The 113296-nt window shown below is 55.7% G+C and carries 119 protein-coding genes, 1 tRNA gene and 2 pseudogenes (1 of these 122 cut by a window edge); 76 read left to right on the forward strand and 46 right to left on the reverse strand.

Annotated features, from left to right (window positions below):
• From ACR0BT_RS16665 to rpmD, 29 genes and pseudogenes are all read left to right on the forward strand, one after another.
• Window positions 1–182 (forward strand): EF-Tu C-terminal domain-related protein (locus ACR0BT_RS16665; RefSeq protein ID WP_480459566.1); only part of this gene is annotated, 182 nt, incomplete at its 5' end.
• Window positions 183–421: 239 nt separating this feature from the next.
• The gene (locus ACR0BT_RS16670; RefSeq protein WP_480763623.1) at window positions 422–2134 is read left to right on the forward strand and encodes an amidohydrolase; all 1713 of its coding nucleotides are present in this window, start codon (window positions 422–424) and stop codon (window positions 2132–2134) included.
• 27 nt (window positions 2135–2161) lie between these two features.
• Window positions 2162–2314, forward strand: a pseudogene (locus ACR0BT_RS16675) (EF-Tu C-terminal domain-related protein); the annotation flags it as partial.
• Window positions 2315–2471: 157 nt separating this feature from the next.
• Complete coding sequence (locus tag ACR0BT_RS16680) at window positions 2472–3128, forward strand: hypothetical protein (RefSeq protein WP_480763624.1); 657 nt, start codon at window positions 2472–2474, stop codon at window positions 3126–3128.
• A gap of 256 nt (window positions 3129–3384) precedes the next feature.
• On the forward strand, window positions 3385–3699 hold the full coding sequence (gene rpsJ, locus ACR0BT_RS16685) for a 30S ribosomal protein S10 (RefSeq protein ID WP_008756422.1): 315 nt from the start codon (window positions 3385–3387) through the stop codon (window positions 3697–3699).
• Window positions 3700–3717: 18 nt separating this feature from the next.
• A complete protein-coding gene (rplC, locus tag ACR0BT_RS16690) occupies window positions 3718–4443 on the forward strand; it encodes a 50S ribosomal protein L3 (RefSeq protein ID WP_039538255.1) in 726 nt (241 codons plus the stop codon).
• Window positions 4440–5057, forward strand: a complete 618-nt coding sequence (gene rplD / locus ACR0BT_RS16695) for a 50S ribosomal protein L4 (protein ID WP_170508772.1) — start codon at window positions 4440–4442, stop codon at window positions 5055–5057. The genes rplC and rplD overlap by 4 nt, the downstream gene beginning before the upstream one ends.
• Window positions 5054–5350 (forward strand): 50S ribosomal protein L23, encoded by a 297-nt coding sequence (locus ACR0BT_RS16700; RefSeq protein ID WP_008757532.1) that lies wholly within the window; start codon window positions 5054–5056, stop codon window positions 5348–5350. Before rplD ends, ACR0BT_RS16700 begins: the two co-directional genes overlap by 4 nt.
• Complete coding sequence (locus ACR0BT_RS16705) at window positions 5347–5979, forward strand: hypothetical protein (protein WP_170424535.1); 633 nt, start codon at window positions 5347–5349, stop codon at window positions 5977–5979. Before ACR0BT_RS16700 ends, ACR0BT_RS16705 begins: the two co-directional genes overlap by 4 nt.
• Before the next feature lie 251 nt (window positions 5980–6230).
• Entirely contained in the window at window positions 6231–7265 is a 1035-nt protein-coding gene (locus tag ACR0BT_RS16710) for a fatty acid desaturase (RefSeq protein ID WP_480593240.1), read from the forward strand.
• Between the two features lie 307 nt (window positions 7266–7572).
• The gene (gene rplB, locus ACR0BT_RS16715) at window positions 7573–8415 is read left to right on the forward strand and encodes a 50S ribosomal protein L2 (protein ID WP_008757664.1); all 843 of its coding nucleotides are present in this window, start codon (window positions 7573–7575) and stop codon (window positions 8413–8415) included.
• Between the two features lie 3 nt (window positions 8416–8418).
• On the forward strand, window positions 8419–8697 hold the full coding sequence (gene rpsS, locus ACR0BT_RS16720) for a 30S ribosomal protein S19 (RefSeq protein WP_010437056.1): 279 nt from the start codon (window positions 8419–8421) through the stop codon (window positions 8695–8697).
• A gap of 3 nt (window positions 8698–8700) precedes the next feature.
• Window positions 8701–9081, forward strand: a complete 381-nt coding sequence (gene rplV, locus ACR0BT_RS16725; protein WP_039538267.1) for a 50S ribosomal protein L22 — start codon at window positions 8701–8703, stop codon at window positions 9079–9081.
• Window positions 9081–9791, forward strand: a complete 711-nt coding sequence (gene rpsC, locus ACR0BT_RS16730) for a 30S ribosomal protein S3 (protein ID WP_008758042.1) — start codon at window positions 9081–9083, stop codon at window positions 9789–9791. Before rplV ends, rpsC begins: the two co-directional genes overlap by 1 nt.
• A gap of 12 nt (window positions 9792–9803) precedes the next feature.
• Window positions 9804–10217, forward strand: a complete 414-nt coding sequence (gene rplP / locus ACR0BT_RS16735) for a 50S ribosomal protein L16 (protein ID WP_039538270.1) — start codon at window positions 9804–9806, stop codon at window positions 10215–10217.
• 160 nt (window positions 10218–10377) lie between these two features.
• Window positions 10378–10926: an amino acid synthesis family protein gene (locus ACR0BT_RS16740; protein ID WP_480763625.1), complete on the forward strand. Its 549-nt coding sequence runs from the start codon at window positions 10378–10380 to the stop codon at window positions 10924–10926.
• A 40-nt stretch (window positions 10927–10966) separates the two neighbouring features.
• The gene (locus ACR0BT_RS16745) at window positions 10967–11587 is read left to right on the forward strand and encodes a 2OG-Fe(II) oxygenase family protein (RefSeq protein WP_170392899.1); all 621 of its coding nucleotides are present in this window, start codon (window positions 10967–10969) and stop codon (window positions 11585–11587) included.
• A gap of 54 nt (window positions 11588–11641) precedes the next feature.
• On the forward strand, window positions 11642–12424 hold the full coding sequence (locus tag ACR0BT_RS16750) for an SDR family NAD(P)-dependent oxidoreductase (RefSeq protein WP_170649099.1): 783 nt from the start codon (window positions 11642–11644) through the stop codon (window positions 12422–12424).
• A 271-nt stretch (window positions 12425–12695) separates the two neighbouring features.
• On the forward strand, window positions 12696–12902 hold the full coding sequence (rpmC, locus tag ACR0BT_RS16755) for a 50S ribosomal protein L29 (RefSeq protein ID WP_010437082.1): 207 nt from the start codon (window positions 12696–12698) through the stop codon (window positions 12900–12902).
• Window positions 12903–12906: 4 nt separating this feature from the next.
• Window positions 12907–13137 carry a 30S ribosomal protein S17 gene (gene rpsQ, locus ACR0BT_RS16760; RefSeq protein WP_068340771.1) on the forward strand — a complete coding sequence of 77 codons (231 nt, stop codon included), beginning with the start codon at window positions 12907–12909 and terminating at the stop codon, window positions 13135–13137.
• A gap of 76 nt (window positions 13138–13213) precedes the next feature.
• Window positions 13214–13582, forward strand: a complete 369-nt coding sequence (rplN, locus tag ACR0BT_RS16765; protein WP_008757934.1) for a 50S ribosomal protein L14 — start codon at window positions 13214–13216, stop codon at window positions 13580–13582.
• Window positions 13583–13584: 2 nt separating this feature from the next.
• On the forward strand, window positions 13585–13896 hold the full coding sequence (gene rplX / locus ACR0BT_RS16770) for a 50S ribosomal protein L24 (RefSeq protein WP_010437096.1): 312 nt from the start codon (window positions 13585–13587) through the stop codon (window positions 13894–13896).
• On the forward strand, window positions 13889–14449 hold the full coding sequence (gene rplE / locus ACR0BT_RS16775; protein WP_170392897.1) for a 50S ribosomal protein L5: 561 nt from the start codon (window positions 13889–13891) through the stop codon (window positions 14447–14449). The genes rplX and rplE overlap by 8 nt, the downstream gene beginning before the upstream one ends.
• A gap of 19 nt (window positions 14450–14468) precedes the next feature.
• The gene (gene rpsN / locus ACR0BT_RS16780; RefSeq protein WP_010437098.1) at window positions 14469–14774 is read left to right on the forward strand and encodes a 30S ribosomal protein S14; all 306 of its coding nucleotides are present in this window, start codon (window positions 14469–14471) and stop codon (window positions 14772–14774) included.
• Window positions 14775–14787: 13 nt separating this feature from the next.
• A complete protein-coding gene (gene rpsH / locus ACR0BT_RS16785; RefSeq protein WP_010437099.1) occupies window positions 14788–15180 on the forward strand; it encodes a 30S ribosomal protein S8 in 393 nt (130 codons plus the stop codon).
• A gap of 11 nt (window positions 15181–15191) precedes the next feature.
• Window positions 15192–15725, forward strand: coding sequence for a 50S ribosomal protein L6 (gene rplF / locus ACR0BT_RS16790; RefSeq protein WP_170392896.1), 534 nt, complete (start codon window positions 15192–15194; stop codon window positions 15723–15725).
• 11 nt (window positions 15726–15736) lie between these two features.
• On the forward strand, window positions 15737–16096 hold the full coding sequence (gene rplR, locus ACR0BT_RS16795; protein ID WP_170392895.1) for a 50S ribosomal protein L18: 360 nt from the start codon (window positions 15737–15739) through the stop codon (window positions 16094–16096).
• Between the two features lie 116 nt (window positions 16097–16212).
• Window positions 16213–16782, forward strand: a complete 570-nt coding sequence (gene rpsE / locus ACR0BT_RS16800) for a 30S ribosomal protein S5 (RefSeq protein ID WP_155148691.1) — start codon at window positions 16213–16215, stop codon at window positions 16780–16782.
• A 12-nt stretch (window positions 16783–16794) separates the two neighbouring features.
• Window positions 16795–16983, forward strand: a complete 189-nt coding sequence (gene rpmD / locus ACR0BT_RS16805) for a 50S ribosomal protein L30 (protein ID WP_170402795.1) — start codon at window positions 16795–16797, stop codon at window positions 16981–16983.
• 57 nt (window positions 16984–17040) lie between these two features.
• On the opposite strand, the gene ACR0BT_RS16810 is transcribed toward rpmD, so the two are convergent.
• Complete coding sequence (locus ACR0BT_RS16810) at window positions 17041–17310, reverse strand: Rieske 2Fe-2S domain-containing protein (protein ID WP_480763627.1); 270 nt, start codon at window positions 17308–17310, stop codon at window positions 17041–17043.
• A gap of 645 nt (window positions 17311–17955) precedes the next feature.
• On the opposite strand from ACR0BT_RS16810, the gene ACR0BT_RS16815 reads away from it, so the two are divergent.
• The 9 genes from ACR0BT_RS16815 (at window position 17956) to rplQ (ending at window position 23956) form a co-directional block, all read left to right on the forward strand.
• Window positions 17956–18171, forward strand: coding sequence for a DUF1127 domain-containing protein (locus tag ACR0BT_RS16815; protein WP_480763628.1), 216 nt, complete (start codon window positions 17956–17958; stop codon window positions 18169–18171).
• 201 nt (window positions 18172–18372) lie between these two features.
• Window positions 18373–18846 carry a 50S ribosomal protein L15 gene (gene rplO / locus ACR0BT_RS16820; RefSeq protein WP_480763629.1) on the forward strand — a complete coding sequence of 158 codons (474 nt, stop codon included), beginning with the start codon at window positions 18373–18375 and terminating at the stop codon, window positions 18844–18846.
• A gap of 109 nt (window positions 18847–18955) precedes the next feature.
• Window positions 18956–20320, forward strand: coding sequence for a preprotein translocase subunit SecY (gene secY / locus ACR0BT_RS16825; RefSeq protein WP_480763630.1), 1365 nt, complete (start codon window positions 18956–18958; stop codon window positions 20318–20320).
• The gene (locus ACR0BT_RS16830) at window positions 20317–20961 is read left to right on the forward strand and encodes an adenylate kinase (protein WP_170424551.1); all 645 of its coding nucleotides are present in this window, start codon (window positions 20317–20319) and stop codon (window positions 20959–20961) included. Before secY ends, ACR0BT_RS16830 begins: the two co-directional genes overlap by 4 nt.
• Window positions 20961–21299: a hypothetical protein gene (locus tag ACR0BT_RS16835; RefSeq protein WP_223117090.1), complete on the forward strand. Its 339-nt coding sequence runs from the start codon at window positions 20961–20963 to the stop codon at window positions 21297–21299. Before ACR0BT_RS16830 ends, ACR0BT_RS16835 begins: the two co-directional genes overlap by 1 nt.
• Window positions 21300–21510: 211 nt before the next feature.
• Complete coding sequence (rpsM, locus tag ACR0BT_RS16840) at window positions 21511–21879, forward strand: 30S ribosomal protein S13 (protein ID WP_008757392.1); 369 nt, start codon at window positions 21511–21513, stop codon at window positions 21877–21879.
• A gap of 15 nt (window positions 21880–21894) precedes the next feature.
• Window positions 21895–22284, forward strand: coding sequence for a 30S ribosomal protein S11 (gene rpsK / locus ACR0BT_RS16845; protein ID WP_008757289.1), 390 nt, complete (start codon window positions 21895–21897; stop codon window positions 22282–22284).
• Window positions 22285–22398: 114 nt separating this feature from the next.
• Window positions 22399–23415, forward strand: coding sequence for a DNA-directed RNA polymerase subunit alpha (locus ACR0BT_RS16850; protein ID WP_010437127.1), 1017 nt, complete (start codon window positions 22399–22401; stop codon window positions 23413–23415).
• A 118-nt stretch (window positions 23416–23533) separates the two neighbouring features.
• Window positions 23534–23956, forward strand: a complete 423-nt coding sequence (gene rplQ, locus ACR0BT_RS16855; protein ID WP_170392888.1) for a 50S ribosomal protein L17 — start codon at window positions 23534–23536, stop codon at window positions 23954–23956.
• Between the two features lie 87 nt (window positions 23957–24043).
• Here the strand turns inward: rplQ and budA are convergent, their stop codons facing one another.
• Window positions 24044–24832 carry an acetolactate decarboxylase gene (gene budA / locus ACR0BT_RS16860; protein ID WP_480763631.1) on the reverse strand — a complete coding sequence of 263 codons (789 nt, stop codon included), beginning with the start codon at window positions 24830–24832 and terminating at the stop codon, window positions 24044–24046.
• Between the two features lie 229 nt (window positions 24833–25061).
• On the opposite strand from budA, the gene ACR0BT_RS16865 reads away from it, so the two are divergent.
• From ACR0BT_RS16865 to ACR0BT_RS16905, 9 genes are all read left to right on the forward strand, one after another.
• The gene (locus ACR0BT_RS16865; protein WP_480763756.1) at window positions 25062–26447 is read left to right on the forward strand and encodes a trypsin-like peptidase domain-containing protein; all 1386 of its coding nucleotides are present in this window, start codon (window positions 25062–25064) and stop codon (window positions 26445–26447) included.
• Between the two features lie 3 nt (window positions 26448–26450).
• Window positions 26451–27764 carry a replication-associated recombination protein A gene (locus ACR0BT_RS16870; protein WP_170392886.1) on the forward strand — a complete coding sequence of 438 codons (1314 nt, stop codon included), beginning with the start codon at window positions 26451–26453 and terminating at the stop codon, window positions 27762–27764.
• Between the two features lie 104 nt (window positions 27765–27868).
• Window positions 27869–28912, forward strand: coding sequence for an RluA family pseudouridine synthase (locus ACR0BT_RS16875; RefSeq protein ID WP_480763632.1), 1044 nt, complete (start codon window positions 27869–27871; stop codon window positions 28910–28912).
• Window positions 28909–29580, forward strand: a complete 672-nt coding sequence (locus ACR0BT_RS16880) for an HAD-IA family hydrolase (RefSeq protein ID WP_480763633.1) — start codon at window positions 28909–28911, stop codon at window positions 29578–29580. The genes ACR0BT_RS16875 and ACR0BT_RS16880 overlap by 4 nt, the downstream gene beginning before the upstream one ends.
• A gap of 4 nt (window positions 29581–29584) precedes the next feature.
• Window positions 29585–30292 carry an ATP12 family protein gene (locus tag ACR0BT_RS16885; RefSeq protein ID WP_170567416.1) on the forward strand — a complete coding sequence of 236 codons (708 nt, stop codon included), beginning with the start codon at window positions 29585–29587 and terminating at the stop codon, window positions 30290–30292.
• 206 nt (window positions 30293–30498) lie between these two features.
• Window positions 30499–31518, forward strand: coding sequence for an amino acid ABC transporter substrate-binding protein (locus tag ACR0BT_RS16890; protein WP_170392882.1), 1020 nt, complete (start codon window positions 30499–30501; stop codon window positions 31516–31518).
• A gap of 124 nt (window positions 31519–31642) precedes the next feature.
• Entirely contained in the window at window positions 31643–32911 is a 1269-nt protein-coding gene (locus ACR0BT_RS16895; protein ID WP_170392881.1) for an ABC transporter permease subunit, read from the forward strand.
• Window position 32912: 1 nt separating this feature from the next.
• A complete protein-coding gene (locus tag ACR0BT_RS16900) occupies window positions 32913–34268 on the forward strand; it encodes an amino acid ABC transporter permease (RefSeq protein WP_480763634.1) in 1356 nt (451 codons plus the stop codon).
• 12 nt (window positions 34269–34280) lie between these two features.
• Complete coding sequence (locus ACR0BT_RS16905; protein ID WP_304621965.1) at window positions 34281–35072, forward strand: amino acid ABC transporter ATP-binding protein; 792 nt, start codon at window positions 34281–34283, stop codon at window positions 35070–35072.
• A 47-nt stretch (window positions 35073–35119) separates the two neighbouring features.
• On the opposite strand, the gene ACR0BT_RS16910 is transcribed toward ACR0BT_RS16905, so the two are convergent.
• The 12 genes from ACR0BT_RS16910 to rpmH all read right to left on the reverse strand — a co-directional run bounded on the left by ACR0BT_RS16910 (window position 35120) and on the right by rpmH (window position 44812).
• Window positions 35120–35617 (reverse strand): SixA phosphatase family protein, encoded by a 498-nt coding sequence (locus tag ACR0BT_RS16910; RefSeq protein WP_480763635.1) that lies wholly within the window; start codon window positions 35615–35617, stop codon window positions 35120–35122.
• Window positions 35614–36270: a ferredoxin gene (locus ACR0BT_RS16915; protein ID WP_480763636.1), complete on the reverse strand. Its 657-nt coding sequence runs from the start codon at window positions 36268–36270 to the stop codon at window positions 35614–35616. Before ACR0BT_RS16915 ends, ACR0BT_RS16910 begins: the two co-directional genes overlap by 4 nt.
• Window positions 36267–37058 carry a sterol desaturase family protein gene (locus ACR0BT_RS16920; RefSeq protein WP_480763637.1) on the reverse strand — a complete coding sequence of 264 codons (792 nt, stop codon included), beginning with the start codon at window positions 37056–37058 and terminating at the stop codon, window positions 36267–36269. The genes ACR0BT_RS16915 and ACR0BT_RS16920 overlap by 4 nt, the downstream gene beginning before the upstream one ends.
• 57 nt (window positions 37059–37115) lie before the next feature.
• Complete coding sequence (gene argB / locus ACR0BT_RS16925) at window positions 37116–37979, reverse strand: acetylglutamate kinase (protein ID WP_170508738.1); 864 nt, start codon at window positions 37977–37979, stop codon at window positions 37116–37118.
• Window positions 37980–38126: 147 nt separating this feature from the next.
• Window positions 38127–38780: a ribosome biogenesis GTP-binding protein YihA/YsxC gene (yihA, locus tag ACR0BT_RS16930; RefSeq protein WP_480763638.1), complete on the reverse strand. Its 654-nt coding sequence runs from the start codon at window positions 38778–38780 to the stop codon at window positions 38127–38129.
• On the reverse strand, window positions 38777–39514 hold the full coding sequence (locus tag ACR0BT_RS16935; protein ID WP_480763639.1) for an MOSC domain-containing protein: 738 nt from the start codon (window positions 39512–39514) through the stop codon (window positions 38777–38779). The genes yihA and ACR0BT_RS16935 overlap by 4 nt, the downstream gene beginning before the upstream one ends.
• Window positions 39511–41334 (reverse strand): membrane protein insertase YidC, encoded by a 1824-nt coding sequence (yidC, locus tag ACR0BT_RS16940; RefSeq protein WP_480763640.1) that lies wholly within the window; start codon window positions 41332–41334, stop codon window positions 39511–39513. Before yidC ends, ACR0BT_RS16935 begins: the two co-directional genes overlap by 4 nt.
• 126 nt (window positions 41335–41460) lie before the next feature.
• On the reverse strand, window positions 41461–43002 hold the full coding sequence (locus tag ACR0BT_RS16945) for a putative bifunctional diguanylate cyclase/phosphodiesterase (protein ID WP_480763641.1): 1542 nt from the start codon (window positions 43000–43002) through the stop codon (window positions 41461–41463).
• A 70-nt stretch (window positions 43003–43072) separates the two neighbouring features.
• Complete coding sequence (gene ttcA, locus ACR0BT_RS16950; RefSeq protein ID WP_480763642.1) at window positions 43073–43957, reverse strand: tRNA 2-thiocytidine(32) synthetase TtcA; 885 nt, start codon at window positions 43955–43957, stop codon at window positions 43073–43075.
• Between the two features lie 38 nt (window positions 43958–43995).
• Window positions 43996–44229, reverse strand: a complete 234-nt coding sequence (gene yidD / locus ACR0BT_RS16955; protein ID WP_170675489.1) for a membrane protein insertion efficiency factor YidD — start codon at window positions 44227–44229, stop codon at window positions 43996–43998.
• Window positions 44226–44651 (reverse strand): ribonuclease P protein component, encoded by a 426-nt coding sequence (rnpA, locus tag ACR0BT_RS16960; protein WP_480567772.1) that lies wholly within the window; start codon window positions 44649–44651, stop codon window positions 44226–44228. Before rnpA ends, yidD begins: the two co-directional genes overlap by 4 nt.
• Before the next feature lie 26 nt (window positions 44652–44677).
• Window positions 44678–44812 (reverse strand): 50S ribosomal protein L34, encoded by a 135-nt coding sequence (rpmH, locus tag ACR0BT_RS16965; RefSeq protein WP_005980833.1) that lies wholly within the window; start codon window positions 44810–44812, stop codon window positions 44678–44680.
• 268 nt (window positions 44813–45080) lie between these two features.
• Here rpmH and ACR0BT_RS16970 point away from each other — a divergent pair, with 268 nt between their 5' ends.
• From ACR0BT_RS16970 to ACR0BT_RS16995, 6 genes are all read left to right on the forward strand, one after another.
• Window positions 45081–45839, forward strand: a complete 759-nt coding sequence (locus tag ACR0BT_RS16970; protein ID WP_480503723.1) for a TVP38/TMEM64 family protein — start codon at window positions 45081–45083, stop codon at window positions 45837–45839.
• A gap of 3 nt (window positions 45840–45842) precedes the next feature.
• The gene (locus ACR0BT_RS16975) at window positions 45843–47261 is read left to right on the forward strand and encodes a dihydrolipoyl dehydrogenase family protein (protein WP_223117080.1); all 1419 of its coding nucleotides are present in this window, start codon (window positions 45843–45845) and stop codon (window positions 47259–47261) included.
• 18 nt (window positions 47262–47279) lie between these two features.
• Window positions 47280–48662 carry a sensor histidine kinase gene (locus ACR0BT_RS16980; RefSeq protein WP_480562667.1) on the forward strand — a complete coding sequence of 461 codons (1383 nt, stop codon included), beginning with the start codon at window positions 47280–47282 and terminating at the stop codon, window positions 48660–48662.
• Window positions 48663–48726: 64 nt separating this feature from the next.
• Window positions 48727–48803, forward strand: a tRNA-Arg gene (locus tag ACR0BT_RS16985).
• 192 nt (window positions 48804–48995) lie between these two features.
• Window positions 48996–49571: a hypothetical protein gene (locus ACR0BT_RS16990; RefSeq protein ID WP_480763644.1), complete on the forward strand. Its 576-nt coding sequence runs from the start codon at window positions 48996–48998 to the stop codon at window positions 49569–49571.
• An 88-nt stretch (window positions 49572–49659) separates the two neighbouring features.
• Window positions 49660–50010: a hypothetical protein gene (locus ACR0BT_RS16995; protein WP_170465216.1), complete on the forward strand. Its 351-nt coding sequence runs from the start codon at window positions 49660–49662 to the stop codon at window positions 50008–50010.
• Window positions 50011–50296: 286 nt separating this feature from the next.
• Here the strand turns inward: ACR0BT_RS16995 and ACR0BT_RS17000 are convergent, their stop codons facing one another.
• Both ACR0BT_RS17000 and ACR0BT_RS17005 read right to left on the reverse strand, forming a co-directional pair.
• Window positions 50297–53440 carry an efflux RND transporter permease subunit gene (locus ACR0BT_RS17000; RefSeq protein ID WP_480763645.1) on the reverse strand — a complete coding sequence of 1048 codons (3144 nt, stop codon included), beginning with the start codon at window positions 53438–53440 and terminating at the stop codon, window positions 50297–50299.
• Window positions 53441–53452: 12 nt separating this feature from the next.
• Window positions 53453–54529 (reverse strand): efflux RND transporter periplasmic adaptor subunit, encoded by a 1077-nt coding sequence (locus ACR0BT_RS17005; RefSeq protein WP_480763646.1) that lies wholly within the window; start codon window positions 54527–54529, stop codon window positions 53453–53455.
• A 171-nt stretch (window positions 54530–54700) separates the two neighbouring features.
• Between ACR0BT_RS17005 and ACR0BT_RS17010 the strand changes: the two genes are divergently transcribed.
• Window positions 54701–55342, forward strand: coding sequence for a TetR/AcrR family transcriptional regulator (locus ACR0BT_RS17010; protein ID WP_170597208.1), 642 nt, complete (start codon window positions 54701–54703; stop codon window positions 55340–55342).
• Between the two features lie 261 nt (window positions 55343–55603).
• Here ACR0BT_RS17010 and ACR0BT_RS17015 read toward each other — a convergent pair whose 3' ends face one another.
• Complete coding sequence (locus ACR0BT_RS17015; RefSeq protein ID WP_170512635.1) at window positions 55604–56077, reverse strand: cupin domain-containing protein; 474 nt, start codon at window positions 56075–56077, stop codon at window positions 55604–55606.
• Between the two features lie 86 nt (window positions 56078–56163).
• On the opposite strand from ACR0BT_RS17015, the gene ACR0BT_RS17020 reads away from it, so the two are divergent.
• A complete protein-coding gene (locus ACR0BT_RS17020; protein WP_480763647.1) occupies window positions 56164–56745 on the forward strand; it encodes a TetR/AcrR family transcriptional regulator in 582 nt (193 codons plus the stop codon).
• A gap of 195 nt (window positions 56746–56940) precedes the next feature.
• Here ACR0BT_RS17020 and ACR0BT_RS17025 read toward each other — a convergent pair whose 3' ends face one another.
• Complete coding sequence (locus tag ACR0BT_RS17025) at window positions 56941–57522, reverse strand: TetR/AcrR family transcriptional regulator (RefSeq protein WP_480763648.1); 582 nt, start codon at window positions 57520–57522, stop codon at window positions 56941–56943.
• Window positions 57523–57646: 124 nt separating this feature from the next.
• On the opposite strand from ACR0BT_RS17025, the gene ACR0BT_RS17030 reads away from it, so the two are divergent.
• The 8 genes from ACR0BT_RS17030 to ACR0BT_RS17065 all read left to right on the forward strand — a co-directional run bounded on the left by ACR0BT_RS17030 (window position 57647) and on the right by ACR0BT_RS17065 (window position 69980).
• Window positions 57647–58237, forward strand: coding sequence for a YceI family protein (locus tag ACR0BT_RS17030; protein ID WP_480763649.1), 591 nt, complete (start codon window positions 57647–57649; stop codon window positions 58235–58237).
• Between the two features lie 65 nt (window positions 58238–58302).
• Window positions 58303–58842 (forward strand): luciferase domain-containing protein, encoded by a 540-nt coding sequence (locus ACR0BT_RS17035; RefSeq protein ID WP_480753975.1) that lies wholly within the window; start codon window positions 58303–58305, stop codon window positions 58840–58842.
• Window positions 58843–59321: 479 nt separating this feature from the next.
• Window positions 59322–60686 carry an alpha/beta fold hydrolase gene (locus ACR0BT_RS17040; protein ID WP_480763650.1) on the forward strand — a complete coding sequence of 455 codons (1365 nt, stop codon included), beginning with the start codon at window positions 59322–59324 and terminating at the stop codon, window positions 60684–60686.
• A gap of 535 nt (window positions 60687–61221) precedes the next feature.
• Window positions 61222–62658 (forward strand): HlyD family secretion protein, encoded by a 1437-nt coding sequence (locus ACR0BT_RS17045; RefSeq protein ID WP_480763651.1) that lies wholly within the window; start codon window positions 61222–61224, stop codon window positions 62656–62658.
• The gene (locus tag ACR0BT_RS17050) at window positions 62651–64228 is read left to right on the forward strand and encodes a glycosyltransferase (protein WP_480763652.1); all 1578 of its coding nucleotides are present in this window, start codon (window positions 62651–62653) and stop codon (window positions 64226–64228) included. Before ACR0BT_RS17045 ends, ACR0BT_RS17050 begins: the two co-directional genes overlap by 8 nt.
• 99 nt (window positions 64229–64327) lie before the next feature.
• Complete coding sequence (locus ACR0BT_RS17055; protein WP_480763653.1) at window positions 64328–65746, forward strand: mannose-1-phosphate guanylyltransferase/mannose-6-phosphate isomerase; 1419 nt, start codon at window positions 64328–64330, stop codon at window positions 65744–65746.
• A gap of 182 nt (window positions 65747–65928) precedes the next feature.
• Entirely contained in the window at window positions 65929–67323 is a 1395-nt protein-coding gene (locus tag ACR0BT_RS17060; protein ID WP_480578422.1) for a nucleotide sugar dehydrogenase, read from the forward strand.
• A gap of 77 nt (window positions 67324–67400) precedes the next feature.
• Window positions 67401–69980, forward strand: coding sequence for a calcium-binding protein (locus ACR0BT_RS17065; RefSeq protein WP_480763654.1), 2580 nt, complete (start codon window positions 67401–67403; stop codon window positions 69978–69980).
• A gap of 22 nt (window positions 69981–70002) precedes the next feature.
• On the opposite strand, the gene ACR0BT_RS17070 is transcribed toward ACR0BT_RS17065, so the two are convergent.
• Window positions 70003–70617: a response regulator transcription factor gene (locus ACR0BT_RS17070; protein WP_170424629.1), complete on the reverse strand. Its 615-nt coding sequence runs from the start codon at window positions 70615–70617 to the stop codon at window positions 70003–70005.
• Window positions 70618–70963: 346 nt separating this feature from the next.
• Between ACR0BT_RS17070 and ACR0BT_RS17075 the strand changes: the two genes are divergently transcribed.
• A complete protein-coding gene (locus ACR0BT_RS17075) occupies window positions 70964–71455 on the forward strand; it encodes a molybdopterin-binding protein (RefSeq protein WP_170392851.1) in 492 nt (163 codons plus the stop codon).
• Window positions 71419–73962, forward strand: coding sequence for a hybrid sensor histidine kinase/response regulator (locus ACR0BT_RS17080; RefSeq protein ID WP_480763655.1), 2544 nt, complete (start codon window positions 71419–71421; stop codon window positions 73960–73962). The genes ACR0BT_RS17075 and ACR0BT_RS17080 overlap by 37 nt, the downstream gene beginning before the upstream one ends.
• An 842-nt stretch (window positions 73963–74804) precedes the next feature.
• Here the strand turns inward: ACR0BT_RS17080 and ACR0BT_RS17085 are convergent.
• The 11 genes and pseudogenes from ACR0BT_RS17085 to ACR0BT_RS17135 all read right to left on the reverse strand — a co-directional run.
• Window positions 74805–74978: pseudogene (locus ACR0BT_RS17085) on the reverse strand (IS3 family transposase); the annotation flags it as partial.
• A 439-nt stretch (window positions 74979–75417) separates the two neighbouring features.
• Window positions 75418–75798: a transposase gene (locus ACR0BT_RS17090; RefSeq protein ID WP_480615753.1), complete on the reverse strand. Its 381-nt coding sequence runs from the start codon at window positions 75796–75798 to the stop codon at window positions 75418–75420.
• A 148-nt stretch (window positions 75799–75946) separates the two neighbouring features.
• The gene (locus ACR0BT_RS17095) at window positions 75947–77044 is read right to left on the reverse strand and encodes a M56 family metallopeptidase (RefSeq protein ID WP_170392849.1); all 1098 of its coding nucleotides are present in this window, start codon (window positions 77042–77044) and stop codon (window positions 75947–75949) included.
• Window positions 77031–77426 carry a BlaI/MecI/CopY family transcriptional regulator gene (locus ACR0BT_RS17100; protein WP_170392848.1) on the reverse strand — a complete coding sequence of 132 codons (396 nt, stop codon included), beginning with the start codon at window positions 77424–77426 and terminating at the stop codon, window positions 77031–77033. The genes ACR0BT_RS17095 and ACR0BT_RS17100 overlap by 14 nt, the downstream gene beginning before the upstream one ends.
• Before the next feature lie 66 nt (window positions 77427–77492).
• Entirely contained in the window at window positions 77493–77894 is a 402-nt protein-coding gene (locus ACR0BT_RS17105; protein ID WP_480562599.1) for a DUF2160 domain-containing protein, read from the reverse strand.
• An 8-nt stretch (window positions 77895–77902) separates the two neighbouring features.
• The gene (locus ACR0BT_RS17110) at window positions 77903–78700 is read right to left on the reverse strand and encodes a carbohydrate ABC transporter permease (RefSeq protein ID WP_058280831.1); all 798 of its coding nucleotides are present in this window, start codon (window positions 78698–78700) and stop codon (window positions 77903–77905) included.
• Window positions 78697–79560 (reverse strand): carbohydrate ABC transporter permease, encoded by an 864-nt coding sequence (locus ACR0BT_RS17115; RefSeq protein WP_170392846.1) that lies wholly within the window; start codon window positions 79558–79560, stop codon window positions 78697–78699. The genes ACR0BT_RS17110 and ACR0BT_RS17115 overlap by 4 nt, the downstream gene beginning before the upstream one ends.
• Window positions 79557–80633: an ABC transporter ATP-binding protein gene (locus ACR0BT_RS17120; RefSeq protein ID WP_480763656.1), complete on the reverse strand. Its 1077-nt coding sequence runs from the start codon at window positions 80631–80633 to the stop codon at window positions 79557–79559. Before ACR0BT_RS17120 ends, ACR0BT_RS17115 begins: the two co-directional genes overlap by 4 nt.
• Window position 80634: 1 nt before the next feature.
• Window positions 80635–81684 carry an ABC transporter ATP-binding protein gene (locus tag ACR0BT_RS17125; protein ID WP_170424636.1) on the reverse strand — a complete coding sequence of 350 codons (1050 nt, stop codon included), beginning with the start codon at window positions 81682–81684 and terminating at the stop codon, window positions 80635–80637.
• An 81-nt stretch (window positions 81685–81765) separates the two neighbouring features.
• Window positions 81766–83505, reverse strand: coding sequence for an ABC transporter substrate-binding protein (locus ACR0BT_RS17130; protein ID WP_170424638.1), 1740 nt, complete (start codon window positions 83503–83505; stop codon window positions 81766–81768).
• Between the two features lie 482 nt (window positions 83506–83987).
• Window positions 83988–84923, reverse strand: coding sequence for a LysR family transcriptional regulator (locus ACR0BT_RS17135; RefSeq protein ID WP_480763657.1), 936 nt, complete (start codon window positions 84921–84923; stop codon window positions 83988–83990).
• A 187-nt stretch (window positions 84924–85110) separates the two neighbouring features.
• On the opposite strand from ACR0BT_RS17135, the gene ACR0BT_RS17140 reads away from it, so the two are divergent.
• Both ACR0BT_RS17140 and ACR0BT_RS17145 read left to right on the forward strand, forming a co-directional pair.
• Window positions 85111–86100 (forward strand): alpha/beta hydrolase, encoded by a 990-nt coding sequence (locus ACR0BT_RS17140; protein ID WP_480763658.1) that lies wholly within the window; start codon window positions 85111–85113, stop codon window positions 86098–86100.
• 98 nt (window positions 86101–86198) lie between these two features.
• Window positions 86199–87077, forward strand: coding sequence for a hypothetical protein (locus tag ACR0BT_RS17145; protein ID WP_480763659.1), 879 nt, complete (start codon window positions 86199–86201; stop codon window positions 87075–87077).
• Window positions 87078–87336: 259 nt separating this feature from the next.
• Here ACR0BT_RS17145 and ACR0BT_RS17150 read toward each other — a convergent pair whose 3' ends face one another.
• Window positions 87337–87930, reverse strand: a complete 594-nt coding sequence (locus ACR0BT_RS17150) for a TetR family transcriptional regulator C-terminal domain-containing protein (protein ID WP_170392839.1) — start codon at window positions 87928–87930, stop codon at window positions 87337–87339.
• Between the two features lie 118 nt (window positions 87931–88048).
• Between ACR0BT_RS17150 and ACR0BT_RS17155 the strand changes: the two genes are divergently transcribed.
• The 7 genes from ACR0BT_RS17155 (at window position 88049) to ACR0BT_RS17185 (ending at window position 92885) form a co-directional block, all read left to right on the forward strand.
• Window positions 88049–88426, forward strand: coding sequence for a hypothetical protein (locus ACR0BT_RS17155; RefSeq protein WP_480763661.1), 378 nt, complete (start codon window positions 88049–88051; stop codon window positions 88424–88426).
• A gap of 9 nt (window positions 88427–88435) precedes the next feature.
• Entirely contained in the window at window positions 88436–88861 is a 426-nt protein-coding gene (locus tag ACR0BT_RS17160; protein ID WP_480763662.1) for a GFA family protein, read from the forward strand.
• Window positions 88858–89748, forward strand: coding sequence for a haloalkane dehalogenase (locus ACR0BT_RS17165; protein WP_480763663.1), 891 nt, complete (start codon window positions 88858–88860; stop codon window positions 89746–89748). Before ACR0BT_RS17160 ends, ACR0BT_RS17165 begins: the two co-directional genes overlap by 4 nt.
• Window positions 89749–89861: 113 nt before the next feature.
• Entirely contained in the window at window positions 89862–90821 is a 960-nt protein-coding gene (locus tag ACR0BT_RS17170; protein ID WP_255611867.1) for an HlyD family secretion protein, read from the forward strand.
• A complete protein-coding gene (locus ACR0BT_RS17175; RefSeq protein ID WP_480763664.1) occupies window positions 90818–91453 on the forward strand; it encodes an ABC transporter ATP-binding protein in 636 nt (211 codons plus the stop codon). Before ACR0BT_RS17170 ends, ACR0BT_RS17175 begins: the two co-directional genes overlap by 4 nt.
• Window positions 91450–91743 (forward strand): hypothetical protein, encoded by a 294-nt coding sequence (locus tag ACR0BT_RS17180; protein ID WP_480763665.1) that lies wholly within the window; start codon window positions 91450–91452, stop codon window positions 91741–91743. The genes ACR0BT_RS17175 and ACR0BT_RS17180 overlap by 4 nt, the downstream gene beginning before the upstream one ends.
• Window positions 91740–92885 (forward strand): ABC transporter permease, encoded by a 1146-nt coding sequence (locus tag ACR0BT_RS17185; protein ID WP_170392834.1) that lies wholly within the window; start codon window positions 91740–91742, stop codon window positions 92883–92885. The genes ACR0BT_RS17180 and ACR0BT_RS17185 overlap by 4 nt, the downstream gene beginning before the upstream one ends.
• A 115-nt stretch (window positions 92886–93000) precedes the next feature.
• Here the strand turns inward: ACR0BT_RS17185 and ACR0BT_RS17190 are convergent, their stop codons facing one another.
• Genes ACR0BT_RS17190 through ACR0BT_RS17205 form a run of 4 tightly spaced genes read right to left on the reverse strand, consistent with a single transcriptional unit; the run spans window position 93001 to window position 95513 of the window.
• Window positions 93001–93681: an NAD-dependent epimerase/dehydratase family protein gene (locus ACR0BT_RS17190; RefSeq protein WP_480734877.1), complete on the reverse strand. Its 681-nt coding sequence runs from the start codon at window positions 93679–93681 to the stop codon at window positions 93001–93003.
• Window positions 93665–94144 carry an SRPBCC domain-containing protein gene (locus tag ACR0BT_RS17195; RefSeq protein ID WP_480763666.1) on the reverse strand — a complete coding sequence of 160 codons (480 nt, stop codon included), beginning with the start codon at window positions 94142–94144 and terminating at the stop codon, window positions 93665–93667. Before ACR0BT_RS17195 ends, ACR0BT_RS17190 begins: the two co-directional genes overlap by 17 nt.
• 22 nt (window positions 94145–94166) lie before the next feature.
• Window positions 94167–94610, reverse strand: a complete 444-nt coding sequence (locus tag ACR0BT_RS17200; RefSeq protein ID WP_480763667.1) for a hypothetical protein — start codon at window positions 94608–94610, stop codon at window positions 94167–94169.
• Between the two features lie 21 nt (window positions 94611–94631).
• On the reverse strand, window positions 94632–95513 hold the full coding sequence (locus ACR0BT_RS17205; protein ID WP_480763668.1) for an oxidoreductase: 882 nt from the start codon (window positions 95511–95513) through the stop codon (window positions 94632–94634).
• A gap of 78 nt (window positions 95514–95591) precedes the next feature.
• On the opposite strand from ACR0BT_RS17205, the gene ACR0BT_RS17210 reads away from it, so the two are divergent.
• Window positions 95592–96155 (forward strand): TetR/AcrR family transcriptional regulator, encoded by a 564-nt coding sequence (locus ACR0BT_RS17210; protein ID WP_170567357.1) that lies wholly within the window; start codon window positions 95592–95594, stop codon window positions 96153–96155.
• A gap of 108 nt (window positions 96156–96263) precedes the next feature.
• On the opposite strand, the gene ACR0BT_RS17215 is transcribed toward ACR0BT_RS17210, so the two are convergent.
• A complete protein-coding gene (locus ACR0BT_RS17215) occupies window positions 96264–97250 on the reverse strand; it encodes an aldo/keto reductase (protein ID WP_480763669.1) in 987 nt (328 codons plus the stop codon).
• Between the two features lie 81 nt (window positions 97251–97331).
• Between ACR0BT_RS17215 and ACR0BT_RS17220 the strand changes: the two genes are divergently transcribed.
• Entirely contained in the window at window positions 97332–98159 is an 828-nt protein-coding gene (locus ACR0BT_RS17220; protein WP_480763671.1) for a LysR family transcriptional regulator, read from the forward strand.
• Window positions 98160–98179: 20 nt separating this feature from the next.
• Here the strand turns inward: ACR0BT_RS17220 and ACR0BT_RS17225 are convergent, their stop codons facing one another.
• The 10 genes from ACR0BT_RS17225 to ACR0BT_RS17270 all read right to left on the reverse strand — a co-directional run.
• The gene (locus tag ACR0BT_RS17225) at window positions 98180–99547 is read right to left on the reverse strand and encodes a dipeptidase (protein ID WP_480763672.1); all 1368 of its coding nucleotides are present in this window, start codon (window positions 99545–99547) and stop codon (window positions 98180–98182) included.
• A 370-nt stretch (window positions 99548–99917) separates the two neighbouring features.
• Window positions 99918–100955: a glutathione S-transferase C-terminal domain-containing protein gene (locus ACR0BT_RS17230; RefSeq protein ID WP_480763673.1), complete on the reverse strand. Its 1038-nt coding sequence runs from the start codon at window positions 100953–100955 to the stop codon at window positions 99918–99920.
• A gap of 10 nt (window positions 100956–100965) precedes the next feature.
• Window positions 100966–101532 (reverse strand): hemerythrin domain-containing protein, encoded by a 567-nt coding sequence (locus ACR0BT_RS17235; protein WP_480763674.1) that lies wholly within the window; start codon window positions 101530–101532, stop codon window positions 100966–100968.
• 913 nt (window positions 101533–102445) lie between these two features.
• The gene (locus tag ACR0BT_RS17240) at window positions 102446–105106 is read right to left on the reverse strand and encodes a molybdopterin-dependent oxidoreductase (protein ID WP_480763675.1); all 2661 of its coding nucleotides are present in this window, start codon (window positions 105104–105106) and stop codon (window positions 102446–102448) included.
• Window positions 105106–105438 carry a nitrite reductase small subunit NirD gene (nirD, locus tag ACR0BT_RS17245; RefSeq protein ID WP_170392822.1) on the reverse strand — a complete coding sequence of 111 codons (333 nt, stop codon included), beginning with the start codon at window positions 105436–105438 and terminating at the stop codon, window positions 105106–105108. The genes ACR0BT_RS17240 and nirD overlap by 1 nt, the downstream gene beginning before the upstream one ends.
• Complete coding sequence (nirB, locus tag ACR0BT_RS17250; RefSeq protein WP_480763676.1) at window positions 105435–107870, reverse strand: nitrite reductase large subunit NirB; 2436 nt, start codon at window positions 107868–107870, stop codon at window positions 105435–105437. Before nirB ends, nirD begins: the two co-directional genes overlap by 4 nt.
• A gap of 4 nt (window positions 107871–107874) precedes the next feature.
• Window positions 107875–109554: an ABC transporter ATP-binding protein gene (locus ACR0BT_RS17255; protein WP_170663067.1), complete on the reverse strand. Its 1680-nt coding sequence runs from the start codon at window positions 109552–109554 to the stop codon at window positions 107875–107877.
• 5 nt (window positions 109555–109559) lie between these two features.
• Window positions 109560–110642 (reverse strand): ABC transporter permease, encoded by a 1083-nt coding sequence (locus ACR0BT_RS17260; RefSeq protein ID WP_480707245.1) that lies wholly within the window; start codon window positions 110640–110642, stop codon window positions 109560–109562.
• 73 nt (window positions 110643–110715) lie between these two features.
• Window positions 110716–112080, reverse strand: coding sequence for a CmpA/NrtA family ABC transporter substrate-binding protein (locus tag ACR0BT_RS17265; RefSeq protein ID WP_170663071.1), 1365 nt, complete (start codon window positions 112078–112080; stop codon window positions 110716–110718).
• 271 nt (window positions 112081–112351) lie between these two features.
• On the reverse strand, window positions 112352–113296 hold the 3' portion of the coding sequence (locus ACR0BT_RS17270; protein WP_170663073.1) for an ABC transporter substrate-binding protein. The gene runs 225 nt beyond the window's last position; 945 of the gene's 1170 nt are visible here — the last part of the coding sequence; the start codon falls outside the window, past its right edge; its stop codon occupies window positions 112352–112354.

A 113296-nucleotide genomic window follows, 5' to 3' on the forward strand; every position in this document is an offset into this window, starting at 1 on the left:
CAACTGACGTGACCGGCACCGTGACCCTGGCGGCTGGCACCGAGATGGTTATGCCCGGCGACAACGTCGGCTTCACCGTCGAGCTGATCGCGCCCATCGCGATGGAAGACGGCCTGCGTTTCGCCATCCGCGAAGGCGGCCGCACCGTCGGCGCCGGCGTCGTCTCGAAAATCATCGAGTAATTCGCGTAAGCGAATATACAAAGAAAGGGCGTCCCTCGGGGCGCCCTTTTTCGTTTTTTGCCTAAGCCAACAGTAATGCTAACTTCTTTCGTATTGAGACATTGCAATTAGAAAGAGGTCATAAGATGCACTTTTGGGCGCGTTCAGTTTGTCTTGTCGCAGCGGTTGCTTTCTCATCTACCTCTGCGTCCTCACAACAGATTGCGGATCGGATCTATTTGGGCGGGCCAATTGTAACGATGAACGATACGGCTCCGTCCGCCGAAGCTGTCGCAGTCAAAGACGGGCGCATTCTTGCGGTTGGGTCGCTATCTGACTTGTCGGCGCATCAGGGTGAGGAAACCGAAACTTATGATCTGGAAGGGCGCGCGATGCTTCCGGGTTTCGTTGATAGCCACGGACATGTCGTCATGGGCGGCTTGCAGGCCCTGTCCGCTAACCTTCTTGCGCCACCGGACGGGGATGTCATTGATATCGCCAGTCTGCAATCCACGCTGACTGACTGGGCCGAGGAGAATGCGCAAGCCGTTGAGCAGGTCAAAATGATCATCGGCTTTGGTTACGACAATGCTCAGTTAAAGGAACTCCGTCACCCAACACGACAAGAGCTGGACATTGTGTCTGAGGACTTGCCGGTCGTCATTATTCATCAGTCTGGGCATATAGGTGTCGCAAACTCGAAAGCTTTGGAATTGGCTGGTATAACGGCGGCTTCCGAAGCACCTCCGGGCGGGGTGATCCAACGCGATGAGGCCGGAGAGCCAAACGGTGTTCTGGAGGAGTACGCGTTCTTTTCTGTTCTCGTTCCCTTTCTGGGAAATCTGGGTGAAGAGGGTCTGGCAGCATTTGCCCGAGCTGGAACCGACCTTTGGGCAAAGTTTGGATATACGACCGGGCAGGAAGGCCGATCATCAGGTCAGATTGTCGAGGTTCTCAGGAACGTCGCTGCGGAAGAAGCTCTTCCAATCGATGTAGTAGCCTTCCCGGATGTTCTTGAGTCGAAAGAGTTTATTGGTGATAACACTTCGAAAAGCTACGAAAACAGGGTTCGGGTCGGGGGCTGTAAACTTACAATTGATGGCTCGCCGCAAGGTTTCACCGCTTTAAGGGATCGACCCTATTACGATCCGGTTGGGAACTATGCCGCCGGCTACGCAGGATACGCAGCCATCACGATGGAGCAACTCCAGGACGCGGTGAATTGGTGTTACGACAACGATTTCCAAATCCTCGTGCATTCCAACGGTGAAGGGGCATCTGACATGCTGATTGCTGCACTCGAAGAGGCACAGATCAAGTATGGCGATCCCGGCAACCGCCCCGTTCTGATTCACGGTCAGTTTCTTCGCGAGGATCAAGTCGCAAGCCTTAAGCGCCTTGGTGTGTTTCCGTCGCTCTTTCCGATGCATACGTTCTATTGGGGCGATTGGCACCGGGATCATACTGTCGGGCCGATAAATGCGGAAAATATTTCGCCTACAGGTTGGCTGCACGAGCGTGGCATGATGTTCGGCACGCATCACGATGCGCCGGTCGCCTTTCCGAACAGCATGCGTGTTCTCGCCGCGACGGTAACCCGCCGCACACGGTCTGGTGACATTTTGGGCCCCCATCAAAGAGTCGACGTTATGACCGCCTTGAAAGCCATGACAATCTGGCCCGCCTGGCAGCATTTTGAAGAAGACGAGAAGGGGTCTATCGAAGTTGGAAAAGTCGCGGACTTTGTGATTTTGTCGGACGATCCTACTGCCGTCGATCCGGAAACACTGGCGGAGCTTGAAGTGCGTGTAACGATTAAAGGCGACGAGGTGGTCTATGAAGCGGAAGGCGATGTCAGAGAGGGAAATCTGCAATTCTCGCCATTTTCAAATGACCCTGTGATTGCACACCTTTTCATGCACGCGGTCTATCAAGGCATGAAGGTTGAAGCCCCGTGGCTTGTTAGGAACTAGCCTGTGGGTTTTGGGAACTGAGACGTCACCGAATTGGTTTTATCCGGCGACGGCTTTGGCTTCACCGTTGAGCTGATCGCGCCGATCGCGATGGAAGACGGTCTGCGCTTCGCGGTCCGCGAAGGCGGTCGCACTGTCGGCGCCGATGTTGTGTCGAAAGTCATCGAGTACTCACGGTAGGTCGGGGTTCAGCCCGGCACATCGGTGAGCCTAAGTAGGCCGCTCCAAAAGGGGCGGCCTTTATTACTTTTAGAGATTGAACACAGTCACTATTGAAACCACAATCTGGCAGTCTCTTTTTTAACCGACCAATCCTTTGAGAGAAGATGATTTGGACATGTCCAAAAAGCCGCGCTTTGCGATGTCAATTTTTTCAAGTTTAGTATTTTGGATTGGAACTTTAGCCCCGAACGTTTTGGTGTCCGCGCCATCCAGTGATGCGCAGGTATATAGCGCCTTAAAAAGCATGGGTTACTCAAACATTCTCATTGAAGGATGTAGTGTTTCGTTTTCGAGAGTGATTGTGCCAACCAAAAGCAACGACTACCTAACCAAGTATGATCGATACGTTAACCTTCGCACACTTGATTTCAGTGATGCGTATGAAATTAGCGTTAGGGAAACTGACAACGGATTTCTGCACATCGCCGTGGTGCCTCTTAACAAAAACTATTATCAGCACGAAACTCAAATACTTAACTTCAGAGGTTGGGCAATACGCAATTATCCAAACTCGAATTGGCCATACACTGACACAGGAATTGAAATTCAATCAGCTGCAAAAATTGAAGCCAAATTATGGAACATACTGCCTCAGGTTAAGCTCTTGAATCGATGGACTAAGCATAGTGCGAAGGGTTCATTGACATTACTTCCGCCTGAATTTCGGATGACTTATTTTGAACGCAACAACGTAGTTGAGTTCATGGATGCAATTGTTGAACAAGCAAAATACTATCATTGCTCTAACCTTGATGACGAGGGCGACGCATAGGCAGAGCGTATGTGGGTGAGTCTCTTTCGCTCAGCTAGCAAATCGAGACTTCGTTGATCCGTCTCGTTGAACTCTATTCTGTCAGACTGACGATATCTGATTTCCCCCTTGCCAAACCCCAACAACCCCACTAATACGCGCGAGTTCTCATCAAGAACATCAAGGCGGGGTGATTCCCGCCTTTTGGGTTCGATGAGGGTTGGCGATGCGCGTCTGTCCTCCTCTCAACCTCAACGCCTGATAAAAGGCTGTATCTATGCAAAGCCAAAACATCCGTATTCGGCTGAAGGCATTTGACTATCGCGTTCTGGATGCCAGCACGCAAGAGATCGTCAACACTGCCAAGCGGACCGGCGCGAACGTGCGCGGCCCGATCCCGCTGCCGAACAAGATCGAGAAGTTCACGGTTCTCCGTGGCCCTCACGTTGACAAGAAATCCCGCGACCAGTTCGAGATCCGCACGCACAAGCGTCTCTTGGACATCGTTGATCCGACCCCCCAGACCGTTGACGCGCTGATGAAGCTCGACCTCGCTGCTGGTGTGGACGTCGAGATCAAGCTGCAGTCGTAAGATCGGAGGGTATAGATTATGCGCTCTGGTATTATCGCAAAAAAAGTTGGCATGACCCGCCTGTTCATGGAAGACGGCAAGCAGATCCCTGTGACCGTTCTTCACCTGGACAACCTGCAGGTTGTTGCACAGCGCACCGCTGACAAAGACGGCTACACTGCCGTTCAGCTGGGCGCCGGTGCTGCCAAAGCAAAACGCACCTCGAAGGCCATGCGCGGTCACTATGCCGCTGCCAAGGTCGAGCCCAAGCGTAAGCTGGCCGAGTTCCGCGTCTCCGAAGATGGCCTGATCGATGTGGGCGCCGAGATTTCGGCAGAACACTTCCTGGAAGGTCAGAAAGTTGACGTTTCGGGCACCTCGATCGGTAAAGGCTTTGCCGGTGCAATGAAGCGTTGGAACTTTGGTGGTCTGCGCGCCTCGCACGGTGTTTCGATCAGCCACCGTTCGCACGGTTCGACAGGTCAGTGTCAGGACCCGGGCAAGGTGTTCAAAGGCAAGAAGATGGCCGGTCACATGGGTGCTGCCCGTGTTACCACCCAGAACCTGGAAGTTGTCAAAACCGACGCCGACCGGAACCTGGTCTTCATCAAAGGCGCCGTTCCCGGACCGAAATCGGGCTGGGTCACCGTCAAGGACGCCGTCAAGAAGAAAGCACCGGAAGGCCTGCCTTTCCCGGCAGCCGTAAAAGGTGCTGCAACTGAAGCACCTGCGGAAGAAGCTCCCGCGGAAGGTGGTGAAGCATGAAACTTGATGTAATCAAACTGGACGGCGGCAAAGCCGGCAACATCGAGCTGGATGCGGACCTGTTCGGTCTCGAGCCGCGCGCGGACATCCTGCACCGTGTGGTCCGTTGGCAGCGCAACAACGCGCAAGCTGGCACCCACAAGGTCAAGACCCGCTCGGAAACCAGCTACTCGACCAAGAAGATCTATCGCCAGAAGGGCACCGGTGGCGCACGCCATGGTGACCGTAACGCGCCGATCTTCCGTGGTGGTGGCATCTACAAAGGCCCCGTCGTGCGTTCGCACGGCCACGACCTGCCTAAGAAGTTCCGCAAGCTTGGCCTGCGCCACGCTCTGTCGGCAAAAGCCAAGGCAGGTGAGCTGGTTGTGATCGAGAGTGCCGAAGCCGAAGGCAAGACCGCCGCTCTGGCCAAACAGGTTGCAAACCTGGGCTGGAAACGTGCTCTGGTCATCGACGGCGCGACCGTGAACGAAGGGTTCCTGAAAGCGTCCAAGAACATCGAAGGTCTGGATATCCTGCCGTCGATGGGCGCAAACGTCTATGACATCCTCAAGCGTGACACTCTGGTGCTCACCAAAGCGGCTGTCGAAGCACTGGAGGCTCGTCTGAAATGAGCGCGAAGGCAGAACACTACGACGTGATCCGCAAGCCGATCATCACTGAAAAGTCGACCATGGCGTCCGAAAACGGCGCGGTTGTCTTTGAAGTGGCGATCGATAGCAACAAGCCGCAAATCAAAGAGGCCGTTGAGGCGCTGTTTGGTGTAAAGGTCAAAGCGGTGAACACCACTGTGACCAAAGGCAAGGTCAAGCGGTTCCGCGGCCAGCTGGGCCGTCGGAAAGACGTCAAAAAAGCATATGTGACCCTGGAGGAGGGTAACACAATCGACGTGAGCACCGGTCTTTGATCCGACGCTTACTGCGACTATTCACGGCCCCGGCGGTTCAACCCGCCGGGGCCGATTTCGTTTCAGACCCTGAAACTGCGCGTGCGCAGGTGTTGGAGAAGATGCGGGCTTTCAGCGCCGAGCCCTATTTTCAGATCGCCGATGAAAAGCTGGGGCTTTTGTCGGTTTTCGACGATCTGAAATACGACCGGGCGGATGTGGACATGATCTCTCCGGCGATGCGCAATCACGTGGTCGATAAGCTTGGTCCGCTGGGGTTTCGCCAGACCTCGGGTACGGTGTTGGAACACGTCGAGGCCGAGATGCGTGTGCACATCCCCAAGTTCCACGCCCTCGGTGCGTCGCCCTTCGACATCACGCGCTATACCGAGAAACGCTCGCAGGATTACTGTCTCCTGACGCCTACACAGGTGGCCTGCCAGTATGTGGATCACTACGTGCTGGACGAAGCGGTGCAGCGGATCGAGACGTTAATTACGAAGCACCCGATCAACCTGCTCAAACTGGCGGATTATCTGGAAGGCAAACCCAAGCACCGCGCATTTCGCGAGGTTTTGGGTCATATCAAACTCAAGCAACGTATCGCGGTAGAGTCTGAGCCGCTCTGCAGAAGGCGGTCGTTGGGGTAGGAGTTTCGTTGACCCATCAGAAACGCGTCAGAAGCACGTGCAACCCTGGAAGAGAGACCACACATCGATACATCCTGCGGTCCGTGATTGGACGCGTCTTTGGGGAGAGGTAAGGGGTGTGCTCATTGGGGTTGTTCTTACGCGTCGACACAAAAATTTGTGCGCTAAACTCTCATAATTTGCACAATTCGCTTGCTATGTCGCGCGGGTAGTCTATCCGGCTTCCAACAAGCAAAAGACATGGCAGGCGCATGACCGAAACCTCTCTCTCGACCCGGGAAAATCCGGATAGAACTGCCGCGCGGGATTGGGTTTCGACGCTTGCCAAATACCGCGAACCTAATCAATGGCGCAGTTCCTTTGAGCTGGGTGTCAGCATTATCCCATTCTTTGTGCTTTGGGCGCTGTCCTGGATGGCATTATCCATCAGCTACTGGCTGGCATTTGCCATTGCGGTCCTGAATGCGGCCTTCCTGCTGCGCCTGTTTGCGATCCAACACGATTGCGGGCACGGGGCGTTCTTCAAGAACCGGACAGTCAGCGACTGGGTTGGACGGGTGATCGGGGTGCTGACCCTAACACCCTATGATGTCTGGCGCCGCACTCATTCTTACCATCACAACAGTTCGGGTAACTTGGACAAGCGGGGAATGGGGGATATCCACACGCTGACAGTGGCTGAGTACCAATCCAAGTCTCCCATGAACCGGTTCTGGTATCGCGTTTACCGCAATCCGGTCACACTGTTCGTACTTGGTCCCGGCTATTTGTTCCTGCTCCAAAACCGCCTGCCCTTGGGTTTAACTGGTAGCGCTCGGTTCTGGGTCAGCGCGATGGGCACCAATATAGCTATTCTGACCGCACTTTTTGCTGTCTACTACTATGGCGGCTTGATGCCGGTCCTACTGATTTTTCTGCCCTCAACCCTGATTGCGGCAACTGCAGGAGTATGGCTGTTTTATGTTCAGCACCAATTCGAAGAAACGCATTGGGAATCGGACAAGGATTGGCAGTTGCACGAGGCGGCCCTGCACGGAAGCTCGCATTATATTCTGCCGCCGGTGCTACAGTGGTTCAGTGCCAATATCGGCATCCACCACGTGCACCATCTGTACAGCCGCATTCCGTTCTACCGCCTGACCGAAGTGCTGCGCGATCACGACGAGTTGGCAAACAGCAACAGGATGACCATTCGTGAGAGCATTGCCAACGCGCGGTTGCACCTGTGGGACGAAAAACACCGCCGCCTGTTGTCCTTCGCCGAGGTTCGCGCATTGTATCAGTGAATGGCAAGTTACCTGAGTTCTTCCGGCCGAATAAGTAATACCCACTGATCGCGCGACTTGCGAATTAAAACCTGGGGCAAATGTTGCGGTGACTTTTTCTTTGGTCTCCACAAGAATCTTGGGCCGCACCCTATAGACACCCATCCCCAACACTGCTACACGCTCCCAATCTTGCGGCCTCGGATTCGTTCCGGGGCCTCTGATATTTGTAACCGGGGACCTTCGGGGCCCTATACCCTTGGCACCTACGGGGGCCTATCACATAGCGGGGAAATCCCTCGCACTTGCTAAACGGAAGACAGAAAGCATGGCACTCAAGTCGTACAAGCCGACGACGCCGGGCCAGCGCGGGCTGGTGCTGATCGACCGTTCGGAGCTTTGGAAAGGACGTCCGGTCAAGTCTCTCACAGAGGGTTTGACCAAATCGGGCGGCCGGAACAACACCGGACGGATCACTTCACGCCGCCGCGGCGGTGGCGCAAAGCGTCTCTACCGGATCGTTGACTTCAAACGAAACAAATTTGATGTCGCGGCAACCGTCGAGCGGATCGAATATGACCCGAACCGGACCGCATTCATCGCACTGGTAAAATACGAAGACGGCGAGCAGGCATATATCCTGGCTCCGCAGCGTCTGGCTGTTGGTGACAAAGTCGTGGCATCCGCCAAGGCCGACATCAAGCCGGGCAACGCAATGCCGTTCTCGGGCATGCCCATTGGTACCATCGTCCACAACATCGAGATGAAGCCTGGCAAAGGCGGTCAGATCGCACGTGCGGCCGGTACTTACGCTCAGTTCGTTGGTCGCGATGGCGGCTACGCTCAGATCCGTCTAAGCTCGGGCGAGCTGCGCATGGTCCGTCAGGAATGCATGGCCACCGTTGGTGCCGTGTCCAACCCCGACAACAGCAACCAAAACCTCGGTAAAGCCGGTCGTATGCGCCACAAGGGCGTTCGTCCGTCGGTTCGTGGTGTTGCAATGAACCCGATCGACCACCCGCACGGTGGTGGTGAAGGTCGTACCTCGGGTGGCCGTACACCGGTTACACCGTGGGGTAAGGACACCAAGGGTAAGCGTACCCGCAACAAGAACAAAGCGTCCCAGAAGCTGATCATCCGCTCGCGGCACGCCAAGAAGAAGGGACGTTAATCTATGTCTCGCTCTGTTTGGAAGGGTCCTTTCGTCGATGCTTACGTGCTGAAAAAAGCCGAAGCAGCGCGCGAGTCGGGCCGCAACGAAGTCATCAAGATTTGGTCGCGTCGTTCCACCATTCTGCCCCAGTTCGTGGGTCTGACCTTTGGTGTGTACAACGGCCATAAGCATATCCCCGTCAACGTCTCGGAAGACATGATCGGTCAGAAGTTCGGTGAATACTCTCCGACTCGTACCTATTACGGTCACGCCGCGGACAAAAAAGCGAAGCGGAAGTAAGTCATGGGCAAGGAAAAGAACCCCCGCCGCGTGGCTGAAAACGAAGCAATGGCGAAAACGCGCATGCTCCGTACTAGCCCGCAGAAACTGAACCTGGTTGCGCAGATGATCCGCGGCAAGAAAGTTGAGAAGGCTCTGACCGACCTGACTTTCTCGAACAAGCGTGTCGCGCAGGACGTCAAGAAGTGCCTGCAGTCTGCAATCGCCAACGCCGAGAACAACCACAACCTGGATGTCGACGAACTGATCGTCGCCGAAGCCTGGGTTGGCAAGAACCTGGTCATGAAGCGCGGTCGTCCGCGTGCCCGTGGCCGTTTCGGCAAGATCATGAAGCCGTTCTCGGAGATCACCATCAAGGTGCGTCAAGTTGAGGAGCAAGCCTAATGGGACATAAAGTCAATCCGATCGGCATGCGCCTTCAGGTCAACCGCACCTGGGACAGCCGCTGGTACGCCGACACCAAAGACTACGGTGATCTTCTGCTGGAAGACCTCAAGATCCGTGAGTTCATCAACAAAGAGTGCAAGCAGGCCGGTGTTGCCCGTGTGATCATCGAACGTCCGCACAAGAAGTGCCGCGTTACGATCCACACTGCACGTCCCGGTGTCATCATCGGCAAGAAAGGTGCAGACATTGAAGTTCTGCGCAAAAAGCTTGCTCGTATGACCGACAGCGAACTGCACCTGAACATCGTCGAAGTGCGCAAGCCCGAGCTTGACGCGCAGCTGGTTGCCGAGTCCATTGCTCAGCAGCTGGAGCGCCGCGTCTCGTTCCGTCGCGCCATGAAGCGCTCGGTTCAGAACGCCATGCGCATGGGCGCCCTGGGTATCCGGGTGAACGTCGCTGGTCGTCTGGGCGGCGCCGAAATCGCACGGACCGAGTGGTACCGCGAAGGCCGCGTGCCTCTGCACACCCTGCGTGCCGACATCGATTACGCACATGCCGAAGCGATGACTCCTTACGGGATCATCGGGATCAAGGTCTGGATCTTCAAAGGTGAGATCATGGAGCACGATCCGCAGGCACGTGACCGTAAAGCACAGGAACTCCAAGACGGCCCTGCACCTCGTGGTGCTGGTGGCGGTCGTCGCTAAGGAGGGAAAGATATGCTTCAACCAAAGCGTACTAAATTCCGCAAGATGCACAAAGGCCGGATCAAGGGGCTCGCCAAAGGCGGTTCCGATCTGAACTTTGGCACCTACGGTCTGAAAGCACTGCAGCCCGAGCGCGTCACCGCGCGTCAGATCGAAGCTGCACGTCGTGCCATGACCCGTCACATGAAACGTCAGGGCCGCGTCTGGATCCGGATCTTCCCGGATACTCCCGTGACCTCGAAGCCAACCGAAGTCCGTATGGGTAAAGGTAAAGGCTCCGTTGACTTCTGGGCAGCGAAAGTAAAGCCCGGTCGTGTGATGTTCGAAATTGACGGCGTCAATGACGACATCGCCCGCGAGGCCCTGCGCCTGGCTGCGATGAAGCTGCCGATCAAGACCCGCGTTGTGGTCCGCGAAGACTGGTAAGCGATTGGGGCTTTGACCCCACTCGTTACAAGAATGACCCTCGCCGGGAAACCGGCGGGGGTTTTCTTTTGGTTCGGCAGCCCGTGTATCGTGGATCGTGAAAAACGTCGACCTCCCTCCGCCGCACACCTAGGCTAGCTTGCAGGAATGGGAGGGTCCTATGGTTCAGCTACGCAAAAAGATGCTCATTAAGGAAGTCATAAGCACCGACCAATTGGGCCAACCTTGTGATCCGATCAGTCGGGTTGCAGCGCTGGCGGTGATGCAGAACCCTCTGGCCGGGCAATTTTCGGACGATCTTTCAGAGTTGTTCGAGATCGGCGCCATTCTGGGTTCGGAACTCGCCGCTGAGGCAGTTTCTCAGCTTGATGGGCCGCCGGTTTCGTACGGCAAAGCCGCGATTGTCGGCATGAACGGCGATCTTGAGCAGGGCGGGGCGGTGATCCACCCCAAACTCGGTGCGCCCATGCGCGCTGCGGTGGGCGGAGGTGAGGCGGTGATACCGTCCAACGCCAAGCTGGGCGCGCCGGGTTGCGCGATTGATCTTCCGCTGGGGCACAAGGACAATCCGTGGTCGTTCGATCATTTCGACACGATGACGCTGAACATCCCAGATGCGCCGAAACCGGATGAGATCGTGCTGTGTCTCGCCTATGCCGACGGAGGTCGCCCGATACCACGCTGTGGCAAAGGGCCCATCAAGACCTAAGCGGCTGGTCTTGCCGAGAGGGCTGGGGTATGCCCAGCCCATGGCACAGATTGAATCACTCTTCGTCACCCGTCTCTATCGCGCAAACTTGTCCGAATTCGATCCCAGGATCGACGCGGAGGAATTGGAAAGTTCATGCCTTGTTATTGCTGAAGATGATGAGGCCGGGCAGGACTGGTGTGAAGCGAACGCGTATCCCGGCTACACCAGTTATGCTTCGCTGACCGATTTGCCTTGGCGATTTCCGATATTTGCCGATCTTGTCAAAGTGCTGGATCAGCACGTCGCGGCTTTCGCCAAGGATTTGGAGTTTGATCTGGACGACCGCGCGTTGAAGCTTGAGGATCTGTGGATCAATATCCTGCCCGAGGGCGGAATGCATGCCAGTCACCTGCACCCTCACAGTGTCATTTCGGGCACGACCTATGTGTCCATGCCGGAAGGGGCCAGTGCACTGAAACTGGAAGACCCGCGTTCGGGCCGTATGATGGCCGCCCCGACGAGGCTGAAAGGCGGGCGTCGGGAATTACAGCCTTTCATCTACATGAAGCCACAGGTGGGCGACGTCCTGCTGTGGGAAAGCTGGCTGCGCCACGAGGTGCCGATGAATATGGCCGAGGACGAGCGGATTTCTGTTAGCTTCAACTATAAATGGGAGTGAAGCGTCTCAAAGCGTCAAGGTGAAAGCGCTCCAGTTATTTCGTCGGAGGATACTATGACCAAAACAGCTCTCGTCACAGGCGCATCATCCGGAATTGGTCGGGAATTGGCACGTTATCATGCGTCGCGAGGCGGCAATCTGATCATCAGTGCGCGACGCGGAGATGCGTTAGATGCCCTCAGATCAGAGCTTGAGGCAGCCCACGATGTTACTGTCACTGCCATTCCGCTTGATCTGGGTGCTGTTGGAGGCGCGGAAAAACTTTATGAGGCCGTCAAGTGCAAAGACCTGACGGTCGACTACCTGATCAACAATGCTGGATTCGGAGGGCATGGGGCTTTTTTGGATCGCCGCCTTTCGGACGATCTGGATATGATCCGGCTGAACGTCGAAGCCCTCGTCTCTCTGTGTCATCTGTTCGGCACGGATATGATCAGTGGCGGTGGCGGAAAGATACTGAATGTCAGTTCGACTGCGGCGCATATGCCGGGTCCATTGCAGGCGACCTATTTTGCCACCAAGGCCTATGTTTCGAGTTTCAGTCAGGCGCTCGCGGAGGAGCTGAAAGGCAAAGGCGTCACTGTGACGGCGCTGGAGCCGGGCTATGTCGTGACCGAATTTGCTGCTGCTGCAAATCTTGAGGGCACGAAGCTTGTTGCCCAAAAAGGGGCGACTGCTGAGGCCGTGGCCAAAGTCGGCTATGACGCCATGATCGATGGGAAGCTCACGGTGATCAACGATAAGTCGCTCGCGTTTGTGCTGGGTTGGGTCATGCCGTTGCTGCCGCGACGCGCGCGCCTGAAAATGGTTCGGAAAATGCAGGAGAAGGGTGCCTGAGCACTTGGCCGCGTTTGTCGGGATCCAGAAAGGTCGCAGTAGTGATCTGCTGCCCGGTTTCAGAGGGCGGCGGTAATTTGGAAACAGGTAGTTTCATCTGCCCGAACACGGTTTGAAACTTTCCCTTGCCACCCACCCCCCAAACCCTTATACGGCGGCATCCTGCGATCTCCCGGCGTTGTCGGGCGATTCGTATGTCTATCATTCATCCACCAGGTCAAAGGTGACCCTGTAAGGGGGCCTTCTGGTGTTTTGAGCAAAGGAAAAGGCGATGAACGCCCAAGAACTGCGTGACAAGACCCCGGACCAGCTCCGCGAGGAACTGGCCAACCTGAAGAAAGAAAGCTTTAACCTGCGCTTTCAACAGGCAACCGGTCAGCTGGAAAACACAGCCGGCATCAAAGCGGCCCGCCGCAACGCTGCCCGTGTCAAAACCATTCTGAACGAAAAGGCCGCTGCTGCGGCATCCGAGGAGTAATCAGATGCCCAAGCGTATCCTGCAAGGCACCGTGACCAGCGACGCCAACGAACAGACCGTAACCGTATCCGTCGAGCGCCGCTTTACGCATCCGGTTCTGAAGAAAACCATCCGTAAGTCCAAGAAATACAGGGCTCACGATGAAAAGAACGCCTTCAAGGTCGGCGACACCGTACGCATCATCGAATGCGCGCCGAAATCGAAGACGAAACGTTGGGAAGTTCTGGAAGCGTAAGCTCCCGGGATTTTTCCATTTGTCGAAACCCTGGGGGATTTAACGAGACCAGCCCCCACAGGTCGGGAGAAACCACATGATCCAGATGCAGACCAATCTGGATGTCGCTGACAACTCCGGCGCACGCCGAGTTCAGTGCATCAAGGTCCTGGGTGGTTCCAAGCGTAAATACGCCTCCGTCGGCGACATCATTGTCGTCTCGGTGAAGGAAGCCATCCCGCGCGGCCGCGTAAAGAAAGGTGACGTCCGTAAGGCCGTCGTCGTACGCACCGCCAAGGAAGTCCGTCGCGAAGACGGCACCGCGATCCGTTTCGATCGCAACGCCGCCGTCATCCTGAACAACAACAACGAGCCCGTAGGTACCCGTATCTTTGGCCCCGTTGTTCGTGAACTGCGCGGCAAGAACTTCATGAAAATCATCTCGCTGGCTCCGGAGGTGCTGTAATCATGGCTGCTAAACTCCGCAAAGGCGACAAGGTCGTCGTGCTGGCCGGCAAGGACAAGGGCAAAGAGGGAACTATCACCTCGGTTGACCCGAAAGCCGGTAAAGCTGTTGTCGATGGCATCAACATCGCCATCCGCCACACCCGTCAGTCGCAAACCTCGCAAGGTGGTCGCCTGCCTCAGGCAAACCCGATTGAGCTGTCGAACCTGGCACTGCTGGACAAAAACGGCAAAGCAACCCGCGTTGGCTTCCGCATGGAAGGCGACAAGAAGGTGCGCTTCGCCAAGACCACAGGGGACGTGATCGATGCTTGATAACGCAACCTACACCCCGCGTCTGAAAGCTCAGTACGCCGAAACCATCCGTGCCGCTCTGAAAGAAGAGTTCGGCTACAAGAACGACATGCAGCTGCCCAAGCTGGAAAAAATCGTTCTGAACATCGGTTGTGGTGCTGAGGCCGTCAAAGACTCGAAAAAAGCGAAAGCTGCTGTCGAAGATCTGACTGCGATTGCTGGCCAGAAGGCCGTTGCAACCAAGGCGAAGAAGTCGATCGCGGGTTTCCGCGTCCGTGAAGACATGCCGCTGGGTGCGAAAGTGACCCTGCGCGGCGACCGGATGTACGAATTCCTAGATCGTCTGATCACCATCGCGATGCCTCGCGTTCGTGACTTCCGCGGTGTGAAGCCGTCTTTCGATGGTCGTGGCAACTTTGCCATGGGCATGAAAGAGCACATCGTGTTCCCGGAAATCGACTTCGACAAGGTCGACGAGGTCTGGGGCCTGGATATCGTAATTGCCACCACAGCGAAAACCGACGCTGAAGCAAAGGCATTGTTGAAAGCATTCAACATGCCGTTCAACGCGTAAGCGCCGGGAGGATTGAGACATGGCTAAAAAAGCAATGATCGAACGCGAGAAGAAGCGCGAACGCCTGGTGGCCAAATATGCCGCAAAGCGTGCCGAGCTGAAAGAAATCGCGAATGACGAGAGCAAGCCGATGGAAGAGCGTTTCAAAGCGCGTCTGAAACTGGCGAAACTGCCGCGCAACAGCTCGGCTACCCGTCTGCACAACCGTTGTCAGCTGACCGGTCGTCCCCACGCTTACTACCGTAAGCTGAAGGTCAGCCGTATCGCGCTGCGCGAGCTGGGTTCTGCTGGTCAGATCCCCGGCATGGTGAAATCGAGCTGGTAAGGGAGACATAGATATGAATGATCCTATCGGCGATATGCTCACCCGTATCCGCAACGCGCAAATGCGCGGCAAGTCCACCGTTTCCACCCCGGCTTCCAAGCTGCGCGGCTGGGTTCTGGACGTGCTGGCGGACGAAGGTTACATCCGTGGCTACGAAGCGACGACCGGTGAAAACGGTCATCCGGCCATCGAAATCAGCCTGAAATACTACGAAGGCACCCCTGTTATTCGCGAACTCAAGCGGGTTTCCAAGCCTGGCCGTCGCGTCTACATGGGCGTCAATGACATCCCGCAGGTCCGTCAGGGTCTGGGTGTGTCGATTGTCAGCACTCCGAAAGGTGTGATGTCGGATGCAAACGCTCGCTCCAACAATGTTGGCGGCGAAGTGCTCTGCACCGTCTTCTAAGGAGGTCTGCAATGTCTCGTATTGGTAAAAAACCGGTCGAGCTGCCCAGCGGCGTTACCGCCTCTGTGTCGGGTCAGACCATCGAAGTGAAAGGTCCGAAAGGCACCCGTAGCTTCACCGCCACCGACGACGTTACGTTGTCGGTTGAAGACAACGTGGTCAAGATCGATCCCCGTGGCATGTCCAAGCGTGCGCGTCAGCAGTGGGGCATGAGCCGCACCATGGTCGCCAATCTGGTTGAAGGCGTAACAAACGGCTTCAAAAAAGAGCTGGAGATCCAGGGTGTTGGCTACCGGGCTCAGATGCAGGGCAACACCCTGAAGCTGAACCTGGGTTACAGCCACGATGTTGATTTCACTGCTCCGGAAGGTGTCACCATCACCGCGCCGAAGCAGACCGAGATCGTTGTGGAAGGTATCGACCAGCAGCAGGTGGGCGAAGTCGCGGCCAAAATCCGCGAATGGCGCCGTCCCGAGCCGTACAAAGGCAAGGGCATCCGCTATAAGGGCGAGTTCATCTTCCGCAAAGAAGGCAAGAAGAAGTAAGGACGCAAACAATGGCAAACAGCAAAAGAACCCTGTTTCTGAAGCGCCGCCTGCGCGTTCGGAACAAACTTCGCAAGGTCAACGCGGGTCGTCCGCGTCTGTCCGTACACCGTTCGAACAAGAACATCTCTGTTCAGCTGATCGACGACGTACGTGGCGTGACCCTGGCCGCAGCCTCGACCCTGGAAAAGGATCTGGGCGTTGTGGGCAAGAACAACGTCGAAGCGGCCACCAAAGTGGGCGCGGCCATCGCCGAGCGTGCCAAAAAGGCGGGCGTCGAAGAGGCCTATTTCGATCGTGGCGGTTTCCTGTTCCACGGCAAGGTGAAGGCTCTGGCCGACGCTGCGCGTGAAGGTGGTCTGAAGATCTAAGACTTGCGGGCAGCTTTGCGGCTGCCCCGATGATCCGGGGGCCTCGGCGACAGTCGGGGCTCACTTGGATTGAACTAAACGGCGCCGCATGCGCCACATGAGAAAAGGGATGCCAAATGGCAGAACGTGAAAACCGTCGGGGCCGTGGCCGCGACCGTGAAGAAGCACCGGAATTTGCAGATCGTCTGGTCGCAATCAACCGTGTGTCGAAAACCGTAAAAGGTGGTAAGCGCTTTGGCTTCGCCGCTCTGGTGGTTGTCGGCGATCAGAAAGGCCGCGTCGGCTTTGGCAAAGGTAAAGCGAAAGAAGTACCTGAGGCCATCCGCAAGGCAACCGAACAAGCCAAGCGTCAGATGATCCGCGTGCAACTGCGCGAAGGTCGGACCCTGCACCACGACATCGAAGGCCGTCACGGCGCCGGTAAAGTGGTTATGCGCACCGCACCTGAAGGTACTGGTATCATCGCCGGTGGTCCGATGCGTGCCGTGTTCGAAATGCTGGGCGTGAAGGACGTTGTGTCCAAATCGCTGGGCTCTCAGAACCCGTACAACATGATCCGCGCCACCATCAACGGCCTGCAGAAAGAGCAGAGCCCGCGTTCGGTTGCCGCACGTCGTGGCAAAAAGGTTGCTGACATCCTGCCCAAGCGGGACGAAGCACCGGCTGCTGCTGAAGCAGAAGCATAAGGAGAGCGACCCATGGCAAAAACCATCGTCGTCAAGCAGATCGGCTCCCCGATCCGCCGCCCCGCCGAACAGCGCGCAACCCTGATCGGCCTGGGCCTGAACAAAATGAACAAAACCCGTGAGCTGGAAGACACTCCTTCGGTCCGCGGCATGGTCAACAAGATCCCGCATTTGGTTGAGATCATCGAAGAGCGCGGCTAAGCGTAACTTCTTTGCAAGATTTGAAACGCCTCCGATTTTCGGGGGCGTTTTTTTAGTTTACCAATCAGCTGGGTGCAATTCACGAACCGCTTTTTCGTTGCTGAAATTGTCGTGAGAACGGACTTCCAGAATATTATCCGAAAGAAAGCGCACAGGCGGTACCGGTAGGTTTTCTGGTGCCGGACCTGCCCGAACACGACCTGCTGAATCGTATCGCCCACCATGTGATGGGCAATTGATCCAGTAGGGATCGCCCCCCTCAAGGGCTGCATTGTAGGCATGGTGACAAGCCCGAGATGTGTGCAGATGGGGCGGTATACTAACCATTGGCCATTATCACCGAATGATCGGTTGGCATCCGTTGCAGGTGCATCTGCGCGCAGATTTGCGTTTCGTGCAAATTTATCCGGTAATTCGACTAGAGGCGTCGAGCGCGCCGCCTCAACCTCTTCTTGCGTTCTGTATCTGACAGTGACTGGACCGTCCCGAAACTTGATCAGTAAATTGTTGGCCAGGAGCCAGCCCGGTCAGATCGACCTTCGCTACCTCGACGGGCCGAGAGCGTCTATACCGTTCGCTCCACGTTTGTGGAGATGCAGCGCTGTAAGGCACGGTCAGACAGGTTGCACCGCCAAATATCAAGAATTCCCTGCGTATCATAATACATGCACCCTGATTTCAAACGATTATACCAATGTTCGGAACTGATTGGAGAAGAATTGCTACGGTTTTTTGTCATCGCATTCTAAAACGTGAATTCTGCAAGACCTACATAGAGTTGTGTTGTTTGAATAAGTCTGCAGGAGTTTGGCGCTGAGCTTATCTGGGTGTTTTAACATTCCTAAAACGCATACCGGCTAGACCAAAACACGCGTTGTTAGCGGTACCCAACACTCCTATCTGAGCGTTGTCCACAAAGGAACACATGGAAACGCCCGGGGAATACGCCTCGGTACAGAAAGGATTAGAAATATGACACATACAGCTACTCTGACACATGGCGGCTTCAATCTGCGGGGCCGTATCGCGGCCTTTGTTGAAGGCATGAAAGAAACCCGCGCGCGCGCGATCGAATACAACCGCACCTATTCCGAGCTTCAGCGCCTCAGCAATCGCGAGCTGGACGATATCGGTATTCGCCGGTGCGACATCGCTGATATCGCGCGTGAGCACGCGTACTGCTCGTAAGACACCTACCACTCACGAAGAAAGGGGCGCCGGACCGGCGCCTCTTTTGGTTTTGGCAGTTGTGATATAACAAACCTTGCAACCGAAGGCGCGACGCTGTAGAGCGCTCCGGTGGATTTCCGTCCACAAGAATCAAAATCAAGAAATGCCGTGTTTGGCCCATCACGCTTCGGGGGTCACATCCGGCTTAGGAGAAGCGAAATGAAACTGCACGAATTGCGCGACAATCCTGGCGCCGCACCAAAACGCACCCGCGTTGGCCGTGGTCCGGGTTCCGGCAAAGGTAAAATGGGTGGCCGTGGTATCAAAGGCCAGAAATCCCGTTCGGGTGTGGCCATCAATGGCTACGAAGGCGGCCAGATGCCGCTGTACCAGCGCCTGCCCAAGCGCGGCTTTAACAAGCCGAACCGCAAGGAATTCGCCGTTATCAATCTGGGCCTGATCCAGAAATTCGTCGACGCTGGCAAACTGGACGCCAAGGCTGCGATCACCGAGGATGCACTGGTTGCTTCCGGTCTGGTGCGCCGTAAACTGGACGGTATCCGGGTTCTGGCCAAAGGCGAAATCAGCGCCAAAGTGGAACTGGAAGTAACCGGAGCTTCGAAAGCTGCCGTTGAGGCAGTGGAAAAAGCGGGCGGTTCACTGAAAGTCACAAAAGCTGCTGCGGCAGAGTAAGCGCTTGTGAGCGGGCCAAGACCCGCTTACATAGACTTCAGAGTTTTCCAAGACGCCGTCCGAGCCGGAAAACGGTTCCGGGCGGCGTTTGCATAAGAGAGACCGATTTATGGTATCAGCAGCAGAACAAATGGCAGCCAACACAAGCTGGGCTGCTTTGGGCAAAGCCACCGATCTGCGCAACCGCATCCTGTTCACGCTGGGTTTGCTGATCGTCTATCGCCTGGGCACCTTTATCCCGGTGCCGGGGATCGACGGGCAAGCGCTGCGCGAGTTCATGGAGCAAGCGGGGCAGGGCATCGGCGGCATGGTTTCGATGTTCACCGGCGGGGCGCTGGGGCGGATGGGTATCTTTGCCCTCGGCATCATGCCCTACATCTCGGCCTCGATCATCGTGCAGCTGCTGACATCGATGGTTCCCGCGCTCGAACAGCTCAAGAAAGAGGGCGAGCAGGGCCGTAAGAAGATCAACCAGTACACCCGTTTCGGCACTGTGGCGCTGGCTACCGTTCAGGCTTATGGTCTGGCGGTTTCGCTGGAATCGGGCGATCTGGCGACCGATCCGGGCATGTTCTTCCGCATGTCGACCATGATCACTCTGGTCGGCGGCACCATGTTCCTGATGTGGCTGGGTGAGCAGATCACTGCGCGCGGCATCGGTAACGGCATCTCTCTGATCATCTTCGTCGGCATCATCGCCGAGGTTCCCGCAGCTCTGGCGCAGTTCTTCGCTTCGGGCCGCAGCGGTGCAATCAGCCCCGCCGTGATCGTGGGTGTGATCATCATGGTCATCGCCGTGATCACCTTTGTGGTGTTCATGGAGCGGGCCCTGCGCAAGATCCATATCCAATACCCGCGCCGTCAGGCTGGTATGAAAGTCTACGAAGGCGGCTCCAGCCACCTGCCGGTCAAAGTGAACCCGGCGGGTGTGATCCCTGCGATCTTTGCAAGCTCGCTGCTGTTGCTGCCGGTAACGATCTCAACCTTCTCGTCGGGCGCCACAAATGGCCCGGTGATGTCGTGGCTGCTGGCCAACTTCGGCCCCGGACAGCCGCTTTATCTGCTGTTCTTCGCTTCGATGATCGTGTTCTTCGCCTATTTCTACACGTTCAACGTGTCGTTCAAGCCGGACGATGTGGCGGACAACCTGAAAAAGCAGAACGGTTTTGTACCGGGTATCCGTCCGGGCAAGAAAACCTCTGAGTATCTGGAATACGTGGTCAACCGCGTGCTGGTGTTGGGTTCTGCCTATCTGGCGGCCGTTTGTCTGCTGCCTGAAATCCTGCGGGGCCAGTTTGCTATCCCGTTCTATTTCGGCGGCACCTCGGTTCTGATTATCGTCTCTGTGACCATGGACACGATCCAACAGGTCCAGAGCCACCTGCTGGCGCATCAATACGAAGGGCTGATTGAAAAGTCCCAGCTGCGCGGCAAAGGCAAGAAACGCGGCAGAAAGGGAGCTGCTCGTCGATGAACATCATTCTTCTCGGCCCCCCGGGGGCAGGCAAAGGAACGCAGGCGCGTCACCTGGTTGAAACCCGCGGTATGGTGCAACTCAGCACCGGAGACATGCTGCGCGAGGCGAAAACCTCGGGCACGGAAATGGGCCAGAAGGTTGCTGCGATCATGGACGCGGGCAAGCTGGTTACCGATGAGATCGTGATCGGCTTGATCGAAGAGAAACTGACCACCGAAAAAGGCGCCGGTTTCATCTTTGACGGCTTCCCCCGGACGCTGGCGCAGGCCGACGCGTTGTCGGCTTTGCTGACCAAGCTGGGACAGTCGCTGCATACGGTGATCGAGATGCGTGTGGACGATGACGCGCTGGTGGACCGGATCACGGCGCGGTCAACCTGCGGCGGGTGTGGTGAGGTCTATAACGACAACACCAAGCCGATCCCGGCGGATGGAAAATGCACCAATTGCGGCAAGGAAAATGACTTCGTCCGTCGCGCCGACGATAACGAAGACAGCCTGCGCACGCGGTTGATGGAATACTATAAAAAGACCTCTCCGCTGATTGGTTACTACTACGCCAAAGGCGATCTGCGTCCGGTGAACGGGCTGGCGGATATCAAGGAAGTTACGGCGTCGATTGAAGCTGTTTTGGGGTGATGCAGTCGACGACTGTTCCGGTTCCTGAAGATCTTGAAGAAGCATTCGAAAGATATGGAGAGCTTATAAAGGCGGAAAGCACTACGTTCAGGCAACGAACCTTGCCTGCTATTTGTGTGTTTACGGCTATCTTTATGTTTGGTCCGATACTCGGTTTCTTTCCACCGCTCAAATCGACAATATCGGTTGCCATCTTATTTTCTCTTCCATTCCTTGCTTTTAGATTTTTTGGAGGGAAACTCAGTGCAGAGCGTGAAGAGATACAGTGTAAATTTTCGGATCAAGGCCTCCGGATTTGCCACGATATGTCGCATCGGGTCGATGTGGTGAGGGAATGAAATTCCAACCTCTCTTTGTATGGCTTGACGATCCTCTTAAAAGTCTCTACGCACCCCCATCCCTAAAGGGAATCAAGATCGCATGCGGGATTCGTTCCAATTGCCCCGACCACCTCGAATAATACTGGACCCTCTGGCGTCACTGCCACGGTCAAGTGTTGTGAAAAAAGGTTCCGGAGTTACGGAACCGCAACAAAAAGGAAAGTGACACGTGGCACGTATTGCCGGCGTAAACATCCCGACTGCAAAGCGGGTACCAATCGCCCTCACATATATCACCGGTATCGGAAACACCTCGGCCAAGGCAATCTGCGAAGCCGTAGGCATTGAAGCGCACCGTCGCGTCAACGAACTGTCCGACGCCGAAGTTCTGGCCATCCGCGAGCACATCGATGCAAACTTCACCGTCGAAGGTGACCTGCGTCGTGAAGTTCAGATGAACGTCAAGCGCCTGATGGACCTGGGCTGCTATCGCGGTCTGCGTCACCGCCGCAACCTGCCGGTTCGCGGTCAGCGTACCCACACCAATGCTCGTACCCGCAAAGGCCCCGCAAAGGCCATTGCCGGTAAGAAGAAATAAGGGAGGGTCTGACTGATGGCACGTGACAAGACTCGCGTTAAGCGCAAAGAGCGTAAGAACATCGCATCGGGCGTTGCCCATGTGAACTCGACCTTCAACAACACCAAGATCCTGATCTCGGACGTACAGGGCAACGCCATCTCGTGGTCGTCTGCCGGTACCATGGGCTTCAAGGGATCGCGGAAATCGACCCCCTACGCCGCTCAGATGGCTGCAGAAGATGCAGGCAAAAAGGCGCAGGAACATGGCGTCAAGACGCTGGAAGTCGAAGTTCAGGGCCCCGGTTCGGGTCGTGAATCGGCTCTGCGTGCGCTGGCTGCAGTGGGCTTCAACATCACGTCGATCCGCGACGTGACCCCGATCGCTCACAACGGCTGCCGTCCGCCGAAGCGTCGTCGCGTCTAAGCGATTTTGAATTAGGCTGGGGCTGTGTTTTTGCACGGCCCCAGCACGTCATTTTGAACCTCGGGCGTCTGCACCTTGTTGGTCATGGGGCGCGGACAGGAATGGAGGGATTACATGATCCATAAGAATTGGGCAGAATTGATCAAGCCGACCCAGCTTGACGGCAAGCCGGGCAACGATCCCGCACGTCAGGCAACCCTGGTTGCAGAACCGCTGGAACGTGGCTTTGGTCTGACCCTGGGCAACGCGCTGCGCCGTGTTCTGATGAGCTCGCTGCAAGGCGCGGCCATCACCAGCGTTCAGATCGACAACGTCCTGCACGAGTTCAGCTCGGTTGCCGGTGTACGTGAAGACGTCACCGACATCATCCTGAATCTCAAAGGCGTGTCGCTGCGCATGGAAGTCGAAGGCCCCAAGCGCCTGTCGATCAATGCCAAAGGCCCCGCAGTAGTTACCGCTGGCGACATCAGCGAAAGCGCTGGCATCGAGGTTCTGAACCGTGATCACGTCATCTGCCACCTGGACGATGGCGCGGACCTGTTCATGGAACTGACCGTCAACACCGGCAAAGGTTACGTCTCGGCTGAGAAGAACAAGCCCGAAGACGCACCCATCGGCCTGATCCCGATCGACGCGATCTATTCGCCGGTCAAAAAGGTTGCCTATGACGTTCAGCCGACCCGTGAAGGTCAGGTTCTGGACTATGACAAGCTGACCCTGAAGATCGACACCGACGGTTCGATCACGCCGGAAGACGCGCTGGCATTTGCCGCACGCATCCTGCAGGATCAGCTGTCAATCTTCGTCAACTTCGACGAGCCGGAATCGGCTGGCCGCCAGGACGAGGACGATGGTCTGGAGTTCAACCCGCTGCTGCTGAAGAAAGTGGACGAGCTGGAACTGTCGGTCCGTTCGGCAAACTGCCTGAAGAACGACAACATCGTTTACATCGGCGATCTGATCCAGAAGACCGAAGCCGAGATGCTGCGCACTCCGAACTTCGGCCGCAAGTCGCTGAACGAGATCAAGGAAGTGCTATCCGGCATGGGTCTGCACCTCGGCATGGATGTCGAGGACTGGCCGCCCGACAACATCGAAGATCTGGCCAAGAAATTCGAAGACGCGTTCTAAGCGCGTCTTCACAAATGCCCGGGCTGCCGGGGACCATATGGGCACTTCCGCCCCAAGGAGAGCCGGTGACACGCATCGCCGGCCAGACAAAGCAAAACGCGAAAGAAGGAACTAGAAAATGCGTCACGCACGTGGTTATCGCCGCCTGAACCGTACTCATGAGCACCGCAAAGCTCTGTTTGCGAACATGGCTGGCTCGCTCATCGAGCATGAGCAAATCAAAACAACTCTGCCCAAGGCAAAAGAACTGCGCCCGATCGTTGAAAAACTGATCACTCTGGGCAAGCGCGGCGACCTGCACGCCCGCCGTCAGGCCGCAGCACAGCTGAAAGAAGACAAAGACGTCGCCAAGCTGTTCGAAGTTCTGGGCCCTCGTTACGCCGAGCGTCAGGGCGGTTATGTCCGTATCCTGAAAGCAGGCTTCCGCTATGGTGACATGGCCCCGATGGCGATCATCGAATTCGTTGACCGCGACATCGACGCCAAAGGCGCAGCTGACAAAGCTCGTGTTGCCGCCGAAGAGGCCGCAGACGAAGAATAAGCCTTGGCTATATCTGAGTTTCAGCCCCCGCGTCGCAGACGCGGGGGTTTTCTTTTGCTCCGTGTGAAAATCCAAGGCGATCTAAATTTAATTGCTTTCGGCTTTCAGAATACCATCCGCTGACGCTCCCGCGGACAAATTGGCGTCAGAGAAATCCTCTGTCTCTGGCAGTTCCAGATGAAGAGACGAAGTGTGATCGATTTCGATCTTTCCCCGGGTCAATGTGTAATCAAGTACGTGCCCACCGGTGGTCCGGTCGTCAGAGATGAAATGCAAGTGGTAACCCGGTACGCCGATCCCGACTGCGTAGTCAGGGCAGCGGAACCCGAGAATAGTTCCCTCCACGTTTTCCAATTCAAACTCGGCCTGCGTTTTGACCACTTCCAGCAAAGGTTTGTATGGCCGTTCCTGTTTCAACACGTTTCGATACCTAATGTGTTTGATCAATCCGGTGAAACGAACCGCGTAAAACAGGTTCTTTGCATCGGCGATGTCATCCAAACCCTCCTCGAAATCGGATTTGTTAACCGGAGAATCCAACGCAAGCGAAATCGTCGGTTCAAAGTCAATGACGGCTGCGTATGGTGTCAGCGCGCCGTTATCCGCAATTGTCGCTTTGCCTTCCCCATCCAGGCGATAAGCGACACCATCCAGCACCACCATTTCTCCGTCCAGGGCGTTGAAGGTACCGAGACCGAAATCTCCGTGTTCCAGCAGCTGACCGATGGAAACAGTCCCGTCATAGACGCCCTGCATGACGGCACTCAGTAGTGAGGCCTGGTAATACTCGTGGGCGTGCTCTTCCCGCACAAAGCTCTTATTTTGATGATGAGAGGCAAGGGCCGTTGCAAAGGTCAATTCCCGGTCTTTGTGCATGGTCGTTCCCTCTGATTGGATTCAGCGCCAAGTCCAACACATAGCACAATTCCCTGTGAAACTTTTTGCAACGCTTTGCGAAACCATAATGTTGAAGCTGGGTATTCGTGCGAATAGCTCAAAAGAAAGCGGTAGGTCCTCGGCATTGTCGAAGGCAGCGGGTTATGTCGCTTGCAATCTTTGCATCGGCCCCGCATATCCGGTTGGCGATATTGCCGGAGGGCCGATGATGCTAAGACTATTGTGTTCCCTGGTATTGCTGATGGGCGCAATACCGGCAGCCGCAGAGACGCAGGTACCAAAAAACCAGACCGAAATCAGCCTCGGGTTCGCCCCTGTCGTAAAGCAGGCTGCCCCGGCGGTTGTGAACATCTACGCCAAGATTGTGCGCGAAGGGCGGGCAAATCCGCTGTTTTCTGACCCGTTCTTTCAGGACTTCTTTGGCCGTGGATTTGGAACGCCACGCCCCCGTGTGCAGAATTCGCTCGGCTCTGGCGTGATCCTCACTGGTGATGGGTATGTGGTGTCAAACTACCACGTTGTGGGGATGGCATCGGAAATTCAGGTCGTGACTACCGACCGTCGTGAATTCACTGCCGAAGTCGTTCTGGGTGACAAAGAAAGCGACATTGCAATCTTGCGGCTGAATGAGGCAAGCGATCTGCCGTTCCTGCAGATGCGCGATTCCGATCAGGTCGAGGTCGGAGAATTGACGCTGGCGATCGGCAATCCGTTCGGCGTCGGCCAAACTGTTTCGTCAGGTATTATTTCAGGTCTGGCGCGCACCGGAACCGCAACCGGAAACGCAAGAGGGTACTTCATTCAAACCGATGCGGCGATCAACCCGGGCAATTCCGGTGGCGCACTGATCGACGTGAATGGTGATCTGATTGGTATCAATACTTCAATCCTGACCCGCTCGGGCGGGTCGAACGGTATCGGCTTTGCCATTCCGGCCAATTTGGTGGCCGAATTCCTGCGGCAGGCGCAGTCTGGCAACGAAAGCTTCGTAAGTCCTTGGGCAGGAATGGCCGGTCAGCACATGAGCGCAGATATTGCCGAGTCTCTGGGTATGGCCATCCCTCTCGGTGTGGTGATTTCTGACCTGCATGAACTGAGTCCGCTGGCAGAAGCGGGTCTGCGGGTCGGGGACGTTGTCACTCATGTCGACGGGGACGAGGTGAATTCTCCGGCCGAGATGAAATTTCGCATGGCTGTTGCCGGGGTGGGTGGAAAGTCGGTCCTGACTCGGCTGCGGGGCGAAGACCGCTCGGATATTGAAGTGGCGCTGATCAAACCGCCTGAAACGCCTGCGGCGGATGAGACTACGCTGGACGAGGATACGGTCATGCCAGGTCTGATCGTTTCGGGTGTAAATCCGGCGGTGATCGTAAAGCTTGGCTTGTCGCTGTCTCAGACCGGCGTCGTAGTGGTTGATCCGAACCGCTATGGCGGCCGCGCAGGATTGCGTGTGGGCGATGTCGTAAAAGGTATCAACGGAACCAGAACCGAGACACCGGAGGATATCGTTCAGGCCCTGACCGATCCAGGTCGCCGGGTACAGATGGAGGTTGAGCGGGGAAGCCGGTTAATCTCATTGCGGTTTCGGTTGTGATCCGTGAGTGATTTGTTCGATACCGGTTCTGCGGAACCAACCGCTTCGCCGCACAGGCCGCTTGCGGATCGCTTGCGCCCACAATCCCTGTCTGAGGTGATCGGGCAAGAGCAGGTTTTGGGGCCAGATGCGCCATTGGGGGTGATGCTCGCGTCAGGTAGTCTGTCCAGCCTGATCTTCTGGGGCCCGCCGGGTGTGGGAAAGACAACCATCGCCCGGTTGCTGGCGCAGGAGACCGATCTGCATTTCGTGCAGATCAGCGCGATTTTTACCGGTGTGCCGGATCTGAAGAAGGTATTTGAGGCTGCTAAAATCCGTCGTCAAAACGGGCAGGGCACCTTGTTATTTGTTGACGAAATCCATCGTTTCAATAAAGCGCAACAGGACGGGTTTCTGCCGCATATGGAGGACGGCACGATCCTCTTGGTTGGCGCGACGACCGAAAACCCTTCCTTCGAGTTGAACGCGGCGGTACTCAGCCGGTCTCAGGTGCTGGTTCTGGAACGCCTTAGCCTTGCTGATCTTGAGCGTTTGACACAACGCGCCGAGAAAGAGCTTGACCGCGCCTTGCCGCTAACGTCTGCCGCCCGCGAGGCGCTGCAGGAGATGGCGGATGGCGACGGTCGCGCACTACTGAACCTGATTGAACAGGTTGCTGCTTGGAAAGTGGACGCCGATCTGGACCCGGATGCATTGTCGACGCGCCTGATGCGGCGGGCCGCAAAATACGACAAATCGGGGGATGAGCATTATAATCTGATCTCAGCCCTGCACAAATCGGTGCGTGGATCGGACCCTGACGCGGCGCTGTATTGGTTTGCGCGGATGCTGACCGGCGGCGAGGACCCGCGCTATCTGGCGCGGAGGATCACGCGGATGGCGGTTGAAGATATCGGTTTGGCCGATCCTCAGGCGCAATCGATCTGCCTGCACAGTTGGGAAACCTATGAACGGCTGGGCTCGCCCGAGGGCGAGTTGGCACTGGCGCAGGCGTTGGTGTATCTGGCTCTCGCTCCGAAATCGAACGGGGCCTATGTGGGGTATAAGGCGGCGATGCGGCTGGCCAAGCAATCGGGCAGTGAACCGCCACCCAAACATATCCTGAACGCTCCGACATCGCTGATGAAGGATCAGGGATATGGTGCAGGGTATGCCTATGACCACGATGCCGAAGATGGGTTCTCGGGTCAGAACTATTTCCCGGATGATATGAAGCGCCCGGTTCTCTATCAGCCGGTAGAGCGTGGTTTTGAGCGCGAGCTGAAAAAACGGCTGGAATACTTCGCCAAGCTGAGAACGCAACGCAATCAGGGCTAGACTTGACTCTGCACCCGATGCGCGCGACAGACGCGCATGATTTCTAAGGCACTGAAACAAGCACAATCCGGGCGGATCAGCCGTGCGGAACAAGGGGCAATGGCATGAGCGGCGTACAGGTGATCACCGTAGCAGAGGGCGATGGCGACCAGAGGCTGGATCGTTGGCTGCGCCGCCTGTTTCCTCATGTCAGCCAGGGCCGGATCGAGAAGATGTGCCGCAAGGGTGAATTGCGCGTAGATGGCAGTCGGGTCAAAGCTTCGACGCGGCTAGAGGTCGGGCAGTCCGTGCGCGTGCCGCCGCTGCCAGACGCCGACCATAAGCCCGCTGTCGTAAAGCATCGTGTTTCGGACGCTGACGCAAAGATGATCCAGTCTTGCGTGATTTATAAAGACGATCACGTGCTGGCGCTGAACAAGCCGCATGGTCTGCCGGTTCAAGGTGGCAGTGGTCAGACCCGCCATGTGGATAGCCTGTCTGAGGCATTGCGCTTTGGGTATGACGAGAACCCGCGCCTTGTGCATCGGCTGGACAAAGACACCTCGGGCGTACTGCTGTTGGCCCGCACGCGCGAGGCTGCCAAGGGGCTGACCGCTGCGTTCCGGCATCGTAACACCCAAAAGATCTATTGGGCGCTGGTAGCTGGTGTTCCAACTCCGTACCTGGGCGAAATCAAGACCGGGCTGGTCAAGGCACCGGGGCATGGTAAGCATGGCGAAGGCGAGAAGATGATCGCTGTTCATCCGAGCGAGGTGAACGATACGCCCGGCGCGAAACGCGCGCATACGCTCTATGCAACGCTCTATCGCGTTGCAGGGCGGGCAGCCTGGGTCGCGATGGAGCCGGTGACGGGGCGGACCCATCAGCTGCGCGCACATATGGCGGCGATCGGCCACCCGATCATTGGCGATGGGAAATATGGCGGCTCGGGGCAGGAAAACCTCGGCGATGGCTGGGGCGCGCAGTTGGGAGGTATCATCAGCAAAAAGCTGCACCTCCACGCCCGCAGCCTGTCCTTTGAACACCCGATGACCCGCAAACCTATCTCGCTTAAGGCGCCTTTACCGGATCATATGAAACACAGCTGGGATACGCTGGGCTGGACCGAAGACCTCGCTGCAGATGATCCGTTTGAGGAGTTGCGATGAACGCTCCATTGCGGCTGGTCCTGTTTGATGTGGATGGCACTCTGGTCGATAGTCAGGGTGCCATTGTTTCGGCAATGACCGCCTGTTTTCAGGCGCAGTCACTGCCGGTCCCGGATCGTGACGCCATCCTGTCCATCGTCGGTTTATCTCTGCCCCATGCAATGGCGCGTCTGGCAGCAGATCAGTCCGAACGGATACAAAGCGCATTGGTTGACGGATATAAGCAGGCCTATCACGCGCAAAGGTTGGAGCAGGGCGCCGCAAGCTCGCCGCTTTATCCCGGTGCGCGCCAAGTGATTGAGGCTCTTCACGCTCAGCCCGAGGTTCTTTTGGGAGTGGCCACAGGCAAATCTCAGCGCGGGCTTGATGCGCTGCTTGAAGGGCATGGGTTGCAGCAGCATTTTATTACTCGTCAGGTTGCAGATCACCACCCGTCCAAGCCGCACCCGTCGATGATAGAAACAGCTTTGGCTGAAACGGGCGTGCCGGCTGCGCAAGCCGTCATGGTGGGCGACACCAGCTTTGACATGGATATGGCCGCAGCCGCGCAAGTTGCCGGGATCGGTGTCAGCTGGGGTTATCACGATCGTCGGGTACTGACGACCGCAACACATGTGATCGAAACATTCGAAGAATTGCCAGGCGCACTGGCCAAGATCTGGGGCTAAAGAGATGAGCGACTGGAAACCCAAACGCTTCTGGACGACAAGCACGGTCGTTGAGACCGACGGGGGCTATACGGTTGAACTGGATGGTCGGCGGGTCAAAACGCCCGCCAAGGCTGCGCTGGACCTGCCCACGCGACCTATGGCCGAGGCCGTTGCCCGGGAATGGGATGCACAGGAAAAGGAAATTGATCCGACCACGATGCCATTCACCCGTTCGGCCAATGCGGCGATCGACAAGGTGCGGCACCAGCATGGTGAGGTTGCCGATATGCTGGCCGATTACGGCGACTCGGATCTGTTGTGTTATCGGGCGACCCATCCCGAAACGTTGCAGCAGCGGCAGTCCGAGGCCTGGGATCCTGCATTGGATTGGGCTGCGGACGTGCTGGGCGCGCGGTTGATCCCGCGTGCAGGGGTGGTGCATCAACCGCAAGCTGCCGAGGTGCTGCACGGCCTGCGTGACCGGGTGCATGGACTGAATGCGTTCCAGCTGGCGGCGTTTCATGACCTCGTCAGCCTGTCGGGATCATTGATTCTTGGTTTCGCGGCAGCCCAGAATTGGCGCAAACCGGACGAGATATGGCGCATTTCTCGACTGGACGAGCTTTGGCAGATCGAACAATGGGGCCACGACGATGAGGCACATGCCGCCGCCGAAGTGAAACGGGCCGCCTTTCTGCACGCAAAGCAGTTCTTTGACCTCTCGTTCTGAGACGGATTCTCGTCAAATCGTGAATTTGTGTCCGATTCTGGCAGAAAAGACCTATCGTTTTCCCTGATCCAGCCCTTGACGTTTGTTGATGAATACGCCCAAACTCGGGCCACTAAAGGGGAGACACCTTTTGGGTAACCTTTCTGGCGCCTATGCGCCGGATCGAACCGTTCCATTCAGGGATGGAAAATCAGGAAGAGGTAAAAATGAAAAAATCCGTAATTTTGGGCGTGGCAACCATTGCCGGCCTGGCTGCTGGCGCAGCTGCAGCGGGTACCGTTGACGACGTGAAAGCCCGCGGCAAGCTGAACTGCGGCGTCGCAACCGGCGTACCCGGCTTTGCCAGCCCCGATGCCAATGGTGAGTGGCAGGGTTTTGACGTGGCCGTATGCCGCGCGGTAGCCGCCGCCGTTCTGGACGACCCAAGCGCCGTTGAGTTCATCCCGACCACCGGTAAAACACGTTTCACCGCGCTGGCTTCGGGCGAGATTGACATGCTGGCCCGTAACACCACGTGGACCTTCAGCCGCGACGTCGACCTGAAGTTCGAATTCGTCGGCATCAACTACTACGATGGTCAGGGCTTCATGGTTCCCAAGGCACTGGGCGTCAGCTCGGCCAAGGAACTGGACGGTGCAACCGTTTGCATCCAGACCGGCACCACAACTGAGCTTAACCTGGCGGATTTCTTCCGCATCAACAACATGAGCTACGAGCCGGTTCCGATCGAAACCAACGCCGAAGCGCAGCAGCAGTATCTGGCTGGTGCCTGTGACGTTTACACCACCGACGCATCGGGTCTGGCTGCTACGCGCGCCACCTTTGAAAACGCAGGCGACCACGTGATCCTGCCCGAAATCATCTCGAAAGAGCCGCTGGGCCCGCTGGTCCGTCACGGCGATCACGAGTGGGGCGATGTGGTCCGCTGGACCCTGAACGCACTGATCGCAGCGGAAGAGCTGGGTGTAACCTCGGCGAACATCGACGAGATGTCCAGCGGTGCCACCGACAACCCAGAGGTAAACCGCCTGTTGGGTACCGAAGGTACGCTGGGTGAGATGCTGGGTCTGGACGCGAACTGGGCACAGCGCGCGATCAAAGTCGGCGGTAACTACGGCGAAGTGTTTGCCAAGAACATCGGTGAGGAAACCCCGATCGGTCTGGCACGCGGCCTGAACGCACAGTGGACCGATGGTGGCCTGCTGTACGCACCGCCTTTCCGCTAAGATCCACGGAAAAGGGCGCGGGGGAACCCGCGCCCTTTTTCCTTCCATAAGAAACACGCCCGGAACGATCTGAGCAGAGGCAAACTCTGCCAACATCCGGGATGCACGGGGATATACATAGGTCATGACGACACTCACTGACCCGCCGAAGGAGCACTTCCGGCTGTCCATGCTCCTTTATGATACGCGGTACCGATCTGCGACCATTCAGGTCATAGCGATGATCGGTTTCATGCTTCTGGCAGCCTGGATTATCAACAACACCATTCAGAACCTTGAAACGCTGGGCAGAACAGTCGGGTTCGACTTTTTTGCCGAACCGGCCAGCTATGACATCAACCAACGCCTGCTGGAATACGACTCGCGCGATACCCATCTGCGCGCAGCGTTTATAGGCCTGCTAAACACTCTGGTTGTTGCAGTTCTGGGCTGTATCACAGCAACGATCATCGGTGTCATGGTCGGTGTTTTGCGCCTGTCGAATAACTGGCTGATCGCGCGGATCATGACAGTCTATGTCGAGATGTTCCGTAACGTTCCAGTGCTGCTTTGGATCGTGTTCGCCATGGCGATCCTGATTGAAAGCCTGCCAGCACCGCGCGCCTTCCGAGGTGAAAACCCAGAAGCCACGATGGATCTTTTTGGCACGGTCGCGGTCACAAATCGCGGGGTCTATATCCCCGAGTTTCTGTTCTCGCGCGGATTGGGCGATATCCACCTTTTCGGTACATCAAGCCTGCGCTTTGATGTTTCGCTTGACCTGATCGCCTTCCTGATCGTGTTTGGCGGCAGCATCTTTGCGATGCGTAAGGTTTCGGCCTGGGCCAATTCAACGCAAGAAAAGACCGGCGATCGCCCGACCATCTGGCACATCCAACTGGGCCTTTTGTTCGTGCCATCAGCCATCCTGCTGGGCGTTCTGGGTTTTCACCTGGGCTACCCTGAGCTGAAAGGCTTCAACTTCAGCGGCGGTACCCACCTTCGTAACTCGCTGATTGCCTTGTGGCTGGCCCTGTCGCTGTACACTGCGGCATTCATCGCCGAGATCGTGCGCGCCGGTATTCTGGCCATTTCCAAGGGTCAGACCGAGGCCGCATCCGCACTGGGCCTGCGCCCGGGCCGGACCATGCGTCTGGTGATCTTGCCGCAGGCGTTGCGGGTGATCATCCCGCCAATGATCTCGAACTATCTGAACCTGACCAAGAACTCGTCACTGGCGATCGCGGTCGGATATATGGACATCACGGGTACGCTGGGTGGCATCACAATGAACCAGACCGGTCGCGAGCTGGAATGCGTTCTGCTGCTGATGCTGGTCTACCTGTCCATCTCGCTGAGCATTTCGGCGGTGATGAACTGGTACAACAACCGTGTCAAACTGGTGGAGCGGTAATATGAGTGATGTTTCATTTGTCCGCACGGAAATGTTGCCGGAACAGGCACCACCCGCCTCCGAGGTCGGTGTACTGGGCTGGATCAAGCATAACCTGTTTTCAAGCTGGCTGAACGCGATCCTGACGATCGTCTCGTTGGTCTTCATCTACTATGTGCTCTCCAACATCCTGTCCTGGACGTTCGAATCCGTTTGGAACGCCAATTCCCTGTCGGAATGTCGTGAGATCATGATGGCTACGTGGGGCGATACGCATGGTCATGCCTGCTGGGGTGTGATCAAGGATCGTTGGCTACAGCTGCTATATGGGTTCTATCCGCCGTATCCGGCGCATCCGGATGCCACATGGTCGAATCCGCCTGAAACAGGGGCATGGCCGGCCTATTTCCGTCCGAACCTGACCTTCATCCTGTTGTTGGTTGCTATTGCGCCGGTGTTGTTCTCCAAGGTGCCGCGTAAGCTGTTGATTGTAACGGCGGCTTATCCGTTCCTGCTGCCTTGGCTGATGTGGGGTGGCTCGATCTGGGGGCCGCTCATGGTCGCCGCCGGATTTGCCATCGGGTATTTCGCGTACAAGTTTGCGCTTCCGGTTGCCGGGTCTCTTGCCGCGATTATCCTTGCGATTGCGCTGCCCATACTATGGTGGCTGTTTGCTGCCGGTTCCGTGGCTGACGCAATCAATGCAATCATTCCGATCGGTATCGCGCCGGTGGAAAGCCGCGACTTTGGTGGCTTTATGCTAGCGATCCTGTTGGGTGTCGTGGCCATTGGTGTTTCGCTGCCTATCGGTATCGTGCTGGCGCTGGGTCGTCAGTCCGATCTGATGATCGTCAAATACCTGTGCGTGGGCTTTATCGAGTTCATTCGGGGCGTGCCGCTGATTACCCTGCTGTTTGTGGCATCGCTGTTGCTGAACCTGTTCCTGCCGCCGGGCACTAATTTTGACATCATCCTGCGGGTGATGATCATGATGACTCTGTTCTCGGCCGCCTATATGGCCGAGGTGATCCGGGGTGGTCTGGCTGCCCTGCCGCGTGGTCAGTACGAAGGCGCAGACAGTCTGGGCCTGAACTACTGGCAGGCGCAGCGGCTGATCATCATGCCACAGGCGCTGAAAATCTCGATCCCGGGCATCGTGAGCACGTTCATCGGTATCTTCAAGGATACGACTTTGGTCTCGATCATCGGTCTGTTCGACGTGATTGGCCTGACCAACGGCATCCGCGCCGATACCGCCTGGAACGGCGTCTACTGGGAACTGTTTGCCTTTATCGGCGTTCTGTTCTTCGTGGTTTGCTTCTCCATGTCCCGTTATTCCATGTACCTGGAGCGCAAGCTTCAGACTGGCCACCGTTAAGGAGTTCAACACATGTCTGAACTTGCAATTGAACGCGAAATCGACCGCTCCAAAATGCAGGTGAGCGACGAAATCGCCATCGAAATCACCAACATGAACAAGTGGTACGGGGCCTTCCACGTGCTGCGCGATATCAATCTGACCGTCAATCAGGGCGAGCGGATCGTGATCGCGGGGCCGTCGGGGTCGGGCAAGTCTACCCTGATCCGCTGCCTGAACGCGCTAGAGGAACACCAGCAGGGCACGATCATTGTGGATGGGACCGAGTTGTCGAATGACCTGAAAAACATCGACAAAATCCGGTCCGAGGTTGGCATGGTGTTCCAGCACTTCAACCTGTTCCCGCACCTGACCATTCTGGAAAACTGCACGCTGGCCCCGATCTGGGTGCGCAAGACGCCCAAGAAAGAGGCCGAAGAGCGCGCGATGCATTTCCTGGAAAAGGTGAAGATCCCTGAGCAGGCCGACAAGTATCCCGGTCAGCTATCGGGTGGTCAGCAGCAGCGTGTGGCGATTGCCCGCTCGCTGTGCATGATGCCGCGGATCATGTTGTTCGATGAACCTACATCGGCGCTGGACCCTGAGATGATCAAAGAGGTGCTCGACACCATGATCGAACTGGCCGAGGAAGGCATGACCATGCTGTGTGTGACCCACGAGATGGGCTTTGCCCGCCAGGTCGCCAACCGCGTGATCTTTATGGATGCCGGTCAGATTGTGGAGCAGAACGAACCGGAAGAGTTCTTCAACAACCCGCAGAGCGAACGGACCAAGTTGTTCCTCAGCCAGATTCTGGGGCACTAAATTCGGATCAGAAAACTAAGAAGGCGGGGTGTCGACCTCGCCTTTTTCTATTCCAGCAGCTCGCGTGGGATCGTGAAGCCCAGAACCTCACCCTGATGCCATTCGAGCGCATTCCAGTCGGGGATATCGAACCGGATTACAGTCGTTGCACAAGTCGGATAGTCGTAGAATCTCGAATGATCGGGCTGGTTGCGTACCAGCCGATTTGCAAATGCAGCGATGCCGGGATTATGCCCCAGCATTAGTACGGTATCGCCGGTGGCTGTGGCCAATTCGGCGAACATCTCATCGGGGCCTGTCAGATACAAGGCGGGGGTAAAGCGGATTTCCGGGGTGCTCAGCCCCAATCTGTCCCACGTTTCCCGCGTGCGCTTGGCGCTTGAGCAGATAACGTCATCCGGTAGCCAGCCATTGCTTTGCAGCCACGCCCCAATCGCGGGGGCCGATTTGCGTCCTCGATTGTTCAACGGGCGGTCGTGATCTTCTGCAAAGGGATCGCCCCAACTGGACTTGGCATGGCGCATTAGGATCAGTGTGCGGGTCATGATCGGTGAAATGCTTTCATGTGATGCGCAGATTGCTCTGGCTGGCGCTCTGCGCCGGCGCTGAGAGGGCAGGCGAGCCGGGCAAGGCAGCCTTTATTCATGCAGCTGTGTCCCGCTTTGGTATCGAGATGATCATGACAGGCTGCCACGTCATAGAAGCTGTGGGTGTTCAATGCCCCAACCGGACAGGTTGTTGCACAAGGCGCGGGGCATTCTGTGCAGGGTGACGATTGAGAAACGGATGGAATTGAGAACTCATCCGCAAAATGCAACGCACCACGGAATGACATCATCATCCCTACCGTATCGTGCACCAGGGCCCCGACCGGGCTGCTGAAGGTGCGACCGGACTTAAGTGCCCAGTCAATGAAGGGTGCGTATGGTGGGCCGCCGAACGGATAGTGGGCGGTGCCCCTCATGTCCTGCGCAAGCTGGCCGATCACCCGTCTGGACCAGCGATCAACCGGGTCGGGTTGGCCATCCTGCCACTCAGCCGAGGCCTTCAGAGCAGGCCAGAATGCCCCCGCAGCGCCCAGAAGGATCAGGGTTCCGTCATTAAGTTGCTTTGCTTCACTGGGCCTTGGATGAAGTGCACCCATAACTATCAGCCCAACCTGAGCGGCTGCTCGTTCGACATTGGCGTAGGTCGTCAACGGCGGAAGGGCAGAGCCAGGCTCCAGCCCAGTTTTGTTGGTCGATCGTCCTGCCATTCCAATCCCACGCTCATTTGTTCGTGCCCGTCCCGAGGTTGTGCGATGTAAGTCCCCAGCATTCGGTCCCAGATAGACAGTGCAAAGCCATAATTGCTGTCATGCTCTGTTCGGAATACCGAATGATGTACGCGATGCATATCGGGTGTCACAAGAATCCTACGTACCACAGCGTCAACGGCAAGGGGGAGCTTCAAGTTTGAATGATTGAACAACGCTGTGCCATTGAGAAGGATCTCGAACAGGATCACAGCCAGGGCGCTGGCGCCGAGCAGATAGATTAGCCCGATTTTCAGGATCATGGACAACGCGATTTCAACAGGGTGAAAGCGGACTGCAGTAGTGACGTCCATGTCTCGGTCGGCGTGATGCACACGATGTAGCCGCCAAAGGATTGGCACCTTGTGGGTAATCAGATGCTGTAGCCAGATTGCAAAGTCCAGAATCAGCACACACAGAATAAGCTCAACCCACCCTGGCCAGGCGAGCCAATTAAAAACGCCCAATCCATTTTTCCCGGCATCAATGGCAGCGCCAACTGCCAATAAGGGCAACCCAATCGCCATAGTCCTGAGCATCAGTGTGTTCAAAACAGTGATTGATAGATTGGTTAGCCACCGATTTTTTCGCGGACAGGTTCGTAAGCGTTTTGGCGCAATTGTCTCTGCCGCCGCAAACAAAACAAACAGGATCAAAAACACGCTTAGGCGAAATAGGGGCTCGTTCTCCATACATTCACAATCGGGCATGTTAATGCCCGGTGCAAGATGTTGAAGATCACTATGGCGTTAATCAGGACGGATCAAGGATCCAGCACCGTGTTCCGTAAACAGTTCGAGCAACACCGCATTTGGCGCGCGCCCGTCCAGAATAACGACCGCCCGAACGCCATTATGCAGCGCGTCCAGCGCAGTTTCGGTTTTTGGAATCATCCCACCCGCAATAGTGCCTTCACGCGTCATCTCACGAATTTGGCCAGCCTTGAGCTCGGTCACGACATCGCCCGCTGCGTTCTTGACGCCCGCTACATCGGTCAGCAGCAGCAGGCGGTCTGCCTTAAGAGCTGAGGCGATCGCCCCGGCTGCGGTGTCGCCATTCACATTGAAGGTTTCGCCATTCCGACCTGCGCCCAGCGGCGCGATCACAGGGATAACATCATGCGCAAACAGGTCATGCAGGACTTTGGGGTTCATCTCGGACGGTGTGCCGACAAACCCGAGCGAGGCGTCGGTCTGTTCGCACATCATCAAATGGGCATCCTTGCCCGACAGACCCACAGCCATGCCACCCTGCGCATTGATCGCCTGCACGATCCGCTTGTTCACAAGGCCCGACAGGACCATTTCGACCACTTCGACTGTGGCTTTGTCCGTCACGCGTTTACCACCCACAAACTCGGACTGGATGTCCAGTTTGTCGAGCATCGCATTGATCATTGGGCCACCGCCGTGCACGACGACCGGGTTTACGCCAACCTGACGCATAAGCACCACATCGCGCGCAAAGCTTTCCATGGCTTCGTCGCTGCCCATGGCGTGGCCACCTAGCTTGATGACGACAATCGCACCGTCGTATCGCTGCAGATAGGGCAGGGCGCTGTTCAATGTGGCGGCGGTGGCGATCCAATCCCGGTTCATATCTCGTGTCTTCATGGCTGATTGTCCCTCTGGGACCCTGTGTTAGGGCGTTTGGAGGATGGTGCCAAGACCGGATCGCGGAAACAGCCAATCTGAACGGGCCGTACCCGATGGGCGCAACCCGGCTTCCTTAGCTCATGACTTGTATATTGCTGAACAGCGTCACTCCAGATGCGCAATGATCGAACGCAGGGTCGGAATGCCGTCGCCCTTCTCGGATGAGGTCAACACGATCTCCGGGAAGGCCGCAGGATGTTTCGAAAGCGCGGTGCGCACCTGGTCCAGCACTTTTTCCCGGTCTTTTGCTTTGACCTTGTCGGCCTTTGTCAGAACGCACTGAAAGGTCACTGCGCTGGTATCCAGCAGCTTCATGATCTCGGCGTCCACAGGTTTCACCCCATGGCGCGAGTCGATCAGGACGAAGGCACGGCGCAGGGTCTGACGTCCACTCAGATACTGTTTCAGCAGACGTTGCCATTTTTCCACGACCTTCACCGGCGCGTTCGCATAGCCGTACCCTGGCAGGTCGACCAAATAGAGTTCAGGCCCTTGCGTGAAAAAGTTGATCTCTTGTGTACGCCCCGGCGTGTTCGAGGCACGTGCTAACCCCTTGGTGCCCGTTAGCGCGTTAATCAAGCTGGATTTACCGACATTCGAACGCCCGGCGAAACATACCTCCAACCGATCGGGGGCAGGCAGGCCATCCATCGCAACGACGCCTTTGACGAATTCGGATGGCCCGGCAAACAGCTTTCGACCGGTTTCCGTTGCGAATTCATCTGGAGTTTCAGCTAGTGGAAAGGGAAGTGTGGTCATAGAACCTGAACCTCGTCACCGGTGTGAATGGTGCCGCCTTCCAGAACTTCGGCATAAACGCCAAAATCCTGATGATCCCAGCTGCTCAGCGCACCCAGTGTGTCGGCATCCCGCTCACCCGTTTCAGGGTTGGCGGTTGTCGCCAAACACCGCGTGATGCGTTCGCGCACATGAAAAACGGCCTCGCCGATCCGGATGTCGCGGCCAATCCAGTCGAACTCATTCCACAGCGGCAGGCCATCGAACCAGATATTTCCGCGCCAGCGAGCGATAGAAAGATCCCTGCCTAGCTTCTGCTCGACCGCCCGATGCGACGACATATTGCACAAACTGATCGAAGGAAAATCGCTGTCCGTCATGCCGCGATTAGCGGCGCGGATAATGCGGGCAGACGCAGCGCGATCTGCAGGCATCAGCGGTTTGACCCAGTCCAGAAAGGTATCCTGTTGCACGTCGGGCTCAAAGCTTAGATCGGGGCGATTGGGATGTCTCAGCGTGACCGAGTCGCCTTGCAGCTGCGCCGAGATTGCCATCAACTGAGGGGCCTTCGCGCCTCGGCTGAAATTGGCGCAGGGTGCCCATTCCGATCCATCCGCTTTCGACGCCTCATGTGCAACCGCCCAAACACGATCCCCGGGCATGGTATGCCCGGGGATCATGGTAATGCGATCAAGGCGTTCACGCCCGTGACTTTTGATCGGATGCCGCCAAATGCTGGTGACCGAACCGCTCATTTGTCGTCCGTCTTTGGCGTGCGTTTGAAGCCTGATTTGATGTTGCCGAATACATCGGGCGTATAGCCCTGGCTCCGCATGATCAGGTATTGCTGGGTAAATGTGATCGTGTTGTTCGCGATCCAGTAGACCACCAAACCGCTGGCAAATCCGCCCAGCATGAACATGAACACCCATGGCATCCAGGCAAAGATCATCGCCTGTGTTGCATCGGTCGGTGCCGGGTTCAGTTTCTGCTGCAGCCACATCGAGATACCCAGCAGCAGTGGCAGGATACCGATAAAGATCAGCGCCATGAAGCTTTCAGGCTGCGGTGCCGCCCAAGGCAGCCAACCAAAGAAGTTGAAGATTGAGGTAGGATCCGGAGCGCTGAGGTCCTGGAACGGGCCAAACCATGGGGCTTGACGCAGTTCGATGGTGACAAAAATCACCTTGTACAGCGAGAAGAAGATGGGGATCTGCATCAGGATCGGCAAACAGCCTGCGGCCGGGTTAACCTTTTCCTTCTTGTACAGCTCCATCATGCCTTGCTGCATCTTCTGGCGGTCATCCCCTGCGGCCTCTTTCAAGGCTTCCATCTGGGGCTGCAGTTCCTTCATCTTTGCCATCGAGACGTAGGATTTGAAAGCCAGCGGGAACAGGATCGCCTTGATGATCAGGGTCAGGCCGATGATGGACCAGCCCATGTTGCCGATCAGCAGGTTGATGTTGTGCAGCAGCCAGAAGATCGGCTTGGTCAGGAAGAAGAACCAGCCCCAGTCGATGCTGTCGATGAACTTCTGCACACCTTCGGCCTGGTATTCCCGAATGGCTTCCCATTCCTTGGCACCAGCGAACAGGCGTGTGGTCACTTCAGCAGTCTCACCCGGCGCTACAGTCAGCGTCGGCAGCACCGTTTCGGTTTGATAGATTTTGCGGCGCGAGTCATATTTTGCGGCTGCTTTGAAGGTCGAGCCCGGCTCTGGGATCAGCGTGGTCATCCAGTAGTGATCCGTGAAGCCGATCCAGCCATCTTCCTTGACCTGATAGATCTCGGCCTGCGCCCGTTCGTTCGGGTCGATGTCAAAATCGCGGACATCACCATAGTCAACTTCTGACAGCGTGCCATCCGCCATGCCGATCACACCCTCATGCAGGATGAAGAAGTTTTTCAGGCCCGGAAGGTCGCCGTCTTCACCAATACCGTGGCGTGCAAGAATGCCATAGGGGGCCATGCCCACCTCGGATTGGGTCGCGTTTTCAACCGATTGGGTAACTGTGAACATGTAGTCCTGGTCGACCGCGATGGTGCGGCGGAAAGTCAGGCCATTGCCATTGTCCCAGGCCAGCGTGATGGGGTTGTCTACGCCAAGCGTCTCACCCTCTTCCAATGTCCAGAGCGTGTTGGGGCCCGGGACATCCGCACCTGCAACTCCTGTACCCGGTGCCCAGCCGTAAAGGGCATAATAAGCCGATTCCGAACCAACCGGAGACAGCAGCTCAACAATAGGCGCGCCTTCTTCGATCGAGACTTTGTAATCTTTCAGAAACAGCTCATCGATCCGCCCGCCGGACAGGGACAGGCTGCCTTTCAGACGGGGGGTGTCGATGTTGACGCGAGGGGCTTGTTCCTCTGGCAGTGTTTCCTCGGCGGTCGCCGTGGCTTCACCCACGGTGCTGGTCGCGCTGGGTGTTTGCACCTCGTCGCCTTCCAGAGCTGCAATTTCTGCAGCGTCCTGCGTCGTGGTTGATTCCGGCGGTGGGAACAGCACGAACCAGACAAGGATCACCAGAAAGCTGAGCGCGGTTGCAAGGATGAGATTTTTGTTCTGATCGTCCATCGGGGACAGCCACCTTGAGCAGTGAAACACACCCGGTGGGTTCAACAGAGTGCAGCCCCAAAGGTCAAGCGGAATCGCCCATCAAATCGCTCCGGCGCTGGATTTGGCGCACCGTAATTGCAGATTTCATCCCATTTTGCGACCGATCTTGGATGCACCCCTGATCTTGGCACGATGCGCCGCGATCCAATCCAGGGTCTGCTCAAATGGCATTGGCTTTGCAATTCCGAACCCCTGAACGTGGTTACTGCCCAATTGCGCCATCAACGCGTGCTCGCCGGGCGTTTCCACGCCTTCGGCGAGCGTCTCGAGGTTCAGGCGTTCAGCCATGGTCAGAATGGCGCTGACCAGTTGCTGCTGGCTGGGATCCTGATCGGATTTGGTGACAAATGTCCGATCAATCTTGATCCTCGAGACGTCAAACCGCTTGATCGAGGCGATCGAGGCATGGCCGGTTCCAAAGTCATCCAGGTCGATACAGCATCCAAGCGCAGCCATGCCGGTTACATTCCGGGTGATCACGTCATCCGGCCTGCGAGAGAACACGGTTTCCAGAATCTCAACCGCCAGCCGATCCGGTGTCAAATCAAACTGATCCAACTCCCATTTCAGGCGGTCGATCAAGCCGGGATTGCGCAACTCATCGGATGAGAAATTGATACCGATCCGGGGCACAACGCATGCTGCACGATCCCAAGCTTGCATCGCTTCAAAAGCATGGTGACGCATGATTTGGCCTAGCCGCTCCATCAGTTCGGCTTGCTTGGCGAAGGGCAGGAATACCTGCGGGCTGAGAACACCTTTTATTGGATGCTCCCACCTTGCCAAAGCCTCGAACCCTGTGATGTTCCCATTATCCGTTGAAACCTGAGGCTGAAACCAGGGCCGAATCTCTCCATTGTCCAATGCCGCCTCGAACTCTTTTCTCAAATTGGCTCGGACCAGGGATCGCCGACGGGTCCCGGTTGAATAAGCGCGTATGGTCGAGGGACCGCTTCTTTGCGCTTCGGACAGTGCAGCGGTGGCGGCGCCAATCCACTCATCAGCCTCGACCTGTCGCAGGTCTGAATGCAGGCAGAACCCGATTGAGCAGGATTGGTAAACTCCTGTGCCATTCAACAAAAGCGGCTCTTCGACTGCGCTTTGGATGCGGCCAGACATTTGAATGCAGGCTTCCAGATCAAGATGTGGGGAGGGATGCAGGCCAATGAGAAACCGGTTCTGATCGATCTGCGAAAAGATGTCCTGATTTCGGATGATCGACAGGATACGATCACTGAATTGCTGCTTTACATGAGTGGCGGCAGCCTGACCGTGCAGATCCTGAAGCTCGGCATAGCCGTCCAAAGCAATTGCGATACAGGCGGCATTCTCACCTGATTTGCTGACCGATTCACTCAACGCCTCCAACTCTGATTGGAATACGTCATATGGAACCAGGCCGCTGGGGCGCATACCTGAACTGTGGGCTGTATAAGAACGGCTTCCCCAATTTCCGATGACGGCAAAAGCAAGGGGCAAACCCAAAGCCGTGGTAACAAGTGCACGTTCACCGCCCAACCAGAAGGCGGCTAAACACGCCGCGGGAATAAATGCCAGAACCTGCGGTCCGGTGAGAAATATCCGCAGCGTTTCGGAACAACGGTCGACAAAGAGGAATTTCCGCATAGGTTTTACGGCCTTCAGCTTGGGCTAGGATCGCGCAAGCCAACCGTAGGAAATCAATCTGAGTCAGGCGTTAACGTAACTGGGGAATATCGTCTGAATTTTCGTCTTTTTGAATCGGATCGATCGAAAGATTTGCGAAATCAAACAGTTTTGGGTCCAGAAGATGCGAAGGCCGCGCATTGGTCAATGCCCGAAACATCACTTGTCGCCGGCCGGGGCTGTTCTTTTCCCACTGATCGAGGATCTGCTTGACCTGTTGGCGCTGCAGCCCGTCCTGACTGCCGCACAGATCGCAGGGTATGATGGGATAGTTCATCGCCTTGGCGAATTTCTCGCAATCCGCCTCGGCCACATGGGCCAGCGGGCGATAGACGAACAGATCACCTTCTTCATTCACCAGTTTTGGTGGCATGGTTGCAAGACGACCGCCATGGAACAGGTTCATGAAAAAGGTTTCAAGGATGTCATCGCGGTGATGGCCAAGCACAACTGCGGAACAACCTTCCTCGCGCGCGATACGATAGAGGTTGCCCCGACGCAGGCGTGAACACAGCGCACAATAGGTGCGGCCCTGCGGAACTTTGTTCATCACAACGGAATAGGTGTCCTGATACTCAATCCGATGTGGCACCCCCATACGGTCTAGGAATTCTGGCAGGACTGTTGCCGGGAACCCCGGTTGCCCCTGATCCAGATTGCAGGCCAGAAGATCCACGGGCAGCAGACCGCGCCATTTCAGTTCGTAGAGCACCGCCAGAAGGGTATAGCTGTCCTTACCGCCCGATAGGCAGACCAACCAGCGGGGTGTTTTACCTTCGGCGGTGCGGTCCACCATGCCGTACTGCTCAATGGCCTCGCGCGTCTGGCGCACGATGCGCTTGCGCAGCTTCTTGAACTCGGTGGTTGAAGGCGCACCGGTAAAAAGCGGATGGATATCGTCGGCTTCATCAAACATGGGCGGGGCCTATCGCAGTTGGGTGAACCGGGCAAGGGTCAGGGTCGTTCGTCGTCGGGCACAGGGTCATAGCCATCGCCACCCCACGGATGGCAGCGCCCGATCCGGCGCGCCGCCAGCCATGCGCCCTTGATGGCGCCGTGTTTTTCAAGCGCTTCCAGTGCATAGGCGGAACAAGTCGGCTGATAGCGGCAGTTAAATCCAACCCAGGGGCTGAAGATCAACCGGTAGGCCCGGACGGGCAGGGCGAGGAGATGGGCAAAGAGGGTCATTTGCCACCCCCGTGTATTTTGCGCAGCGCATAGCGCAAATCGTCTTTCAGCGCATCAAAGGGCCGGGTGGCGGTAACCTCGGCGCGGCCGATCAACACGTAGTCCCAGCCCGCATGCCCATGAATAGGTAATACGGCCCGCGCGGCTTCACGCAGGCGGCGTTTGGCGCGGTTGCGGGCGACGGCATTGCCGACCTTCTTTGAGCAGGTGAACCCGATGCGAATACCCGCAGCCTCATCAGCGCCACGTTTACGCGCCTGCACCATCATTGATGCAGTGCCTTGCCGTTTGGCCCGCGCGGCCTTCAGAAAGTCCGAGCGATTCTGCAGTACGGTCAATGATTCAGATGCGCAAACGGACGCCGCCGGGGGCATCACCCTCGGCTGGTTGTTACCATCCTCAGGGGCCTCCGGCGGCGTCATGTTCATAACCTGAAAGGTCGAGCGATTTATGCGCTCAGCGACTTGCGGCCGCGTGCGCGACGTGCGTTCAGGATTTTGCGGCCGGCTTTGGTAGCCATGCGCGCGCGGAAACCGTGGCGGCGTTTGCGAACCAGGTTCGAAGGCTGATAGGTGCGTTTCATCGCTCCGTCTCCAATCTATAGCGGTGGGTGCGGCGCGGATTCGCCTGGCCCTAGTGTTCGAAGCCCGTCCTCTACTGGGTAGCGGGGGGTAAGTCAAACCCCTAGGTGGGGGTTTTGGTGCGTTTTGCAACAAATCTGTAATCTGCCCGGGCAAAAGATTTCAAAAACCGGGTTCAGAGCGCGTATCCCTCACATTAAGTGCCATAAACATCAAGGCCCCGTGAGGCCTCTGTTGCAGCGCGCGCGGGCGGCGCATGTTGTGGGCAAGATGAATGAACAAGAACCTGCTACCCAGATGAACGAAACCACCAAGATCCCGCGCAACGGGCTGGCGCGTCATATCCCATTGGCGGTGATTCTCGCCGTTGCCGCGGTGGGGTTCTTTGCGCTGGGCGACTATCTGACCTTTGAAACCCTGCGCGACAATCGCGAGGCCCTGCTGGCCTGGCGCGATTCAAACTACTGGGCGATGGCTGCGGCTTTCGTAGGGATTTACATCATTATTGTTGCCTTCTCGCTGCCTGGCGCTGCGGTCGCTTCGATGACCGGTGGGTTCCTATTCGGGTTGCTTGCGGGAACGGCTTTTAATGTTTTTGCCGCAACCATAGGCGCTTCGACGATCTTTCTGGCCGCACGCTGGGGTTTGGGTGAATCTCTGACCGCCAAGCTTGAAGCCTCGGAAGGGACGGTCAAGAAACTGAAGGACGGGCTGCGTGAGAATGAAATCTCGGTTTTGTTCCTGCTGCGTCTTGTACCTGTGGTGCCCTTCTTCGTTGCCAATCTGGTGCCCGCATTGGTTGGGGTAAAGTTCCGAAACTTCCTGATTACGACGGCGCTGGGCATCATCCCTGGTGGGATTGTCTATACCTGGATCGGTGTTGGGCTGGGTGGTGTCTTTGATCGCGGCGAAACCCCGGATGTCTCGCTGTTATGGGAACCCTTCGTGATCGGGCCAATTATTGGCTTGTGCGCGCTGGCAGCGCTGCCGATTGTCATCAAATCCCTCCGTGGTCGAAAGGGCTCCTGATCCATGCAAGAGTTGAAAACCGATATCCTGGTGATCGGGGCCGGGTCAGGCGGGTTGTCTGTAGCCGCCGGGGCCAGCCAGATGGGTGCGGATGTCATCCTGCTGGAAGGCCACAAGATGGGTGGGGATTGCCTGAACTTCGGCTGTGTCCCATCCAAAGCTCTGATCGCCAGCGGCAAGGCTGCATATGCTCAGGCCCACGCGTCGGCTTTTGGCGTCGCGGATGCGATGCCACAAGTGGATTACGCAGCTGCCAAGGATCATGTGCAGAGTGTTATCGCCCAGATCGAACCCATGGATAGTCAGGAGCGTTTTGAAGGCTTTGGCGTCAAGGTAATCCGGGAGTACGGTCGCTTCATCTCACCCACGCAGGTACAGGCCGGAGATCACCTGATCACCGCCCGTCGCGTCGTGGTGGCCACAGGTTCATCGCCCTTGGTGCCGCCGCTGCCCGGGCTGGATCAAGTGCCGTATTACACCAACGAGACCATATTCGACCTGCGCGATAAGCCCGAGCACCTGCTGATCATCGGCGGAGGTCCCATCGGCATGGAAATGGCGCAGGCGCATATCCGGCTGGGCTGCAAAGTGACCGTGATCGAGGGCCTTAGTGCGCTGGGCAAAGACGACCCTGAAGCTGCAGCCGTCGTGCTGGATAGTCTTCGGACTGAAGGTGTCGAAATCCATGAAAACGCCATGGTGTCCCAGATCCGAGAAAATGCAGGCACCATTGAGGTGGTCACTGAAAATGATGAGGTCTACGCGGGCTCTCATCTGTTGCTGGCCGTCGGACGCAAGGCCAATATCGACCGTCTGAACCTCGACGCTGCCGGGATCGACAGCACGCGGGCAGGCATCAAGGTGGACGACTCTTTACGCACGAGCAATCGCAAGGTCTATGCCATTGGTGATGTTGCAGGTGGGCTGCAATTTACCCATGTCGCCGGATATCATGCGGGGATCATCATCCGCTCTGCCTTATTTGGGCTTCCGTCGAAAGCGAAGACCGCTCATATCCCATGGGCCACCTATACAGATCCCGAACTGGCACAGGTCGGCCTGACCGAGGCGCAAGCCCGTGAACAGCATGGCGACGCGGTGGAGGTTGCCCGGTTCGACTATCACCACAATGACCGTGCAGTTTCCGAGCGCAAGACCAAGGGGTTCATCAAGGTGATGGTCGTAAAGGGCCGACCTGTGGGCGCGACAATCGTCGGATATCAGGCCGGAGAATTGATCAACTTGTGGTCGCTGGCGCTGGCCAATAATCTCAAGATGGGTCAGATCGCAGCGATGGTTTCGCCTTACCCAACGGTCGGAGAGCTTAACAAACGTGTGGCAGGAGCCTATTTCTCTCCAAGGCTGTTTGAGAATCAAATGGTTAAACGAGTGGTCAGGTTCGTCCAGCGCTGGATTCCCTGACCCAAGGAGGAGCGCAAAGTGAACTCGCTGTCGGGCCGATTTCTGATCCTGACGACGGTCTTCGTCATGTTGGCCGAAGTACTGATCTTTGTGCCCTCGATCGCGCGTTTCCGTGAAGATTTTCTGCTGAACCGGCTGGAACGCGCCCAGATCGCCTCGCTTGCTTTGTTGGCCGACGATATGCTGGCTGATGAGCTTGAAGCGGAATTGCTGTCAAATGCGGGGGTCTATAACGTCGTATTGCGCCGCGACGAGGTGCGTCAGCTCATGCTGTCTTCACCGATCCCGACCCAGATCACCAAGACCTTTGATTTGCGTAATGCCAGCGCTTGGGTGCTGATCCGTGATGCGGTCTCGAGGCTGTTTACCCCCGAAAACGAGGTCATTCGTGTGATCGGCGCGCCGGTCAAAGACGCAGGATTGTTGATCGAGGTGACAATGGACAGTGAGCCCTTGCGCATGGCCATGACGGATTATGGGCTCCGCATCCTTGGGCTGTCCTTTGTGATCTCAATCATAACGGCCTCGTTCCTGTTTCTGGCTGTGCGCGTGGTACTGGTGCGTCCAATCAAAAGCGTTGTTGGCTACATGCAGCGCTATGCCAGCGCACCTGAGGATGCGCGCGGCATCATCTCCCCCAATTCAAAGGTGACCGAACTGCGCGAGGCCGAAGAGGCCCTGCAGATGCTTCAAACCGATCTGACCCAGGCCCTGAAACAACGTGAACGTCTGGCCCAGTTGGGCGGGGCGGTGGCCAAGGTCAGCCACGATCTGCGCAACATTCTGACGTCTGCTCAGCTGTTTACCGATCGAATTGAGGCCAGCAATGACCCCCTGGTGGCGCGAATGGCACCCAAACTTGTCAATTCGATCACGCGGGCGGTTTCTTTGTGCGAAAGCACCTTGGCGTTCGGACGCGCCGAAGAACCAGCCCCAACCCTGACCATGGTGCGCTTGCGGGACGTTACCGCAGATGTTGTCGCCAGCGAACAACTCGCCATTGCCGATGCCTGCGTTGAGATCGTGAACGACGTACCCGAGGATCTTGTTATCCGTGCCGACCCGGAACAGATTTTCAGGGTTGTCATGAATCTTGTGCGCAATGCCCGTCAGGCGCTTTTGGTCTCTGGTAAGGCGGGGCGCGTAACAGTGTCTGCATCTGAGCTTGAAGCCGACTGGTGCATCGAAATCAGCGATACGGGTCCAGGCCTGCCTCCTAAGGCCCGAGAGAATCTGTTTACACCATTTCAGGGTGGTGTTCGCAAAGGCGGCTCGGGACTTGGGCTCGCGATTTCGCAAGAATTGGTGCGGGGTCACGGCGGAGACCTGTTTCTGAAAGACACAGGGCCTGATGGAACCACCTTTGAAATAAGGCTTCCACGCGGCGATATGACTTTTTGAAGTTTTTTTGAAGAATCGACTTGCGCGCCCTTGGCCTCGGGTCTACATACCGCCTCACCAACGCGGACCGATAGCTCAGCTGGATAGAGTACTTGACTACGAATCAAGGGGTCGGGGGTTCGAATCCTCCTCGGTCCGCCACTGGTTTTCTTGTAGGGCGACACATAGTTCTGCCACCAGCGACAGAACCTTGCCATTTTCGCCTCACTTTCTTCATCCAGAACCCATGCCGAATTTGTTGATCCTGACTTCCTTTTGGGAAAACCAGGGCTGATTTGCAGATCAGACGCCGAAGGCGCCTGTTCCTGCTGATCTGCCACGTGGCGAACGCGGATGCCCCTCTCGGAGTACAGCCGACAGAGCAAGGTGGCCCTGGCTCGCGTTGTCGCTGATTGGGTAGCAGGCCGACTGACCGGCGTTTGGAGAGATCCGGACGTGGAAGGGTTGGCTGGAATTCTTATCGACTGCGCTGAGATCTTGGAGAAATCGGAGCGCGTGTTTTCCGGCGATCTGTCTCTGATGGATGCGGCGGCGCGCTTGAGAATTAGTGTCGGGTCGATCCGGCGGTTGCGGGATGGTGGATACCTAAAGCAGAAAAAAATGCGAAACCCGGACACGCAGCACTACCGTTGCTACATCACTGAAGAGAGTATTCAGGCTTTTGAAAAATATTACGTAACGCTGGGCCAATTGGCGCGGCAGTTTGAGATAGCAGCGGTCCATTTGGGTCCGGCATTGGATCGCAGAGAAGTTGAGACTATCCCCTGCGAGGCTGGGTTTGTTCGTGCCTACCCGAACGAGACACGAGATGTGGTTCGGGAAATGACGATGGGGGGTAAAACTTCGATCCAAACAGATTGTCTCCACGACAGTTGGAACCAAGATAAGCAGGCGGCGGAGCAAGGTTGATGCTCCGCCACACATTCTCATGAGAAATAGTGGCGGTCTATAGATTGGGGCAACTACGTTGAATTGCTGTACCGCGAGGTGAAGAAAAATGACTAGCAGTCGAAGAAATCTTACTGAACGGCTTCAACCAATATGGGAGGCCGTAGGCAAGCTGGGCGCGAATACTCCCGCGCTTAATCTAAAGGCCTATCTCGATGAGATGTGGAGCGAAGACAAAACAACTACTGCTTCTTTGGGGACTGGAAAGGGTCTCGCTCGACGAGACGAAAAAATTGCGGAAGATCTTGAGGCCCAATTCAAGATGATTGCGGTCGCCTATGCCACCGGAAAATTGGATGAGATCGACCGCGTAGTTAACTACCTATCGTTCATACGTCGCATGAAAAAGCAGGGCGTTTATGAGATTGGACACTGGAGTGATGAGGACAAAGATGGGTGACGATGCAACTAGGAGGTGGTTCACGTAACACCCGTTCAGCAATGTCCATTGGCTTCTATCTAAGGCCTTCCCTCCGAGAACTCAAAACCAGACATTTAGGCGGAACGCGGCGAATGACTCGAAGGAGCCCACTTTGACCGATGCTGCGCGATGCCCCAATTACAGCGATGCGCAGAAACCAGACTTTGCAAAGTCCGGCGTGCGGCCCATAGCAGAAAGTGAACCCCGCTTCGAACAACGACGGCTTTGAAACATACCAATTTGCAAGGAGAAGTAGTCTCGATCCTCACTCTGCCACAAGCGCAACAATAGCTTCTTGAGGCTGGGAATGCTGGTTGTTTGCCTCAAGCGGTTGGTCAAGCTTTCCACGATGCACCAAGGCGAACATTGGCGGAATGAAATAAAACGATACGACAGTCGACAACAGTACGCCCCCAGCGATTGCAACGGCGAATGGCGGCCAAAATGCTCCTCCAGCTATGATCAGGGGTAGGAAACCACCAAAGGTTGTGACCGTTGTCGAGATGATATGCCGACTTGAACCAGTCACAACACGCGCCATCGCCACCCGGTCGCCTTGGCTTGCGTCAACGTCTTGTTGCAACCCGGTTAAAATTATTATCGCCGCGTTGATCGAAACCCCGATCGAGCCGATGACACCGATAATCGCCGTTATTCCGAACGGGAATTGCATAACGGCCAGCGACAGCATTGAAAGGCCTGCAGACAACACGCACACGAGCAAGGTCACGAGCGTCAGCCGGAACGAGTTAAAGGTGAGAACGATGGTCGCAATGGAGAGGGTGACAATCAATCCAACAGAGGCAAGCAGATTGCCCACGGTGTTGGATCGGGCATCACTGTCGCCACCTAAGGACATCGAATAGCCTTGCGGTAACACAAACCCGGACGCATTAAGCGCTTCTAGTACGTCTTGCAACGCCTCTTCGGGTAAAACACCGGGGACGATAAACGCTTGGATAGTGTTTTCGCGCACGCCATCCGTTCGGGTTATGACGCTTTCCGCTGGTTCGATCACCGGCCTGGCTAGTTCCGACAACGGCACAGCAGGGAAAACACTTGTGGCGGATACGGCGGCAGCATTGGGCAGCAGGATGGGCATACTGACAATGGCGCTTAGGTCTGATCGCACCTCGTCACCCAGTCGAACACGCACCGGCAACTGTTCGGTCCCTTCGATCAGTGATCCACCGGTAATGCCAACAAGCGCCGTGTCCAGCTGACCAGCTATATCCGCCACATCCAGTCCCAGCAGACGCGCCTTGACCTCATCAATCTCGAACCGGATTTGTGGGTTGCCGCCGTTCACGCTGGCGCGCGCCTGGGTTACCAGATCGAGATTGGCCATGACTGAACGCACCTCGTCGCCCAGATCACGCAAAACCGTGATGTCCTGCCCCTGAATTTTGACTTCAACCGGTGCGGCGACCGGAGGGCCCTGAACAAGACTGCGAACGATGATCTGCGCGTCAGGAAAGTCGGTATCCAGACGACTCTGCAACGTTCCAACAAGGCGGGCGGCGTCTTCGGCCGTGCCGGTCGTGATCATAGCTTGTGCAAACCCAAGCTCTCGTGAGCGGTTTCCAACGATGTTGTAGTAGAATGCCGGGCCGGACTCTCCGACGGTCCAGTAGACACTTTTGACGCCGTCGTCAGCCAGCAGCATTTCATCGATTTGGCGGGCGGTTGCTTCGGTGGTGGCAATTGACGTTCCACCCGGCATGTCTACTTCGATATAGAATTGGTTGCGATCGACGCCCGGGAAGAATTGCGCGGTCAGCGTTGGAAAGGCCGCAAAGCCAAGCACCGGCAAGATCAATGCCAACGCGATAGATCGCACCGGATTGGTGACTGACAATCGAATTGAGGCCTCGAACATACGGGCAAGTGGCGGGATGCTGATACCGCCGCTCAGCATTCCTGCGTCTGGGCGATCGGACAGTAGCCAGCCCGCAATCGCCGGAGTCACAGTCAAGGCCACAACCAGGGACCAAATAAGCATCAGCACCACGGCGATAGCGATGGCACCGACAAAGTCGCCGGCGGGTCCCGGCAGCAAGATCATCGGCGTGAAGGCAAGCGCCGTGGTGACGGTCGACGCCAGCAAAGGCGCGGCCAACCGGCGAACAGCATCTCGCACGGCTGAAAGTCGCTCCATCCCATCCTGCAGACGACGTCGAATTTCATCGGTCATCACGATGGCTGCGTCAACAAGCAGACCGAGGGCAACGATCAGACCCGTCACGGACATCTGGTGAATGGGCAAACCGATCATGTTCATCGTCGCCAGGGTCGCCAATGAGACAACCGGCAAAACCAGAGCCACGATCGCGGCTGCCCGAACACCTAACGTAACAAACAAAACTGCCACAACCAGAGCCACGCCAATGGCCATGTTGACCCCAACCTCTGACAAACGATCCGTCGTGTACTGGCTTTGATCAAACAGCAGTATTTCCTGCATGCCCAAAGGCACCGCTGCGGCGCCGGCCTCAAGCTCATCCCGTAGAAAGCCTGTCCAGCGGTCGATCTGCACGCCGTCCTGCGCCAGAATTCCGACCAAAACGGAGGGCATCCCGTTGGCAAAAGCGATTGAGGACTGCGGTTCGCGTGCGCCCCGGTCTACGCTGGCAATATCGCCGAGCTGCACCACTGCACCGTCCGCGTTTTCACGCAGGACGATGCTCCGAATGCGATCCAGACTCTCAATTTCTCCGCTGACGCCAATGGTTAGGTCGACATCGGATTGCAGCCGCCCAGACTGAACCTTCCCATCTGCTTCGGCGATCCGCTGGGAAATCTCGGCAGCGCCAAGCCCAAGCGCAGCGGCCTTGTCCATATCGACACTTACGAGCACCTCTTCCTCTGGCTGACCGAAATAGTCGACGGCTCGTGTCGCAGGTATCGCGCGCAATCTGTCACCCAATGCTTCGGCATGACGAGACAGCAAAGTTATCGGGAAGTCGGGGTCCTCGGCCGCAACTGCAATGACAGCGGAATAGGCAGCAATACCTTCGGCATCGAATTCCGGTGGCAATACTCCTGCCGGGATGTTCTGGCGCGCATCTTCCACGGCGTCCCGAGCCTCGGCCCAAACCTGCTCAATGGTGGCTTCGTCTAGTGTTTCCAGCAATTCAACAGAAACGACCGACACGCCCGAGCGGGAGACAGAACTGATCTCATCCACCTCGGCGATCTTTCGCAGTTCTTCTTCGATTTCTGCGGTAACCAGTGCTTCAACCCGTTCGGGGTCTGCGCCAGGAAACTGCGTGGTTATGGTTGCGAAGAGGTTGGTGATCGTGGGGTCTTCCTGTCGCCCAAGCGATAGGAACGAAGACAGCCCTGCAGACACAAGCACCAAAATGATGAGAGCAACCAGCCGGGGATGGCGAAAGGTTAGGGTTTCCATCAGATCGCTCCGTTACTCGCCAGTGTCGAAGGCGACGCGCTGACCAACGCTCACCCGCTGCGGACCCTGATCGATCAGGACGGTGCCTTCCGGAAACGCGCCACGCACAAAGACGCGGTCGTCTTCGGCATGCAGCACTTCGACCGTCGCCAGGCGCACAGTCTTTTGCGCGTCGGCAACCAGCAGTGTCCATTGCCCGCGCGTTCCTTCCTTCAGCGATGTTGTGGGCACCCAGGTTCCCGCACTTTGGACAGGATCGAGTACATGCACACGTGCGGTTTGTCCGAAAGCAACGTCGGGAGCGTTTTTCAGATCGAACAGCGCAGTGCGGGTTCGGGTCACCGGGTCAATATCGGGCCGCAAGGTTGCAAGCTCAGCCCGGTAGTTTTTAGCTGATATTTCGATCTCAACATCAGTCAGAAGCGCCGGATCAACATCGAGAGGAACACCGATCCGAACCTGCGGCGACACGACCTCGACCATTCCCAGAACCAGCTCGCCCGAGCGCAGAGTTTCGCCACCGTCCACGTGTCGCGCGGTTATTTGACCGGCAAATGGGGCCTCGATGCTGGATTTCTCAATCCGAACGGTAACATCGCGCAGGGCCGCATCCAACTCGCCAATTCTGGATAACAATTCATCTTGCTGAGAAACGGCTTCGTCCAAACGGGCTTGACTGGTAAAGCCTTGTTCAATGAGTTTCGCGTTTCGCTCGACCGTCTTTCTTGCAAATGCAAGCTGGGCTGCAATGGCATCGCGTGATGCTGTCAGACGGTCGCGTTCGACCTCCAGCAGTGCAATGTCCAGTGTCGCAAGAAGTTGACCTTTGGCAACCTTGTCACCCTCATCCACCAGAATTTGATCGAGCGTCCCGTTCAGCTCGAAAGAGATATCTGCCGAACGCTGAGGTTCGACCTGCCCGATGAACACACGGTCGACCGTGTAAGCGCTCTCGGACGTTATCGGCGTCACGGATACCGGGGTCACAGCGGCGGCATCCGGTGCGGGCACCGCCTCCGCTCTACGGGTGAGCTCGGATGCGCCAAAGTGAACGGCGGCCGCTGCAACGGCTATAAAACTGACGGTCACTCCCAAACGCACAGCGCCGCGTAACACACGTGCAAATAGGCTCGGTTTGGTCGCTTCAGTAGATGAATTGGCAGGATTCGGCATTTGGGGACCTCATCAAGTTAGCATCTCTAACATATGTTAGAAGTTCTCACTTTGACAAGAGATACGTGATCTGGCACATGTTGGATCATGAGCAGCATCGAAAAAAATCATTCGACTAGCAGACAAACGGCTGGTCCTTCAGTCAGCAAGAAAGCCTATCATCACGGTGATCTCCGCGCTGCACTGATCGAAGCAACCCGACAGTTGGTAGAAGAAAAAGGTCCGGACAGTTTTTCCGTATCCGAGGCGTGCAGACGCGCGGGCGTATCGACTGCGGCACCTTACAAGCACTTCAAAGACAAGACAGAAATGCTGGTCGCCACTGTCCTTGAGGGAATGGATCGGCACCGAGACAAAATGCTTACTGCGCTGGAAGGCGTTCCTGAAGGATCTCCCGAGCGCATTACTGCCATAGGGATGGAGTATATTGCCTTTGCGTTAAATGAGCCCGGGATCTTCAGACTGAAATTTGGCGGCTTCACAGACCGCATCGCGGATCCCCGGCTGGAGGAAGGCGGCCAGCAAAGTTTCGGGATTCTTTTGACTGAAGTAGCAAAATGTCTCGGTGAACCGGGAATCACAGACGAAGTTCGCCGCCGTGGTTTTTTGTTGTGGAGTTTCGTGCACGGGCTGTCCTTCATTTTGCATGACAAAGGGCTTGCGGAGAAAGGTGAAGAATTCGATCTTCATACCCTTCTTGAGGACGTTTCGGAAAGAATGCTGAGTTGAGCGTTCTCACGCTAAAACGAATTCAACCAAGCACTGATAGCAGACGATCTAAGCCGCTGTCACGCCTGCGCCTAAACGATTGCTCTGGTTCACATAGAAGACATTTTTTGGAAAGCGCCGCCAATGTCGGCTATCCAGAATCGCAAGGTCTCGTCGTGAATGTCGGCTTCGGGTTGAGCCAGTATTACAAGTTAGGGTGTACGGCAGAAGCTTTGTTCCAAAGCCTCCGTTCCGCAACCCGGAGTTATGCAATCGCATTCGTTAGCTGGGAATGTCCGCTGGCGCAAGGATCGTCATTCCCACTCGGTCCGCTACGGCCATGATCGCCGGAATATCTGGCGGTCCATCTGGCGCCGGAATATCTGTCGTACCCTCAGGCATTGTTTCACCAGCTTCAGTAAAGAATGTGTCATGCATAGCGCCGGGGGCGTTGATGCAAAGTAGCCGCCCAGGCCGTTCCCCAGTACATGTAAAGGCGTGCACTGCGCCGTCCGGGACTTTGACGAAATCACCACCTTTTGCGTTGACTGTCTCACCATTTACGAAGAACTCGAACTCACCGTCTAGCACATAGAAGCTCTCATCTTCGCCTGCATGATGATTGGGCGGCGCACCGGCACCAGGAGCCGTCTTTATCTCAACGATTGTGCAACGATTTCCAGTCTCACTGGGAAAGGCGTGGAAGGTCAAAAGGTTCCCAAGAAGATGGTAAACTCGCGGGCGAGGTTCAGTCATAACTGCGACTCCCTTTACTTGAAACACACTCGGCTTATGATACATAAATCTACTTATGAGACAAGTGTTTCGCAAAGGGCTTGGGATTGGCACCTCGTACAAATCAAATCAACCGAACGCGAGAAGCACTTCTTTCGGCCGCTCGAGAATTGATGTCGGAGGGAAAGGAAGTCACGCTAGCAAAAGTCGCTGAACGCGCCAAAACCAGCCGCGCAACGGTCTATCGTTACTTTTCTGACCCAAGTGTTTTGGCTTTGGACGCGACGCTTGATCTAGACGTCACGCCAACGTCAGAGCTTCTCAAGGGATTGGATGACGTCAGGAGCCGCGTACACGTGGTCGCACGCTACTATCTGGATTTTTCTCGGGTTCACGAGGCGCACTTCAGGCAGTTTCTGGCTGAATCACTCAAGGCATCACTTGAGGAAGGAACGGTTAAAATGCGTGGCGCCAGAAGAGTGACGGCTTTTTCTGAAGCACTAGCGCCAATTCATTCATTGATGGAGCCGAAGGACGTTGACGACCTGGCGAAGCGGTTGTCCATGACGACGGGAATGGAACAACTTATCATTCTTGAAGACATTCTGCGTGTAGACGAAGCAACTGGTTACCAACTTCAGGAAGGGTTGGTCGACGCTCTGTTGGATCGGTACTTGCCAAAAAACTGAGGAGGGCCGAATTACAGAAATGCGCAGAAAGCAGACTTTGCAATCCTCAACGAACGATCATAGCGAACGTTTGCCGAGACCTTTTGGAGCAGCAGTTATGAGGAACTGGCTGGACAGGCTATTGATCACAACTTGCTGTTCTGTCGAAATTTCGCGCCAGTTGAAGGTCGCTGTGATTGCAAAGTCAGGCGATGGTCACTGTCCTGAATTGGTTTTCGCGATACTGCAAAGCAGATCGACATGTTTGTCCAACCATTCTTCGTTCAGCGCCTCGTGACGAATGAGCTTGCGGAAATAAGGTGCAGCGACTGCCAGTTCTATGAATTGGTCAACCGGAACGTCGGCGGCGATCTCACCCCGATCTATTGCGGCTGAAAGCACGGCTTCAACACTTGCGAACCTGTCTTTCATGAATTCAGTGATCACCAAGCGCGCTTCTGCATCGGTGGACGCAGCAGCGACAACTTGAGGCGCAATTTGGCCCCATGGTGTGTCATTCAAGGCTCCCATCAGTACTCCGAGTAACCAGCGCAGGTCAGATCGCAGCGGGCCATCTGTTTTGGGTGGTATGTTAGGCGGTGTTGCGATGCGCCTGAATGCTGCATCACGCAGACCGCGCGCATCTGGCCAGTGCCTGTAAAGTGTGCTGCGCGAAATGCCCGTTGCCTTTGAAACCGCGCCATGAGTTACGTGCAGCACGCCCGCATCCATCAGTATCCTTTGCGCCGCATCAAGTGCGGCCTGTCGTGTGGCGATCAGCCTGGGATCTTCTTTCAATCGCCCCTCCTGTAGAACATTTTGTTGCGCTGTAGAACATTTTGCCCTAAAAGTATGGTCAGCCAATACCTAAATCGCAAAACTCAATTCCACAAACACGTCTTGTCAAAATGGGAGCGTATCAATGTTCAAAGTGGCAGCAACCCCGCTGGCGGTACTCTTATCGATGGGCCCGACAACCGCTTTGTCCGAGAGTGGCACCTACGAGCTGGATCCTGGACACAGCCAGGTATTGTTCAGCTACGACCACATCGGGTTCTCAGAAACATTTGGAATGTTCTCAGGTTTTAGCGGTGAGATAAAGTTCAACGAAGATGATCCGTCTGCATCATCTGTCACAGTGTCTATGCCTTTAAAATCTATGATCACGGGCTGGGATGCCCGTTTGCAACACTTCATGTCCGATGATTTTTTTGGCGCGACTGACGGTGACGTGGTCACATTCGCCTCAACCAGCATCGAAGTCACCGGGGACAATTCCGCGAATATTTCTGGCGACCTGACCATGAATGGCATCACCAAACCTGTTGTTCTGGAAACAACGCTTAACAAGTCAGCGCCATACCCTTTTGGCGAAAAGGAGGGCACACCGACCTTGGGGCTGGCAGCAACGGCGACTATCGTGCGGTCTGAATTCGGACTTGGGGCCTTTGCACCAGCGGTGAGCAACGAAATAGATCTCTTGATCAATATCGAGGCGTTAAAAGCTGAATGATGCGTGCAGGGGCACCGAAACCGCGCTGAGCACTCAATCTTTACTTTTGACGGGCTGACAACAAAATGAATGTGCACCTGAGAACATTGGCGGTTGCGACGACGGTAGTGGCATTGATGTGCTCGATGGCGTCCGCGCAAGAGCGCTCTTTGCCGGAGCGCACCTCGCACCGTCCTGAAACGACAAGCGGCGTACCGCATACTCAGATTGGTGTCAAAATTGATGCCGAATTGGCCCAGCTATTGCTGGAGCGAGTTGCTCAATTCCCAGGGGTTACACTTGGCCCCACACGCATATCACTACCTGGCGCAATTGGTTTTCAGCTTGATCCCGACATGTTGTTGTCTCAACCGAGCTCTATCGTCGGTGGGTTTGAATTTGCGCATATGCATCCTGATGGCAGCTTGCACGCTTCGCTGCATCCGGCAATGGCGCGGCGGGCAATTGAGGCTGGCTGGGCCGTAGCTCACCCTTGGGCCAAGCAACGTCCTGGGTGGAGCGGCTTTGTCTTGATATATACACCGACCACACCAGAAGAGTTGGATGTCGTCATCGATCTGGTAGAAAGCTCGTACACCTTCATCACCGGCAAGACATTGGGCTAAGCTCGAATTGTGCGAAAGTGTGCGGGGACACCTGTTTCCTGTCAGAGAGCAGTTTCAGCCACCTTGTTTCTCATAGTCATTTTTTACTAAATTGTCGCCGTGGCGAAGCGCTCGATACCTTCAAGCCATTCACACTAATGGAAGCGGCCGTCCGCTTGTTAGATTTTGCAAAGCTCAGAGTCGAAGTTCCGCTTCGGGCCGCCATCGGTCACAGATGAAGAGAGCAACGGGCTGACACTTTCAGAATGGATATTGCAAAGTGAACCTTTGTTAGTAACGCGAAACGCGCTAACTACTCCACCTCAATTCTAGGTTTCGCCAGCCAATTAGACATTTTGCTCGGCTGTGTGTTTCAACGCAAGTTTTGGAACTTGCCGGCTTAGCAAAATACCCAGGCACATGTTTTAGCCACAAAAATCTATTCGTCTGTTAATTTTGGTTCAGAGGAATTGGTTTAGCTAAAAGGATCACATCGACTGATGAAGCGGAAAATTGCTGCGATCCTAAGCCTCGATGTCGTCGAATATACCAAGCGCATGTCAGAGGATGCTGAGACCACGCTGAACACTCTACAACGCATTTTGGACGATGTGATCAGACCGTTGGTCCATGAAAACAATGGACGAATATTCAAGCTGATGGGAGATGGTGCTTTGGTTGAGTTTGCTGCAGCCACTGACGCAATTAATGCTGCCAGCCAGATTTTCAATCAGATGAGAGATGAAGACGTAACACTTCGAGGAGGTCTCCACGTTGGCGACGTAATGCCAAATGGCGCAGACTTGTTCGGAGAGGCCGTGAATGTTGCGTCGCGCCTTCAATCCAGCGCGCATATTGGAAGTTGTCTCGTCAGCAAGACAGCTGCTGAAGTTGCAGGAACTTCGCTGGCGGTTGCTTTGCGACCAGAAAGCTCGATACGGTTGAAGGGAATTCCAAATCCAGTGGAAGCCTACTCTATTGATTTAGATGGTGACAAAAGACACGCAAAGAACAAGCTGCTGGCTAACTCTCAAGACGTCCGCTTTGCAAAATCAAAAGACGGTACAACGCTTGCCTGGACATCCACTGGAAGCGGTAGAAAGTTACTGGTCACACCAAACTGGCTCAGGCATCTGGAATACGATTGGACGATGAACACCATCGCCGGGTGGTTGCCGCTGCTTTCTGAAAATCACTGCCTTTATCGGTTTGATGGTAGAAACAATGGCTTGTCCCAGCGGGGCGTGCAGGATGTGTCTTTGAATCGAATCGTCGAAGATGTTGAGGCCGTACTGGACGCAGTCGGGATCGAAAAAATGCCATTGTTTGGGATATCTTTTGGGGCAACCATTGCGGCGGCTTTTGCCGCACATAATCCTGACCGTGTTTCGGGGTTGGTTCTACTCGGTGGATTTGCACAAGGACTCGCGGTGCGTTCACAGCCTGGAATTGCCGCTCTTGGGCAAGCAATGATGGATATGAGTCTTGAAGGCTGGAACGATGAATACCCTTCTGCAAGAGACTTGATGGCCCAGTCTTTTGCTCCAACCGCAAGTCCGCATGACCAGCGCACTTATGCAGAGTTTATGAAAGTGGCAATGGACCATCAGGATTGGCTCAAGATTGGACCACTGGTCGCAGGGGTCGACGTAACCGATCTACTTCCGCGGATCACCTGTCCGGCTCTTGTCATGCACGCTAATCGAGACAGGATGCACAGTGTTGAACAAGGTAGGATATTCGCCTCCGGCATCGAGAATGCGCGCTTTATTGGCCTTGAGACAGCAAACAACACGATGCCAGAGTATGATCCTGCCTGGCCTAAAGCCCTAGTGGAAATTGAGCGTTTCTTGAGTTCAATTTGAGCAGTGTACGTTGTTCTTTGCCAAGCCTTTATTGTTCGAAGGTAAGAAGATGCCGTGCGCCCTTTGATTTTCGATACTGGAATTTGAAAACTCTAAGCTTCTCGTCATCGACCGCTTTGTCCTGATCTCGGAAACTGCAAAGTCTTGTCACGAATGTCCGGTTTGAGCTGAGACCGGTCCTCAACAACCATTGAGCCTATGGCAACTTTGTCCGCGAGGCAGCCTTTCGTACTTGTTCCACTGAACGGCCGTTACTCAACCAGAGATCGCTTCACATAAAACCGCCTCAAGGGTGATTGCGGTTTGTTGCTGTGAAGCGTTTCAACTCAAGGCTGTATTCTCGCGCCTCTGAACTAAAGCGCAAATGCAGAAGTTCGAGAACACAATAAGAGGCTCTGGCGCGGTCCAGGAAGATTTTCCTGATATACTTTCGTATCGGAAGCGATCTTATTTGCGTACAAATATGCGTCCGTGTGTCCGTCAGAAGCTGTGATTTGTTGCTACCTCAGTCCTGTCAACAGTTTCTGAGGCGACATTGCGTATATTGCACGAAACACCGGGGTCGGACCTGGATTGGAAGGTCAAAGCACCGCTGGTCGTGGAAACCCCCTCTGGCGCGGTGGTCGCGATTGAACGCTGGTCGCTTGCGGGACTGGAATGGCCGGACGACGCGCCTGAATGCCCCAAAACCGCGACACTTAGCGTTCCTTTTCAAGGCGTAGATATCCGCTTCCCGGTACGTTTGTCGAAGCCAGGCCCCAATTCCACGGTGCAGCTGGAAGGTCTAAGCGGTCGGCAACGCGAGACATTGGCTCTGTTTTATCGCTCTCTGTTGTCTGGGCGAATGGCCAGCAGCGCAGATGTGATAACCAGTCTCGACACTCCGGTTGACTTGGTGCCGATGGAGGAAACGGAAAGCGAACAATTCCGGAAACCTGCGAGATTTCTTCCACGATCTTTGCGTGTTGTACTCAATGTGGCGACCTATCTGCTGATCGCAGCGGCGGTGATTGGCGTTATTGGAAACAACATTTTCACCAATTTGGATCGAATTGACATCCAACACGGGCGCGTGTTGGCCCCAATGATCTCTTCTTTCCCTTCAGCCAACGGCTACATCGAACATATTGAAGTCAAGACCGGGCAGGAGGTGCAAGAGGGTGATCTTCTATTCTTGATGGGTGACGCAGAAGCTGTGGCGGCCCTCAAACGCACCGAGACGGAGTTGGCACTTGCGCGCACCGAGCACGTCAACATCACTGAGGCCTTGAATGATCTTAGGACCCAATCTGGCTCGGAGGTGTTGGCCGAACGGGTCGCAGCAGCCATGCGCTTCTATGCAGAGTTTGTACAAGACGGCGGGTTTGACGATATACGGCGCCAATGGCTCAGCCTTCGTGAGCGCAACCCTGAGCTTGCGCAATCGGTCGATCCGGTATTGATCGTAACAAACTTGCTGGAAGCCGAAGAACGCAATCGCGCCTCCGCCGTAGAGGCCTTGGAAGCAACAAAAGAAGCTCAGCAACAGAAGATAGAAAACAACCATGTTCGCGCGACGACGGATGGGATTGTTCAGGATTTCATCGTTCGGAAAGGCCAGCCATTTGGTGGCACAGCAGACGAGTTGCTCTTTGAAACGGCTGAGCCTCGCATGACGATCGGATGGGTCTCGGAACGGTTTGCTGAAACGATTTACATCGGCATGCCCGCAACCATCGGCTTCAATGAGAAGGGAAAGAAGATCACCATTCCTGGTGAGGTCTGGGACGTGCGCGCAGGGGACAACCCTGAACGGCCCGGAGAGTTCGGGATCATTGTCTCGGTTCGCGCAATCGGCCTGTCCTCGAAACAAACAAAAAGCCAATTGCGGTTGGGAGCCCCGGTGAATCTGGAAGCAAAGCGGCAGTTGGGGACACGCTTCCGTACCTGGATAAAGTCCATGGACCCACGTGTGGGCCGATCCGATGACTGAATATGAGTTCGACAAGGATCTGGCTTGGCGGTTAAGGGAGCTGCAAACAAATGTTCCCAACTATTTTTGCAAGTGGTCACTACCGCAGTTCACCTTGTTTTTGCTCTTGTTTATGGGGCTGCTCTGGCTGTTGGCGAATGTATCGAACCGGTTCTTCAACCCGAGTGTTTTGCACGTCACGATGGTCCTTGGAACACTTGGGTTCTGGCGATTTGGTTGGTGGTTTACCCATGCGTTAAGGGCTCAGATTTATGCGAAAGGCAAATGGCCGGGCATGCGGCGCCGGGCGGATGCAATTTGGGATGCGGGCTGGCGCCCCAAACGCCTTCATATTCAGATGACGACCTATTTTGAGGAACCCTCCATCACCAAACGTGTTGTGGGGTCCATCCTTGGACAAATCCGCCGCGAACGGATTCCGACGACGATCTATATCGGTACAGGCAGTGCATATGATGAGCAGGTCATTCGCGACTTTGTCGAAACCTATGCGCAGGATATCCCGGATGATCTGGCGACGCTTGTATTCATCCGTCAGAACCAGCCGGGCAAGCGAATGGCGATTGGTCTGATCCTGCGGGCGATCTGTCGATCCGGTGCTTCGCCTGATGATTTGGTGATCTTTATGGACGGCGACGCCCTGTTTGGCGGGGATGTTCTACGTAAAACCCTGCCAATGTTTGCAAGCGATCCAGAATTACAGGCGCTGACCACAGATGAAGAGGTCATATGCTATGGCCCGGCCTGGATCGCCAAATGGCTGGACATGCGGTTCGCCCAGCGTCGCCTTGCGATGCAAAGCCATGCTTTGTCGGGTCGTGTGTTGACGCTGACGGGGAGAATGAGCGTGTTTCGCGCGCGCCATATTCTGGACGAAAAATTCATTCGCACGATCGAGGCGGATCACCTGCATCACTGGCTTTGGGGTAATTTCCGGTTTCTGTCCGGGGATGACAAATCAACCTGGTATCGCCTGCTGAGCGTGGGTGCGAAAATGACCTATGTGCCGGATGCCACGGTCTACACGATTGAGGTCATCAAGGAAAACGGCCTCATGCGGATGGTTCAGAACTTCCGCCGTTGGTCGGGCAACATGCTGCGGAATGGCAGCCGCGCAATCGCCCTTGGTCCGACCGCAATGCCGTTTTTCATCTGGTGGTGTGTCGTTGATCAAAGGATCGCCATGTGGACCATGATGGTCAGTCCGGTCATGGCCGTTGTCGGCAGCCTGATTGCGCCAGGTTACTTCTGGAACTGCATCATCTGGGTGCTGTTTTCTCGGATCGTGCTGTGTCTGTTCCTGTTCGGATACAGCAGGCGCGCGGATATGAGTTGGCCGTTCATCCTGTATCTCAATCAAGTGATCAACGCGACGGTCAAGATCTACATGATCTTTCACCTATCCAAACAGAAATGGTCGAACAGAGGCAACCAAAGCTCTGGCGGTGGATCGGGCTTTGCCGAGACACTAAAAAGCGGATTTGCCAAGTTCCAGATGGTCACCGCTATCCTGACGTTTTTAACCGCCATCCTGATCTATGTCGGTCTGATCGAGATGCCGTTCGGCTAATAGACCTATCCTTTCGATAGTGAGCTTAAGCCTATGACACACAGCAATAAGAGCGGGGGCCGATAATCTGGAATCAGACTTGTAATGATGAGGTTTCACATGATTCAGCCAATTATCCTTGCTGGTGGTTCCGGCACCCGTCTCTGGCCCGTCTCTCGTAAGAGTTACCCAAAGCAGTTCGTCGAACTGGATGGCGACAACAGCCTGTTTCAGAAAACAGTTGAACGTGTGGCCGAGCCTGGATTTTCGGCACCACTGATCGTGACGGGCGAAGACTACAGGTTTATTGCTCAACAACAATTGGCAGATGTTGATGCCGAAAAGTCTGAACTGATCGTGGAACCTGTTGGCCGCAATACCGCCGCTGCGGTTCTGGCAGCTGCTTTGCGGTACAAAGAAGAGCCGGAAACGATCCTGCTTGTCCTGCCCAGCGATCACGCGATCGATGACGTGCCGGCATTTCGCCGGACTATGGTGCGCGCTGAAAAAACAGCCAAACGCGGTAAGATCGTCACCTTTGGGATCAAACCCGATCATGCCGCGACGGGTTTCGGGTACCTACGGGTTGCAGGCGGTTACCAAGGATCTCTGCTGATTTCTGCGTTTGCGGAAAAGCCCGATGCCGAAACCGCCAAGGGCATGTTGGACAGCGGTGACTGGCTGTGGAATGCCGGGATGTTCATGTTCCGAGTTGATACCGTTCTAAAGGCATTTGAAGCTTTTGCCCCTGACATGTCTGCACCGGTCGAGGCTGCGTTGGCTCTTGGTCAAAAGGATCTGGGTTTCTACCGAATGGATCAAAACGCCTTTTCCCGCTGCCCGAGCCTCTCGTTTGATCATGCGGTAATGGAGCATATCGAAAACGGTGTCGTGGCGTTTGAATTGGACTGCGGGTGGTCCGATCTGGGCAGCTGGAAATCGGTGAAGGATCAGGGTCAGGGAGATGAGGGGGCGAATGTCACTTCTGGAAATTCGACAGCCATTGATTGCCGCGACAGCCTGCTGAGGTCGGAAAACCCGGATATCAAGTTGGTCGGACTAGGCTTGAAGGACATCGTTGCAGTCGCGACCGACGATGGAATTCTGGTCGCGGACATGTCGCACAGTGCTGAAGTCGGCAAGGTAGTGGAAGCGTTGCGCAACGAAGGCTCCGACCAGGCCGAGATGTTCCGTCGGTGCCATCGTCCCTGGGGTTACTACGAAACCCTGTCGCTGGGCCCTCGGTTTCAGGTCAAACGGATCATGGTTCTGCCTGGTGCCAAGCTGTCCCTGCAAAGCCATATGCACCGAGCCGAACACTGGGTTGTCGTCAGTGGTTCGGCAACCGTGACGGTTGGTGACAGAGTCAGCCTGCTTTCCGAGAATGAATCGACCTACATCCCGCTGGGTGCTGTCCATCGGTTGGAGAACCCGGGGAAACTGCCTTTGCATCTGATCGAAGTTCAATCCGGTTGTTACTTAGGCGAAGACGACATTGTGAGATACGAGGATATCTATGACCGTGTCGCTGTAGCTTAGATTCACTTGCACCACCCTCCTGAAGACTAGCCCGTGTGGATTTTCACGCGGGTTTTTTCTGTCGTATGGGTTTCATGACCATTCGTATATATTCGGCGTCATTTGCGCATTCCAGATAGTCTGTCGATACATTTCTCAAAATTATCAGCGCGTTACCTTGGATTTAAATCGGAGGTAAATCTATGGAACTCAGAAAAATTACTCAGAAAGACGCCGAAATTGTCATACCGACGTCTTCGCAAAAACCCCGGATCAGTGTTGTGGGGCTGGGCTATGTCGGCGCTGTCTCAACCGCCTGTTTGGCCTCACTTGGGCATCGGGTCGTAGGTGTTGACATCGACCCTGACAAAGTGAGCCAGATCGCGGGCGGTCAAAGCCCGATCCACGAAACAAATCTTGGCTCAACTCTGAAACAGGGCGTTCAAAAGGGGCTGATCTCTGCGACGGACGATTTGAGCGCAGCTGTACGCGAAACCGACGTTACCTTTGTGTCGGTAGGAACACCAACCGCTCCGGACGGGGGCTGCGACTATAGCTATATTGAACAGGCCGCCCGCTCGATGGCAGTTGGCCTTCGCCAAAAAGATGGATTCCACATCTTCGCCATGCGGTGTTCGATCCCGCCCGGAACCACGATGAACGTTTTGGCCCCGATCCTTGAGCGGCTTTCAGAAAAGAAGATGGGCCAAGACTTTGGGGTGTGCTTCAATCCTGAGTTTCTACGGGAAGGCGTCGCCATAGATGACTTCCATAACCCTCCGAAAACAGTGCTTGGCACCAACGATTTTCGCACTGCGGAAGTCATGAAGCGCATCTTCGCACCGGTTGATCCAAATCCCATTTTGACAACAGTTGAAGTGGCTGAGACTATCAAATATGTCGACAATGTATGGCACGCGACCAAGGTTTGCTTTGCCAACGAAGTCGGCCGCTTGTGCAAGCCGCTGGGCGTGGACAGCCATGCGGTCATGGATGTCTTTACCCAAGATACAAAGCTGAACCTGTCCCCTTACTATCTGAAGCCGGGCTTTGCCTATGGCGGCTCATGCCTGCCGAAAGAGGTGCGGGCGGTTACACATATCGCTGAAAAACTGGGTGTCGAACTCCCCATGATCGGCAACCTTGACCGCTCAAACCGAGAGCAAATCGATCAAGCGACCGAGATGCTGCGAAAAACGGGGGCAAAGCGCGTTGGGGTTCTGGGGCTGGCTTTCAAACCTGGAACGGACGATCTGCGCGAAAGCCCAATTCTGGAAGTCATGGCCGAGCTCCATTCCGAGGGGGTGGAGTTGGTCCTACATGATCCGGCGGTGACAAAAGAAACCCCTCTGAGTGGGTTGCAAGCCTACATGCATCACGCTGGCTCTGGCATTCGAAGTCTCGCGGGATCTATCAAATCGATGCTCTGTGACAGCATAGAAGACGTAATGGAACAGGCCGAGGCTGTCATCGTCTGCCACCGCAACCCCGCTTATCAGAACGCCGTTTCCAGTAAACCAGAGATGCCGGTCGTGGATGTGGTGCGCTTGTTCCCCGAGAACCCGGTGAACCGTCGGATCGACGGCATCGGTTGGTAAATTTTTACTCCAAATAGCTGAAAGTAAGAGGTGAAATGATGCCTGCGGTATCTTCAAATGTAATTTCAGGAACGGGTTTGTCCGATCAACTTGTTGGCGGAAGTGAGCAGGAGACCCTGATAGGGCTTGCCGGAAACGATGAGATCCAAGGGCAAGCTGGCGATGATGTGTTGCACGGTGACTATGCCGAGGCAAACTTGCTGGACGGCACAGAAGGTGCTGTCAGTTTTTCCGACTACGCCGAGAACGGCGAATGGGGATTGATTGATCTTGCAAACGGCCACCAACAGATGGAGCAGCAGATTACGACCGAAGCGGGCGGGGTCTATGAACTGAACCTGGATCTCGCGACAAATTTTGCTGCAGGTCGTTCCGGTGCTGCCGTCGAAGTGCTGGTCGATGGTGAGGTGGTGGCTGAGTTTTCTTCTCTGAGCGGTGCCTTCGGATCTCATTCCGTTCAATTCACAGCTGATGATGACCGCTCGACCATATCGATCAGATCGATTGATGTGTCAGGCAACGGTCCAACAATTGATACGTCCGGTCCTGCGTTTCACTATGACAAGGATGTCGAGATTGGTGGGCAAACCGTGACGGTTTCCGCATTCGCCGATGGGCAATCAAATCTCTATCAGGTTCTAAATGGAACACTGCAGGTGTTTGATGTCGAAACCCAAGCCTATGAGATGGCCGGCGTCGAGGGCACGGTCAATGTGAACTCGATGGGTTACAATACAGAAGACGACCTTCTGTATGCCATCGCAGTAGGCGACGGTGTGGATTCACTGGGACAGGTGGTTAGCCGCTCTGATTTGGTGATGCTGGACGCCGAAGGAAACAGTTACCGTGTTGGCAGCACACCATATCGGTCTTGGACCGGGGATTTTGATGATCAGGGCAACCTTTGGTCGTTTCAATCCAGTATGGACCGTATCGCAGTCATTGATGTTGATCAGTTCGATACGGATGGAAACCCGGTAACCACAGTGTACAAGTTGCCATCCGATCTTGTGGATTTCAAAGTCTACGATGTTGCGTTCGACGCGGCCTCACAGTCGTTCTACGGTGTCTCTCGCCCAAGTTCCGAAGGTGCAGCTACGGTTATGTTGATCGTTGATATCTCTTCGGGCGAACCAGAGTTTCGAACGGTTTCAGTAACATCGACAGTGATTAACGGTGAAGTCCTGAATGGAGTCCCGCTAATGACGTTTGGAGCTGCAATCATTGACGCAGACGGAAACCTGTTTGTTGGTGGCAACTCGGGCGACCACGACATGGATGACTCGACACCTGCAACAGGCGCGATTTTCCAGGTCATCGTAGATGATGTGACCGGCGAGGCTAGTTTGCACCTTATCGAAGAGGCGCCGAAATCGTATTCGAATGATGGTGCCGCCGACCCGACAGCAACCAGTCCGTTTGCGCCCGTCGATTTGGATGCAAGCGTTTTGGTCAAGGATCTGACACTTGTTGCGACTACCGAAGGCGCGTTGAGCTACGATGATGATCTTTCGGGCAATGCTGGTGGCGATGCCCTATACGGTGGGATTGGCACAGACACCCTGACGGGTGGTAGTTCAGGCGACGTGCTTGAAGGGGATGGCGGCAACGATCTGCTGCACGGTGGAGCGGGCGTCGGTGCCGCCAGCGGCATTGTCTCGCAATATGACGAAGACGGTGTGCGGTACGACCAGTTTGGCAATGTTCTTACAGAAGACGATGACTCGTTGTTCGGCGGTCAGGGCGACGATCGCCTGATGGGCTCGGCTGGGCACGACATGCTGGATGGTGGGATCGGCAACGACATTTTGGATGGTGGTTCAGGCTTTGACATCCTTATCGGCGGTCACGGCGATGACACACTCCGCGGTGGATCCGAAGCTGACACACTGCGAGGTGAAGACGGCCAAGACGTTATGGACGGTGGCTCGGGCAATGATGAGATGTTCGGTGGCACAGGCGATGACCAACTCGATGGCGGGTCTGGTGCGGATGTCCTGAACGGTGGCGATGGCAGTGATAATTTGTCAGGTGGATCCGGTGATGATTTTCTGTCCGGGGACTACGGAAAAGACACGCTATCCGGAGGATCTGGCAACGATAACCTAGATGGCGGTGCGGGCGACGACAGCCTCTCTGGGGGCTCGGGTGATGATACCGCGATAGGCGGTCTCGGCGCGGATACTCTGGATGGCGGATCTGGAAACGACACATTAGCTGGCGGTGAGGGTTCCGACACGCTGAAGGGTGGTTCTGACGATGACGAGTTGATTGGGGGCGCTGGCAACGATTATCTGAACGGCTCCAGCGGTAACGACGTTTTGGACGGCGGTTCAGGGAAAGATCGGCTTTACCTGGGCGCAGGGGGTGATCAAGCCACCGGCGGCGCTGATGCAGACAGGTTCATTTTCCGCGATGAGGATCTGGATGGGTCGACCGATACGATCACAGACTTTGCGCTCAGCGATGGCGATTTACTCGATCTGCGTGCGCTCAACATCGATAGTGGCGGAGCTGATACATCTGACTGGTTTAATGCCAACGCTGAAATCGTGGGCGGGACCGATGTCTACGTAACTTTGTCACCGGATACGACATTGATCCTTGAAGGCGTAGCGTCGGATTTCGACCAACTCTACGATCACTTTCTATTCTGAAGTCCCCCCCTGCGGACCCGGGTCACTCGAATCCTGCATCCCGAGCGATCAGAGCGGCCTGGGTCCGGTTTTTTGCATTGAGTTTCTTGCAAAGGGTCCGAACATGCAGCTTGATCGTGACTTCCTGAAGATCCAGCTCTCGCGCGATCTCCTTGTTGGACTGCCCACGGCACAATCCGCGTAGAACCTGTTTTTCCCGCTGGCTGAGCTGACGGGAAAAGTCGCTTTCTTTGACATCGCCATCCATACTTAGAACACTGGCCGGGACGAAGGTTTCGCCGGCGATCATAAATCGCACCGCGTTGACCAGGGATTTGGCGCCCATGGTTTTGGGCAAGAAACCAACGGCGCCCATTTCGACCGCTTCCTGTGCGATCTTGTTTGGTGCCGTCCCGCTCAATATCGCAAAAGCCTGTTCAGGGAATTGGCGAATTGCGTCTGAAAGCCCTTCGATCCCATTCATGCCCGGCATTTCAAAGTCTAACAGGACAAGGTCGAATGGATCTTCGGATGACAGCAATTTCATCGCAGCCATGTAATCGGGTACGGCAACAACTGCCGCGCGCCCCTCGGTTTCGAGGTAGGATGAGATCGTGTCACGGACCAAACCGTGATCATCAGCCAATAGAATTCGCATTGATATCGGTGACCTTGAACAAATGCTTTGATCCGATTTTATCCCACCCGGAATAGTTGAACCACCAAAAGGGTTACTATTTGACGAACTTTGCAAATTCATGTTGCTTTCCTAAACTATTACTCTTTGACGCTGGCTGCCAAAGCCTCATTATCGCATTCCGCGAAAACTTTAATTGCATGGTTTGGGACGTCGAAAGTTCGCAAATTAGGCTGATGGTGTGACCTTTGGTGCGCTGAACTATCCTAAAGTATAGCGAGCTATTCTATTGCGTCTGAGAACGTTTCGCGGGGCTGTGTCAAAAGCGTTTTGACAAAGGTTCACCTACTCACGGACACAACCTCGCATGCATAAAACTTTAAAATCACTTAGCGCCGCACTCGCCATTTCATTTGCGAGTGCGGCATATGCGGATGAAGTACTTCTTACGGTCTCGGGCGATGTCGGTCTCAATGGAAACAAGAACACTTGGACATTCGACAGGAAAGCCTTTGAGGCATTGCCCAGTAAGTCAATCGCTACAACAACGATCTGGACAGAGGGTACGCAGAGCTTTGAAGGAGTTTCCCTTGATGTGCTCCTGGACCATGTCCAGGCAGAGCAGGGGATCATACGAGCGGTGGCTTTGAATGACTACGCCGTCACCATTCCCACCAGTGATGCAACAGATGGTGGCCCGATCGTTGCCTACTTGCGCGATGGCAAGGCGATGTCTGTTCGCGACAAAGGACCTTTGTGGATAATTTACCCTTACGATGCTAACGAGGCCTATCAGTCCGAAGAAATTTATGCCCGCAGCATTTGGCAACTCAATCGATTGGAAGTCGTAGCACAGTAAGTACCGAGGAGAAGGCCATCGACACTAAAGCGCCTTTAATGAGCATGAAGAGATGGCCCATTTTTGCCTTTGTAGGATTGCTGGTTGTGAGTCTGGCTATCGTGCTTTCCCTTGGGCGCGAGGTGAAATCAGATCTCGACGCACTCTCGACCGCAAAAACAGACAACGTCAGCTGGCTGATGTCTCAGCTCGAAGTCGAGCTGCTTAGGTTCGAAGTCTCGGTCATTGACGCTTCATCACGTTCCAATGGTGACTTGTCCACTGTACGCAACCGTTTCGATATCTTTTATAGCCGAGCGGATACGCTGTTTAGTAGCGAGCTGTTTTCATTTCTGCGAGGGGGTGCCGCCGCGCAACCAGCCCTGCAAGCCACTGAAGATTTTCTATCCCGGCTGACACCATTGATCGATGGGCCGGATGACCAGCTGCGCGCAGCACTTCCTGATCTGCGGGCGCAGATTCAAACACTGCGACCTGAAGTGCGCGAGATTGCGCTGGGCGGTATTCAGGGATTTGCCCAGGAAAACGCAACCCGACGTGCTGAGTTGGCCAGCACACTAACCCGAATGGCATCATTACTTGTTGTACTTTTCGTTGCACTGCTTTTAGCTTTTGCAGTTCTCATCAAATTATTCCGGCAAGGGCAGTTGTTTGCCCGGCAAAGCCAGTCGGCTCGCAACCGATTTGAAGCGGCCATTACCTCGTCACTGGATGCGGTGTTGGTGGTCGATACTTCTGGAAGAATTCTTGAATTCAACGGTGCCGCCGAAGATGTCTTTGGGTACCGTCAGGCCGAGGCAATCGGTGCTGATATGGCTGAACTTATCGTTCCAGAACACCTGCGCGCCCTGCACCGAAAAGGCATGACTCGATTTCTCGAGACCGGCGAGCAAAAGGTAATCGGCGCTGGGCGCGTCAGGTTAGAGGGTTTGCGCAAATCGCAGGAAACTTTTCCCGTGGAGCTGTCCATATCGCTAGCTGAAACGGATGGAGAGCAAGTCTTTGTCTCATTCCTTCGGGATATAACTGAGGAACTCAAAGCCGAGGAAGACTTGCGCACTGCAAGAGACAAGGCGCGGGAAAGTGAACAGGCCAAATCCGATCTGTTGACAGTGATGAGCCATGAAATGCGTACTCCGTTGAACGGAATACTCGGCTCTGCGGCATTGATTGATCAGAGCAATCTGACGGACAGACAAAAGCGGTATCTTCGTTCTATTGAGGTGTCGGGTAAGTTGCTGCTGTCTCATGTGACTGATGTTTTGGATTTTTCCAGACTGGGTTCAGGCAATGCCTTGCGTGACAGATCAAGTTTTGACGTTATGGAGGTTGTCCACGAAGTTGCCGACAGTCTGTCGGCGAATGCAGATGCGCGTGGCAACGACTTGAAGGTCGATGTTCTCTCTGAAGAGCTTATCGACGTTCTTGGATACAGGACTGCGCTGCAGCAATGCTTGGTGAACCTGTTAGGTAACGCAATCGAATTTACGCGGGATGGATCAGTCACGATCGAAGTCGAACGACTTCATCATGATGATCTGATTGAGTTTCGGATTGCAGATACCGGGGTCGGGATATCATCTGACTATCTGGACGTTATCTTCGACGAATTTGTCACGATCGATACCGCCTTTGCACGTGAGACGAGCGGAACGGGATTAGGGCTGGCTATTACCAAAAGATTGGTCGAGGCGATGGGTGGCGACATCACGGCGTATAGTGTGCTTGGAGAAGGCAGCCTGTTTACAATGCGACTGCCGCTGCCAACCTCAAGATCTGATGTCATGAGCGAACCGGATTCCACAGACGCGCCACAGGCAGAGCTTTATCAGGGTTTGAAAGCGCTGGTGGTAGACGACAATGAAATCAATCGAATGATCTTGACCGATATGCTTGAAGATCTTGGCTTTTCGGTTGCTGAGGCTGAAAGTGGTTACGCCGCCTTAGAACGTCTTGGGTCCGAGCGATTTGATGTACTTTTGTTGGATATCAGCATGCCGGGTATCGATGGTATCGAAACACTCGGAAAAGTTCGCGAACTGAATATCGAGTGGGGCAATTTGCCAGCGATAGCAGTTACGGCTCACGCAGCCCCAAAAGATCACGAAGTCATACGAGCAGCAGAATTTCAGGGGTTGCTGGTGAAACCCGTTCCATTGGCGGCTTTACAGTCAGAACTGTCTAAAGTTGTGAAGGTGCAAAGGGTTGAGGTTATGGAGCCAGACAATGACTTCAGGATTCGATTTGGAGCGGACAAATTCCGTGAAGCCTGCAGGGAATTGAACAACGAAGTTGTTGGTCTTATTGACAGTCTCAATAATTCCAATGAGTTAAATGACACACACAGGCAAGCGGCGCATAAACTATGTGGCTCTGCTGCGATACTCGGGCAAACCGACCTTTGGTCCAAGTTGAATGACCTTCAAAACTGCACTTCGCAGCAATGGGACGACGAGAAGGCTACTTTCTTGAGGGATTTGCAGTACGAAGCCAAACGTTGTCGTTGAAGTTCAATTCGCTGGCTACGGCCCACAATTCTCACAGTTGCACTCGAATTGGCGGGATGTATCGAAGCGATATCGGCAGGACGGCTGAGGCTTAACAGACAAGAACTTGCCGAGATTTTGATAGATTTACCTACGATCTGCGCCGAAGAAGGCGATAAAGATTCAGTCTAGCTTTTGCTCGGCTGCTCCAACGTGATGGAAAGCCTTTGAGTCGCAAATGGTAAAACCCGTGCGCCCATCGAAAATCGAATGACCCAAAATCAATGGCTTAAGCCTCTCGGAATGGCAAAACTATGTGTCGCCCGACATTCCTGTTGAACGTCACATGAACCTGACCCAACCGTCATAGTTGGACCAGAAAAGCAGTGAACGTTTGACATCAGAAGGCGATCCCAATGTTGGACATCAGTTGAATTTGACCTTTGCGTCATCAGCTAACACGCCGCTGCCATTTCATACTCCTGCAGATAGTTTGGTTTGTTCTGACTTCTCTTTCGGAAAATCAGAGCTGATTTGTAGGTCAGACAGCGAAGCTGCCTGTTCCTGCCAATCTGCCACGTGGCGAACGCGGGAGGGGGCGAGGCAATGCTATTCGACAGGGGTGGTGCGGCCCGCAGACGCAGCCGAGGACACGGCCCTGTCTAAAAGGGTTGCCCGAGGGGGAGGGCCGGGCCCTCACCCTGACGGCTAGGGGAGATTGGCTTGTCCAAATCCCGCTGGCCCACGAAAGGACGGTGATGGGAAAGAGGGCTTGCTGCTGTTTGCTATTGAACCCGTCTGTCAAACTTCAAAAAATAATTGTGGCAACACAGCAGACTTTCGCTGCGCTTGAAAAACCTGACTAGGCTCTGGGCAGTGCCTTCACAGCGGTGCAGCTCCGCAATGCTGTCCTCACCATTCAGGCCGTCCAGCACGATCCTGATTTGCTCTTCTGCCGAAAATTTCTATCGGGTCACACCGCGAGTGTCCTTTACCACCTTCTCACCGTGGCTATGCTTGGTTCCGGGTTTCTTTATCCTCGCTACTCCTTGGCGGTTATGGTGAGTCCGAAACCCTTCTGTAATCGGGCGCGGTATTGCAAGGACATTGCGCCTGAAAGTGCTTGCTTCTGTCCGTGATCTGCGTGGTGCACTCAAATGCTGCGGTTGGCTCTGACGGGGAAAGCCTATTTCCCTTGCGGCATATATTTTTTACAGGGTTTCTGTCGGCATTTCCCGCGCTGCGTCCTTTCAGGGGCGCCTTCCTCGCGGAAGAGTTGGTACTCGTTGTCTTTCAGACGGTTCTGAATTCCGTGCCGTCTATCCACATCCGATGCATGATGACTGCCAGTTTCCTCGCGAGGGCAATTTTGGCGCGCTTTGCACCACATCGGGCGGCAACACGCATCGGCCATGCCTTCAACGGAGTCCATCAGGTGGTTCTCACAAGCATCACATGCGCTGCTTCGTAAAGCGTCTATCCCACACTGGCATCGCCGGCCTTGGTATTTGATGTGACTCGATCCGTTTGTCTGGATTGGTTTCGCCATGGCGTCATGCCAAAGCAGGCTTCCACCGACTTAGATGAACGGAAACGTTTGGGTCCCTCAATGGCAACACGGAAGCTCATTGCAACTATGGCGCCGACACCGGGAGTTGTCATAAGGCGACGACAGACATTATCTTTGCGAGACTGATCTCGAACCTGCTTGTCCAATTCAGCAAATTCTTCTGCCATCGCATCACGCGCTGACGGGAGCGGGAAGATTGCCGCCACCAGGACCGGGTTACCTGCGATCACGCAAATTGCCGCGCTCTTGACTGAAACATCAAGACCCACGAAATAAGTCTTGGTCATCTCCTTTGAGCTTCAAATCACTACCACAATTATGATGAACCGGCCCGATGACCGCATCTCCCTTATCAAATCAACCTAAACTAATCCATTGGCGCCGACGTCAGACACGTCTGCATGCCTGATCCGAGACGGCACATTATTAACACCGTCAGTTCCCTCGATTGCGAGCCTCCAGCCGTTCCAGATTGATGACTGTAGACAGCATCAGCCGATCGTGGCTCCAGTCCTGTGTTTGGCGAACTGATGCTGATCCGATGGCGAGAACAAATGCAAATGAAAGTATCAGTCCAAGAAATACGGCAGGTAGTCGGGTGTCTGCCATCGGCGCTTCGGTCAACGCTAACACGCGCTGCCGCAGTACGTGCTTTGCCTTTGTTCCGTAAACCAGTGCCACATTAAGAACACGTGGATTGTTCAACGTAATCGATCGCGCGCAGAATTCCAGCAAACAGGTCGTATACTCCTTTGAATCTATGCCCTTACGAGACACGACGGATTGGTCACAGGCCAATTCGCGTAGCCGGTCGAATTGGTGTTTGAGCACCAGATAGGCCGGGTTCCAGAACAGCAAAGGTCGCAAAAGCTCGAACCCAAGCTCCCATTCCACGTCATTGGCTCGGATGTGCTGAAACTCGTGCGCCAGGGCAAATCGCAACTCATTTGGTGTGTTCAACAGATGACTGGGCAGCACGACGTGCCGGCGGCGAAGGCCACGCACAGCGAACGGTACGGTAATCCGATCTGACAGGCGAATGTCCACCTTGGCGGATTGCCGCCAAAGAAAACTGGTCGTGATCGCGCTGCGGATGGCCCATGCATCGCGCATCACACGAACTGTCAGCACCGCTGCAATAAGAGCGAATGCGATCAATGCGCAGTTTGCGGCCATGCTTGCGCCTGCCAGTACGTGGTCCAGCCACCGCTCGCGCGTGTTCAGTAGGGTTTCAAATTGTGCTGCTGGCATGGCAATGTCGCCGCGCAGATAAGCGGCCACGGCAATATCCCCCAGTGCAACAGGTTGCCCCGGCCAGACCAGTCCTGCAAGGCTCGAGACCCCTGTAGCCAAAATGGGGCTGACAAGAACGCAGATACAAAGTGCCTTGAGCAAGCGAAGCTGAGCCACAAATCCATATCGCATCGATGTCCTATCCAGCGCCGCGCGCACTGCCAACCAGATAAAGGCCGACAATCCAAGCACGACATTCAGATCAAGAAACGTATCGAGAACCGGTTTAACCGCTGTCATTTTGCAGTCTCCTCTCTACCAGTGCTCGAATTTCCTCCAAATCATCTTCTGTCAGCCCCTCATCGTCGACCAGCCTTGCAACCAGCGTCGCGGGTGTGTCGTCAAACAGGGTCCGAGAAAGATTCTGCAGCGACCGCGACTGGTACCTGTCCTTTTCCAGCAGGGGTCTGTAGATCAGCGACTTGCCGTTCTTCTCGCTTTCGACGAACCCTTTTTCATCAAGGATACGCAGAATAGTCGCGCCGGATGTATAGGCCAAATTACGATCAGAAGGCAGGCGATCAAGGACATCACGGACCGAACCCTGACCCAGCGCCCAGAGTTCGTTCATGAACTCAAGTTCCACGTCGGTCAGAAGATTTGTTGTCTTTTTCTTTCGCATCGATCTCGGTGTCGCCATTTTCTAGTATGCCTGACAGACAAGCATCCTTTCGCTGTTTCTCAAAGCTTAAACTTTCCAGAAGACGAAGACGCCCCAACCGATGGACAGGAAAAGAGGCGTCCATACAGGTTGGCCTACCAGCCCAAGCCAGGCCAGGAAGATATAGGTCGAGCCGAGCAGTGTTATGAACAACCGATCGCCCAACGTGGTTGTCAGACCAAGTACACCGCGACGTTCAAGGCCGTCGCGGAACTTGAACCCTTCCAATAGTCCAATTAGTGCGATGGCCGCGAAGATACCCACGAATACCGCCAACGTCGCCGGGGTCCAGGCCATCCAGAAATCAGGCCAAAGAGGGGCGGTCCACGAGAATCCCTTTTCCTCTTGCTGGCCAACATTGCCCCATCCGGCTTGCTGGGCGAATGCCCTCGAAGGCAGGAAGGAGAGGGTGAGAAGAAGTCTACGCATATCGAACCTCACACACGGCCCATCGCGAAACCGCGCGCGATGTAGTTGCGGACAAACCAGATGACAATGGCACCAGGGATAATGGTCAGTGTTCCGGCTGCTGCCAGCAGACCCAACTCATACCCCGCGCTGGAGGCGGTGCGGGTCATCACGGCGGCGATGGGCTTGGCCTCGACCGCGGTGAGGGTCTTGGCCAGCAACATCTCGACCCATGAAAACATGAAGCAGAAGAAGGCCGCGACGCCGACACCCGCTTTGATGTTGGGCAGGAAGATCGTCACGAAGAAGCGCGGGAAAGAATAACCGTCGACATAGGCTGTCTCATCCAGTTCTTTCGGGATGCCGCGCATGAAGCCTTCGAGAATCCAGACCGCCAGCGGCACGTTGAACAGCGTGTGCGCGAGCGCCACGGCCAGATAGGTGTCGAACAGGTGGATTGACGAATAGAGCTGGAAGAAGGGCAGCGCGAACACCGCCGCTGGCGCCATCCGGTTGGTCAGCAGCCAGAAGAATAACTGCTTGTCGCCCAGAAACCGATAGCGCGAGAACGCATAGGCCGCTGGCAGCGCTACACAGACCGACAGCACCGTGTTGATCGTCACGTAGATTATCGAGTTGATATAGCCCCAATACCACGTCGGATCGGTGAAGATGGTAATGTAGTTCTCCAGCGTGAAGGTCTGGGGGAACAGGGAAAAGCCCGACAGGATCTCGTTCGTGGTCTTGAAGGACATCGCCACCAGCCAATAGATCGGCAGCATCAGGAACGCGATATAGAGGATCGGGATAAGGGACCGCTTTTTCATTGCGCGTCATCCTTTGTCATCAGAGTGTAGAAGACCCAGCTGACCAGCAGCGTGATGGCGAAGTAGATCAGGCTCATCGCGGCCGCAGGGCCAAGGTCGAACTGTCCCAGCGCGATCTTCACAAGGTCGATCGACAGTAAGGTGGTTGAGTTGCCGGGACCGCCGCCCGTCAGAACGAAAGGCTCGGTATAGATGTTGAAACTGTCCATAAACCGCAGAAGAACGGCGATGGTCAGGACGGTTTTCATCTTGGGCAGCTGAATATAACGGAATACTGACCAGGGGCTCGCTCCGTCGATCTTAGCAGCCTGATAATAGGCATCCGGGATCGACACGAGGCCGGCATAGCACAGCAGCACGACCAATGAGGTCCAGTGCCAGACATCCATCACGATGACCGTGATCCAGGCCGACAAAGGTTGCTGCGTCATGTCATAGTTGATGCCCAGGACGTCATTCAGGAAGTACCCCAGCAAGCCGATCTTGGGCAGAGTAAAGATATTCCACATCGAGCCGACCACGTTCCACGGGATCAGCATCGGCAGGGCCATCAGGACCAGACAGACCGGCACCCAGAACCCTTTGCGCGGCATGGAAAGCGCCACGATGATACCAAGCGGCACCTCGATCAGCAGGATCAGAAAGGTGAACAGGAACTGCCGTCCCAGAGCTGCCTGAAACCGGTCGGAACGCAGGATCTGTTCGAACCAGCCCAGTCCTTCCCAGAAGAACTGGTTGTTACCGAAGGTCTCCTGCACCGAATAGTTGACCACCGTCATCATCGGCACCAGCGCATTAAACGCGACCAGCGCCAGCACCGGCAGGACAAAGAACCATGCTTTTTGGTTTTCCGTTCTCATTGCGTCCGCTCCTCGGTTGCGATCCAGCCGTCGCGGTAGACGCGAGATTGTTCGGGTTTGAATTGCAGGTACACATGTGAGCCAGGGTTGGGCGCGTTGTGTTCTGCTACGGCTTTCACCGGCGTATCACCGACCATGGCACTGACCACATAGTGTCGCCCGATATCTGCGACCTTGGTGACATGGGCAGGGATGCCGGTTTCGCCAAAGCTTATATATTCAGGCCGGATACCCAGATCGGTGCGGCCTCCGTCACCGTGGGTCTGGCCTTCCAGCATCACTTCATGGCCTTCGAATAGGGCCCGTTCGCCCTTTGCTTCGCACGGCAGCACATTCATGCCGGGTGAGCCGATGAAATGGCCGACAAATGTGTGCTGAGGGCGTTCGAACAGTTCCACAGGGGTGCCGATCTGCACGACTTCGCCTTCCTGCATCACGACTACTTCGTCCGCGAAGGTCAGCGCCTCGGTCTGGTCGTGGGTCACGTAGATCATCGTGGCTTTGACGCGCTGGTGCAGCTCTTTCAGCTTGGACCGCAGTTTCCATTTCAGATGTGGGTCGATAACAGTCAGCGGCTCATCGAACATCACCGCGTTCACGTCGTCGCGCACCAACCCGCGACCCATCGAGATTTTCTGTTTGTTGTCCGGGCTCAGACCTGAGGCCCGGGTATTCAGCATATCCGTAACGTCCAGCATCTCTGCAATCTCATCGACGCGACGTTTGATCGTTGCAGGGTCGACTCCCCGGTTTTTCAACGGGAAGGCCAGATTTTCGCCCACAGTCATCGTGTCGTAGATCACCGGGAACTGGAACACCTGCGCAATGTTGCGTTGATCTGGGGGCAAGGCAGTAACGTTCTGACCATCGAACAGAATCTGTCCCTCGGAAGGCGTCAGCAACCCCGAGATGATGTTCAGCAGCGTTGACTTGCCGCATCCTGATGGCCCCAGCAGCGCATAGGCGCCGCCATCGCGCCAGGTGACGTCGATTTCCTTCAGGGCGTAATCCTGTGGCCCCTTGGGATTGGGGAAATAGCTGTGTCGCAGGTTTGCAAGCTTGATTTGTGCCATGTCAGGCTATCCTTTTGCCGTCTTGGCCGAAATACCGGCAATGGGCCGGGTTCATGTAGAAGCTGTGGTCTTCGCCCACCTGATAGGGATGGACACCCGAGGCCAGGGACACCCACGCCTCATCCCCATGCTGGAAGTGCGCGCTGGAATCCGAGCCTGAAAGCTCGGTCACGATGACACGCCCGGTCAGCTCCACGTCGGCGTCGGAAGAGCGGAACGGGGTCACCCGGTGCGGACGCACGGCGACCAAGTAGTCACCATCGGCTATATCGGTGACTTTCCAGCCACCACCGCCGACCAATTGCGCCTGCGCATCAGACACAGTGATGCGCGCCACATTGATGGGCGGGTCAGAGAACACACGAGCTGCAGAGATGTTCTCGGGGTTGCGATAGATATCTGATGTGGGGCCAAATTGGGTGACGCGCCCGTCCTCCATCAAGGCGGTGTAGCCGCCAAGCATCAACGCCTCTTCCGGTTCCGAGGTGGCATAGACGACTACGGCCCCGCGCCCGGCGAACAAGTCGGGCAGTTGTTCACGCAGTTCTTCACGCAGCTTGTAATCGAGGTTGGCCAGAGGTTCGTCAAGAAACACTGCACGGCTTTCCTTTGCAATCGCGCGGGCCAGCGCGGTACGCTGCTGCTGGCCACCTGACAACTCATGCGGACGGCGCTGTAGCATTGGGCGCAACTGCAGCAAGTCGGCGGCCTCTTCGACGCGGCCTTCGATTTCGGATTTTGCCATCCCCGCCACGCGTATGGGCGAAGCGATGTTGTCGAAAACGGTCATATGCGGGTAGTTCACGAAGAACTGGTGTACCAAACTGATCTGCCGCTTTTGCGTGTTCAGCTTGGTGACGTCCTGCCCGTCCATCAGAACTTTGCCTGAGGCGATCGGGTCCAGCCCGGCCATCATCTTGATCAGCGAGGTTTTGCCCGACCCCGTCGCGCCCAGCAACACGTTGAAATGGCCAGTCTTGAGCGTCAGGTTCGTAGGCTTGATATGGATGACATTGCCAACCCGTTTGGTGGCGTCTTTAAGTTCGATCATGTCCGTGGGTTCCGGTCCTTCAGTGCGTCGCACTGGCCTTGGGGTGGGGATGCCGCACACGGCACCCCCGGTTTCGCTTGCTTACTGAGACTGCCAGCGCTGAACCAGTTCGTCATAGTTGACGGTCTGGCCCTGCGGCTTTTCGTTCTCAAGCTTGGCCTTGGGCGAGCCCGGCTTTTCCAACCAGAAGGCGGCATCCTGCGGCTCGTTCAGACGCGGGCCACAGCCACCGTAGACACCGGCGCTTTCGTCAGCGGCCTGCATCCGGGCCATAGTGATGTCCATCTCTTCTGCTAGACGGTCCATCGCCTCTTGCGGGGTGAAGGCGCCCGAGTTCACGTCACCGATCTGCTGCCACCAGATCTGGGCCAGCTTCGGATAGTCCGGCACGTTGATGCCGGTCGGTGACCATGCCACACGGTCGGGTGAGCGGTAGAACTCGACCAGACCACCCAGCTTGGGTGCGCGCTCGGTGAACGACTCGTGGTTGACCGAGCTGTCGCGGATGAAGGTTAGACCCACATGGGATTTCTTCACGTCGACAGTCTTGGACGTCACGAATTGGGCATAGAGCCAAGCCGCCTGAGCACGATCCGCAGGCGTCGACTTCAGGAAGGTCCACGACCCCACGTCCTGATAGCCAACCTTCTGGCCTTCTTCCCAATAGGGGCCGTGCGGACTGGGCGCCATCCGCCACAGCGGCGTGCCTTCGTCATCCACGGTGTTGTTGCCTTCGGACTTCGGCTTCACCATGTCCGCGGTGAAGGCGGTGTACCAGAAGATCTGCTGAGCCACGTTGCCCTGGCTGAGCGCCGGCAACGACTGGTAGAAGTCGTAAGACGCCGCACCCGGAGGCGCATACGCTCGTAGCCATTCATCCCACTTGCGGATCGCATAGACCGCAGCCGGGCCGTTCGCAGCACCACCACGCGAAACGGACGCGCCAACAGGGTTACAGGTGCCCGCTTCCATGCGGATGCCCCATTCGTCGACGGGGACGCCGTTCGGTTCACCCACGTCACCAGCGCCGGCCATCGACAGCCAGGCGTCAGTCATGCGCCAGCCGAGGTCAGGCGCGCGCTTACCATAATCCATGTGGCCATAGATCGTGGTGCCATCGACTTCTTTCACGTCATTGGTGAAGAACTCGGCGATGTCTTCGTAGGCCGACCAGTTGACCGGAACGCCTAGATCATAGCCGTATTTCTCTTTGAACGCGGCCTTGTTGGCTTCGTCATCGAACCAGTCCTTGCGGAACCAATATAGGTTCGCAAACTGCTGGTCAGGCAATTGATACAGCTTGCCATCAGGGCCGGTGGTGAACTGAATGCCCATGAAGTCATCCAGATCCAGCGTTGGCGAGGTTGTCGCCGCCCAATCACCTTCCATCATATCGGTCAGCGGATAGGCCAACTGCAGGCGCGAATGTGTCCCGATCAGGTCGCTGTCGTTGACATAGCCATCATACAGGTTCCGTCCGGTTTGCAGCTGAGTCTGAACAGCCTGAACCACTTCACCTTCGCCGAGAATCTGATGATTGACCTTGATCCCGGTTATTTCCTCGAACGCCTTGGTCAGAACCTCGGATTCATAGGAATGCGTCGGGATACCCTCGGACAGGACATTGATTTCCATTCCCGAGTACGGTTGTGCAGCATCGATGAACCACTTCATTTCGGACAACTGTTCGTCCTTCGACAAGGTCGATGGCTGGAATTCGTCGTCGATCCAACGTTGTGCTGCGGCTTCGTCGGCCCAAGCAGGACCATGCCCCGCAATGACGGCCGCTGCCGCCACGGCGGAAAGTAGATGTCTCCGCATCTGTCTCCTCCCAAAGATTATGTGTTCCGGTGCAGACCGGATGGCAAACAGCATCGATGATATTCGGCGCTGCTGTCAAACTAATTTTTTAGTAGAAAGGAAGAAGTAGATCAACCCATTGTTTTACATATATTATTACCGTTTACGTTGGAGGGTGAACTTCATGGATCACGCCAATTAGCATCAAATACGTGCGCTGCAAACGGCCCATTCCTTCCGTTCGACCCTGGTCACCTTCTCGCGGTGCTGACCGTCAAAGCTGTCGTTCGCTGCAATCGCGAAGCTGGAAAGTAGACGATGGTCTGGGGAACGGCTCTGAGCGGAGATGTAACTTTAACGGACGATGTTGCAGCTTTACCCAACAGACCTGCCATCTATGGATTGTGGTTTCGTCAGGACCCAAGGGCGGGTGCTGATTTGGATGGCCTTTGTGTACTTCGAATATCTCACGTGCAAACTATCATACCAGCTCGAACATCTGATCAGTCGGACTTGGTGATCTCCAATGCTTGTTCCCTTAGCCAATTGATCGCTGGATTGAAGCGGCTACGCTCGTGGCGGACAAGAAAATAAGGGAAGCCACAACTCGGCCGAAACGGAGCTGAACAAAGAGAGGTCAATTTCTGGACTTGCTTTGCCAGCCGCTTGGGGACAGCTGCAACTGCATCCGTCTGTCCTACCAAAAAAGGTAATGTGGTGAAGTAAGGCTGCTGGAACACAGCATTCGAACCATCTCCTTTTTCCCTCATGATCGTATCGGGTTTCAGACCCGAAGTGCCCGGAAAACTGAACTCGATTAACCGGTAAGCCGAAACGTCTTGCGGAGTAAGTGCCCGTTTTGATGACGCATGTTCTTCAAGCGGATGGCCTTGTCGGAACAGGATTTCGTAGGTTTCATCAAATAGCTTCTGAACAAGCAAATCGTTCCTGGCATCCAAATCCGCGTATAGCAGCAGATCAATTGCTCCTTTTTCCAAATCGGTAAAGCTTTGCGGCACCAGTGGCGAGACATCGAACCTTATTGCTGGTGCGGTAACGGCAAAGACCTCCATCATGGGTCCCAGGACAGCCGCGACGCCGTAATCTGTCGAAGCGATGCGGTAGCAATAGTTGGACTGTGCTGGATCAAAGGCGGAAGGCTGGAAGACGTCAGCTATCGCTGACAGGGCAGCATCGACCGGTTCATTCAAGCCCAGAGCATGATCCGTTAATTGGTATCCGGACTGCGTTCGGATCAGCACCGGATCTCCAATAAGGTCGCGTACCCGGGCGAGTATTCGACTGGCGGCGGGCTGGCTGATCCCCAGATGTATTGCCGTGCGTGTCACGCTGCTTGTGCGAAGCAGGAGCTGTAGGAACCGTAGAGTCCTAACATCCAGAGAAGTTAAAATGTCATTCATTTTTTGCATGCTCATCATGCTATTTGCGTCATCCCAATTATGCCCGTCGCGAGTTAACTGACAAGTGAAGCCTAACCGGGCGCCCCCCAAGATCGGGGCGCTCGATCCAAGATCGTTTGGTTGTCGAGACCATCAAACTGTATACGAAAGGGCAGCAGCAGTGATTACACGACGCATGTTCAACTCAATCGCGATTGCAACATACTTGAGCGGAGCTTTCGCCGCCCGCGCTAGCACAGCGGAGGCATCCGGTGACCCAGATCAATCGGCATTTGGCTCTTATGATGTTGAAACAGTGTCCTTTGACAGCTCTGGGGAAACCCTTGTTGGAAAGTTGTTGAGACCTGCTTCGGAAGGACCTCACCCGGCCGTTGTGATCATCGGCCCTGTTGCGTTCGTCAAGGAACAGTCACCGGTGCAATATGCAACCCGCCTGGCATCGCGCGGGCTGGCCGTTCTGATATTCGATCCACGCTATCACGGAGAAAGCACGGGCACACCCCGACGCTACGAGTCTGGTGAAGCCAAGGTTGAAGACGGCCAAGCCGCCCTCGGTTTTCTCGCAAACCAAGAAGGCATCGACGCAAACCGGCTTCATCTTCTCGGGATTTGTCAGGGCGTCAACTGGGCGATTGAAACAGCGGTGACAGACGGTCGCGTGGCCTCTCTCGGGGTTGTCGCGGGCCACTATCTAACTGAGGAAACCGCCAGAATGTACCTTGGCAGTGATACCGAGGTTGAAGCACGCATGGATCGCGCGGCCAAAGCAGCCACCGAATTCGAAAAAACGGGGGAAGCAAGCTACATCCCAATCGTCGGCTCTGAGGATGCCCTTCTGACCGCAACAGCCATCGCAGACTGGTACCTACCATGGGATAACAGGGCCCCTTGGCTGACTTTCAAAGGGGGTTGGGAAAACCGCATCACCGCGATGAGCGAAGCTGGCATTTGGGGCTGGCGGATCGACGAAACAGCCCCTCAACTGAGCCTGCCTGTATTGATGATCCATGGCGACAGAGCGGCAAGCGGTCAGGTCATTCCCCGCCGCATTTTTGAAGAAATCGCGTCAGAAAAGAAGACGCTGTATTGGATCGACGGCGCCAACCAGCTTCAGTTTTACGAAGACCCGTTGATCATTGATGCCGCCGTCAATGCTCTGGCTCCGCACTTTCTTGCCTCCAATCGAACCCTTTGATGCAAACCGCTCGGTTCATTGACGCCGCCCCGGAACAATCATTGCCGGAAAAACGGGCGGCAACATCAAGGCACAGATACACCGGAGAAATATTTGAGATGAGAGTTCTTTCGCTATTGTTCACTTGCACCACGGCCTTACCTGTTGTCGCCGAACAGGAGCTGCCGCCCTTTACCGAAGCCGTTTTGCCGATGGGAAATGATGTCTATACCGTATCGATTGGACCGGGTGGGCCAGATGAAGAGTTCAGCTCAGACGCCACTAACGGCGGGCTCTACAAGCTCACTCCTGATGGCGCGACCGAAGAAATCAAACTCTCGGATGGGCAAGGTCTGCGCAACCCAACAGGGATGGTGCGTTCCGGCAACCAGATTGTCATTGTGGATGGCAATGAGGTCATTTCTACCGCTTCGGATGGCACGGTAAACTGGCGTCAGGCTCTCGATGACGATGGTGTTTTTCTCTACGATATCGAAGCCCTCGACGATGACACCCTTCTTGTGAGTGATTTTGGGCGCGGCGCATTCCTATCGGTCGCAGCCCAAACCGGACAAATTCAACCTCACCTCGGCGATTTGCGCATCAGTGGTCTCGCCCGCTTTGCAATCGCAGAGACAGGTATTTACGCTGTGTCCTGGGGCAGCGACGACGCCTGGGACAGCGCTTTGTATTGGGTTCCGCATTCAGGCAACGGAGATACTGCTGTAGCTGTTTCAACCGGCTTTGGTAACTTGGAATCCGTTGAAGTCGTGAACGGCACAATTGTTGTCGGGGGTTACCGGGGTCACGAGAAGTACCCGAATGCGAGGCTCTTGCGCGTTGAAACTGAAGGGTCCGTAGATCCGCTGAGCGTCGGGTCTCATTCGCGTGGGATTTCCGATATACTCTTCGATGGGTGGTCGATTTGGCTGACCTATTTCTATGACGCATCCTATGCGGAGTTGCCGTCTCAGACGGTGAAAAGTCTCGACCAATAGACGCACGCACTCCGGTTTTCATAGCGCCAGGCTTCCGCAGTAGCATATGGTCGGGGAGCTAACTAGCGGTCCAAAGCGGCCACTGGACATGCTGCAATGGCAGCGCACTTCCAGACATTCGCTACAGACGCGTAATGCTCGCGCTGCAGGTGGTCACGTTAATTGTTTCCCATTGCGTGCTTTAGATATCACGTTCGTTCGAGTGTTAGTCTTTTGATGTCAGATTATGGCAGCCGATCACGCCTGCATATTTCATCGCTTACAAATTTCTCCACCCATTGATCAACCCAACCGCCGCGTCTGCATAGCTCCTTGGGAACTGGTCGGATGTCCGGGCTTTCATGATCGTATGAAGTCCCAGCAACAGGCCGATCAGCAGCTTTGCCGCCTCATCCGGGTCAACATCGATGTGCACGGTCCCTTCAATTTTGGCGCGGCTGAGGATCGCAGCAAACCGTCTTTCCAAGGCGGTGAGGTATCTCTCGATTCGGGCATTCACCTCGGGGTCAGTGCGGTGAAACGAACTGATCGAATTGAAGGCAAGGCACCCCGCATCCTCGATCTTCGGCATACGTTCTGCCGAGGCGATACCCTGGAACCAATCGCTGAGGTCATTCAGCGAATAGGTGTCGGGGTCGGGGAAGTGCCGAGCCTCGGCATTGTCCAGATAAGTATCAAGTGTCTTTAGGAAGAACTTCTCTTTTCCGCCATAGGTGGTTTGCAGTGTGAACCGAGTTAGCCCGGTCTCCTGCTCCAGTTCCCGCGTGCTGGCACCATGGTATCCCCGCCGCCAAAACAGGTCCAAAGCGCCTGCCACAGCACTGTCGTGATCCGTCTTGCGTTTGCGCGCCACAGATTTCTCCTTGCTTTTTCTATCCGCATGGATAGTAATAAATTCCTATCCACTTGGATAGCATTGCGGGCGCGCGGCTGCAAATGCCGCGTGGCCCCACGTCAAACGGAGACCTGACATGACCGCCATCGACCCGACAACCGGGGCCTCAAAGCCCGTAACACTGCGCGCCATCTTCATTCTGAACGCGCTGAAAATCCTACTGGCCCTTGGCTTCTTCGCCGCGTTCAAATTCTACGGTCTACAGGTCGGAGAACTGGCAGGCCTCCAAGCCGCCAACCTGATGCTCTATACGATGCTGGGATATATGGTGACTTTGGCCTGCATCATCGCATCCATCCTCAGGCGCAGCCTGGTCGGTATCCGCGCAGCGATTGCCGTTGATTTTCTGGTCTCGATCCCGGCAACGGCGGTCATCGGCTTTATCATCGCGATCATCAGCATGGGCCTGACGTTTACGGCCTCTGTCCGCTCCTATTTCGCCTATCGCGGCTGAGGTGTTCAGATGAGTCACCCAAACACGATCGACGGCCAATGTATCTGTGGCGCGGTGCGCTATCGGGTGCGGGACAACATGGCCGCCTTCAAACTCTGCTATTGCAGCTTCTGCCAAAAGGCCTCGGGCTCGGCCCATGTTGCGAATGCGTTCACCACGCCCGATCAGATCGAATGGCTGGAAGGCAAAAACATGCTGACCACCTTCGACGTGCCCAATTCCCAAGTACGCCGGGTGTTCTGCCGGAACTGCGGGACGACGCTGCCATTCGAGACTCAAAACGGCAAGATTCTGATTGTCCCCGTTGGCAGCTTGTCCTGCCCGCCGTCCCAACCCGTCAAAGCGATCGTTGGCTGGTCGTCCCGACCTGCGTGGTATGGTGAGGCGCTGGGCCTGATCGAAGAGACTTGCAATGCAGAAAGAGTGGCTCAATGAGTACCGAACAAGAGATCTCACCAGACTTCCCGTTTGACTCGAAATATGTCGAGGTGAATGGGCAGCGCATTCACTATGTCGAGGAAGGAGACGGCTCGCCGGTTCTGTTTCTGCACGGCAATCCCACCTCGTCTTATCTGTGGCGCAACATCATTCCCTATGCCGCCGGGCAGGGCCGCGCTATCGCGATGGATCTGATCGGTATGGGCAAATCGGATAAGCCGGATATTCCCTACCGCTTTGTCGACCATGTTCCCTACGTTGACGGATTCATCGAGGCGCTGGGGTTAAAGGACCTAACGCTCGTCATTCATGACTGGGGCTCGGCATTGGGGTTTCACTATGCGCACCGACATCCCGAGAACATCCGCGGCATCGTGTTCATGGAGGGCGTGGTCCGCCCGATGAGTTGGGCGGGATTTCCGCCCGATTTCCGCACCGGGTTTCGCTTGATGCGGACGCCGGGTCTGGGATGGATGATGATCTCGGGCCTGAATATGTTCGTCGAGAAAATCCTGCCAAGCGCCATAGTACGTGATCTGGCACCGCAAGAAATGTCGCAGTACCGTGCGCCCTTTCCCACAGCACGAAGTCGCAAGCCGGTTCGTGTGTGGCCTTGCGAGATTCCGATCGATGGCACGCCTTCTGACGTTCATGAGATCGTCAGCGCCTACAGCCGTTGGTTGGGAGAAACGCAAACCCCGATGCTGATGTTCCACGCCACGCCCGGAGGCACCATCGGGACAAAAGAGGTCGCCTGGTGCCATCAGACCATCCAGAACCTCGAAGCGGTGGATATCGGCAAAGGCATTCATTTCCTACAGGAAGATAACCCCCATCTGATCGGAGAAAAGCTGGAGGAGTGGTTGGCGCGATTGCCCGCATGACCCCGTGCTGCCACGTGTAGCGGCTGAGCCGTATACATAAATCAGATTTCCTGATTTTATGCTTTAACTATCACCCAATACGTTCAAAGGCCAAACACCGGAGGGAAACCCTGTTGAATCTGACGACCCCCATCCCTTTGATTCTAGCGGCTGTACTGCCCGCCTTTCTGGACCGGTGCTCCGGGTCTGATACCAGCGTCGCTTTGGGCGTATTGGCGCGCGACCGGGTGGCTTTGACCGCGACAGCCAGCGAAATCGTCGTCGATTTGCCTATTGCCGAAGGTGCCGTGGTCAAGGCAGGCGACACGCTGGTTCAGCTTGATCCAACATTGCAAAGCTCAAAACTGGCACTGGCGCAGGCTGAACTGGAAAAGGCGCAGGCCACGCTTCTGAAGCTGCAGGTGGGGCCGCGAGAGGAGGAGATTGCGATAGCCGAGGCCAAAGTCGCGGGCGCTGTTGCACGCCTTGCCGATGCCGAAGCCATCTATGACCGAAACGCCAGACTGGTCGAAAACTCGGTCGTGACCGAAGCGCAGGTAGCAAATGATCTGGCCCTGCGCGATTCCGCGCGAGCTGAACTGGCCAGCGCTCAGGAATCGCTTAAAGAGTTGCAGAACGGCACCAGACCCGAAGACCTGGCGGTTGCCGAAGCCAACGTACGGGCCGCCGAAGCGTTGGTTTCCGCCGAGCAAACAGTTCTGGACGACTTGACGGTTACGGCCACCCGCGACGGCGTGCTGGATTCTCTGCCGTGGAATTTGGGCGAGCGGGTAACATCCGGCAGCCCGGTTGCCGTGATGGTCACGGGCCAGACGCCTTACGCGCGCGTCTATGTGCCCGAGCCGCATCGCGTCAATCTGAAACCCGGCGACATGCTGGAAGTACGCATTGACGGGCTGGCCGATCCGCTGGACGGCGTGATCCGCTGGATCAGCGACGACGCGTCCTTCACCCCCTATTACGGATTGAACAAGGACGACCGCACGCGCCTTGTCTATTTGGCCGAGATTGACTTGCCCACTGCAACACCCGACCTGCCCGCCGGAGTGCCAGTGCAGGTCCCCATGCCATGAGTGATATCGTCGTCTCGACGCAGGGTCTGACCCGTCGGTTTGGGGAAAACACCGCAGTCAACAATCTGGACCTCGAAATCCGAACGGGCCAGATATACGGGTTTCTCGGCCCCAACGGCTGCGGCAAGACAACTACCATGCGCATGCTGACCGGCCTACTGACCCCTAGCAGCGGGGCAATTTCGGTTTTGGGCCGATCAATGCCCGAAGCGGCTGAGCCGTTAAAAAATGAGATCGGGTACATGACCCAGATCTTCTCGTATTACCGCGACCTGACAGTGCTGGAGAACCTTCGGTTCGCGGCAGAAATTTATGGCATTCCAGTGAAGTCGGCCAAGGACCGGATTGAAGAACTGCTGCACACCTATGACCTGACAACCAACATTGATCAGCTCAGCGGCAGCATGAGCGGCGGGCAAAGACAAAAACTCGCCCTTGCAGCGACCGTCATGCACCGACCAAAACTGTTGTTTCTGGATGAACCGACCTCGGCCGTTGACCCCGAAACCCGACGCACTTTCTGGGAACAGCTGTTCGATCTGGTCGATCAGGGCGCGACGATGATCGTCTCGACCCATTTCATGGACGAGGCCGAACGCTGCCACCGCTGGCGATCTTGCAGCACGGGGTGAAGAAGGCGGACGGCTCTCCGCGTGAGTTGATGGATGATCTGCAGGCCGATGTTGTCGAAGTTGAAGGCCCGGACCTGCGCAAGGTCAAACACGCGTTGGACGTCCAGCCCATGATCTTGTCGACCGCGCAAGTCGGATCGCGGCTGCGTGTGCTGGTGGATAAATCCGAACCTCAGCCGGTGGACATGTTGCGCGGCCAACTTGCTGCGTTTCCCGACCTGTCCCTGACCCTGCAGCGACCAAATCTGGAAGACGTGTTCGTCAGCGCCACACGGGGGCCAAAACAGTGATCTCGCCACGCCGCATCGCTGCTGTACTGAAGAAAGAACTGTTACAACTGCGGCGGGATCGGATGACCTTTGCCATGGTGATCATGATCCCCCTGATCCAACTGCTGCTGTTTGGCTATGCGATCAACACCAACCTGCGCCATGTGCCTGTCGCACTGGTGGACCAGTCCGGAACAGAGTTGTCCCGAACATTGGCGCAGATCGTTCAGGCCACGCAGGTCGTGACCATCACCGAACATCTAACAACCCCGCAAGAAGCCGAGCGCGCGATCACTGAATCCCGCGTGCGCGCCGCGCTTATCATCCCATCAGACGTCAGCCAACGCCTTGCCCGAAGCCCGTCTGTCGGGCTGGGCCTGCCCAACGCAACGGACAAGACCAGTAGCCGACCGGTTGCCCATTGGATCGTCGATGGCTCGGACACGATGGTGGCCAGCGCAATCAAATCCCTGCGCACGATGCCTTTGACAGAACTGCTGAAACAACCACCAAACCGGCAGGTGCCTACCTTCGAGGTGACGCTTTACTTCAACCCTGAACAGCGATCAGCAGTCAATATCGTGCCAGGTCTTGTCGGCGTGATCCTGACCATGACGATGATCCTGTTCACTTCAGCCGCCATCGTCCGCGAACGCGAACGGGGCAATATGGAGATGCTGATCAACACCCCGATCAAATCGATCGAACTGATGATCGGGAAGATCATCCCCTATATCTTTCTGGGCCTGATACAGGTCGCAATCATCCTCGGCCTCGGGCATGTCCTTTTCGATGTCCCGATAAACGGCGGATTGGGCATTTTGCTTGTGGTGACCTTGTTGTTCATCATCGCCAGCCTGTCGCTTGGGCTGGTGATTTCCACGCTTGCGCAGAACCAATTGCAATCAATGCAGATGACTATCTTTGTTCTGCTGCCATCGATCCTGATGTCGGGCTTTATGTTCCCCTTCGACGGCATGCCGCAACCAGTCCAGATGATTGCTCAGGTTCTGCCCGCCACTCATTTTATGGACATGATCCGCGGCGTGGTCCTGCGTGGCGCGTCGCTATACGAGTTGCGCTGGGGAATTCTCTGGATGATTGGATTTGCGGCATTCGGATTGTTGGCGGCCACTCTAAGGTTCAAGAAACGGTTGGGTTGAAGGCGGCCCAGAGCTGCCGTCCGTGCGGGAATTGAATGCTGCATTGAGGCTTCCCAGAATCGGGAATTGAAAGACCTCTGTTGAAAACTAAACAACTCGAGGCGCAACCGCAGCCTCATCCGAGCAACGTACGCATCTCACCGTTTTCAAGAACAGCAGTACGACGAGGATCGTGCATCGCAGTTTGAAGCATGGCATGAGCCAATTCATCGGAAGTTACACCGATGGACGGCATCAGCCTTTGGAGCGGTTTGAAAAGGTAGTCAGCCAACTTCCATGTGTTTCTCGGGCCTGACGGCGCAATATAGCCTGGACGAAAGGCGAACCTCCGTTCGAGGTCAGATGCAAACAGTTTGCTCTCCGCTTCGCCCTTAATCTTCAATGCAAAGGACATACCGCCGCCATCTGGCCGAGCACCTTGTGCGGAAAACAAGCAGAACGTCGCGCGGGGCGCAGACCTCTCGCAAGCCGCCAGCAAAGCGCACATCCATTCTACTGTGATTTCCTCGTATTCTGTTCGACTGACGCGCGCGGAATAAGTGGCAAGGCAATGGAAGACGGTGTCGATGCCATCAAGATAGGTTTCGATGGCTTGGGTATCGCCGAATGCTGCAAAGCTCACATCGTTCAGCTTTTGGTGATCTATATGGCACGGCCTGCGCCCAAGTGACACTATTTCGCGCGCAGTTTTTTCGTTCAGCAATGCCGCAAGTACCGAGGAACCCACCATTCCCGTCGCACCCGTCAGCAGGACGCGCCCAAGTGGTCGTATTGTCTTGTCAGGCGGATTGAGCACGGCGCTCTGCCTCTGCTTTCAAGCCGCGATTGAAAGCTTGGTAACCTTCCACATACATTTTTGCCAAACGCCCTCCCATCAGGAACGTGATGCCTCCTATGATTTCATCGGATTGTATGAAGCGAGTTTTGCCACTCTCCAGCGGCTCGACACAAAAGTGATGGTTATCGCGAATACCGCCCGGTCCTTTCTCCGCCCAATAGAACTCTGCCCCGTCCACGACCGAGATTGCGTGATCCAGCGTGGTCAACTTCTCTTTTGATGAATCAAGCTGAAAGTCGACGGTGATTGTCGATCCATCCTTGATCTCTCCGTGGATGCCCACAAGGAACGCCGCCCAGTCCTTGTAGTTTGGCGTGTCGGTCAACGCCGACCAGACCACGTCCGGCGGCGCATCGATCACAATATCGGTGTGGATTTTGTAATGTGAGAGGCTCACTTTTTCCGATGATCCGGTTTCCATGACAATCCTTCCTTTGAAGGTCTCAGGCGTTCTGTGGTGATACGCGATCCCCGCCCTGAATTGTGATCTGCCCAAAACGATCCCGCATGCGCTTGGATCGAAAAAAGTAGATCGAGATGATGATGTAATTGACACATTCCTGGGCGAAGTTCCGGTAGCGATCCGGATTTTCCAACATGTCTAAGGTTTGCACAGCACACATCGTGGCAAGCGCGGTGAACATGACCAGCATGGCAATCGGAGTGACGCTCCAGCGCAGGACGTATCCGGCCAGATAGGTGGCACCCGAAGCGGTGATCAATATCCAATGGAGAGACTGCATGCCCGGCGGAAAGGTCGAGTTTTGCAAAGGCATAAGCGGCGCCAGCCCGGTGAAGTATTCAAGAAACCCGAGAAGTCCCCAGCCCAACATGATAGCTGAGGCGAGCACGATCAGATACTCGAACCCCCGCGAGAGTCGCTGCATGAACCTGTTCATCCCCGTCCCTCAGATCGTGAATGTCTGGTCGGTCATCTCTTCCGAGAGACGCCACAAACGTTCGGTCAAACCGTAGTCTTCGCAAATTGGATTGCGGATCGCGATCCCGGTCTTGCCACTCATTTCTTCGGGGCCTGTAGGGCCGTAGTACTCGCCGCCTTTGACCTGATCAGACAAAGCGGCGAACAGAGATGGCCTCGCAGCGTCTTCATTGGAGTGCAGAAGTTGTTCGACTTGTGCCTTCATGTTAGCGCGCGTTTCTTCGTCCAAATCGTTGAACAGACCGGAATCCGACCCGCCCGGATGCACAGTTAGCGACTTCAGCAACTTGCCCGAAGCCTTGAGTTGACGGTCCAGTTCGTCGCCGAACAGAAGGCAGGCGAGCTTTGATTGATCGTAAGCGACACCACCGTCCTGGCCGCATGTCAGATCGTCAAAGTGACCGTTCGCATTCTTGTGGGCGATACTGGAGAGTGAGACGATCCGCGATGCAGGGTTGTCAGGGATCATGTCGATAAGAAGTGCGGTCAGCAGAAAGTGTCCCAGGTGGTTGGTTGCAAACTGCAGCTCTACACCAGCACCATTTGTTTGAGCGGAATACAGCAGGATACCCGCGTTGTTTATCAGCACATTCAGCTTGGAGTACCGAGCTCGAAAAGCCTCAGCGAACGCACGAACAGAAGTCAAATCGCTTAGGTCCAGCACGAGAATGTCGAGTGATGCGGAAGGAATTCGCGCGAGAACGTTTGCTTTGGCGGCTGCGGCCTTTTCAAGGCTGCGGCACGCCATGACGACGTGAAAACCTGCTTCAGCCATACCGACTGTCGTTTCAAACCCGATTCCATTGTTTGCACCGGTGACGATCGCGACTTTTCCAGATTGTTTAGACATCTCGCATCCTGACAAATTGACATATTGTGAGTGATTGTCAATGTTGACACTAAGTGCTCATTTGTCAATATGTAAATCATGGAAGATCGCTACGACTATATCCTCGAAGCCGCGAAGCAGCTTTTTCTTCGCTACGGCGTGAAGCGAACAGGCATGAACGACATCGCCCATGAAGCGGGCATCTCGCGGCAAACACTATACAAAGCATTCGCAAACAAGGATGAGGTGCTGCAGGCTACGATCCGGTCGCTGGCAGACAGAGTCGTTCTGGATATCGAGGCCGGTCTTAAAAAAGCTGACGGACTTGGAGCACAACTTGATATCGTCTTCAAATATGCCGTCATTGAGCACTATGATTTCTTGCAGTCTTCGCCCAATGCCGAGGACATCATCGCTGGCGTAACTTCGACAAGTCAGAATGAGCTGGAGGCCGGCGCAAAGCGAAACACCGAGATCATCGCGCGTGTCCTGGAGCCGTATTCGAGTGCGATTGAAAGCTGTGACCTGACTGTTGATCAGTACGCGGATTTTATCCAGCGCTCTTCAACAGCGGCCAAGTACAGCGCAAAGAACAAGAAACACTTGATCGGATTGCTGTCCGCTTTGCGAATGTCGGCGTTGAAAGTCACCAGCAGCGTTTAGACGGGTTAGGCCCATAGCAGACCTTGAACAGAAAATTGAAATGCTGCGTTGGCAGCCCGCGTTGCCGACATTGGCGGCAAGCGCACAGTATCGATACAGTTCTGAAAGCTACCTAGGGCGGTCTGGGGCGTGGGGGTTACGCGTTATCAAGCTTTCTATTTCGTTTATTGCTGCAACCGGCAAGGCACCGAAGGTCAATGCCGCTGAAATACCCTCAATTTGTTCTTCTGTCCGAGCGCCTGGAATCGGTATATATGTTTCAGATTGGCCCCAAATCCACCCAAGAGCCCCCTGCACAAGCGTTCGGCCATTTGTGGTCAGTAAATCGCGAACCGCATCGAGTTGTCGCATGAAATCTGGATTTGCCCTGCCATCCGTATAGTACTCCATCCAGCTTTCGCCGGATGCGCGCACATCATCCGATGCGATAACGGTATTCTGATGGTACTTCCCTGAAAGCAGCCCCATCGCAAGTGGTGAGCGGATAAGGGACAACAGTCCTTCCTCTTGGACAACCTGTTGCATGCGAGGCGCATCGAAAAAGACGTTCATCACGTATTCGACCGCCTTGAAGCCATCCCTGGTCGAGGCCGCCCTGGCGTTTTGGGAATAGTCAGTGCTCCAACCATAGGCGCGCAACTTCCCGGCCTCTTTTAAACGGTCCAGTTCGTCAAACACGGCCTCGGCCTGGTCTATTGGCATATCGTTCACATGCAACAGCAAGAGATCAATCCGATCCCGTTCCAGCCGCGACAGACACCCATCTAGTGCAGGGCCAACCTGAGCTGGGGTGAAGGGGTCAAATGAAATCTGCCTGCTCGCTTCATCGATCCCAACCCCAATCTTTGTGACAATCAGGGTGTCGGGTCGATGCTTGAGCGCTTTGCCTAACAAACGTTCCGAATGCCCCGCGCCATAGGCGGCAGCGGTGTCAAAAAGTGTGATTCCACCATCCAATGCGGCGTGGATTGTACGAATGGAGACACCGTCGTCCGATCGGGTGTAACCCAACGACTGCTCGCCACAATACATTTTGCCGCCAATCGGCCAGCACCCCATGCCAAGGGGTGAGATTTCGGTTTCGAGAAAGTTCATGTGTGAGTCTCCTGACTGATCCTTCAGAAGAAACGCCATCACAGTCTTTTCATCAACAGTACAAAATGTAAGTTTCATTTCATGTATGAAAGTTACTTTGACTGGGACAACCTGCGGCTTTTTCTTGCGGTTGCCAGAGCGGGCGGGCTTGGGCCAGCAACTGAACAGACCGGCAAGAGCGCACCCACACTGGGTCGGCGCATGATCGAGTTGGAACGCAATCTGGGAACTGAGTTGTTTCACCGTAAACCGCGTGGGTATGATCTGACTGAGGACGGACAAGCGCTGTTGAAAAAAGTCGAAAGCATCGAAGCGCGTGTCCTACCTGTCACGGAAAGCGGCCTTGCCACCTCACCACCGTTGGTTAAAATTTCGGCCGGGACCTGGGTGACAAGGATTTTGATCAGCGCTGTCGGAAGACTTACGGGATCAATGTCAGTTCGGCTGCGTTTCATCTCGTCAGAAGACCTACTGAACATCGGGCACAGGGAAGCCGCGATTGGTATTCGAAACCACCGGCCAGAAGAGATAGGCTTGGCCGGTCGCAAGATCGGGCGAGTTCGGTTTGGAGTCTATGCTGCGGATGAAAGCATTTCGACCTGGGTTCGCGTGATGTCCAAAACACCCTCGGCCAGATGGGTGAGAGAGCATTCGCAAGAGGACGACGCCATCGAAGTTACGGCGCCACAAAATGCGCTTGAGCTTGCAAATGCAGGTCTTGCCCGAGCGGTTCTGCCAACTTTCATTGGAAACACGCAGCCGGGCCTGATACCAGTGTCACCTTTGATTGACGATCTGGAACATGATCAATGGCTCGTCACGCATCATGAAGATCGGTTTCTTGCTGAGGTGCGGCATGTCATAGATCGCGCTCATGCAGTGATGTCGGAAGCTTGTGAAAACGGTTGAACCGATGTTGGCTGTTAGCACTATTCGCCTAACCGTTCCATCAACCGGGCGTAAGCCGTTTGGCCACGTCTGAAGGTTGGCAGACGGAAGAACTCGTCCGGGGCGTGTTGGTTTTCATCCTCATGTCCAAAGGCAAACATGACGGCATGCAGACCCAGCTCGTCCAGTAAGGTCGACATCACCGGGATCGATCCGCCAACGCGGGTTTTGTAAGCGGGTTTGCCATAAACCTCTTCGAGAACCTGTCCCGCGATGGCAGTTGCGTTGTGGCCGGCCGGTACAAGAAACGGATCCGCGCGCCCGGGGTTGCGCGATACCTCAGCAGTGACACCCGGCGGGCAATGAGCCTCAACATGGGCCGAGATCAGATCAAAGATCTTTTCGGGATTCTGATTGGCCACCAAGCGACACGTGATCTTGGCCGAAGCAACCGCGGGCAAAACGGTCTTTGTGCCTTGCCCTTGCCAACCACTGGTCAACCCGTTGACCTCAAGCGTCGGACGTGCCCACAGATTTTCACGTGTGGAATATCCTGGCTCGCCCAAGGTCTCTGGTGCTCCAGTCTGGGCAAGATAGGCCGCTTCATCCCAAGGCACCCGCGCAATTGCCGTGCGATCTTCATCGGTCAGCTCGATGACATCATCGTAGAAGCCATTCACCGTGATCCGACCATTGGTCGATTTCATACTGGCCAGCAACTGGGCAAGCGCCATCGCGGGATTTGCGACGCCGCCGCCATGCATGCCAGAATGCAGATCGGATTTCGCGCCCTGAACCGAGATCTCAAGTGAGGTGAGCCCTTTCAGACCCAGAACCAGTTGCGGCGTCTCGGTATCCCACTGACTTCCATCGGCTGAAAAGATCATATCGGCCTGAAGTCTGTCGAGATTCGCCTCGATAAAGGGCGGAAGGTCGGGCGATCCGATCTCTTCTTGGCCCTCAAAGAAAAACCGCACGTTCACAGGCAGCTTCCCAGTCTTTGCCAGCAATGCCTCAGCCGCGAGGATCGGTATTAACATTGCACCCTTGTCGTCGGTCGCCCCACGCCCGTAAATCCGATCGCCGCGGATCGTCGGCTCGAACGGAGGCGAGGACCAGAGCTCAAATGGTTCGGCTGGTTGCACGTCAAAATGGCCATAGATCAGGATTGTAGGCGCATCCGGCCCGGCATGCAGCCAATCGGCACAGACCACCGGATGACCTGCTGTCTCCATCATCTGAACGTTTTCCATTCCCGCCATAACCAACCGATCAACCACCCACTGCCCGGCCTTTCGAACATCGCCCGCGTTTTCGGGTTTGGCTGATACCGATGGAATACGAATGAAGTCGCACAGCTCTTCAACAAAGCGCGATTGGTGTGTGTCGAGATATTCGGTCCAGCTCATTCCATACCCTCTCTGATGCTGGCGCTCAACTTACGAAACTGGCCGTAGCCCGCAAGCCTGCGGAAGATAAATTGGGGTCAGGATCATAGCCAGCGCTCTTGCTCAACACCCGTTTGACATCAACCCGAGGCTTGCCGTGCGACTTAGTAGAGAAGGGGGCGAGCTTCGCCATCTACTCGTCGGTTAGCTGATAGAGGTCTCTTATGTCACCGCACCGCTTTAGGAGCCGTGAACCATACAGCAAGCGAAAATCAAGGCATCCTGACCCTAAAATAGTAACATTTGAAGACGGTCGCGCTTCGTCTGCGTTTGCAAAACAAGTCTGCTGCATTTGCAGCAATGTCAGTTTCAAGGTCGAGATTATGAAAAACTAAACTGACGATGCCTTCAGCACTGCGAGATCAGGGCGTAGATAGGCCTCAGGGTAAGACATTGGTTTAGATGGCCCTCGGGGAACAACGCCATTCCAACTGCGCCCGAAATATCCCTGGCGGCAATGCACAAGGGATCCGGAGTTTGCAACGCCAGGCAGTGCATACACACGGCATAGCCAACGCCATAAGTATGGGTAGTCCAATATCCGCGCTCCGTTAAGCTTCATCCGCACATAGTAGACGGGATCATGGCGATAAAGCGTAGGGAACAGGCGCAGATCGGCCTCTGTGAAGTGAATGCCGGTTAAAAAAGGCCTGCCATCAGAAAGGAGCTGCTCCAATTGTTCAAGTGCCTCGAAATAGGCGTCAAATGCTGCCGTATAGATCGTTTGATCGGACGAAAATCCGGCCTTGTAGGCGCCGTTGTTGATCGCAGTGTAGATCAAGTCATTCAAGTTATGGATGTGTTGGCGCAGTGCTTCGTCGTCCGGGTAAAGCCTCACGCGCCTCTTTGCTGGGATGGTGCCGCCAAGGGACTCTGCAGAGGCATCCAACATGCGGATAATTTCGGCGCTTTCGTTGCTCACGATTTGGCCTGATTTCTTATCATAAAGGATCGGCAGGGATTGCTCTTCGGAGCCTTCGGCACGGTAAATATCTTTGGCAAGGCGCAGTCCTCTGCCAGTTCCGGTCTCTCCGGTGCACTCTGGCAAGGTCTCGCTTGTGAGCGAAGCAATGCGGTTGGGTGCGAACTCCCACAGGTTCGGTCCTTCTGGATCGTTTTTGCCAGTGCGGTTGGGAAATGCCACATCCATCGTGACGCCGTCCTGCAACCCCAGAACAATGCGCGCCAAGGTCACGCGATGACACCACGGGCAATTCAGCGCGACAAACAGGTGATATCGGTTGGGTTCTGCAGGAAAATCCGGATCGCCAACGGCGTGGCGAAAGCCGCTGACGCCGCGCACAAATTCACCTCGTGCGCGGCGCTCAGTGATGGAAGTCTGGTCTTCTTCGGTAGATGTGTCGGTCATGACGTCAGCATCATCCTCTGAGTCTGTGATGCAAGATAATTGGTACGGCCAATTCTTCTTCATCACTCAAGTGGCGTTCCAGAAACGCTTTGATCGCTTTGCTTGTCGCATGGAGCTGCCCGGTCTCATCATAGGCTTGGGCCTCATCCAGAGCAGACAGTTTGATCACACGGTTCGCTGTACGGGTGAAATCATCCAACACCTTGTTCAGATCGGCGTGATCCTGTTCCAGAAGCTCGAGCCCCGCATCAACTCGCGGGTCTGCAGTCCACAATTCAGGGAAATAGCTATGATCTTCCCAGCCGTGATGACCATGCAGGCTCCCGACCAGGTTGCCGCCATAGTGGGACAGCCGCCCAGCATAATCGTCCAACCCCAAATCGTTGTTCAACACATTTTCCGTGTCCAATCGAATACGTTCCGCCAAGTGGTGGAACATCAGGTGTGCGCCGAGCCAATGCTTGGTTTTTTCTTTGAACCCAGGGTGCGCATCCCAGCTGTCGCGCGGGTATTTTTCCAAGAGAAACCGCATCTCTTTCGGCATATCGTCTTGGCGGATAGTGAATGTATCGAGCATCGGTCGTCTCCTTTCGTGACATAGGTGGGAATTCGGATTAGTCCCACCAGTAGCGCAAAACGCACAGTGACTATGCGTCAGCGAACCCCTGCAAAGTGCATGCCGCCTTGATCAGCGATCGCGTATTTAAGTTGGTGATGTCACGTTGCGTGAAGTCAGACAGGCTGTCTTGGCCGCAAACGCCAGCGTAGACCTGCATAAATTGAGCGGTTATACCAGAGTTTCGCGCGAACCGTTCCGCACCGACCTTCAATTCAAACACTGGGTTGTAATGCACGCTCTAGTGCGCGCTTCTCCGTTGGCCATTCAGATTAGAAGTGCGGGGCAAAAAAAACGCACCCCGCACCAGCTTCTAACGACCGCCCGCTTTCCCGGGCATGTTCATCCTCTTGGCCGTTCGTCGTGGCATTTTCATGCGCAGGTCACGCGGCGGTTTGGCTTTGGTCTTCACACGATTCGCAGATTTCGATGTGTCCTCCGCAGCAGGAAGGGTTCGCACAAGGGCGATTTTTGGTGGCTTAAAGGGCATATTGCACCTCATGACAAAAAGAAGGTTAAGTCGCGCAGATGCACGACTACGAATGCCCACAAGGGGCTAGCGTCGTGTGTCCATTGTCAGAGTCCTCCGCAGGAGTGTTTCGGTGCGCATTCTGCCATTTAGGTCAGCGCGCGGCGGGATCAGAAAGTATGCTGGTCCATTGTCAGAATATCCTTTGCGAGTGTTGGGAGCGTCTCAGACAACCGAGTATCTGTCAAACCTGTTCAACGAACAGCGACATTTGTCGCCTCGCTTCCGAGCGCGGCCCTGAACTGCGGTTGGTCGATCGGTATCATTGCAATTGCGCGTGGCGTCAGAGAAGAAAATTTCTGCTCAACCAAAACAGACTGCAGTCCTGCATCAAGAACCTTGAGACTACCCCAATTGTTCATGCGGGCATTTCTTAGGCTTATTGCTGATCAATTTCGAATGCTCGGCGATCAAGTCAGCCAACTCTGGCCGGCATGAACCGCAGTTCGTTCCCGCATTAAGGGCGTCTCCGATATCGTCCATATTGATCAAACGCTTGTCGTGAATGGCGCGGATAAGGGTTTTTAATCCGACCTCGAAACACGAACAGACGATTGGCCCGCAGTCCTCAGAACCAACAGATGACTGGCCAGACAGAATCTGCTGAGGCGTTACCTCAGGCAAAGTTGCCAAATAGTCTCGCATCAGGGTGATAGGTCGGCGCGAGACGAAGAGCACTGCCAGAATGCGCTGACCGTCTGACAGCGCAATTCTATAAGAGCCGCGTTTGGGATCTTCTACTGAAGTCGCCGTTGCATCCGGTAAACTAAACCAAACGCGAGCGGTCTTTTCCCAGTCTTCAATAATCTGGTTCCCTGCCAACTCCATCCTGTAGCCGTTGGTTGTTCTGGCTGTCGCCGAATACTCTGCTTCAGGGAACGCTGCATCGGCTGAAACGGCGAAACCGTACCATGCTGCTCTCATACGTCGAACAGATACCGCTGTTGATTTGCTTTCCGGCTGACCAGAAATCGGGTCAGTTACACTAGGAATTATCTCGTTTACACGGGCCGACGGTGCCGTTTCTCCGGTCCAATGAATGGGCGCAAACACATTGCCACGCGCAATAGATTCCGTAATGCGAAGCCGAAATATGCCGCTTCCGACTGAACTGCTAACTTCGACCAAATCGGCAGGACCAAGCCCCATTTGATCAACGTCCTTCGGGTTCATTTCCAAATAGGGCTCGGCAAGGTGGGCCGATAAACGAGGCGACAATCCGGATCGGGTCATGGTGTGCCACTGATCCCGATTTCTCCCTGTGTTCAACAGGAAAGGGTAGCGTTCTGATGGCTCTGCCTTGGGCGTTCGATGGGTGACCGGCACAAACCGTGCCTTGCCGTCAGGATGAAAAAACTGCCCGTCTCCGAAGAAACGACCGTCAGTTTTCCGCGATGCCGTGGGCCATCGTGTCGGGCACATCGCATCATAATCTTCGTCGTTGATGTCCGAAAAGCCAGCAATCTCAAAGTCTTTGCCAAATGAGACGGCAAGCGAGGACATGTTCGCATATTCCCCAAAAATCTGGGCCGCAGACTCATAGCTGAAGGCCTCGGCCCAACCCATGCGGCGGCCAACCTCGGCCAAGATATCCCAATCCGCACGTGCCCGTCCCGGAGGGGTCAGAACGGCGCGTTGCCTGCTGATCATGCGGTCGGAATTGGTTGCTGTGCCGCTTTTTTCGCCCCATCCTGCTGCTGGAAGCAATACGTCTGCGAGACGCGCGGTGTCTGTTTGGGCAGTCAGGTCGCTTACAACGGTGAATGGGCAGTTTTTGATCGCCGCCTTGACTCGATCTGCGTCCGGCATCGTGGCCGCTGGATTGGTGTGGATGATCCAAAGTGCTTTGATCTGTCCATCTTTAACGGCGCGAAACATGTCGACAGCTTTGAGCCCTTGCTTTTCTGGCAGGATGGGCGCTTTCCAAAAGTCCCGGACGGCTGCTCTGTGGGCCTCGTTTTCGATATCCAGGTGACACGCAAGCATGTTGGCCAGACCGCCGACCTCTCGACCACCCATGGCGTTCGGTTGGCCGGTAACCGAGAACGGGCCCATCCCTGCGCGTCCGATGCGCCCCGTAGCCAGATGGCAGTTCAGGATCGCGTTGACTTTGTCTGTTCCGCTGGAGGATTGGTTTACGCCTTGACTGAAAATCGTAACAACCCGCTCGGTTCCAATCCACAGATCGCAAAACGCTTCGATTTCACCTGGGGTAAGTCCGGTCTCATCCGGATCATCAAGCTGTGCGAGTTCGAGGGCTTCAGTGTACCCTACGCTGCGATCCAGAAAATCCGGTGCCACATGCCCCGATTGGTGAATTCTGGTCAGCAGACGATTGAACAGCGCCACGTCGCTGCCGGGTTGCAACGCCAGATGGAGATCGGCCTGATCGCAGCTTGCAGTTCGACGTGGATCGACAACCACAATCTTCGTACCGCGCGCCTGACGCGCAGCTATGACGCGTTGATAGAGAACGGGATGGCACCATGCGAGGTTTGAGCCAACCAAGACAACCAAATCAGCCTCATCCAGATCCTCATAAGTCCCGGGCACGGTATCTGTGCCAAAGGCGCGTTTGTGTCCGGCCACAGTTGACGCCATACACAGTCGAGAATTGGTGTCGATGTTGGCCGACCCCATAAAACCCTTCATCAGCTTGTTGGCGACGTAATAATCCTCTGTCAGCAACTGCCCCGAGACGTAAAATGCTACGCTGTCCGGTCCATGGTTCTTGATTGCGGCAGAAAACCGATCTGCGACCAGTTGCAGCGCGTTGTCCCAGCTTGTGTCTCGGCCGAAGGCGCGAGGAGCCAGCAACCGATGTTCCAGCCCAACTGTTTCGCCCAAAGCCAATCCTTTCGAGCACAAACGCCCAAAATTCGCTGGATGATCCGGATCGCCGCGAACGGTCAAGCCTCCGGCCCCATCGGGCCGCAGAAGCACACCGCAGCCGACCCCGCAATAGGCGCAAGTCGAGCGAACTTCGGGCAGACCACTTCCGTCCATCAGGCGGCGCTCCGCCGGGTAACTGCGCTGTCGTCTAACAGGATACGGTCGTCTTCAATGCGCACGGGATAGATGGTGATGCGGCCATCATCCGCGCCCTGCGCCTCGCCCGTATTCAGGTCAAATACCCAATTGTGCAAAGGACAGGTCACCGACTGCCCGTGCACGATACCCTCAGACAAAGGACCGCCCTTGTGCGGACAGCTGTTGGTCGCGGCATAGACCTCCACCTCGGCAGTACGGAAGACAGCGATGCAGCCGATATGCGTCTTGACCAGACGCGCCCCACGCAAGGGAACTTCGTCGATATGTCCAATGTCGATCCAGCTCATTCTGCGGCCTCCAATGTGAAATCTGCAATTGGCGCGTAGGTTTGCGCTTTTTCTTTGACATGTTCGGCCCAGGGGTCTTTGCGGTAGATGTTTTGCGACAGTTCGAACCGCGCGACGAGGGCCGCGCGATTTTCAAGGTCGTCCACGACCTGCACCTTGACCCAGTCCATGCCCACCTTACCCAGCCATTTATACAGGCGATCCAGATATTTACCGCCTTCTCGATAGGCCTGCGTGACGGCCATCACGATCTCGATCGCTTCTTCTTCGGTAGGAATCTGACAGAGTAGCTCGGTCTCTTTGACATCCATCCCTGCGGCCCCGCCGATGCTGATCTGATAGCCAGATTCGACGCAGACTACGCCGATGTCCTTGCAGGTCGCCTCGGCACAGTTTCGAGGGCAGCCAGATACGGCCAGCTTCAGCTTGTGCGGCGTCCACGACCCCCACAGGATTCTTTCAAGCTTTATGCCAAGCCCGGTGCTGTCCTGAGTACCAAACCGGCAATGATCGGTGCCGACGCAGGTTTTGACCGTGCGCAGACCTTTGGAATAGGCGTGGCCAGAGACCAGCCCGGCTTTGTTCAGGTCTGACCACATGGCGGGCAGATCTTCGCCTTTGACGCCCAGCAGATCGATCCGCTGACCGCCCGTGACCTTGACGGTGGGAACATCGTATTTATCCGCCGCATCTGCAATGGCGCGCAGTTCGTCGGGCGTGGTGATCCCACCCCACATACGCGGTACAACGCTGAACGTGCCATCCTTCTGGATGTTGGCGTGTTTGCGTTCATTGACGAAACGGCTTTGTGGGTCGTCTTGGTATTCCAGCGGCCAGTCGGCCAGCAGGTAGTAGTTGATCGCGGGCCTACAGACATGGCAGCCATTGGGCGTCGTCCAACCCAGTTCCTGCCAAACGGCAGCCTGACTTTTTAACTCCTGCCCTTTGATCAGGCGTCGCACATCCTCATGAGTCAGGTCGGTGCATCCGCAGACCGGCTGCGCGGCAGGCATCTGGAACGCGTCGCCCAGAGTGACCTGCAACAATTGCTCAACCAATCCTGTGCAAGTTCCGCAGGATGCGCTAGCCTTTGTGGTCGTGCGCACCGCGCCCAGATCACCCGCCCCCGCATTGATCGCCTCGACGATGTCACCTTTGCATACGCCGTTGCAGCCGCAAATCTCCGCCTCATGCGGCAATGCTGCAACGGCTGAGAGAGGGTCCGCAGTGTCGCCCCCCTGATATGCGGGTCCGAAGATCAGCGTCTCGCGCATTTCTTCTACGCTGGTGCCGTCTTTGATGAGGCCAAAGAACCAGCTGCCATCAGTGGTGTCACCATACATGACCGCGCCGACCAGCCGATCCTCTTCAATCACAAGCCGTTTGTAGACCCCGCGCGAGGGGTCGCGGAACACGATATCCTCGCGCCCCGGCCCATCCGCAAAATCCCCCGCACTGAACAGATCGCAGCCGGTGACCTTCAACTTGGTCGAGAGGGTTTTCTGAGCAAACGCAGCCTCTTCACCCAACAAAGCCTGCGCAGCCACTTTTGCCTGATCGTAAAGCGGCGCGACAAGACCGAAGACCGCCCCGTCATGTTCGACGCATTCACCTACCGCAAAGACATCCGAATCCGAAGTCAGCATCTGGTCATCCACATGGATACCGCGCCCGGTGGCCAGCCCAGCCTCTTGCGCCAGAGCTGTGTTGGGGCGGATACCCACGGCCATGACAAGCAGATCACAGGGCAATTCGGTCCCGTCGTCCAGAAGCAGCGCGCGGACCTTTCCGTCCTGTCCGAGGATTTCTTTAGAGTTCGCCTGCAGGCAAATCCTGATGCCTTTGTCTTCCAGCGATTTCTTCAGCAGGTAGCCTGCGGCCTCGTCCAGCTGTCGCTCCATCAGGTGACCCATGATATGCACCACCGTCACGTCAACGCCATGGGCAGCCATACCCGCGGCGGCCTCGAGCCCCAGCAAGCCGCCGCCGATCACGACCACCTTGTTGTCAGGGCCCATGCCTATCATCTGCTCGGTGTCTTCCAGATCGCGGTAGGCAATCACGCCCTCCAGATCATGCCCTGGCAGAGGGATCATGAACGGGTTAGACCCGGTCGCAATCACCAGCTTGTCATAGGGAACGTGGCCGTTCTGACCTTCGACCACCTTCATCTCGCGGTCGATCTTCGCGACCTTTTCACCAAAGCGGCAGGCAATGCCCCGCGCGGCATACCAGGCGTCGTCATGGGTGACGATCTCTTCATAGGTTTTCTCGCCCGACAGCACTGGGCTGAGCATGATGCGGTTGTAGTTCCCGCGCGGCTCGGCGTTGAAAAGGGTGATGTCGAACGTATCCGGCGCGGCTTCGGTCAGGTGTTCCAAAACCCGGCCTGAGGCCATACCCGCGCCTATGACAACAAGTCTTTGCTTCATGATTTCACTCCGCTGCAATCGCCTTGGGGGCGGGTGTTTTTGGCTTGGCGCCATGTTCATATTCTTCGAGGAAATCGAGGACTTCCTGCCGGTAAGCATAGTAATCCGGGTGCTCCAGCAGCGCTTTGCGCGTGCGCGGACGCGGCAGCTCAACCTTGGTGATCTTGCCGATCGTTGCCTGCGGACCGTTGGTCATCATCACCACGCGATCGGCCAGTAAGATCGCCTCATCCACGTCGTGGGTAACGCAGATCGCAGTGACCTTGGTGCGGGACCAGACCTCCATCAGGACTTCCTGTAATTCCCATCGGGTCAGGCTGTCGAGCATCCCAAAGGGCTCGTCCAGCAACAGCAGCTTGGGGGACAGGGCAAAGGCGCGGGCGATACCGACGCGTTGCTTCATGCCGTTCGACAAGTCGGAGGCGGATTTGTCCATCGCGTCAGCCAAACCGACGCGTTCCAGATAGTATTCAACAACATCTTGCCGCTCGGCCATGCTGGCCTTTGGATAGACCTTGTCCACCCCAATCGCGACGTTCTCCTTGGCGGTTAACCATGGGAACAGGTTGGGGGATTGGAACACCACCGCGCGTTCGGGATCGGCCCCTTCGACGTGACGGCCATCCAGCTTGATCGCGCCTTTCGAGATGTCATTGAGCCCAGCCGCCATAGTAAGAACCGTGGACTTGCCACAGCCTGAGTGGCCAATCAGCGAGATGAACTCGCCCTTATCGATCTTCAGGTCGAAATCCTCGACCACGGTCAACGGGCCTTTGGGCGTCGGATACACCTTGTGAAGCTGCGAGAAGTCGAGGAAGCGGTTCTCGATCAGCCCCTTTTGCGCCTCGGCCACCGCCGTTGGAACACCGTGGATTGGGGTGACATCCGGGAGGATACGCGAGCCTTCGACCTTGGCCTCGATCCCCACATCCATCAGGTATTTGGTGACGTCCGCGCGCAGGCGTTTGAAAGTCTCGTCATTGTTCATGGCTCCACGGTCCCGAGGGCGCAGGATTGAGACAGGGAATTCCTGCCCCAGCGTGCCATCCGGGTTCAGGGCAATGATACGGTCGGCCAGAATGATCGCCTCATCAACGTCATTGGTGATGAGGACACAAGTTTTCTTGTCAGCTTCCCAAATATGTTCGATCTCATCGGCCAGATTGGCGCGGGTCAGCGCGTCGAGCGCCGACAGAGGCTCATCCAGCAACAAAACTTCGGGGTTCATCGACAACGCACGCGCCACATTGACCCGCTGGCGCATCCCACCCGACAGCTCTGCCGGGCGGCGGGTCGCGGCGTGACTGAGGCCGACCATCTTGACGTAATGCGCGACTTTTTCGGCCTTCTCGGTCTTGCTGAGACCCGGAAATACCGTATCCACCGCCAACCCCACATTGCCACTGACCGTCAGCCAGGGCATCAGCGAGTAGTTCTGGAAGATCACGCCACGCTCAGGGCCCGGCCCTTTGATCGGAGTGCCTTTGAAGGTGACCTCTCCGCCGGTTGGGGTGTCCAGCCCGGCCATTAGATTGATAAGGGTGGTTTTGCCGGTGCCGGAAAAACCGAGGATCACCAGAAACTCACCCTCTTGCACGTTCAGATCGATGCCTTTCAACACATCCGTGCGCGCGGTGCCTTCACCGAAGGATTTCGAGGCGTTCTTGAAACTTAGGATGCTCATCGCGCTCACCGGTTGTTTGTGAAGGTAAACAGGGATTGCAGCGCGTACATCACCCGGTCCAGCAGGAAGCCGATGATACCGATGGTGAAGACCGCAACCATGATCTTGGCGAGCGAACTGGAGGAACCGTTCTGGAACTCATCCCAGACAAATTTGCCCAGACCGGGGTTCTGCGCTAGCATTTCCGCCGCAATCAGAACCATCCAGCCGACGCCCAGTGACAGGCGCAGGCCGGTGAAGATCAGAGGCAGGGCAGAGGGCAGCACCAGCTTGGTGATCTTGGTATAGGTGTTCATTTTCAGGACTTTGGAGACATTCACCAGGTCCTTATCGATGGAGGCTACACCCAAAGATGTATTGATCAATGTGGGCCATAGCGAACACAGGGTCACGGTAATGGCCGAGATCAGGAAGGATTTCGCGAACCAGCCGTCATTGGTGACGTAAACGGCCGAGACGATCATCGTGACGATCGGCAACCAGGCCAGAGGCGAGACCGGTTTGAAGATCTGGATTAGCGGGTTTAGGGCTGCATTTGCAGTCGGAGACAGGCCGGCCGCGATACCAAGTGGGACCGCGATGACGGTGGCGATCAGAAACCCAAAAAACACTGTTTTGATCGAAGTCCAGATTTGCTGGTAATAGGTCGGAGCACCCGTGAAGGCGACCTCTTTCACTTTCTCCGGCTGGCCAGCGTCAATGAATTTCTGATTGCGCTTCTCGACCATGGCCTCGAACTTCGCGCGTTTGGCCGCTTTGGCCTTGGCATCCTGGTTCAGGCTGACCATCTCTTCCCAAACCTGCGCCGGCCCCGGAACCGCGCCGAGAGAGGTCTGCACCTTGGGGGCCAGCGTTCCCCACAGCAACAAGAAGGAGCAGATCGACAACAGAGGCACGATCAGCAACCGCCATATCTCGGTCATCTGAGCGCGGGGATTGTCCCCGGCGGCGGCTTTCAGGACCGGGGTCGCCCAGCTGAGACCCAGAACCTGGAACCATTTGTCGGCTGCATTGATGCGGGTGAAAAGGCGGGCGCGACGTTCCTCTCGGGCAGCGTCTGCGTTGAATTCGGGATCGACCGTTGTCATCTGATGTGTCCTTGCGATGGCGGGGCACTTTGGGGGCTGCGCCCGGCGCGGGCCGGGCGCAGGATTAGGGGAATTAGCCTTGCACGTCCGAGCCGATGATCTTCTGCTCGCCCTTCAGGCCTATGGACAGGCTTTCGAGATAGGCGTTGGGTGTGCGTCCGTCGTAAGCGATGCCGTCAATGATATCCTCGGCCGGGGTCGGCGCTTTGTAACCATCGCTGTCCCAGGGGAAGTCGGCTTCATTCGCCAGACCTTCGTCGACCAGCAAGCGGGCGGCTTCCAAATAGATCTCGGGTTTGTAGACGGACTTGGCGACCTCGTCATACCAGCTGTCGGGCTTGGACTCGGCAATCTGCCCCCAGCGGCGCATCTGCGTCAGGTACCAAACGGCGTCCGAGTAGAACGGATAGGTCGCGTTGTAGCGGAAAAACACGTTGAAATCGGGGACTTCACGCTTGTCGCCCTTCTCATACTCAAACGTGCCGGTCATCGAGTTGGCGATAACCTCATAATCCGCGCCCACATATTCAGCCCGGCTCAGAATCTCGACGGCTTCAGGGCGGTTGGCATTTTCGTTCTCGTCCAGCCACATCGCCGCGCGTATCAGGGCCTTGGTCACTGCCAGAGTGGTGTTGGGGTACTGTTCTGCGAACTCGGCATTGAGACCAAAGACCTTTTCGGGGTTGTTCTTCCACAGCTCGTAGTCGGTAATAACCGGTACGCCGATACCCTTGAACACAGCCTGCTGATTCCACGGCTCGCCCACGCAATAGCCATAGATCGTGCCGGCCTCCAACGTGGCAGGCATCTGCGGTGGAGGGGTCACCGACAGGAATACATCCGCACCAATCTGACCGGTCACGTTTTCAGGGCTGTAGTAACCCGGATGCAGACCACCGGCGGCCAGCCAATAGCGCAGCTCGTAGTTATGGGTCGAAACCGGGAAGACCATGCCCATGTTAAATGGCTTGCCTTCTGATTTGTACTTCTCGACGACCGGGGCCAGAGCCTCGGCGCTGATCGGATGCTGGGGACGGCCGTCGTCCATCAACGGGATGTTCGGCTTCATCTCTTCCCAAATCTCGTTGGAGACAGTGATGCCGTTGCCGTTCAGGTCCATTGAGAATGGCGTGATGATATGGGCTTCGGTCCCATAACCGATGGTTGCGGCCAATGGTTGTCCAGCCAGCATATGTGCGCCGTCAAGCTGTCCGTCAATCACGCCATCCAACAGCACCTTCCAGTTTGCTTGTGCTTCCAGCGTCACGAACAGGCCTTCGTCCAGAAAGTACCCATTCTCGTAGGCGACAGCCAGCGGCGCCATGTCGGTCAGTTTGATAAAGCCAAAGGTCAGCTCGTCTTTTTCCAGTTCCAATTCGGCCAGTGCTGGAGACACAAGCGCCGTCGTCGCGGCGAGGCCTAAAAGAAGCTTTTTCATCTCGATCCCTTTCGGTTCAGCCCAACCCCATGGGCAAACAAAAAAAGCCGCCGACACAGTCCGCCGGGAGGAGGTGGCGGATGGTCGAGCGGCTTTGCTCTTCTAAGGTGCCCTGGATTGTGGGCGAATTCCGTCGGTGGGCTCCGTTGCCTGCCGATAGGCTAAGTAAGCCTACCAGGGCTCGCGCCGTCATCTGTTTTCGGCGTTTCAGCGCGGATTTCTCTGCATCGCAGCGATAATTTACGCTGCACTGCAAAAAAAATGTGCAGGCTTATAAAGTCGGCTCGAAAATGCGCCGGTCGAAAAACAGATTTTGCGGAAGAATCAAACCACCATTGGTCGAAGCGACCGTTGTCGACTCGGCAAGCGCGCCTTCCAGTTTTTCTGAAGCACCAGGTGTCCCATCACCCAAACCCTGAAGTTCACGACGATACATATCGCTTCGAAAGACCCTGCCAGCCTGGCGCTCCGCAGTACCCGCGTCCAACCCGTTACGAACGGCGAGTTGATGTGCAATCCACTTCGCTTGGCTGCGCCAAGGAAAAGTAGCAGCGCCGTCAAAGAACTCGACAAACCCATCCACATGGCGTTGCTCGCCGCGCGCCGAGATAGTGAACTCACCCATCAGCGCCCGGTCGATCAGTTCGGGTGAGACGTTAAGGTAGGTTTTGCGCGACAACATCTCGGATGCTGTTGTTGTGCTGTCCGTGTTTGAAAGCCAACGTCCCGCGTGCCAAACGGCCCGCATGAGGCTGCCCAGCAAATGCGGTTCGGTTTCGGCCCAGTCACTTCTGACCGCCAGCACTTTTTCAGGCGCACAGGTCCAGATCGCCTTTCCTGGCAGCAGCAAGGCGCCAACATTGTCGTCCACGGCGAATGAACCCCAAGGCTCGCCCACGCAGAAGGCATCGATCTCACCACCCGCAAGTGCCTGCGCCATGAGCGGCGGGGGAACGGTGCGGATTTCGACCTGTTTTGAGTTCAGCCCGGTTCCCGCCACCCAATAACGCAGCAGTTCAACATGCATTGAAAACGGGAAGGGCACGCCGAACACCAAAACATCGCCGGCGGCCTGTGCCAGAGCAGCCCCGGCCGCCGAAGCATCGCAGAAATCGAAGTCGTAGCCCTGATCAGACAAACGCCCGGCCAATTGAGTTCCGACGCCTATAACAGTACCATTCATCGACAGGACGGACACCGCCGAAATCGGTGTCGC

It is taken from the genome of Ruegeria sp. CJ6 (assembly GCF_056536665.1).

Coding starts and splice junctions, on each gene's coding strand:
- ACR0BT_RS16900 (WP_480763634.1), top strand. CDS start 32,913: ATGAGTGATGTTTCATTTGTCCGCACGGAAATGTTGCCGGAACAGGCA.
- ACR0BT_RS17155 (WP_480763661.1), top strand. CDS start 88,049: ATGACCGCCATCGACCCGACAACCGGGGCCTCAAAGCCCGTAACACTG.
- ACR0BT_RS17075 (WP_170392851.1), top strand. CDS start 70,964: ATGCATAAAACTTTAAAATCACTTAGCGCCGCACTCGCCATTTCATTT.
- ACR0BT_RS16895 (WP_170392881.1), top strand. CDS start 31,643: ATGACGACACTCACTGACCCGCCGAAGGAGCACTTCCGGCTGTCCATG.
- rplE (WP_170392897.1), top strand. CDS start 13,889: ATGCTTGATAACGCAACCTACACCCCGCGTCTGAAAGCTCAGTACGCC.
- ACR0BT_RS17115 (WP_170392846.1), bottom strand. CDS start 79,560: ATGAGAACGGAAAACCAAAAAGCATGGTTCTTTGTCCTGCCGGTGCTG.
- ttcA (WP_480763642.1), bottom strand. CDS start 43,957: ATGTTTGATGAAGCCGACGATATCCATCCGCTTTTTACCGGTGCGCCT.
- rplQ (WP_170392888.1), top strand. CDS start 23,534: ATGCGTCACGCACGTGGTTATCGCCGCCTGAACCGTACTCATGAGCAC.
- ACR0BT_RS16990 (WP_480763644.1), top strand. CDS start 48,996: ATGCCCCTCTCGGAGTACAGCCGACAGAGCAAGGTGGCCCTGGCTCGC.
- ACR0BT_RS16910 (WP_480763635.1), bottom strand. CDS start 35,617: ATGACCCGCACACTGATCCTAATGCGCCATGCCAAGTCCAGTTGGGGC.
- ACR0BT_RS16835 (WP_223117090.1), top strand. CDS start 20,961: ATGCAGTCGACGACTGTTCCGGTTCCTGAAGATCTTGAAGAAGCATTC.
- rplF (WP_170392896.1), top strand. CDS start 15,192: ATGTCTCGTATTGGTAAAAAACCGGTCGAGCTGCCCAGCGGCGTTACC.
- rnpA (WP_480567772.1), bottom strand. CDS start 44,651: ATGACGCCGCCGGAGGCCCCTGAGGATGGTAACAACCAGCCGAGGGTG.
- nirB (WP_480763676.1), bottom strand. CDS start 107,870: ATGAAGCAAAGACTTGTTGTCATAGGCGCGGGTATGGCCTCAGGCCGG.
- ACR0BT_RS17120 (WP_480763656.1), bottom strand. CDS start 80,633: ATGGCACAAATCAAGCTTGCAAACCTGCGACACAGCTATTTCCCCAAT.
- rplV (WP_039538267.1), top strand. CDS start 8,701: ATGGGCAAGGAAAAGAACCCCCGCCGCGTGGCTGAAAACGAAGCAATG.
- ACR0BT_RS16865 (WP_480763756.1), top strand. CDS start 25,062: ATGCTAAGACTATTGTGTTCCCTGGTATTGCTGATGGGCGCAATACCG.
- ACR0BT_RS17050 (WP_480763652.1), top strand. CDS start 62,651: ATGACTGAATATGAGTTCGACAAGGATCTGGCTTGGCGGTTAAGGGAG.
- ACR0BT_RS17165 (WP_480763663.1), top strand. CDS start 88,858: ATGAGTACCGAACAAGAGATCTCACCAGACTTCCCGTTTGACTCGAAA.
- rplN (WP_008757934.1), top strand. CDS start 13,214: ATGATCCAGATGCAGACCAATCTGGATGTCGCTGACAACTCCGGCGCA.
- ACR0BT_RS17195 (WP_480763666.1), bottom strand. CDS start 94,144: ATGGAAACCGGATCATCGGAAAAAGTGAGCCTCTCACATTACAAAATC.
- ACR0BT_RS17220 (WP_480763671.1), top strand. CDS start 97,332: ATGTATGAAAGTTACTTTGACTGGGACAACCTGCGGCTTTTTCTTGCG.
- yidC (WP_480763640.1), bottom strand. CDS start 41,334: ATGGACGATCAGAACAAAAATCTCATCCTTGCAACCGCGCTCAGCTTT.
- ACR0BT_RS16975 (WP_223117080.1), top strand. CDS start 45,843: ATGCAAGAGTTGAAAACCGATATCCTGGTGATCGGGGCCGGGTCAGGC.
- ACR0BT_RS16710 (WP_480593240.1), top strand. CDS start 6,231: ATGACCGAAACCTCTCTCTCGACCCGGGAAAATCCGGATAGAACTGCC.
- ACR0BT_RS16750 (WP_170649099.1), top strand. CDS start 11,642: ATGACCAAAACAGCTCTCGTCACAGGCGCATCATCCGGAATTGGTCGG.
- ACR0BT_RS17135 (WP_480763657.1), bottom strand. CDS start 84,923: ATGATGAGCATGCAAAAAATGAATGACATTTTAACTTCTCTGGATGTT.
- rpsC (WP_008758042.1), top strand. CDS start 9,081: ATGGGACATAAAGTCAATCCGATCGGCATGCGCCTTCAGGTCAACCGC.
- ACR0BT_RS16830 (WP_170424551.1), top strand. CDS start 20,317: ATGAACATCATTCTTCTCGGCCCCCCGGGGGCAGGCAAAGGAACGCAG.
- ACR0BT_RS17260 (WP_480707245.1), bottom strand. CDS start 110,642: ATGACAACGGTCGATCCCGAATTCAACGCAGACGCTGCCCGAGAGGAA.
- ACR0BT_RS16995 (WP_170465216.1), top strand. CDS start 49,660: ATGACTAGCAGTCGAAGAAATCTTACTGAACGGCTTCAACCAATATGG.
- ACR0BT_RS16700 (WP_008757532.1), top strand. CDS start 5,054: ATGAGCGCGAAGGCAGAACACTACGACGTGATCCGCAAGCCGATCATC.
- ACR0BT_RS17030 (WP_480763649.1), top strand. CDS start 57,647: ATGTTCAAAGTGGCAGCAACCCCGCTGGCGGTACTCTTATCGATGGGC.
- ACR0BT_RS16745 (WP_170392899.1), top strand. CDS start 10,967: ATGGCACAGATTGAATCACTCTTCGTCACCCGTCTCTATCGCGCAAAC.
- rplC (WP_039538255.1), top strand. CDS start 3,718: ATGCGCTCTGGTATTATCGCAAAAAAAGTTGGCATGACCCGCCTGTTC.
- ACR0BT_RS16875 (WP_480763632.1), top strand. CDS start 27,869: ATGAGCGGCGTACAGGTGATCACCGTAGCAGAGGGCGATGGCGACCAG.
- ACR0BT_RS16670 (WP_480763623.1), top strand. CDS start 422: ATGAACGATACGGCTCCGTCCGCCGAAGCTGTCGCAGTCAAAGACGGG.
- ACR0BT_RS16945 (WP_480763641.1), bottom strand. CDS start 43,002: ATGCGGAAATTCCTCTTTGTCGACCGTTGTTCCGAAACGCTGCGGATA.
- ACR0BT_RS17265 (WP_170663071.1), bottom strand. CDS start 112,080: ATGAAAAAGCTTCTTTTAGGCCTCGCCGCGACGACGGCGCTTGTGTCT.
- ACR0BT_RS17090 (WP_480615753.1), bottom strand. CDS start 75,798: ATGACCAAGACTTATTTCGTGGGTCTTGATGTTTCAGTCAAGAGCGCG.
- ACR0BT_RS17210 (WP_170567357.1), top strand. CDS start 95,592: ATGGAAGATCGCTACGACTATATCCTCGAAGCCGCGAAGCAGCTTTTT.
- ACR0BT_RS17205 (WP_480763668.1), bottom strand. CDS start 95,513: ATGTCTAAACAATCTGGAAAAGTCGCGATCGTCACCGGTGCAAACAAT.
- ACR0BT_RS17175 (WP_480763664.1), top strand. CDS start 90,818: ATGAGTGATATCGTCGTCTCGACGCAGGGTCTGACCCGTCGGTTTGGG.
- rpsE (WP_155148691.1), top strand. CDS start 16,213: ATGGCAGAACGTGAAAACCGTCGGGGCCGTGGCCGCGACCGTGAAGAA.
- ACR0BT_RS17215 (WP_480763669.1), bottom strand. CDS start 97,250: ATGAACTTTCTCGAAACCGAAATCTCACCCCTTGGCATGGGGTGCTGG.
- ACR0BT_RS16885 (WP_170567416.1), top strand. CDS start 29,585: ATGAGCGACTGGAAACCCAAACGCTTCTGGACGACAAGCACGGTCGTT.
- rplR (WP_170392895.1), top strand. CDS start 15,737: ATGGCAAACAGCAAAAGAACCCTGTTTCTGAAGCGCCGCCTGCGCGTT.
- rplO (WP_480763629.1), top strand. CDS start 18,373: ATGAAACTGCACGAATTGCGCGACAATCCTGGCGCCGCACCAAAACGC.
- yihA (WP_480763638.1), bottom strand. CDS start 38,780: ATGACCACACTTCCCTTTCCACTAGCTGAAACTCCAGATGAATTCGCA.
- ACR0BT_RS17095 (WP_170392849.1), bottom strand. CDS start 77,044: ATGACAGCGGTTAAACCGGTTCTCGATACGTTTCTTGATCTGAATGTC.
- rpsN (WP_010437098.1), top strand. CDS start 14,469: ATGGCTAAAAAAGCAATGATCGAACGCGAGAAGAAGCGCGAACGCCTG.
- ACR0BT_RS16815 (WP_480763628.1), top strand. CDS start 17,956: ATGACACATACAGCTACTCTGACACATGGCGGCTTCAATCTGCGGGGC.
- rplX (WP_010437096.1), top strand. CDS start 13,585: ATGGCTGCTAAACTCCGCAAAGGCGACAAGGTCGTCGTGCTGGCCGGC.
- ACR0BT_RS17225 (WP_480763672.1), bottom strand. CDS start 99,547: ATGAGCTGGACCGAATATCTCGACACACACCAATCGCGCTTTGTTGAA.
- ACR0BT_RS17240 (WP_480763675.1), bottom strand. CDS start 105,106: ATGGACGGAAGTGGTCTGCCCGAAGTTCGCTCGACTTGCGCCTATTGC.
- ACR0BT_RS17100 (WP_170392848.1), bottom strand. CDS start 77,426: ATGCGAAAGAAAAAGACAACAAATCTTCTGACCGACGTGGAACTTGAG.
- yidD (WP_170675489.1), bottom strand. CDS start 44,229: ATGACCCTCTTTGCCCATCTCCTCGCCCTGCCCGTCCGGGCCTACCGG.
- rpsS (WP_010437056.1), top strand. CDS start 8,419: ATGTCTCGCTCTGTTTGGAAGGGTCCTTTCGTCGATGCTTACGTGCTG.
- ACR0BT_RS16920 (WP_480763637.1), bottom strand. CDS start 37,058: ATGGAGAACGAGCCCCTATTTCGCCTAAGCGTGTTTTTGATCCTGTTT.
- nirD (WP_170392822.1), bottom strand. CDS start 105,438: ATGAGCTGGATCGACATTGGACATATCGACGAAGTTCCCTTGCGTGGG.
- ACR0BT_RS16740 (WP_480763625.1), top strand. CDS start 10,378: ATGGTTCAGCTACGCAAAAAGATGCTCATTAAGGAAGTCATAAGCACC.
- argB (WP_170508738.1), bottom strand. CDS start 37,979: ATGAAGACACGAGATATGAACCGGGATTGGATCGCCACCGCCGCCACA.
- ACR0BT_RS17130 (WP_170424638.1), bottom strand. CDS start 83,505: ATGCGGAGACATCTACTTTCCGCCGTGGCGGCAGCGGCCGTCATTGCG.
- ACR0BT_RS17055 (WP_480763653.1), top strand. CDS start 64,328: ATGATTCAGCCAATTATCCTTGCTGGTGGTTCCGGCACCCGTCTCTGG.
- ACR0BT_RS16850 (WP_010437127.1), top strand. CDS start 22,399: ATGATCCATAAGAATTGGGCAGAATTGATCAAGCCGACCCAGCTTGAC.
- ACR0BT_RS16935 (WP_480763639.1), bottom strand. CDS start 39,514: ATGAGCGGTTCGGTCACCAGCATTTGGCGGCATCCGATCAAAAGTCAC.
- rplD (WP_170508772.1), top strand. CDS start 4,440: ATGAAACTTGATGTAATCAAACTGGACGGCGGCAAAGCCGGCAACATC.
- ACR0BT_RS17230 (WP_480763673.1), bottom strand. CDS start 100,955: ATGACCGACACATCTACCGAAGAAGACCAGACTTCCATCACTGAGCGC.
- ACR0BT_RS17035 (WP_480753975.1), top strand. CDS start 58,303: ATGAATGTGCACCTGAGAACATTGGCGGTTGCGACGACGGTAGTGGCA.
- ACR0BT_RS17000 (WP_480763645.1), bottom strand. CDS start 53,440: ATGGAAACCCTAACCTTTCGCCATCCCCGGCTGGTTGCTCTCATCATT.
- rpsJ (WP_008756422.1), top strand. CDS start 3,385: ATGCAAAGCCAAAACATCCGTATTCGGCTGAAGGCATTTGACTATCGC.
- ACR0BT_RS17060 (WP_480578422.1), top strand. CDS start 65,929: ATGGAACTCAGAAAAATTACTCAGAAAGACGCCGAAATTGTCATACCG.
- ACR0BT_RS16890 (WP_170392882.1), top strand. CDS start 30,499: ATGAAAAAATCCGTAATTTTGGGCGTGGCAACCATTGCCGGCCTGGCT.
- ACR0BT_RS17110 (WP_058280831.1), bottom strand. CDS start 78,700: ATGAAAAAGCGGTCCCTTATCCCGATCCTCTATATCGCGTTCCTGATG.
- rplB (WP_008757664.1), top strand. CDS start 7,573: ATGGCACTCAAGTCGTACAAGCCGACGACGCCGGGCCAGCGCGGGCTG.
- rpmD (WP_170402795.1), top strand. CDS start 16,795: ATGGCAAAAACCATCGTCGTCAAGCAGATCGGCTCCCCGATCCGCCGC.
- ACR0BT_RS17125 (WP_170424636.1), bottom strand. CDS start 81,684: ATGATCGAACTTAAAGACGCCACCAAACGGGTTGGCAATGTCATCCAT.
- budA (WP_480763631.1), bottom strand. CDS start 24,832: ATGCACAAAGACCGGGAATTGACCTTTGCAACGGCCCTTGCCTCTCAT.
- ACR0BT_RS17145 (WP_480763659.1), top strand. CDS start 86,199: ATGAGAGTTCTTTCGCTATTGTTCACTTGCACCACGGCCTTACCTGTT.
- ACR0BT_RS17015 (WP_170512635.1), bottom strand. CDS start 56,077: ATGACTGAACCTCGCCCGCGAGTTTACCATCTTCTTGGGAACCTTTTG.
- rpsH (WP_010437099.1), top strand. CDS start 14,788: ATGAATGATCCTATCGGCGATATGCTCACCCGTATCCGCAACGCGCAA.
- ACR0BT_RS17160 (WP_480763662.1), top strand. CDS start 88,436: ATGAGTCACCCAAACACGATCGACGGCCAATGTATCTGTGGCGCGGTG.
- rpmH (WP_005980833.1), bottom strand. CDS start 44,812: ATGAAACGCACCTATCAGCCTTCGAACCTGGTTCGCAAACGCCGCCAC.
- ACR0BT_RS17235 (WP_480763674.1), bottom strand. CDS start 101,532: ATGCTCGATACATTCACTATCCGCCAAGACGATATGCCGAAAGAGATG.
- ACR0BT_RS17010 (WP_170597208.1), top strand. CDS start 54,701: ATGAGCAGCATCGAAAAAAATCATTCGACTAGCAGACAAACGGCTGGT.
- rpsK (WP_008757289.1), top strand. CDS start 21,895: ATGGCACGTGACAAGACTCGCGTTAAGCGCAAAGAGCGTAAGAACATC.
- ACR0BT_RS16880 (WP_480763633.1), top strand. CDS start 28,909: ATGAACGCTCCATTGCGGCTGGTCCTGTTTGATGTGGATGGCACTCTG.
- ACR0BT_RS17040 (WP_480763650.1), top strand. CDS start 59,322: ATGAAGCGGAAAATTGCTGCGATCCTAAGCCTCGATGTCGTCGAATAT.
- ACR0BT_RS17070 (WP_170424629.1), bottom strand. CDS start 70,617: ATGCGAATTCTATTGGCTGATGATCACGGTTTGGTCCGTGACACGATC.
- ACR0BT_RS17255 (WP_170663067.1), bottom strand. CDS start 109,554: ATGAGCATCCTAAGTTTCAAGAACGCCTCGAAATCCTTCGGTGAAGGC.
- ACR0BT_RS16905 (WP_304621965.1), top strand. CDS start 34,281: ATGTCTGAACTTGCAATTGAACGCGAAATCGACCGCTCCAAAATGCAG.
- rpsQ (WP_068340771.1), top strand. CDS start 12,907: ATGCCCAAGCGTATCCTGCAAGGCACCGTGACCAGCGACGCCAACGAA.
- rpmC (WP_010437082.1), top strand. CDS start 12,696: ATGAACGCCCAAGAACTGCGTGACAAGACCCCGGACCAGCTCCGCGAG.
- secY (WP_480763630.1), top strand. CDS start 18,956: ATGGTATCAGCAGCAGAACAAATGGCAGCCAACACAAGCTGGGCTGCT.
- ACR0BT_RS16810 (WP_480763627.1), bottom strand. CDS start 17,310: ATGGTTAGTATACCGCCCCATCTGCACACATCTCGGGCTTGTCACCAT.
- ACR0BT_RS17105 (WP_480562599.1), bottom strand. CDS start 77,894: ATGCGTAGACTTCTTCTCACCCTCTCCTTCCTGCCTTCGAGGGCATTC.
- ACR0BT_RS17200 (WP_480763667.1), bottom strand. CDS start 94,610: ATGCAGCGACTCTCGCGGGGGTTCGAGTATCTGATCGTGCTCGCCTCA.
- rplP (WP_039538270.1), top strand. CDS start 9,804: ATGCTTCAACCAAAGCGTACTAAATTCCGCAAGATGCACAAAGGCCGG.
- ACR0BT_RS16970 (WP_480503723.1), top strand. CDS start 45,081: ATGAATGAACAAGAACCTGCTACCCAGATGAACGAAACCACCAAGATC.
- ACR0BT_RS16680 (WP_480763624.1), top strand. CDS start 2,472: ATGTCCAAAAAGCCGCGCTTTGCGATGTCAATTTTTTCAAGTTTAGTA.